This window comes from Rubrivivax albus (assembly GCF_004016515.1).
Taxonomy (GTDB): Bacteria; Pseudomonadota; Gammaproteobacteria; order Burkholderiales; family Burkholderiaceae_C; genus Rubrivivax; species Rubrivivax albus.
In genome coordinates, this window is the sequence record NZ_SACT01000003.1 from 443,107 (window position 1) to 537,652 (window position 94,546).

General features: G+C 71.9%; 76 protein-coding genes and 1 tRNA gene (1 of these 77 cut by a window edge). 40 read left to right on the top strand and 37 right to left on the bottom strand.

All coding sequences use genetic code 11. The features are described 5' to 3' along the window. A protein-coding gene (locus tag ENE75_RS12720; protein ID WP_128198671.1) for an aminotransferase-like domain-containing protein crosses the window boundary here: on the top strand, positions 1 to 1,207 show its 3' portion. It extends 254 nt beyond the left edge of the window; only the last 1,207 of its 1,461 coding nucleotides appear in the window; the start codon falls outside the window, past its left edge; it ends in the stop codon at positions 1,205 to 1,207. Positions 1,208 to 1,242: 35 nt separating this feature from the next. Next, a complete protein-coding gene (locus tag ENE75_RS12725) occupies positions 1,243 to 1,992 on the top strand; it encodes a hypothetical protein (RefSeq protein ID WP_128198672.1) in 750 nt (249 codons plus the stop codon). A 12-nt stretch (positions 1,993 to 2,004) separates the two neighbouring features. Here ENE75_RS12725 and ENE75_RS12730 read toward each other — a convergent pair whose 3' ends face one another. Next, on the bottom strand, positions 2,005 to 3,894 hold the full coding sequence (locus ENE75_RS12730; protein WP_128198673.1) for an ATP-binding cassette domain-containing protein: 1,890 nt from the start codon (positions 3,892 to 3,894) through the stop codon (positions 2,005 to 2,007). A gap of 76 nt (positions 3,895 to 3,970) precedes the next feature. Here ENE75_RS12730 and ENE75_RS12735 point away from each other — a divergent pair, with 76 nt between their 5' ends. After that, the gene (locus tag ENE75_RS12735) at positions 3,971 to 5,107 is read left to right on the top strand and encodes an FAD-dependent monooxygenase (protein WP_158288933.1); all 1,137 of its coding nucleotides are present in this window, start codon (positions 3,971 to 3,973) and stop codon (positions 5,105 to 5,107) included. Between the two features lie 10 nt (positions 5,108 to 5,117). Further along, positions 5,118 to 6,434, top strand: a complete 1,317-nt coding sequence (glyA, locus tag ENE75_RS12740) for a serine hydroxymethyltransferase (protein ID WP_128198675.1) — start codon at positions 5,118 to 5,120, stop codon at positions 6,432 to 6,434. A 12-nt stretch (positions 6,435 to 6,446) separates the two neighbouring features. On the opposite strand, the gene ENE75_RS12745 is transcribed toward glyA, so the two are convergent. From ENE75_RS12745 to ENE75_RS12785, 9 genes are all read right to left on the bottom strand, one after another. Next, positions 6,447 to 7,298: a DUF4198 domain-containing protein gene (locus ENE75_RS12745; RefSeq protein WP_128198676.1), complete on the bottom strand. Its 852-nt coding sequence runs from the start codon at positions 7,296 to 7,298 to the stop codon at positions 6,447 to 6,449. After that, positions 7,298 to 9,361 carry a TonB-dependent receptor gene (locus ENE75_RS12750; RefSeq protein ID WP_128198677.1) on the bottom strand — a complete coding sequence of 688 codons (2,064 nt, stop codon included), beginning with the start codon at positions 9,359 to 9,361 and terminating at the stop codon, positions 7,298 to 7,300. Before ENE75_RS12750 ends, ENE75_RS12745 begins: the two co-directional genes overlap by 1 nt. 9 nt (positions 9,362 to 9,370) lie before the next feature. Continuing rightward, positions 9,371 to 10,351 (bottom strand): glutathione synthase, encoded by a 981-nt coding sequence (gene gshB, locus ENE75_RS12755; protein ID WP_128198678.1) that lies wholly within the window; start codon positions 10,349 to 10,351, stop codon positions 9,371 to 9,373. After that, positions 10,348 to 11,541, bottom strand: coding sequence for a benzoate/H(+) symporter BenE family transporter (locus ENE75_RS12760; protein WP_233259046.1), 1,194 nt, complete (start codon positions 11,539 to 11,541; stop codon positions 10,348 to 10,350). The genes gshB and ENE75_RS12760 overlap by 4 nt, the downstream gene beginning before the upstream one ends. Positions 11,542 to 11,554: 13 nt before the next feature. Further along, complete coding sequence (locus ENE75_RS12765) at positions 11,555 to 11,926, bottom strand: glutaredoxin domain-containing protein (protein ID WP_128198679.1); 372 nt, start codon at positions 11,924 to 11,926, stop codon at positions 11,555 to 11,557. After that, entirely contained in the window at positions 11,926 to 13,815 is a 1,890-nt protein-coding gene (locus ENE75_RS12770; protein ID WP_128198680.1) for a potassium transporter Kup, read from the bottom strand. Before ENE75_RS12770 ends, ENE75_RS12765 begins: the two co-directional genes overlap by 1 nt. Before the next feature lie 94 nt (positions 13,816 to 13,909). Continuing rightward, positions 13,910 to 15,121: a choice-of-anchor F family protein gene (locus ENE75_RS12775; RefSeq protein WP_158288934.1), complete on the bottom strand. Its 1,212-nt coding sequence runs from the start codon at positions 15,119 to 15,121 to the stop codon at positions 13,910 to 13,912. Positions 15,122 to 15,311: 190 nt separating this feature from the next. Continuing rightward, on the bottom strand, positions 15,312 to 16,607 hold the full coding sequence (gene gshA, locus ENE75_RS12780; protein ID WP_128198682.1) for a glutamate--cysteine ligase: 1,296 nt from the start codon (positions 16,605 to 16,607) through the stop codon (positions 15,312 to 15,314). A 124-nt stretch (positions 16,608 to 16,731) separates the two neighbouring features. Continuing rightward, entirely contained in the window at positions 16,732 to 17,106 is a 375-nt protein-coding gene (locus ENE75_RS12785; protein ID WP_158288935.1) for a DUF4148 domain-containing protein, read from the bottom strand. A gap of 264 nt (positions 17,107 to 17,370) precedes the next feature. Here ENE75_RS12785 and ENE75_RS12790 point away from each other — a divergent pair, with 264 nt between their 5' ends. Beyond that, a complete protein-coding gene (locus ENE75_RS12790; RefSeq protein WP_128198684.1) occupies positions 17,371 to 18,873 on the top strand; it encodes a vanadium-dependent haloperoxidase in 1,503 nt (500 codons plus the stop codon). A 162-nt stretch (positions 18,874 to 19,035) separates the two neighbouring features. Here the strand turns inward: ENE75_RS12790 and ENE75_RS12795 are convergent, their stop codons facing one another. The 4 genes from ENE75_RS12795 to ENE75_RS12810 form a co-directional block, all read right to left on the bottom strand. Further along, positions 19,036 to 19,410, bottom strand: coding sequence for a DUF4148 domain-containing protein (locus ENE75_RS12795; RefSeq protein WP_128198685.1), 375 nt, complete (start codon positions 19,408 to 19,410; stop codon positions 19,036 to 19,038). Between the two features lie 188 nt (positions 19,411 to 19,598). Then, the gene (locus ENE75_RS12800) at positions 19,599 to 20,990 is read right to left on the bottom strand and encodes an ammonium transporter (RefSeq protein ID WP_199232286.1); all 1,392 of its coding nucleotides are present in this window, start codon (positions 20,988 to 20,990) and stop codon (positions 19,599 to 19,601) included. A 28-nt stretch (positions 20,991 to 21,018) separates the two neighbouring features. Beyond that, positions 21,019 to 21,357, bottom strand: a complete 339-nt coding sequence (locus ENE75_RS12805) for a P-II family nitrogen regulator (RefSeq protein ID WP_128198686.1) — start codon at positions 21,355 to 21,357, stop codon at positions 21,019 to 21,021. Positions 21,358 to 21,385: 28 nt separating this feature from the next. Then, a complete protein-coding gene (locus ENE75_RS12810; RefSeq protein ID WP_128198687.1) occupies positions 21,386 to 22,081 on the bottom strand; it encodes a TorF family putative porin in 696 nt (231 codons plus the stop codon). Positions 22,082 to 22,386: 305 nt separating this feature from the next. Between ENE75_RS12810 and ENE75_RS12815 the strand changes: the two genes are divergently transcribed. Next, positions 22,387 to 23,940, top strand: a complete 1,554-nt coding sequence (locus ENE75_RS12815; protein ID WP_128198688.1) for a YifB family Mg chelatase-like AAA ATPase — start codon at positions 22,387 to 22,389, stop codon at positions 23,938 to 23,940. Positions 23,941 to 23,953: 13 nt separating this feature from the next. Next, positions 23,954 to 24,028, top strand: a tRNA-Arg gene (locus ENE75_RS12820). 924 nt (positions 24,029 to 24,952) lie between these two features. Here the strand turns inward: ENE75_RS12820 and ENE75_RS12825 are convergent. Further along, a complete protein-coding gene (locus ENE75_RS12825; RefSeq protein WP_128198689.1) occupies positions 24,953 to 26,713 on the bottom strand; it encodes an ATP-binding cassette domain-containing protein in 1,761 nt (586 codons plus the stop codon). Continuing rightward, positions 26,710 to 27,786: a P-loop NTPase family protein gene (locus ENE75_RS12830; RefSeq protein WP_128198690.1), complete on the bottom strand. Its 1,077-nt coding sequence runs from the start codon at positions 27,784 to 27,786 to the stop codon at positions 26,710 to 26,712. The genes ENE75_RS12825 and ENE75_RS12830 overlap by 4 nt, the downstream gene beginning before the upstream one ends. Before the next feature lie 415 nt (positions 27,787 to 28,201). Here ENE75_RS12830 and ENE75_RS12835 point away from each other — a divergent pair, with 415 nt between their 5' ends. From ENE75_RS12835 to ENE75_RS12845, 3 genes are all read left to right on the top strand, one after another. Next, positions 28,202 to 30,178, top strand: coding sequence for a caspase family protein (locus ENE75_RS12835; RefSeq protein ID WP_128198691.1), 1,977 nt, complete (start codon positions 28,202 to 28,204; stop codon positions 30,176 to 30,178). Next, complete coding sequence (locus ENE75_RS12840) at positions 30,178 to 31,029, top strand: septal ring lytic transglycosylase RlpA family protein (protein WP_128198692.1); 852 nt, start codon at positions 30,178 to 30,180, stop codon at positions 31,027 to 31,029. The genes ENE75_RS12835 and ENE75_RS12840 overlap by 1 nt, the downstream gene beginning before the upstream one ends. A gap of 146 nt (positions 31,030 to 31,175) precedes the next feature. Continuing rightward, positions 31,176 to 36,764, top strand: coding sequence for a DUF7379 domain-containing protein (locus tag ENE75_RS12845; RefSeq protein ID WP_128198693.1), 5,589 nt, complete (start codon positions 31,176 to 31,178; stop codon positions 36,762 to 36,764). 95 nt (positions 36,765 to 36,859) lie between these two features. On the opposite strand, the gene ENE75_RS12850 is transcribed toward ENE75_RS12845, so the two are convergent. Then, positions 36,860 to 37,621, bottom strand: a complete 762-nt coding sequence (locus ENE75_RS12850) for an SDR family oxidoreductase (RefSeq protein WP_128198694.1) — start codon at positions 37,619 to 37,621, stop codon at positions 36,860 to 36,862. A 60-nt stretch (positions 37,622 to 37,681) separates the two neighbouring features. Between ENE75_RS12850 and ENE75_RS12855 the strand changes: the two genes are divergently transcribed. From ENE75_RS12855 to ENE75_RS12870, 4 genes are all read left to right on the top strand, one after another. After that, positions 37,682 to 38,716: an ABC transporter substrate-binding protein gene (locus tag ENE75_RS12855; RefSeq protein WP_128198695.1), complete on the top strand. Its 1,035-nt coding sequence runs from the start codon at positions 37,682 to 37,684 to the stop codon at positions 38,714 to 38,716. Next, positions 38,713 to 39,525 carry an ABC transporter ATP-binding protein gene (locus ENE75_RS12860; protein WP_128198696.1) on the top strand — a complete coding sequence of 271 codons (813 nt, stop codon included), beginning with the start codon at positions 38,713 to 38,715 and terminating at the stop codon, positions 39,523 to 39,525. The genes ENE75_RS12855 and ENE75_RS12860 overlap by 4 nt, the downstream gene beginning before the upstream one ends. 66 nt (positions 39,526 to 39,591) lie before the next feature. Beyond that, entirely contained in the window at positions 39,592 to 40,332 is a 741-nt protein-coding gene (locus ENE75_RS12865) for an ABC transporter permease (protein ID WP_375138491.1), read from the top strand. Between the two features lie 10 nt (positions 40,333 to 40,342). Beyond that, positions 40,343 to 42,235, top strand: coding sequence for a PhoX family protein (locus ENE75_RS12870; RefSeq protein WP_128198698.1), 1,893 nt, complete (start codon positions 40,343 to 40,345; stop codon positions 42,233 to 42,235). A gap of 12 nt (positions 42,236 to 42,247) precedes the next feature. Here ENE75_RS12870 and ENE75_RS12875 read toward each other — a convergent pair whose 3' ends face one another. Genes ENE75_RS12875 through ENE75_RS12890 form a run of 4 tightly spaced genes read right to left on the bottom strand, consistent with a single transcriptional unit; the run spans position 42,248 to position 47,278 of the window. Next, positions 42,248 to 43,846 (bottom strand): GGDEF domain-containing protein, encoded by a 1,599-nt coding sequence (locus tag ENE75_RS12875; protein WP_128198699.1) that lies wholly within the window; start codon positions 43,844 to 43,846, stop codon positions 42,248 to 42,250. A gap of 10 nt (positions 43,847 to 43,856) precedes the next feature. Next, positions 43,857 to 44,330 (bottom strand): DUF3237 domain-containing protein, encoded by a 474-nt coding sequence (locus tag ENE75_RS12880; protein ID WP_128198700.1) that lies wholly within the window; start codon positions 44,328 to 44,330, stop codon positions 43,857 to 43,859. Positions 44,331 to 44,342: 12 nt separating this feature from the next. After that, entirely contained in the window at positions 44,343 to 45,761 is a 1,419-nt protein-coding gene (locus ENE75_RS12885) for a M28 family peptidase (RefSeq protein WP_128198701.1), read from the bottom strand. After that, positions 45,758 to 47,278: a CoA-acylating methylmalonate-semialdehyde dehydrogenase gene (locus ENE75_RS12890; protein ID WP_128198702.1), complete on the bottom strand. Its 1,521-nt coding sequence runs from the start codon at positions 47,276 to 47,278 to the stop codon at positions 45,758 to 45,760. The genes ENE75_RS12885 and ENE75_RS12890 overlap by 4 nt, the downstream gene beginning before the upstream one ends. A 211-nt stretch (positions 47,279 to 47,489) precedes the next feature. Between ENE75_RS12890 and ENE75_RS12895 the strand changes: the two genes are divergently transcribed. After that, entirely contained in the window at positions 47,490 to 48,179 is a 690-nt protein-coding gene (locus ENE75_RS12895; RefSeq protein WP_128198703.1) for a YecA/YgfB family protein, read from the top strand. Here ENE75_RS12895 and ENE75_RS12900 read toward each other — a convergent pair. Next, positions 48,151 to 49,497, bottom strand: coding sequence for an Hsp70 family protein (locus tag ENE75_RS12900; RefSeq protein ID WP_128198704.1), 1,347 nt, complete (start codon positions 49,495 to 49,497; stop codon positions 48,151 to 48,153). The two genes, ENE75_RS12895 and ENE75_RS12900, sit on opposite strands and share 29 nt — an antisense overlap. Positions 49,498 to 49,623: 126 nt before the next feature. Here ENE75_RS12900 and ENE75_RS12905 point away from each other — a divergent pair, with 126 nt between their 5' ends. Together ENE75_RS12905 and ENE75_RS12910 are read left to right on the top strand one after the other, a co-directional pair. After that, positions 49,624 to 49,839, top strand: coding sequence for a hypothetical protein (locus ENE75_RS12905; RefSeq protein WP_128198705.1), 216 nt, complete (start codon positions 49,624 to 49,626; stop codon positions 49,837 to 49,839). Positions 49,840 to 49,871: 32 nt separating this feature from the next. Further along, positions 49,872 to 50,474 carry a TetR/AcrR family transcriptional regulator gene (locus tag ENE75_RS12910; protein WP_128198706.1) on the top strand — a complete coding sequence of 201 codons (603 nt, stop codon included), beginning with the start codon at positions 49,872 to 49,874 and terminating at the stop codon, positions 50,472 to 50,474. Between the two features lie 36 nt (positions 50,475 to 50,510). Here ENE75_RS12910 and ENE75_RS12915 read toward each other — a convergent pair whose 3' ends face one another. The 3 genes from ENE75_RS12915 to ENE75_RS12925 form a co-directional block, all read right to left on the bottom strand. After that, positions 50,511 to 50,933, bottom strand: a complete 423-nt coding sequence (locus ENE75_RS12915) for a universal stress protein (protein ID WP_128198707.1) — start codon at positions 50,931 to 50,933, stop codon at positions 50,511 to 50,513. A gap of 75 nt (positions 50,934 to 51,008) precedes the next feature. Continuing rightward, positions 51,009 to 51,773: a metallophosphoesterase gene (locus ENE75_RS12920; protein ID WP_128198708.1), complete on the bottom strand. Its 765-nt coding sequence runs from the start codon at positions 51,771 to 51,773 to the stop codon at positions 51,009 to 51,011. A gap of 10 nt (positions 51,774 to 51,783) precedes the next feature. After that, positions 51,784 to 53,664, bottom strand: coding sequence for a phosphoenolpyruvate carboxykinase (GTP) (locus ENE75_RS12925; RefSeq protein ID WP_128198709.1), 1,881 nt, complete (start codon positions 53,662 to 53,664; stop codon positions 51,784 to 51,786). A 186-nt stretch (positions 53,665 to 53,850) separates the two neighbouring features. On the opposite strand from ENE75_RS12925, the gene ENE75_RS12930 reads away from it, so the two are divergent. After that, on the top strand, positions 53,851 to 54,423 hold the full coding sequence (locus ENE75_RS12930; protein WP_128198710.1) for an MOSC domain-containing protein: 573 nt from the start codon (positions 53,851 to 53,853) through the stop codon (positions 54,421 to 54,423). Here the strand turns inward: ENE75_RS12930 and ENE75_RS12935 are convergent. Both ENE75_RS12935 and ENE75_RS12940 read right to left on the bottom strand, forming a co-directional pair. Then, a complete protein-coding gene (locus ENE75_RS12935; RefSeq protein WP_375138492.1) occupies positions 54,395 to 55,441 on the bottom strand; it encodes an AbrB family protein in 1,047 nt (348 codons plus the stop codon). The two genes, ENE75_RS12930 and ENE75_RS12935, sit on opposite strands and share 29 nt — an antisense overlap. After that, on the bottom strand, positions 55,438 to 57,396 hold the full coding sequence (locus ENE75_RS12940) for a serine/threonine-protein kinase (protein ID WP_128198711.1): 1,959 nt from the start codon (positions 57,394 to 57,396) through the stop codon (positions 55,438 to 55,440). The genes ENE75_RS12935 and ENE75_RS12940 overlap by 4 nt, the downstream gene beginning before the upstream one ends. A gap of 158 nt (positions 57,397 to 57,554) precedes the next feature. Between ENE75_RS12940 and ENE75_RS12945 the strand changes: the two genes are divergently transcribed. The 7 genes from ENE75_RS12945 to ENE75_RS12975 all read left to right on the top strand — a co-directional run bounded on the left by ENE75_RS12945 (position 57,555) and on the right by ENE75_RS12975 (position 64,249). Then, positions 57,555 to 58,097 carry an OmpA family protein gene (locus ENE75_RS12945; protein WP_128198712.1) on the top strand — a complete coding sequence of 181 codons (543 nt, stop codon included), beginning with the start codon at positions 57,555 to 57,557 and terminating at the stop codon, positions 58,095 to 58,097. 60 nt (positions 58,098 to 58,157) lie between these two features. Continuing rightward, positions 58,158 to 59,006, top strand: a complete 849-nt coding sequence (locus tag ENE75_RS12950; protein ID WP_128198713.1) for a 23S rRNA (adenine(2030)-N(6))-methyltransferase RlmJ — start codon at positions 58,158 to 58,160, stop codon at positions 59,004 to 59,006. A gap of 182 nt (positions 59,007 to 59,188) precedes the next feature. Then, entirely contained in the window at positions 59,189 to 59,536 is a 348-nt protein-coding gene (locus ENE75_RS12955; RefSeq protein WP_128198714.1) for a hypothetical protein, read from the top strand. A gap of 8 nt (positions 59,537 to 59,544) precedes the next feature. Continuing rightward, on the top strand, positions 59,545 to 60,609 hold the full coding sequence (locus tag ENE75_RS12960; RefSeq protein WP_128198715.1) for a PD40 domain-containing protein: 1,065 nt from the start codon (positions 59,545 to 59,547) through the stop codon (positions 60,607 to 60,609). After that, entirely contained in the window at positions 60,560 to 62,419 is a 1,860-nt protein-coding gene (locus tag ENE75_RS12965; RefSeq protein ID WP_128198716.1) for a dockerin type I domain-containing protein, read from the top strand. The genes ENE75_RS12960 and ENE75_RS12965 overlap by 50 nt, the downstream gene beginning before the upstream one ends. Before the next feature lie 28 nt (positions 62,420 to 62,447). Beyond that, complete coding sequence (locus ENE75_RS12970; protein WP_128198717.1) at positions 62,448 to 63,074, top strand: cohesin domain-containing protein; 627 nt, start codon at positions 62,448 to 62,450, stop codon at positions 63,072 to 63,074. A gap of 248 nt (positions 63,075 to 63,322) precedes the next feature. Beyond that, a complete protein-coding gene (locus ENE75_RS12975) occupies positions 63,323 to 64,249 on the top strand; it encodes a PEP-CTERM sorting domain-containing protein (RefSeq protein ID WP_128198718.1) in 927 nt (308 codons plus the stop codon). 24 nt (positions 64,250 to 64,273) lie between these two features. Here the strand turns inward: ENE75_RS12975 and tgt are convergent, their stop codons facing one another. Further along, positions 64,274 to 65,404, bottom strand: coding sequence for a tRNA guanosine(34) transglycosylase Tgt (tgt, locus tag ENE75_RS12980; protein ID WP_128198719.1), 1,131 nt, complete (start codon positions 65,402 to 65,404; stop codon positions 64,274 to 64,276). 197 nt (positions 65,405 to 65,601) lie between these two features. Between tgt and ENE75_RS12985 the strand changes: the two genes are divergently transcribed. The 5 genes from ENE75_RS12985 (at position 65,602) to ENE75_RS13005 (ending at position 70,865) form a co-directional block, all read left to right on the top strand. Further along, entirely contained in the window at positions 65,602 to 66,306 is a 705-nt protein-coding gene (locus tag ENE75_RS12985) for an energy transducer TonB (protein ID WP_128198720.1), read from the top strand. Between the two features lie 2 nt (positions 66,307 to 66,308). Then, positions 66,309 to 67,040, top strand: coding sequence for a MotA/TolQ/ExbB proton channel family protein (locus ENE75_RS12990; RefSeq protein ID WP_233259048.1), 732 nt, complete (start codon positions 66,309 to 66,311; stop codon positions 67,038 to 67,040). A gap of 15 nt (positions 67,041 to 67,055) precedes the next feature. Further along, on the top strand, positions 67,056 to 67,475 hold the full coding sequence (locus tag ENE75_RS12995; protein ID WP_128198721.1) for an ExbD/TolR family protein: 420 nt from the start codon (positions 67,056 to 67,058) through the stop codon (positions 67,473 to 67,475). Between the two features lie 79 nt (positions 67,476 to 67,554). After that, a complete protein-coding gene (locus ENE75_RS13000; protein ID WP_128198722.1) occupies positions 67,555 to 69,786 on the top strand; it encodes a TonB-dependent receptor in 2,232 nt (743 codons plus the stop codon). A 2-nt stretch (positions 69,787 to 69,788) separates the two neighbouring features. After that, positions 69,789 to 70,865, top strand: a complete 1,077-nt coding sequence (locus ENE75_RS13005) for a DUF1513 domain-containing protein (RefSeq protein ID WP_199232287.1) — start codon at positions 69,789 to 69,791, stop codon at positions 70,863 to 70,865. Positions 70,866 to 70,874: 9 nt separating this feature from the next. Here the strand turns inward: ENE75_RS13005 and queA are convergent, their stop codons facing one another. After that, complete coding sequence (gene queA, locus ENE75_RS13010) at positions 70,875 to 71,915, bottom strand: tRNA preQ1(34) S-adenosylmethionine ribosyltransferase-isomerase QueA (protein ID WP_128198723.1); 1,041 nt, start codon at positions 71,913 to 71,915, stop codon at positions 70,875 to 70,877. Positions 71,916 to 71,953: 38 nt separating this feature from the next. Here queA and recG point away from each other — a divergent pair, with 38 nt between their 5' ends. Then, positions 71,954 to 73,996 (top strand): ATP-dependent DNA helicase RecG, encoded by a 2,043-nt coding sequence (gene recG / locus ENE75_RS13015; RefSeq protein ID WP_128198724.1) that lies wholly within the window; start codon positions 71,954 to 71,956, stop codon positions 73,994 to 73,996. Between the two features lie 108 nt (positions 73,997 to 74,104). Here the strand turns inward: recG and ENE75_RS13020 are convergent, their stop codons facing one another. Both ENE75_RS13020 and ENE75_RS13025 read right to left on the bottom strand, forming a co-directional pair. After that, a complete protein-coding gene (locus ENE75_RS13020) occupies positions 74,105 to 75,430 on the bottom strand; it encodes a hybrid sensor histidine kinase/response regulator (protein ID WP_158288936.1) in 1,326 nt (441 codons plus the stop codon). Next, positions 75,327 to 76,817, bottom strand: a complete 1,491-nt coding sequence (locus ENE75_RS13025; RefSeq protein ID WP_158288937.1) for a transporter substrate-binding domain-containing protein — start codon at positions 76,815 to 76,817, stop codon at positions 75,327 to 75,329. Before ENE75_RS13025 ends, ENE75_RS13020 begins: the two co-directional genes overlap by 104 nt. 99 nt (positions 76,818 to 76,916) lie before the next feature. Between ENE75_RS13025 and ENE75_RS13030 the strand changes: the two genes are divergently transcribed. Beyond that, positions 76,917 to 77,840: a hydrogen peroxide-inducible genes activator gene (locus ENE75_RS13030; protein ID WP_128198727.1), complete on the top strand. Its 924-nt coding sequence runs from the start codon at positions 76,917 to 76,919 to the stop codon at positions 77,838 to 77,840. Positions 77,841 to 77,864: 24 nt separating this feature from the next. Here the strand turns inward: ENE75_RS13030 and ENE75_RS13035 are convergent, their stop codons facing one another. Beyond that, positions 77,865 to 79,829, bottom strand: a complete 1,965-nt coding sequence (locus tag ENE75_RS13035; RefSeq protein WP_128198728.1) for a PAS domain-containing hybrid sensor histidine kinase/response regulator — start codon at positions 79,827 to 79,829, stop codon at positions 77,865 to 77,867. A gap of 95 nt (positions 79,830 to 79,924) precedes the next feature. Here ENE75_RS13035 and ENE75_RS13040 point away from each other — a divergent pair, with 95 nt between their 5' ends. Beyond that, positions 79,925 to 81,538, top strand: coding sequence for a peptide chain release factor 3 (locus ENE75_RS13040; RefSeq protein WP_128198729.1), 1,614 nt, complete (start codon positions 79,925 to 79,927; stop codon positions 81,536 to 81,538). Positions 81,539 to 81,629: 91 nt separating this feature from the next. Continuing rightward, complete coding sequence (locus ENE75_RS13045; RefSeq protein ID WP_128198730.1) at positions 81,630 to 81,941, top strand: DUF2853 family protein; 312 nt, start codon at positions 81,630 to 81,632, stop codon at positions 81,939 to 81,941. A gap of 31 nt (positions 81,942 to 81,972) precedes the next feature. On the opposite strand, the gene ENE75_RS13050 is transcribed toward ENE75_RS13045, so the two are convergent. After that, positions 81,973 to 83,145: a pectin acetylesterase-family hydrolase gene (locus ENE75_RS13050; protein WP_158288938.1), complete on the bottom strand. Its 1,173-nt coding sequence runs from the start codon at positions 83,143 to 83,145 to the stop codon at positions 81,973 to 81,975. A 139-nt stretch (positions 83,146 to 83,284) separates the two neighbouring features. After that, complete coding sequence (locus tag ENE75_RS13055; RefSeq protein ID WP_158288939.1) at positions 83,285 to 85,240, bottom strand: alpha/beta hydrolase family protein; 1,956 nt, start codon at positions 85,238 to 85,240, stop codon at positions 83,285 to 83,287. A 127-nt stretch (positions 85,241 to 85,367) separates the two neighbouring features. Here ENE75_RS13055 and ubiA point away from each other — a divergent pair, with 127 nt between their 5' ends. Beyond that, a complete protein-coding gene (ubiA, locus tag ENE75_RS13060) occupies positions 85,368 to 86,285 on the top strand; it encodes a 4-hydroxybenzoate octaprenyltransferase (RefSeq protein WP_128198733.1) in 918 nt (305 codons plus the stop codon). 12 nt (positions 86,286 to 86,297) lie between these two features. Here the strand turns inward: ubiA and proC are convergent, their stop codons facing one another. Then, a complete protein-coding gene (gene proC / locus ENE75_RS13065) occupies positions 86,298 to 87,107 on the bottom strand; it encodes a pyrroline-5-carboxylate reductase (RefSeq protein WP_128198734.1) in 810 nt (269 codons plus the stop codon). A gap of 216 nt (positions 87,108 to 87,323) precedes the next feature. Between proC and ENE75_RS13070 the strand changes: the two genes are divergently transcribed. Next, on the top strand, positions 87,324 to 88,598 hold the full coding sequence (locus ENE75_RS13070) for a Glu/Leu/Phe/Val family dehydrogenase (RefSeq protein WP_128198735.1): 1,275 nt from the start codon (positions 87,324 to 87,326) through the stop codon (positions 88,596 to 88,598). 22 nt (positions 88,599 to 88,620) lie between these two features. On the opposite strand, the gene ENE75_RS13075 is transcribed toward ENE75_RS13070, so the two are convergent. After that, entirely contained in the window at positions 88,621 to 89,259 is a 639-nt protein-coding gene (locus tag ENE75_RS13075; protein ID WP_128198736.1) for a YiaD family glycine zipper/OmpA-like lipoprotein, read from the bottom strand. Positions 89,260 to 89,357: 98 nt separating this feature from the next. Here ENE75_RS13075 and ENE75_RS13080 point away from each other — a divergent pair, with 98 nt between their 5' ends. Next, on the top strand, positions 89,358 to 90,332 hold the full coding sequence (locus ENE75_RS13080; protein WP_128198737.1) for a Bug family tripartite tricarboxylate transporter substrate binding protein: 975 nt from the start codon (positions 89,358 to 89,360) through the stop codon (positions 90,330 to 90,332). 1 nt (position 90,333) lies between these two features. Here ENE75_RS13080 and ENE75_RS13085 read toward each other — a convergent pair whose 3' ends face one another. Beyond that, entirely contained in the window at positions 90,334 to 91,143 is an 810-nt protein-coding gene (locus ENE75_RS13085) for a phosphodiesterase (RefSeq protein ID WP_233259049.1), read from the bottom strand. A gap of 143 nt (positions 91,144 to 91,286) precedes the next feature. Between ENE75_RS13085 and ENE75_RS13090 the strand changes: the two genes are divergently transcribed. The 3 genes from ENE75_RS13090 to ENE75_RS13100 are packed head-to-tail and all read left to right on the top strand — an operon-like array spanning position 91,287 to position 94,355. Further along, positions 91,287 to 92,069: a DeoR/GlpR family DNA-binding transcription regulator gene (locus ENE75_RS13090; protein WP_128198739.1), complete on the top strand. Its 783-nt coding sequence runs from the start codon at positions 91,287 to 91,289 to the stop codon at positions 92,067 to 92,069. Beyond that, positions 92,066 to 93,064, top strand: coding sequence for an ABC transporter ATP-binding protein (locus tag ENE75_RS13095; protein ID WP_128198740.1), 999 nt, complete (start codon positions 92,066 to 92,068; stop codon positions 93,062 to 93,064). Before ENE75_RS13090 ends, ENE75_RS13095 begins: the two co-directional genes overlap by 4 nt. A 13-nt stretch (positions 93,065 to 93,077) precedes the next feature. Next, a complete protein-coding gene (locus ENE75_RS13100; RefSeq protein WP_128198741.1) occupies positions 93,078 to 94,355 on the top strand; it encodes an ABC transporter substrate-binding protein in 1,278 nt (425 codons plus the stop codon). Positions 94,356 to 94,546 lie beyond the last annotated feature (191 nt).

Below are 94,546 nucleotides of genomic sequence, written 5' to 3' on the forward strand. Positions count from 1 at the left end.
GGCGCGGGCGGCGCGCACAGGCGCAAGCGCGGGGTCGGCGGCTGGCGGCGGCCCCACGGCGCCGGTGGATGCCACGGCGCTGATCCGCGGCATGTTCCACGCCGGCGTGCACGGCTCGGCACCCGGCATGGGCACGCTGCCGGTGGACTGGCTGGACGCCGCCCTGCTGCAGCGTGCCGTGCGCCGCGTGACCAGCGGCACCGCCGGCGACGGCGAAGCCTGGCTGCGTTACGGCGAACCGGCGGGCGACCCGGCACTGCGCGCCGCGCTGTCGCGCCGCCTGGCCGACATGGGCGTGGACGCCGGGCCAGAACAGATCGTCACCACCGTGGGCGCCACGCATGCGCTGGACCTGGTGGCGCGGACGCTGCTGCAGCCGGGTGACGCGGTGCTGGTGGACGAACCCGGCTGGGCGGTGGAGTACGAACGGCTCACGCGCCTGGGCATGCGGCTGCTGCCCGTGCCGCGGACCGCCGACGGCCCCGACCTGGACGTGATGGCCGCGCTGCTGCAGGCCCACCGGCCGCGGCTGTACGTCACCGTCTCGGTGCTGCACAACCCCACCGGGCACACGCTGAGCCCGGCCGCGGCGCACCGCGTGCTCGGCCTGGCGGAGCAGCACGACCTGACGGTGGTGGAGGACGACACCTACGCCTTCTTCGCGCCGCCGCACGCCACCCGCATGGCGGCACTCGATGGCCTGCGGCGCACGCTGCTGGTCTCGGGCTTCTCGAAGATCCTGGCGCCGCAGTGGCGGGTGGGCTTCGTGGCCGCGCCGCCGGCGCTGGCCGAGCGCCTGATCGACACCAAGCTCGTGGGCACGCTGACCACCCCGGCGCTGCTGGAGCAGGCCGTGGCCTGGTGCCTGGACCAGGGCCTGCTGCGTCGGCACGCCGAGCGCATCGTGCAGCGGCTGGACACCGCCCGCGAGCGCGCCGTGCGCCACGCCCTGGCCGCCGGCTGCCGCTTCGTGGCGCCGCCGCAGGGCCTGTTCGGCTGGGTGGACGTGGGCACCGATACCGAGCGCCTGGCCCTGGCCATGCTGGACCAGGGCTGGCTGCTGGCGCCGGGCACGCTGTTCCAGGCCAGCCGCCGGCCCAGCACCTGCATGCGCATCAACTTCGCCGCCACCCAGGACGGCCGGTTCTGGCAGGCGCTGAAGGCGTCCAGCCCCCACGCGCATCGGGCGGCGTCGAACGATTCGTGACGGATTTCACGGATAACATGTGGTCTGGAGCCCCCATGTTTCCGTCCACCCTGCCCGTCGGCGCGCCCGAACTGATGCGCATCAGCGACTTCCGTCGCTACCTGCGCCAGCAGCAGCAGATGCTGGAGCACGGTCCGTCGACGCGGCTGACCTCGCTGTCGCCGTCGCTGCTGCAGGACCTGCTGCGCCCCGGTCGCGACGGCCAGGCCAGCGACCTGCTGGAGGTGGTGGCCGCCTCGCTGCGCCATGGCCGTGCCCTGCTGCTGCACCTGGGCGTGGAACAGCACGTGATCCCGCTGACGCTGTTCCCGGCCGAGCGCCTGGCGCACAGCCCGCTGACCCCGGAGCAGATGCTCAACAGCCGGCTGCAGGCCTTCGAGGTGCTGCAGGTGGAACCGGCGCTACTGCAGCCGCCCGGCAGCCGCGAGCGCACGCTGGTGGCCGACGCGGCGCACTACGGGCCGCTGGGCCCGCTGACCTGGGCCATCGCGATGCGCGGCGCCCGCGACACGCTGCTGCCGGAGCTCACCGGCTCGGCCGCCTACCGCGTGACGCCGGGCGCCGACCTGCGGACGCTGGACCTGCCCGGGCCCCTGGCCGCGGCCATCAAGCGCCTGCGCCGCGAAGGCACCAACCTGCGCGAGATGAGCGCCTGGCCCGGCTTCGACCGCGAGCGTGCGGCACGGCTGGTCAATGCGCTGTACCTGCAGTCGGCGCTGATCGTCAGCCGGGCGCACCCGGCGGCCACCAACGAAGGCTGGCGCAGCCACCCGAACGTCAACTGACGCCGTCGGGCGTCAGCGGTTACCCAGCAGCTCCCAGCGCTCCAGCGCCAGCATCAGCTCGTCCTCGATGGCGGCATGGCGGGCATTCAGCGCGGCCACGCGCTGCGGCTCGTTGACGTAGATCTCGCTGCCGGCCAGGGTCTCGGCAATCTGCGCCTGTTCGGCTTCCAGCGCCTCGATGCGCGCTGGCAGCTCGTCGAGCTCGCGCTGTTCCTTGTAGCTGAGCTTGGTGCGCGGCTTGGGCGGGGCGGCCGGCGCAGGCGCTGGCGGCGCGGCCGGCGCCGATGCGGTCGGCAGCGCCACGGCCACCCGGCCGCGCGCGCGCTGCAGCTTCCAGTCGCTGTAGCCGCCCTCGTACTCGCGCCACAGGCCGGGGCGGCCGCCGAACGCCGGGTCGCCTTCCCAGGCGATCGTGCTGGTCACCACGTCGTCCAGGAAACGGCGGTCGTGGCTGACCAGGAACACCGTGCCGGCGTAGTCCTGCAGCAGTTCCTCCAGCAGCTCCAGCGTGTCGATGTCGAGGTCGTTGGTCGGCTCGTCGAGCACCAGCACGTTGGCCGGCAGCGCGAACAGCCGCGCCAGCAGCAGCCGGTTGCGCTCGCCGCCGGAGAGCGTGCGCACCGGCGAATTCGCGCGCTCGGGCGAGAACAGGAAGTCCGTGAGGTAGCTCATCACGTGCTTGCGCCCGGCGCCTGTCTCGATCCATTCGCTGCCGGGGCTGATGGTGTCCACCAGCGTGGCCTCCAGGTCCAGCCCCGCGCGCAGCTGGTCGAAGTAGGCCACCTGCAGGTTGGTGCCGCGGCGCACGCGGCCGGCGGTGGGTTCCAGCTCGCCCAGGATCAGCTTGAGCAGCGTGGTCTTGCCCACGCCGTTGGGGCCGATGAGGCCGACCTTGTCGCCGCGCAGGATGGTGGCGGTGAAACGCTCGATCAGCGTGCGCTCGCCGAAGCGCATGGTCACGTCGGTGAGCTCGGCCACGATCTTGCCGGTGGGCAGGCCGGCGTCCACCGCCAACGACACCTGGCCCAGCTGCTCGCGGCGCGCGGCGCGCTGCGCACGCAGCTGCTGCAGCCGCGCCACACGGCCGACGCTGCGCGTGCGCCGTGCCTCCACGCCCTTGCGGACCCACACCTCCTCCTGCGCCAGCAGCTTGTCGGCACGTGCGTTGGCCAGGGCCTCGTCTTCCAGCTCGCGCGCCTTGGTGGCCTCGTAGGCGGCAAAGCGGCCCGGATAGCTGCGCAGCTGGCCGCGGTCGAGCTCGACGATGCGCGTGGCCACGGCGTCGATGAAGGCACGGTCGTGCGAGATCAGCACCAGCGCGCCCTTCCACGCATTCAGCAGGTCCTGCAGCCACTCGATGGCGTCGATGTCCAGGTGGTTCGTGGGCTCGTCGAGCAGCAACACGTCGGGCGCGGCGGCCAGCGCCTGGGCCAGCGCCACGCGTTTCTTCTGCCCGCCCGACAACGCCGCCACATCGGCCTGCGGGTCCAACGCCAGGCGCTGCAGCGCCTCGTCCACGCGTTGCTCCCAGGTCCAGCCGCCCAGGGCCTCCAGGCGCGTCTGCAGCGCGTCCAGGTCCTCGCCCTCGGCGTGGGCCTCGTAGCGTGCACGCATTTCGCGGGCCTCGGCCACGCCCTCGGCCACGGCACCGAACACCGTCGCGCCTTCCGGGAACACGGGTTCCTGCGCCACGTAGACGCGGCGCACGCCGCCCTGCACCTGCAGCGTGCCGTCGTCGGGCCGTTCCAGCCCGGCGAGGATCTTCAGCAGGCTGGACTTGCCGGCGCCGTTGCGGCCGATCAGCGCCACGCGCTCGCCGGCCTCGAGCGCGAAGCCGGTGCCGTCCAGCAGTGGCACGTGACCATAGGCGAGGTGGGCGTCGAGCAGGGTGAGCAGGGCCATGCCGGCATTGTCCCGCGGCCAGGCACACCCGCCGGGGCGGCTCTTAAACTCCCGCCAACCGACTGCACCCGCACCGATGACCGATCCGCACGCATCGCCACCGCCGGCCACCGAGGTCGACGTGCTCGTGGCCGGACTCGGGCCCGGCGGCTGTATGGCGGCGCTCACGGCCCACCGCCTGGGCCTGCGCGTGCTGGGCACGGAGGCGCGCGGGCGCCACGGCAACCGCGGCCGCCTGGTCGTCGTGCGGCCGAAGGCACAGGCGCTGCTCAGCGCCGTCGGCCTGACCGACATCACCCGCGGCCGCCGCACCACCACGCTGCGGCACGTGGAGGAGCGCCTGCGCCAGACGCTATGTGCAGCCGCTGATTCAGTCGAAGCGCAGCGGCCCAGCCTGCACTGGCACACGCGCGTCGTGGCGCTGACCCCTGGCGCCGACCACGTGCTGGCCACGCTGCAAGCCGACGATGGCACGCAGCACGCCGTGCGCGCCCGCCACGTGGTGGACGCCACCGGCGGCAAGCTGGAGGCGCTGGGCCGCACGCCGCGCCGGCGCACCGGGGCGCGCCACATCGTCGTCACCGCCGAGTACGCCACACCGCCCTGGTACGACGGCATCGTCGGCGCGCGCGACCCGGACACCGGCGACGCCTACTTCCTGATCCCGATGCGCGGGCGCACCGGCATCACGGCCTACCTCGACTCGCCGCCCGGCGAGGGCGACAGTGAAGCCGTGCTGACGCAGCGCTTCGAGGCCATCGCCGAGCGCCTGGGCCTGCGCGACCTGCGGCAGGAGGTGCAGGCGGTGGACGTGGTGCAGCGCCTGCTGCCCGTGCCCAGCACCGACCGCGTGGTGCCCATCGGCGACGCGGCCGGCACCGTGGACCTGTGGATCGGCGCCGGCATGTCCACCGCCATCGAGGACGGTGCCGATGCCGCCGAGGCCATCGCCCGCGCACAGCGGGCCGGCGATGTGGCCACCGAGATGCGCCTCACGCGCGAGGCCAGCGCCCGTGCGGTGGCACGCCACCAGCGCCGCATCTGGCTGGGCCGCGTGGTGGTGGCGGCGCGGCCGCTGATCATCCGCCTGTGGCCCACGCTGCCGCTGGACCAGGTGACGCGCCACGCGCTGCGCAGCCCGCGCTGGCTGTGGCAGGGCATCCGCGTCGTCTTCGGCCGCCGCCCACCCGCGCCGGCCGAAGGCCGCGACTGAGGAACACCCCATGCTGCAGCGCCGCCCCTGGGTACCCGCCCGTTCCGAGGACCTGGTGCAGACGGTGGCCGCGGCCACGGCGTCGGCCAGCGTGGCCCACAACGCCAGCGAACTGCTGCGCCTGGTCCAGGACAACCGCCGCCTCCACGACGAAGAAGGCCTGAACCTCAACCCGGCCAGCAACGTGATGAACCCGCGCGCGGAGGCGCTGCTGGCCGCCGGGCTGGGCCCGCGCGCGTCGCTGGGCTGGCCGGGCGACAAATACGAGACCGGGCTGCAGGCCATCGAGCGCATCGAGGTCATGGCCGCCGAACTGGCGGCGGAAGTCTTCGACGCGCCCTTCGCCGAGGTGCGCGTGGGCTCCGGCGCGCTGGCCAACCTCTACCTGTTCATGGCCACCTGCCGGCCGGGCGACACGATCATCGCGCCACCGGACGAGATCGCCGGCCACGTGACCCACCACGCCGACGGCGCCGCGGGCCTCTATGGCCTGAAAACGGTACCGGCGCCGGTACAGGCCGATGACTACACGGTGGACGTGGACGCACTTCGGGTGCTGGCGCGGCAGGTGCGGCCGAAGCTGATCACGCTGGGCGGCAGCCTGAACCTGTTCCCGCACCCGGTGGCCGCGGTGCGCGCCATCGCCGACGAGGTCGGCGCGGTGCTGATGTTCGACGCCGCCCACCTGTCGGGCATGGTCGCCGGGCGCGCCTGGACCAACCCGCTGGCCGAAGGCGCGCAGGTGATGACGATGAGCACCTACAAGAGCCTGGGCGGCCCGCCGGGCGGGCTCATCGTCGGCACCGACGAAAGGCTCTTCGAGCGCCTGGACGCCATCGCCTACCCCGGCCTGACCGCCAACCACGATGCCGGCCGCGTGGCGGCGCTGGCGATGTCGCTGCTGGACTGGGTCGCGTTCGGCCCCGCCTACGCGCAGGCCATGCAGGCCACGGCGCGTGCGCTGGCCGACGCGTTGGCCGGTCTGGGCCTGCCGGTTTTCGCGGCCGGGCGCGGCGGCACCACCTCGCACCAGTTCGCGCTGGAGGCGGCACGCTGGGGTGGCGGCCAGGCGGCATCGAAGCGGCTGGAGGCCTCGCGCCTGCTGGCCTGCGGCATCGGCCTGCCCACGGCCCTGGTAGCCCCGGTCGACGGCGACACCAACGGCCTGCGCCTGGGCGTGCCGGAGATCGTGCGCCTGGGGCTGGGGCCGGCCGAGATGCCGGAGCTGGCGGGTCTGATCGCGCGGGCGCTGGCGGGCGAAGCGGTGGGCGAGGCCGTGACCGCGCTGCGGCAGCGCTTCAGCGGTCTGCGCTACGTGCGCCGCTGAGCTGGTGGCGCCTCAGCGAGCCGGCTTCACCTCGAAGGCCAGCGTCACGAAGCGGCTGTCCCAGCGGTCGGACCCGTCGGGCGCCGGGCGCAGTTCGGTGCCGCGCAGCAGCCAGCGGCCGGCCGCCGGCAGGCGCAGTGCCAGGCGGCCTTCGGCGTCGGTGCGGCGCCAGACGCCGACGCCGCTGCCGTCGCCCACCAGCTGCAGCGGCTGGCCGGCCAGCGGCTGGCCGTCGCGCAGCAGCTGGAAACGCACGCTGTCGCCGGCGCGCAGCGGGCGGCGCGCCGCGTCCACGCGCAGGTCCAGGCCGAGCGCCGGCAAGGCCGGCGTGGCCACGGCCGCCGTGTCGCCCTCGCCATCGAGCTCGATGCGCGCGTGCTTGACGTAGGTCTCCTGCCACCGCACGCCGCGCGCCTTCAGGGCCGCCCAGCGTTCACGGACCGCCGGCAGCGCCTGCACCTCGTCGAGGTAGATGTCCACCGTCGGGTCGTCGATGTCGATGTCGATGGGCACCAGGCGCGCCCAGCAGCTGACCGACACCACCGGCGACACCGGCCGCCCGGTGCGCAGGGCCAGCACCGGGGGCGCATTCACCGCGCTGTCGAACCACTGCCGGATGCCGTCCAGCGACAGCTCCACGCCGTCACGCAGCGGCTTCTCGCGCACGCCATCGCCCACGCAGCCGCTGTCGGCCAGCTGCTGCGGCGCGACGGCCACCTCGTAGCGCGGGTAGGCCGTGCCGGTGCCCAGCGCCAGCACCAGCTGCCCGCGCGGCGTGGGCGGCAGCGGCGTGAACCAGGAGTCGTGGGCCGCGGCCGACGTCACCGTGGCCGCGCAGAGCCAGGCCAGCGCGATCCGCCGCATCAGAAGCGCGCCTGCAGCGTCAGCCGCAGCGTGCGCGGCTCCGCCGGGTGCACGTGGCGGTCTTCGACCGGTGCGGCCTCGCCGGGCAGCTGGGATTCGTAGAAGTACTGGATGTCGTTGACGTCGCGGTCGAGCAGGTTGAAGACGTCCAGCGTCAGCGCCACGCGCTCGCCGAAGGCGCGTGTGAGCCGCAGGTTCATGGTGGACGCCGGACGCGAGCGCACGCTGTCGTCCTCGATCAGCGCGCCACTGCCCAGGTAACGCCACTGCAGGCTGGCGGTCCAGCCCTGCACGTCCTTGACCGTGGCCGCGACGGAGGCCACGGTGTCCACCGCGTTGGGGATGCGGCTGCCGTCGTCGAAGCGTCCGCGGCTGAGCGCGAGGTCGGCGTCGAACAGGAACCACGGCACGGGCACCCAGCGGTTGTTCCACTCGATGCCGCGCCGGCGGCTGCCGGCGCTGGCTTCGGTGGCGCCGGCGTCACCCACGTAGACCAGCTCGGAATCGGAGCGCAGCGTCCACAGTGCCACCGAGGTCTGCAGGCCCGGCAGCGCCTGCGTGCGCCAGCCGATCTCGGCGCCGGTCACCGGCACCAGCGGCGGCACGCGGTCCACCGGGTCTCCGGTCTTCGGGTCCAGCGTGGCCGTCATGCCGCGCGCGTCGTTGCTGTGGAAGCCGCGGCCGGCGTTGACGAAGAACTCGTGCTTGGGGTGCGGCAGCCAGATGAGCGCCGCCTTCGGCGACAGCAGGCTGTCGCTGGCCTTGCCGCCGTTGGCCGGCAGCGTGAGCGCGTCGACGTTCGCGCGCAGGTGGTCGGCGCGCAGGCCCACCACCGCCCGCCACTGCGGCGTGAACTCCACGGCGGTGGTGCCGAAGACACCCAGCTGGTGCAGGCGGATGCGGTCCTCGCGCACGGTGGCGGTGACGCGGCGCGCCGCACTGTCGTAGAGGCCGTTGCGGATGCGGTCGTGCCGCCACTGCACGCCGAAGGCCGAACGCGCCGGCAGCTCGCCGAGGTCGTGGTTGAAGGTGTGGGTCAGCTCGGCGCCGGCCACGGTGCGGCGGTCGGCCTGCCTGAACTGGTCGCCATCGGCCGGGCGCTCCAGCGCATAGGTGAAGTTCGAATACAGGTCGAGTTCGTAGCCGACGAGGTAGGCCGCCGCCGTGGTGCGCCCGCGCGCGGTGTCCACGTGCCAGTCGCCGGACAGCGACTGCCGGCGCGAATGGCCGCCGGTGGTGGGGTCCAGGCTGTCGTAGCGGCCGAAGCCCGAACCGGGCACCAGCAGGCGTTCGGGGATCTGGTCTGTGGCCGTCCACTGCGCGTCATAGGCCATCGCCAGCACACTCCAGCCGTTGCTGCGCTTGCCGCCGCTGAGCTGCAGCACGCCGTTGCGCTTGCGCAGGTCCTGCGGCACGGTCCAGGGGCCATCGGTGTCCAGCGCCTCCACGGCGCCCAGCAGCACGGTGTCGGGCGCCACGTCCATCGACGCGCCGAGCACGCCGCGGCGGTAGCCGTGGTCCCCGAAGGTGACCTGCCCGAAGGGCGCGGCCACGCGCGGCAGCAGGTGGATGTCCACCGAGCCGGCGGCGGCGAAGTCGCCCACGCGCGCGTCGTAGGGCCCCTTGCGGTAGTCCATGCGCGAGACCAGCTCGGGGATCAGCGGGTTCAGGTCGGTGTAGCCCTGGCCGTGGCCGTGCGACGGCAGGTTCAGCGGCATGCCGGCCAGCGTGGTGGCGAAGTCGGTGCCGTGGTCGAGGTTGAAGCCGCGCAGGAAGTACTGGTTGGCCTTGCCGTCGCCCGAGTGCTGGGTGACGATGACGCCGGGCACGAACTCCAGCACCTCGCCCGGGCGCTGCGCCGGGCGGCTTTCGAGCAGCGCGCGGTTGATGGTGCCGGCCGACGCCGCGTCCTGCGTGCCGACGGCGTTGTCGTAGTGGCCCTGGATGACGATGGTCTGCGGCGCGGCGGTGACCGGGCCGCCGTGGTTGGCCAGCGCGGGGGTGACGCAGGCCGCGGCCCACGCCGCGGCCCACGCCGGAACGGCGAGCGGATGACGTTTCATGGGGTTCCTTTACGCCGCGCCGCGGCAGGTGGATGCAATGGCAGCTTCCAGCGCATCGACGAAGGTCTTCGCCACCGGGAAACCGGTCTGCTCGGTGATCTCCGCGAAGCAGGTGGGGCTGGTGACGTTGATTTCGGTGAGCCGGCTGCCGATGACGTCCAGCCCCACCAGCAGCAGCCCGCGCGCGGCCAGCACCGGGCCCAGGGCCTCGGCGATGCGGCGGTCGTCGTCGGACAGCGGCCGCGCCACGCCCTTGCCGCCGGCGGCCAGGTTGCCGCGGATCTCGCTGCCCTGCGGGATGCGCGCCAGGCAGTAGGGCACCGGCACGCCGCCGATGAGCAGGATGCGCTTGTCTCCGTCGGCGATCTCCGGCAGGTACTTCTGCACCATCACGCTGGTGGCGCCGCCCTGGTTGAGCGTCTCCATGATGCTGCCCAGGTTCAGGCCGTCGGGCCCGACGCGGAAGATGCCCATGCCGCCCATGCCGTCCAGCGGCTTGAGGATGATGTCGTGGTGCGCGGCGTGGAAGCGGCGGATGTCGGCCGGGTCCCGCGTGACCAGGGTCTCGCCGATGTGCTCGGGGAACTCCAGGATGGCCAGCTTCTCCGGGTGCTCGCGCAGCGCGCTGGGACGGTTGAAGACGCGCGCGCCTTCCCGTTCGGCCTGGCTGAGCAGGTGGGTGGCGTAGAAGTATTCGCTGTCAAAGGGCGGGTCCTTGCGCATCAGCACGGCGTCCACGTCCTTCAGCGGCTGCGGGCGCTCGTCGGGCGCCTGCTGCGCGGCGCTGAACCAGTCGGCGCCGGTCCTGCCGGTGAGCGTGATGTCGCGCACGAAGCCGGTGACCGGCTCGCCGCGCTGCCAGCGCAGGTCCTGCGGTGTGCAGGCCATCAGCGTGTGGCCGCGGGCGGCGGCCTCGCGCATCATGGCGAAGGTGCTGTCCTTGTAGGGCTTGAAGGACTCCAGCGGGTCGGCGACGAAGAGCAGTTTCATGCGGGTGCGGCGGGTTTGCGCCAGTGTTGCACAGCCAGCGCCAGCGCGCCGGCGACCACGCCCCAGAAGGCGCTGCCCACGCCCCACAGCACCAGGCCCGACGCGGTGACCAGGAACGTGATCAGCGCCGCCTCGCGCGCGCCGTCGTCCTTCATCGCCACGGCCAGGCCGCCGCCGATGGTGCCCAGCAGCGCGAAGCCGGCCACGGCCAGCACCAGCGCCTTCGGGAAGGCGGCGATCAGGCCCACGACCGCACCGCCGAGCAGGCCGAGCACGCCGTAGAACACGCCGGCCATCACCGCGGCGGTGTAGCGCCGCTGCGGGTCGTCATGCGCCTCGCGGCCCATGCAGATGGCCGCGGTGATGGCGGCCAGGTTGATGGCGTAGCCGCCAAACGGCGCCAGCAGCAGCGTGGTCACGCCGGTGGCGGTGATCACCGGCGAGATTGGCGTGTCGTAGCCGGCGGCGCGCTGCGCGGCCACGCCGGGCAGGTTCTGCGAGGCCATGGTGACGATGAACAGCGGCAGCGCCAGGCTGACGAAGGCGGGCCCGGTGAACGACGGCATCGTGAACACCGGCGCCGCCCAGGCCCAATCCACGCCACCGAGCTGCAGCCGGCCCTGCCCGGCGGCGACCAGCGCGCCCAACGCCAGCACGCCGGGCACGGCATAACGCGGCCACCACCGGCGGCCCAGCAGGTAGGCGGCAAACATCGGCGCCACCAGGCCGAATTCCGGGCCCAGCTGCAGGAAGGCGTCGATGGCGAAGCGCGCCAGCACGCCGGCCAGCAGCGCCGCCGCCAGCGCCTGCGGGATGCGGTTCATGACACGTTCGAACCCGCCGCTCGCCCCGGCCACGGTGATCAGCACCGCACAGGCGATGAAGGCACCCGTGGCTTCGGCCATGGTGAAGCCGCCACCGCTGGTGGCCAGAAGTGCCGCGCCGGGGGTGGACCAGGCTGTGAGCACCGGCTGCCGGTAGCGCAGGCTCAGCCCGATGCTGGTGACCGCCATGCCCAGGCCCAGGGCCCACATCCACGAGATGGCCTGCGCCGGCGTGGCGCCGAAGGCGGCGGCGGCCTGGAACACGATGACCACCGAGCTGGTGAACCCCACCAGCACGGCGACGAAGCCGGCGACGACGGCGGAGATCGACAGGTCTCTCGCCAGGTGGCGCAGGGCCGTGAGCACGCCGATCAACCGCTCAGCCGAGCAGCGTCGCGAGTTCGCCGCTGTCGATCAGCCGGCCCAGGTCGTCCGCGCCACCAACCAGCACGCCCTTGACGAAGACCATCGGGAAGGTAGGCCAGCCGGTCCACAGCTTCAGCGCGTTGCGGCGCCGCCAGTCGGTCAGGTAGCCGCCGTAGTCCAGGTCGTGGTGGGCTACACCGGCGGCGTCCAGGCGGCGGCGGGCGCGGCGCACGAAAGGGTTGCCTCGCATGCCGACCACGACCACGGCGTGCGCCGAGCAGGCGGCCTCGACCTCGGCGACGATCTCCCGGTGCAGGCTGGCCACATGGGCACGGATGGCCGGATGCAGGCGTGCTGCGGGCAGCAGGGGGCGGGTGTCGTCCATCAGATCTGTACCTTGGTGCCCAGCTCGACCACGCGGTTGGGCGGCAGCGAGAGGAAGTCGGCCGCGGCCGACGCGTTGCGGTGCAGCGCGGCGAAGAGTTTCTCGCGCCACAGCGACATGCCGCCGCCCAGGCGCGGGTCCACCACGTCGCGGCTGAGGAAGTAGCTGGTGTCCATCTCCGGCAGCGGTACGCCACGGCCCTCCAGCAGCTTCAGCGCCTGCGGCACGTCGGGGTCGTTCTTGAAGCCGAAGTGCAGCGTCACCTGCCAGCAGTCGCGGCCCAGCGGCTGCATCTCCACACGCTTGTCGAAACCGACCCACGGCACCTCGTGGTGCCGCACGCTGACGAACAGGTTGTACTCGTGCAGCACCTTGTTGTGCTTGAGGTTGTGCAGCAGCGCGTTGGGCACCAGGCCCTCCTCGGCGGCCAGGAACACCGCCGTGCCGGCCACGCGCTGGGGCGGGCTGACGAACACCGCGTCCAGGAACACGTCGAGCGCCAGCGCCTCCTGGCGCAGCTGCTCGCTCATCAGCCGCCGGCCCTTGGCCCATGTGAGCATCAGCGTGAACATGCCGATGCCGATGACCAGCGGGAACCAGCCGCCGGCCAGCAGCTTCAGCGCATTGGACGCGAAGAACAGCACGTCGACGACGAAGAACACCCCGGTGGCGCCGAGGCACAGCCACAGCGGGTACTTCCAGCCGTAGCGCAGCACGAAGAAGGTCATCACCGTGGTGATGGTCATGTCCAGCGTGACCGCGATGCCGTAGGCCGCGGCCAGCGCCGACGACGACTTGAACAGCGCCACCGCCAGCACCACGAAGACGAACAGGCCCCAGTTGACCATCGGCACGTAGATCTGGCCGGTGTCACGCACCGAGGTGTGCAGGACGCGCATGCGCGGCAGCAGGCCCAGCTGGATCGCCTGCTTGGTGACCGAGAAGGCGGCCGTGATCAGCGCCTGCGACGCGATGACGGTGGCTGCGGTGGCCAGGAACACCAGCGGCAGCCGGGCCCAGGCCGGCGCCATCAGGTAGAACGGATTCTCGACCGCGTCGGGCTGCGCCAGCAGCAGCGCGCCCTGGCCGAAGTAGTTGACCACCAGCGCTGGCATCACGATGGCGTACCAGGCCACGCGGATGGGCAGCTTGCCGAAGTGGCCGAGGTCGGCATAGAGGGCCTCGCCGCCGGTGACCACCAGCACCACCGCCCCCAGCGCGATGAAGGCCGTGCCCGGGTGTGCGGCGATGAAACCCAGCGCCTGCAGCGGGTTCAGCGCCGCCAGCACCGCAGGGTTGGCCAGCACCTGCGGCAGGCCCAGGCTCGCGAGCACCGCGAACCACACCAGCGTGATGGGCCCAAAGGCGCGGCCAATGCCGCCGGTGCCGAAGCGCTGCACCGCGAACAGCGCGGTCAGCACGAGCAGCGTGATCGGCAGCACGGCGTCGTGCAGGGCCGGGTTGGCCACCGCCACCTCCAGGCCCTCGACGGCCGAGAGCACGCTGATGGCCGGCGTGATGACGCCGTCGCCGTAGAACACCGCGGTGCCGAACATGCCCACCACCAGCAGCGTGCGCCGCAGCGCCGGCCGGTCGGCCACGGCCTTGGTGGCCAGCGCCAGCATGGCGATCAGGCCGCCCTCGCCGTGGTTGTCGGCGCGCAGGATCAGCAGCACGTACTTCAGCGAGACGATCACCGTGATCGTCCAGAAGATCAGCGACAGCACGCCCAGCACGTTGGCCGGCGTGACGTCCACGTGGCCGGCGTGGAAGACCTCCTTGAGCGCATACAGCGGGCTGGTGCCGATGTCGCCGTAGACGACACCCAGCGCGGCCAGCGTCAGCGCGGCCAGGGCCTTCGGGGTGCGGGGGGAGGATGCTGCAGTCAAGACGCCGGGACGGCGCCTTGCGCGCGGTCAAGCCGGGAGGAGGCGGATGTTACGCCGGCCCTTGTGCACCGCACAAGGGCCGGCGATCCGCGACTCAGCCGCGGCGGCGACGCAGCGTGCCGGCCACGCCCAGAGCCAGTGCGGCCAGCGCCAGGCTGCCCGGCTCCGGCACCGCGGAAGACTCGATGCGCAGCGTGAACTGGTCACCGTCGAAGCCGGTGGGGTCGACGAAGAAGGTCAGGTTGAACTTGGCCAGGTCGTCGATGCTGTCGGCGCCGGCCAGGCAGGCCGTACCCGCCCCGACGTCGGCGCAGCTCTGCAGCCCACCGGCGGACAGCGCGATCAGCAGCGCGTCCAGGCTGTCGTAGGCGATGCCGTCGTGGCCATAGGCCAGCGTGGCCACCGAACCATCGCCCAGGATCTCGCGGTTCTGCACCCAGCTGCCGTCGGCCAGCTGGTGGGCCACCAGCACGTCGTCGGTGTCGGCATTGCCGTCGCTGTCGTAGAAGAAGCCCAGCGGCAGCTCGCCGTACGACAGCATGGGGCCGAACAGCGACGCGTAGTCGCCGAACAGGCCGGTCGACACGAAACGGTCCTCGCCGGTGAAGGCCATGTCGAAGCCGGCGCGGGCCTGCGAGAAGTAGCCGGTGATCGTGTGCACGTCGTCGATGTCGCCGAACAGCCCGTTGGCGAACAGCGCGCTGAACTGGCTGTTGTTGGGCTCGCGGCCATCGAAGCTCTGCTTGAAGCTCAGGCCATCCCCGATGCCCGAACCGACGAACCCCGTGCCGACACCGGTGCCCAGGCTGACCTGGAAGCTGCCCAGGCGGCCGTCGGTCGCGTTGCCGAAGGCAGTGAAGAACTTGTAGAGGCCGTCGTTGCCGGCGGTCGAGAAGGTGCCGTCCGGGTTCAGGTTGAACACGAGGTCGGTGGCCTCATGGCCGGTGCGCTGGAACTTCAGGCGCTTGCCGCTCTGCTTCGCGCTGTTGCAACTGGCCGGCGAGTTGGCCATCACGCAGTTGTAGACGTCGCCATTGGACGGCGGTACGCCGGGCGCCGCATCGTTGACGATCTTCAGCCCCGGCGTGTCCGACTCGCTGCCGTCGAAGACCACCTTGCCACTGCTGCGGGCACCGGCTTCACCCGGCGCGCGGTCGTAGATGACGCTCTCGCCGGCCACGCCGTTGATGGCCGTGCTCACGGCCACGTTGTCGGTGTTCCAGCCCGTGATCACCGGGGCCGCCTGCAGCCCGGTGCCCGACAACACCAGGGCCGCCGCGACGGCCACACCCTTCTTGCTCCACATGGGTTCGCTCCGTTTCCGGTGCTGCATCGCGGCCTGGCCCTCCCAGCCCTGCGTGCACCACTCGAAGCGAAATATTCCCTACGGGGCAGGGTACCAGAACCCCGTGACTGAGTGTTTCAAGGGCAACGCCGGAGGCAAATTGATCCACCTCAAAGCGGGCCTCAGCCCGCGCCGCCGTGCGGCAACGGGCTCATTCGTAGATTTCGGCGTTCGGGTCCGTGGCTTCCAGTTCGTAGGCCGCGGCCAGCATGGCCAGGCGGCCGATGACGCCGTACATGTAGAAGCGGTTGGGCGCGCTGGCGCCGGGCTTCTCGCCCGGGCGCGGCAGCTGCGGGCTGGGCTCGAAGGCCAGCGGCACGAAGCCGGCCCCGGGCGAGTTGAGGTTCTCGTCCACCCCGCGCTCGGCGTGCACGCGGTAGAAGCCGCCGACCACGTAGCGGTCGATCATGTAGACCACCGGCTCGGCCACGGCCGCATTGACCTGCTCGTGCGTGACCACGCCTTCCTGGATGATGACCTCGGTGACCGCCTGGCCGTCCTTGACCACGCTCATCTTGTTGCGCGTGCGGCGGTTGATGTCCTCGAGCTCCTTCGGGTCGCGCACGGTCATGATGCCCATGCCGTAGGTGCCGTTGTCGGCCTTGACGACGACGAAGGGCTTCTCGTTGATGCCGTATTCCTTGTACTTGCGGCGGATCTTCGTCAGCAGCGCGTCGACGTTGCCCTGCACGCATTCCAGCCCGCCGGGCTCGGAGAAGCTGACCTGGCCGCACTGGGCGTACATCGGATTGATCAGCCACGGGTCCATGCCCAGCAGCTTGGCGAACTTCTTGGCCACCTCCTCGTAGCTCTTGAAGTGCAGGCTCTTGCGGCGCACCGTCCAGCCGGCGTGCAGCGGCGGCAGCAGGTATTGCTCGTGCAGGTTCTGCAGCACCTCGGGCGTGCCGGCCGACAGGTCGTTGTTGAGCAGGATGGTGCAGGGATCGAAGTCCTTGAGCCCCAGGCGGCCGCGGGTGCGCAGCAGCGGCTCCAGCGTCAGCTCGCTGCCGTCGGGCAGCGGCAGCTGCGTCGGCGCCGTCACCTCCGGGTCCAGCGCACCCAGGCGCACGTTCAGGCCGGCCAGCGTGAAGATCTGCATCAGGCGCTGCACGTTGGTCAGGTAGAACGTGTTGCGCGTGTGCTTCTCGGGGATCAGCAGCAGGTTCTTCGCCTCGGGGCAGATCTTCTCGATCGCCGCCATCGCCGCCTGCACCGCCAGCGGCAGCATCTCGGGCGTGAGGTTGTTGAAACCGCCGGGGAACAGGTTGGTGTCCACCGGTGCCAGCTTGAAGCCGGCGTTGCGCAGGTCCACCGAGCAGTAGAACGGCGGCGTGTGCTCCATCCATTCCAGCCGGAACCAGCGTTCGATGGCCGGCATCGACTCGAGGATGCGCTGCTCGAGTTCGTTGATGGGGCCGGTCAACGCGGTGATGAGGTGGGGGACCATGGCGGGCAGCGGCGGTGCAGGGGAAGGCGATTGTAGGAACGCGCCAGGGCGCCCGCACATCCCGTGCAGGGCGCCCCGGCGCGACATCGGCGGGCCGGCCTGTCGACCTGGCAGTCGTGGCCGATCAGCGCGCGGCCACCGTGTGCGACAGCGCCTCCAGGCCCGCCAGGCGGATCGACTCGGCCTGCGCCGGCATCACCAGCGGTGCCGGGCCTTCGCCGTGGCCGACCACGCCCAGGCGCAGCGCCTCGCGGGCTTCGGCCGCGACCTGGGCGCGGGTCTTGACGGAGACGAAGACGCCATGATCGACCGACGCTTCGCCACGCTCGATGGTGCCGGCCTTCAGCGCGGCCACGGCCTCGGCGCGCACGGCGTCGCGGGAGGCGGTGGAGGTCACGGCGGCAAAGCCGTCGGGCGTGGCTTCCTGCGCGAAGGCCGGCGACGCGAAGGCGGCGGCCACGGCAACGAGGGCGGTCAGGGTGGTGAGCTTGGCGTTCATGGTGCGGTTCCTTTCAGTGCTTGACAGTGGCTTTGTGGTGTCGGGGGCGGGCGTCGTCCCTGGCATGTCCGTCACTGTAGAAACCGCATCCGGCGCCAGCCGAACGGGGAGATGACAGTTTCGTCATCTGCGTCGGCCTGGGGCCAACGGCGAACCCATGCCGCCAAATCCAGGTGTTCGCACGGTGGACAACGCGGCGTTGGTCTGCCTAGATTCGTCCGGCAGCCCCGCATCCCGCGGGAGCCCTTGTTTCGGGAGTCACCCATGAAGTCGCCCATCTCGTTTCGCCTTGGCCGGCGGCTGGCGGGCGCGGCCGCGGCCGCGGTTGCCGCCTGGTCGTGCAGCCTGCCGGCGCAGGCCCGGACGTTCGACTTCCAGACCGGCAACGCGCCCATCGACGTGATCATCCCGGCCGTCGTGCCGAGCATCTTCGCCGCCGTGGCCCCCAGCGACGCGCCGCTGGTGCTGCGCACCACGACCCTGCTGACCAATGCCTGGTTCGACGCGCTGGCGCCCTACCACGCCACGGCCGTGGGCGTGTACTCGCGTCTGCCGCGCCGGCCAGCGGATGAAGGGGTCGACGATCGCAACCGAAACGTCGCCATCTTCTACGCCGCCTTGCCGGTGCTGGAGAGCCTGTACCCGGCCGAGAAGGCCCGCTGGGCTGCGCTGCTGCAGTCGGTGGGGCTGGACCCTGCGCTGCAGTCCGACGATCTGAGCACGCCCGAAGGCATCGGTCGTGCCGCCGGCCTGGCGGTGGTGCGCGTGCGCGAGGCCGACGGCATGAACCAGCTCGGCGATGCCGGCGGCCGCCAGTTCAATCGCGTGCCCTACGCCGACACCACCGGCTACGCGCCGGTGAACACCGCCGACGCGCTGAAGGACCCGTCGCGCTGGCAGCCGGCGGTCGTCTCGCGGGGCAACGGCATCTTCACCGACCAGCGCTTCGTCACGCCGCAGTGGGCGCAGACCCTGCCCTACAGCCTGCCGCCGCGGCGCCCCTTTGTCGTGCGGCCACCGGTGGACAGCAACCCCAAGGGCCCCGGCGGGCTGGCGCGCTACAAGGCCCAGGCCGATACGGTGCTGGCGGCGTCCGCCCAGTTGACCGACGCACAGAAGATGACGGCCGAGCTGTTCAACAACAAGATCGAGAGCCTGGGCTTCGTGGCCCTGTTCCTGTCGGTCTCGCAGGGCTGGTCGGTCGAGCGTTTCGTGCAGTACGACTTCCTGGTCAACCTGGCCGCGTTCGATGGCGGCATCACGATGTGGCGCAACAAGGCGCGCTACGACGCCGTGCGGCCGTTCTCGGCCATCCGCTACCTGTACGGCGACAACCCGGTGACGGCATGGGGCGGGCCCGGCCGTGGCACGGTGGAGATCCCGGCGTCGCAGTGGCAGGCCTACCTGGGCGTGGCCGACCACCCGGAATACCCGTCCGGATCCACCTGCTTCTGCGCCGCGCACGCGCAGGCCAGCCGGCGCTACCTGGGCACGGACACACTGGGCTGGGTGGTGCCCTACGCGCGCGGCTCCTCCCGCGTGGAGCCTGGCATCACACCAACGGCAGACCTGCAGCTGAGCTTTCCCACGTGGTCGCAGTTCGAGACCGACTGTGGGCAGAGCCGGCTCTGGGGCGGGGTGCACTTCCAGGCCGCCATCGACGCGGCCGTGCCGGTGTGCCGGCGGGTGGGCGATCTGGCGTACGACTTCCTGACCCGGCACATCGACGGCACGGCGCCGGCGCCGGCACGCGTCGACAGGCGCTGAGGCCGGGCCCGGCAGCGAGCTGCGAAGGGTCCGTCCGGCGGCCCCGGCGGCCGGCCAGCGGCACGTGGTTGCAGGAACGCGCCGGGGCGCCCGCACATCCCGTGCAGGGCGCCCCGGCGCGACTTCGGCGGGCCGGCCTGTCGACCGGGCAGCCGTGGCCGATCAGCGTGCGGCCACCGTGTGCGACAGCGCCTCCAGGCCAGCCAGGCGGATCGATTCGGCCTGTGCCGGCGTCACCAGCGGCGCCGGGCCTTCGCCGTGGCCGACGACGCCCAGGCGCAGCGCCTCGCGGGCTTCGGCCGCCACCTGCAGGCGGCTCTTGGTGGACACGAACACGCTGCGCTCGACCGAGGCTTCACCCCGCTCGATGGTGCCGGCCTTCAGGGCGGCCACGGCATCGGCGCGCACGGCGTCCCGCGAGGCGGTAGAGGTCACCGCGGCAAAGCCGTCGGGCGAGGCTTCCTGCGCGAAGGCCGGCGACGCGAAGGCGGCGGCCACGGCAACGAGGGCGGTCAGGGTGGTGAGCTTGGCGTTCATGGTGCGGTTCCTTTCAGTGCTTGACAGTGGCTTCGTGGTGTCGGGGGCGGGCGTCGTCCCTGGCATGTCCGTCACTGTAGAAACCGCATCCGGCGCTTGCCGAACGGGGAGATGACAGTTTCGTCATCTTCCGCCGGCCATGAAAAAGGCCGCCCTAAGGCGGCCTTGGATCACGCGGGAGGCCGCGATCAGTTGTGGTACGCGGTCTCGCCGTGCGAGGTGATGTCCAGGCCCTCGCGCTCGGCTTCTTCCGTCACGCGCAGGCCCACCACCATGTCGGTGATCTTGTAGGCGATGAAGGCCACGACCGCCGACCAGACGATGGTGATGATCACGCCCTCGGCCTGCAGCAGGACCTGGCTGCCGATGGAGAAGTCGTCGCCACCGGTGCCGCCCAGGCCGGGCGCGGTGAACACGCCGGTCAGGATGGCGCCGAGGATGCCGCCCACGCCGTGCACGCCGAACACGTCCAGCGAGTCGTCGGCACCGAGCATGCGCTTGAGGCCGTTGACGCCCCACAGGCAGACGAAGCCCGCCAGCGCGCCGATCACGATGCCGCCCATCGGGCCCACCGAACCGCAGGCCGGGGTGATGGCGACCAGGCCGGCGACGGCGCCGGACGCAGCGCCCAGCATCGAGGCCTTGCCCTTCATCAGCGCCTCGCCCACGCACCAGGCCAGCACGGCGGCGGCGGTGGCGAACAGCGTGTTGATGAAGGCCAGCGCGGCACCACCCGTGGCTTCCAGGTTGGAGCCGGCGTTGAAGCCGAACCAGCCCACCCACAGCATGCAGGCGCCCACCATCGTCAGCACCAGGCTGTGCGGCGACATGTTCTCCTTGCCGTAGCCCACGCGCTTGCCCAGCACGTAGGCGCCCACCAGGCCGGCCACACCGGCGTTGATGTGCACCACGGTGCCGCCGGCGAAGTCCAGCGCGCCCTTGTCGAGCAGGTAGCCGCCGGTGCCCCAGACCATGTGCGCGATCGGCAGGTAGCAGAAGGTGAACCAGATCACCGAGAACAGCAGCACGGCGCTGAACTTGATGCGCTCGGCGAAGCTGCCGACGATCAGCGCGCAGGTGATGCCCGCGAAGGTGGCCTGGAACGCGATGAACACGTACTCGGGCAGCTTCACGTCGTCGCTGAAGGTGTCGGCCAGGCTGTCCACCGTCACGCCGGACAGGAACAGCTTGTCCAGCCCCGCGATGATCAGGCCCTCGCCGCCGAAGGCGAGGCTGTAGCCGTAGACGGCCCACAGCACGCCGATCAGCGAGAACACCACGAGCACCTGCATCAGCACCGACAGCATGTTCTTGCTGCGCACCAGGCCGCCGTAGAACAGCGCCAGGCCGGGCACGGCCATGAAGATGACGAGCAGCGTGGCCGTCATCATCCAGGCCACGTCGCCCTTGTGCACCATCGGTGCCGGTGCCGCCGCCTCGGCGGCCGGCGCCGCGGCTTCGGCAGCCGGAGCCGCGGTGGTCATCGCTTCCGCGGCCGAGGCCGCTTCCTGGGCGAACGCGCCCGTGGACAGGCCAAGCGCCGAGACGGCGAGGGCCAGCATCAGGAGGATCTTTCGCATGGTTGTCTTCTCTTGTGGGGCGGCCGCGTCAGAGCGCGTCCTTGCCGGTTTCGCCAGTGCGGATGCGCAGCACCTGCTCCAGGGCGGCGACGAAGATCTTGCCGTCACCGATCTTGCCGGTGCGCGCGGCACCTTCGATGGCCTCGACGACGCGGTCGACGATGGCGTCGTCCACGGCCGCCTCGATCTTCACCTTGGGCAGGAAGTCGACGACGTACTCCGCACCGCGGTACAGCTCGGTGTGGCCCTTCTGACGACCGAAGCCCTTCACTTCGGTCACCGTGATGCCCTGCACGCCGATGGCGCTGAGGGCCTCGCGCACTTCGTCGAGCTTGAACGGCTTGACGATCGCGGTCACCATCTTCATGGCTCTCTCCTTGTTCCGGTGGACGGGATCAGAGCGACTTGCTCAGCGTGAGCAGCAGGCGGCTCTTGTTGATGTCGCCCCAGTCGGACTTCTTGGTCGCGCCGACGTAGGCGCCCTCGAGCGAGAAGCCCGAGCCGAGGTCGAAGCCGACGCCCAGCTTGTAGTCGCTGTAGTTCACCGCGCCGTTGTCCTTGGCGCCGCTGGCGAACTGCGTGGCACCCACGTGGCCGACCAGCGTGATGCCGCTGGCCACTTCCATCTCGGCGTTGACCTCGAAGTAGCCGGTGCCCTTGCCACCCGGCACGCCGAACCACTTGCTCGACACGACGCGCGAGTACTTGGCCGTCACTGGGCCCCAGCCCACGCTGCCGTAAAGCTCGGTGGTGTTGCCGCTGCTGTCCGGGCCCGGGTAGTAGTAGTAGAGGACGCCGACGTCGTAGCTCAGGCCGGCGGCTTCGCCGGAGTAGCCGCCGTAGAAGTCCATCTCGGTGCCGCCGAGGAAGCCGACGCTGGAGTTCCAGTTGCCGAGGTAGAAGCCGCCCTCGGACCAGTCGAAACCGCCCTGGATCGCGGGCAGCACAGCCTTGCTGGCATCGCTCTGGTCCTGGCCACGGAACTTGTACTTGCTCGTCACGGCCACGTTGGCCGACACCTCGGCCATCGCCAGGCTGGGGGCAAGGACGGCAGCAGCCGCGGCGGCGAGGGTGATCAGGGTCTTCTTCATGAACGCTCCAAACGGGTGAGGATGGTGAAAACTGCCGGAGCGCGTTCTGCAGCTTCCATGCCACCTTCGCACGCACGGGCTTGGTCCAGCCGCACGCCCCAGCGGTGCGCAGCGCGCCACATTGGTGCACTTTGCTGGTGCGCACCGACAATCTGCACCGTCGACGTGCGCATCGTGGCCTCCTGGCCGTGCATCCACGCCAGTGCCTGGCCGGGACGCCCTGCCAGCGGCCGACAAGGGCGCCCTTGGCGGGGCGGACACGGCCCGTGGCACGATCGCGCACACATGACAGGGAGGATCCGCCGATGACCTTGGCCGTGGTGCACAGCCGCGCGCTCGACGGGCTTCAGGCCCCGCCGGTGCAGGTGGAGGTTCAGCTCGCCCCCGGCCTGCCGGGATTCACGCTGGTGGGCCTGGCCGAGACCGAGGTCAAGGAATCGCGCGAGCGCGTGCGCGCCGCGCTGCAGCAGAGCGGATTCGGCTTCCCCCACAACAAGCGCATCACCGTGAGCCTGGCGCCGGCGGACCTGCCGAAGGAATCCGGCCGCTTCGACCTACCGATCGCGCTGGGCATCCTGGCCGCCGACGGCCGACTGGATGCCACACGCCTGGCCGCCGCCGAGTTCGCCGGCGAACTGGGCCTGGCCGGCGACCTGCGCCCCGTGCGTGGCGCGGTGGCCCTGGCCCTGGGCCTGCGGCGCAGTGGCGGCGGCACGCTGGTGCTGCCGGCCGACAGCGCCGCCGAGGCGGCCCGCGTGCCCGGCGTGGCGGTGCAGGCCGCCCGCCATCTGCTGGACGTGGTGGCCAGCCTGCAGCCGGGTGACGCGGCCGTCGCGCTGCCCACGGCACAGGCTACGGCAGGCGGCCCCCGGGCATCGTTGCCCGACCTGCGCGACGTGAAGGGCCAGGCCAGCGCCAAGCGCGCGCTGGAGGTGGCCGCCGCCGGTGGCCACGGCCTGCTGCTGGCCGGGCCGCCGGGCAGCGGCAAGTCGATGCTGGCCGTGCGCCTGCCCGGCCTGCTGCCTGCCATGGATGACGAGGAAGCCCTGGAGAGTGCGGCCCTGCTGGGCCTGGCCCGTGGCGGCAGTGACAGTGCAGGCCCAGTCTTCGGGGAGCGCCCGTTCCGCGCCCCGCACCATTCCGCCAGTGCCGTGGCCCTGGTGGGCGGCGGCACGCCGCCGCGGCCGGGCGAGATCTCGCTCGCCCACGGCGGCGTGCTCTTCCTCGACGAACTGCCGGAATACCCCCGCAGCGCGCTGGAGGCGCTGCGCGAGCCGCTGGAAAACGGCCGCATCACCATTTCACGCGCGGCGCGCCAGGCCAGCTTCCCCGCCCGCTTCCAGTTGGTGGCGGCGATGAACCCCTGCCCCTGCGGCTGGCTGGGCGCGTATGCCGCCACCGGTCGCGCCTGCCGTTGCACGCCCGAGGCGGTGTCGCGCTACCAGGCGCGCCTCTCCGGCCCGCTGCTGGACCGCATCGACCTGCAGGTGGAGGTGCCGGCCGTGAAGCCTGCCGACCTGCTGGGCCAGCCTGATGGCGAATCCAGCGCCGACGTGGCCGCCCGGGTGGCCGCGGCACGGGGGCTGGCGCTGCAGCGCCAGGGCTGCGCCAACGCGGCGCTCGAAGCCGGTGCGGTGGAAGCGCAGGCGATGGCCACGGCGGCCGCCACCAACTTCCTGCGCCAGGCCGCGGAGCGCCTGGGCTGGTCCGGCCGCGGCTTGCACCGCACGCTGCGCGTGGCGCGCACCGTGGCTGACCTCGCCGGCAGCAAGGCGGTGGAACTGCCCCACGTGGCCGAGGCCCTGCAGTTCCGCCGTGGCGTCGTCGGCGCCGGCGCGCCAGGCGCCGCAGGCGGCTAGAATCCGAGCTCTGGCGACCGTGGTGAAGTGGATATCATCCAGCCCTCCGAAGGCTGTGGCGCAGGTTCGATTCCTGCCGGTCGCGCCAGCTGACCACGCCGCGCTTCAGAGGCGGCCACGTGGCCCAGCACCATCTCCCCCATCCCCCCGCGCGACATGCTGCGCCTGAACGAGTGTCCGGCGCGCGGCAGTTCGCGGTAGACCACCGGTGAGGGCAGCCCCAGGATCTGTGCCGCACCCTGCATGGCACTGACCCAGCAACGCGCCCGTGCGCGTCGGTCTTCGCCCTGGGCCGTCACGGCGCGCCCTGTCGTGCGCAGCGCACTGCTGTCGGCACGCTCGCGTTCGCCGGCCATGACCAGGCCAGGCACGGCCAGCAGCGCCGCGAGGTCGAAGCCCCCGTTTCGCCAGCGCCGGCTGTAGGCCAGGCCGTGGGGATAGCGCAGCGCCGGGTCGGGCAGCGTGTACCAGCCGGCAGCGCCCAGCGCGTAACTGCGTACGCGCCCGGGGTGACGCATCACGAAGCGGTGCACGAACTGGGCACCGCCCGAGTAGCCGAACAGATGCAGCCGACGACGGTCGGCACCGGTGCGGGCCGCGACATCGCGCACCGCGTCGAGCAGCAGCCTGTCGGGACGACGCCCGTCGGCACCGGCCTGCATCCGCTGGTAGTGCGGGAATCCCGCCTGCGGAAACACCGGGACCAGGAGCACGACACCGGCGGCGTCGGCCAACGGGCGGAACATGGCCAGGTGTTCCTGCGCGTTGCGCGAGATCCCGTGCACGCTGACGAGGATGGGCGCGCCAGGTCCGGCCTGCGCCGGCACGTGCCAGTGCCAGGCGAACCCGGCATCGCCCGCCGTGGCCTGCCCGCCCGCGCCGTCTGGCCACGGCCGGGCATGGGCGCCCTGCGGGCCAGGGGCGCCCACGACGGCGGCACCGGCCAGCCCCGCCACCAGTCGCCGCCGGCCAGGATTCGCCACCGGGCTCACGGCTTCAGTCATGGGCAGGTTCATGACACGCGGCGCAGCTGGCGTGCGAACAGTGTCCGCGTGCGGGTGGCGCCGGCCAGCAGGTCGGCCGGCGTGCCGCGCTCGACCAGGCGGCCGGCCTCGAGATGCCACACCTCGTCGGCCATGCGCAGGCGCTGCAGATCGTGCGTGACCATCAGCACCGTGCCCGGAAAGCGCTGCAGGATGCGGTCGAGGTGGCCTGCCGAGGCGGCATCCAGGTGCGCGTCGGGTTCGTCCAGCAGCAGCAGACCGGGCCCGCTGAGCAGGGCCCGCGCCCAGGCAATGCGCTGGCGCTGGCCCCAGGACAGGTTGCGCGCGCCACCGGCCAGCCGCGTGGCCTCGCCCTGCGGCAGTTGCTGCAGCAGTTCGTCCACGCCGCACAGCGCCGCCACGCGTTCACGCCGGCCGACGCTGGCCCGAGGGCGCGCGTAGGACAGGTTGCGGCCGAGCGTGCCGCGCAGCAGTGGCACCTCGGGCGAGACCACGCCGACCCGGCGGCGCAGGTCTGCCGGAGACAGCGCAGCGATGGGCATGCCGTCGAGCGTCAGGTCGCCGCTGTCCGGTGCCACCAGGCCGCAGGCCAGCGCCAGCAGGCTGGACTTGCCGGCGCCGTTGGCCCCCACGATGGCCACGCGCCCGCCCGGCGGCACACTGGCGGTCACGTCGTCGACGACGCCGCGCAGCGTCACGGCGCGCAGGGCGACCGCGATGGCGCCGCCGGGCCGGGTCACCTGCCGCTCCTGCCCGGCGGCCGGGCCGGACCCGTGCGGCTCGGCGTGGGTGGCGGGTCCGGCCGCTATGGCGGGCGCCGACGACATGCCCGTGAGCAGGGCGCCGAGGCGCTCGCGCGCCACGCGCGCCGCCTCGTGGTCGGCCGCCACCCGGCCCAGGCCGGCCACCGAAGGCCCGGCCAGGGCCAGCAGGGCCACCGCGCCGGCCAGGTCGGCCACGGTGGCGCCTCCCTGCTGCACCCACCACGCACCGGCCCCCAGGGCCAGGGCCGCCGCCACCGCCGCGCCGGCCTGCGAGAGGGCAGCCAGCCCGGCCAGGGCACGCCGCTGCGCCACCATGGCCTGGACCACGGCCCGCTGGCGGCGGTCGAGCCGGCGGCGCTCACGACCGGCCTGACCGAACAGGTGGACGGTGGCCAGCGCGCCCAGCCGGTCGCCCAGTTCGGCGGCCAGCGCCGCCTGGCGCCGTCGCGCCGCGCGCACCGCGGGCGTGGTCCGGCGCGCCGCAGTGGCCAAGGCTACGGCGGTCAGCGCGTAGGCGGCCAGGGCCACGCCGCCCACCGGGGCCAGCCACCTCAGCAGCACGGCCAGCGCCAGGCCGCCAGCCAGCCCGCCGACGATCAGGCGCGGCACACCCCGGGCCAGCCACCGGCGCAGTGCCGCCGAATCGCCGGCCACCCGCATCAGCAGCGCGCCGTGCGCACGTGCCGCCACGCGCTGCGGCTGCCGCGCCAGGGCGTCGAACAGGAGCAGCCGCACGCGCGCGGCGTAGGTCTGCCCCAGCCGTTCGGCCTGCACCCGCTCCAGCCAGCGCAAGCCGGCCAGGGCGGCGCCGCTGCCGGCGAGCACCAGCAGGATCGCCCAGAGCGCAGGGCCCGCTGCGCCCACCGTGCCCAGCCCCTGGAACACGGTGCGCACGGCCAGCGCGCCGGCCACCACGCAGGCGGCCTGGGCCAGCCCGTTGGCCACCAGCGCGGCCAGCGCGCGCCGCCCTGGGCCGTCGAAGGCGTCGGGCAGGGCGCCGTTCATCCTGCGGCCCCGACCAGGCGCTGTTCAGACGGCCGACCCAGCACCTCGGCCACGCCGGCGCTGCTCAGCGCGTCCAGGTCCAGCACCGGCAACCGGGTCGCCGCGGCGGCCTCGCGCGCGGCCAACGGCGAAGCCGTCACCAGGCCGCTGGCCGCACGCACCGGCAAGCCGAGCTCGCGCAGCCGGGCGATGCCCATGGCGCTGCCCATCGCATCACCCGCGGCGAAGACCACCGCATCGACGGTCTGGGCGAATGCCGCCGAGGCCGCCAGCATCCCTGTCTCGCGCTGGAACAGGCCGTCGGCCACCTCGAACACGACAGCCTCGTGGCCTTGCGCCGCCAGCGTGTCGAGCAGGCGCTGCATGGCCGCCACCAGCTGCGCCTCGTCGGCCAGGTACGTGGACGCCATGCCCGCGTCGGTGAAGTCGAGCACGCTGCGTGCGCCGGCATCGGTCATGCTCCAGACGTCGCCGCCGGAGCCGGTGCCGGTGACCTTGGCGGCCCCCACGCGCAGGCCGGCCGCGGCCAGCCCGCGCACCAGGTGGCTCACCGTCTCCGTCTTGCCGGCGTTCATCGACGTGCCCAGCACGGCCACCGTGAACGGCCGCCGACGCACCGCGGGCGGCACTGGCAGCGCGTGGTCGGCCAGATTGATGACCCGACCATGGCGGTCGCCGATCAGGCCCAGCGGCTGCACCTGGGTGGCGGCGCGAACCCGGCCATGGCGCGACAGCATGCACGACGCAATGCCGCCGGCAGCCACCATGTGACAGGGCGCGAGGTCCGCCGGCACCTCGGCCTCGAACTGGTCCGGTGCGTAGCGGTGGCCGTAGGCAAGCACGACCTCGTCGCCCGGGAACAGGCGGGCCCGCCGCCCGCTCACCAGTTCCAGATGGCGATGCTGGCCCAGGCGCTCGACGCGCACGAGCACCAGGTCGCCGGGCCGGGGTGCCCGGTCGCCGCCGACCAGCGTGGCCATGGCGCTGCGCGGCACACGGCGCGTGACGAAGGGCATCTTCAAGGTCTGCGTGCGTGCGGGGGCGAGCAGGCTGATGTCGGGCAGTGAGGTCATGGGTCTCTCCAGGTCAGGATGGGCAGAGACATGCATCCGTCGTGCCATATATGGGACTATTTTCCCATTTTACCAGAATCCCTTCAATTTCAATGACTTGCGGACCTCTCCTGAGGCCTACGCCTTGCCCGGGCCCCGGCACGTGGGGGAAATGCCCCACCCAGACCCACCCAACCGCCCCACCACCGTGCGCGAGACCGGCCCTGCCGCGCGCCCATCTGGCAGGTCGCTGCGGGCCCACCCTGTGGGGATCAGCCGGTGGCGTCGCTAACATCCGGACACGTTCACCCCAGTCGCCATGCAGCCTGCCCCTCCTAAACGCCGGTCACGGCCCGCCCCGTCGCGCCGTCTGCTGGTCATCCTCTGGGCCACCGGGGCACTGCTGGCAACAACCCGCACGACCTGGGCACAGGCCGTGCTTCCCGTCGCACCGGAGGTCAAGGCCGCGACCCAGCTGCTCGGCCTCGGACGTCAGCGCCTGGCGCTGGTGGTGGGGCTGAGCAAGGTCGGAGACGTCGACCTGCCGGCCGTGCGCCGCGACGCCGCCGCGGTGGCCGAGTCGCTGCGTCGCAACGGCTACCTGGTGATGGCGCGGCCCGACCTGAGCGCCGACGACCTGCGCCGCAGCCTGGCCGAGTTCCGCCAGCGGCTGGACCCGGCGGGCGCCGGGCTGATCTACATCGCGGGTGCCGGGGCGCGGCTGGACGGCCGGTCCTGGCTGGTCACCCGCAGCCTGCCTGCGGGCGACGCGGCGCCGGACGCGGCTGCGCTGAAGGCGGCCTCGCTGCCGCTGGACGAACTGGTGCTGGCGCTGCAGATCACCCCGGCCAGCCTGCGCCTGCTGGTGGTGGACGCCGCCACGCCGCTGCCCCGCCTGCCAGCCGACTGGCAGGGCCTGGCCACGCCCACGCTGCCTGACGGCGTGATGGCCCTGCTGTCGGCCCAACCCGGCCAGACCCTGCCGCGCTGGCAGCCACCGGCGCTGCCTTCCCCGCCGCCGCAGGATCCGCGCGAGACCACCGGCAGCCCCTTCGGCACCGCGTTCGTGCATGCCCTGCTGTCCGCCGGCCGCACTGGGCCGCAGGTGCTGCTGGAGACGCGCCGGCTGACGCTGGACGCCACCGGCCAGGCGGTCAACCCGTGGCTCGGTGGTCGCACCGACGAGCGCGACGAGCTCGGGGCCCCCACGATCCCCATCGCGCAGTGGCCGGAATCGGTGGCCAGGCGGGCCATGGCGGTCGTCGGTGGGCAGGCACTGGAGGCCCTGCGGCGCAGCGCACGTCCGGCGCAGGCTCCTGCGCCGGAGGTCGCGACTCCGGCCCCTGGGACGGCACCGGTGGCCGCCGGGCCAGCCGTGGCCGCAGGCACCGCCCTGGCCACCGCGGCCGTGGGCGCGGCCCAGGCCGGCGCGGCCGCCGTGGCCCAGGCCGAGGCCGCCAAGGTCGCCGCCGCGCAGACCGTGGCCACCCAGGCGGCGGGCGCGGCGGTGAGTGCGGTGGTGGCCGCTGCCCGGGCGCTGGACTCCGCCGATTCGACCGGCCAGGCAGCGCCGCCGGCGGCTGGCCGCAAGACGCCCACGCTCGGCGACCAGCGCGAAGCCGTGGAGGGTCCGGCAAGCCCGGCGGGTTCGCGGCCGGCCCAAGCCACCGCGCCCGCCGCACCGGCCGGGCAGACTGCACCGCCCACACCGCCCGCACCGCCGGCGCAGCCCGCCCCGCCACCCGCCGCGGCCACCCCGGCACCCCCTTCGACGCCCGCTCCGGGACCCCGGACACCGGCAGCACCGGCGGCGCCCGTCCTGAATCCCTACGGCTACGCCGCCGGCGACAGCTTCACCTACCGCCGCATCGACGAGTGGAAGGGCGAGTCGGTGGGCCTGGTGATGCAGGTCATCGAAACCCTGCAGACCGCCGGCGACCTGGCCGCGCGGGAAGGTGACGATGCACAGACGCTCGACCCGCAGGGCCGCGTGCGCAGCCGCAGCGGCCCCGCGGGCAGCGCCACGTTCACGCCGGTGGAGGAGTTCTGGTGGGCCAAGCCCAAGGCGGGGGAAAGCCGCGACGTGGCGTTCAACGAGGTGTTCGAGAACCGCGACGGTCGGGGCGAACGGCGCTGGGAGGGCGAGGTCGAGGTCGGCAAGCCCACCCGCCTCACGACCAGCGCCGGCACCTTCGACGTGCTGCCGATGGAGGGCTCCGGCTGGGTCCGCGAGTGGCGCACGCCTCAGCGCACACGGCGCGACATCAAGTGGTGGCGCACGGTCTGGTACTCGCCCGAGCTCGGCCACCCGGTGGCCATCGACATCCTCGAGCGCGACGCCGGCAGCCGGATGCTGCGCAAGGAACGGCTGGAGCTGGTGCACATGAACACCAGCCGGAGCGTGCCGCGCTGATGGTCGGGGCAGGCCGCAGTCGGCGCGCCGTGGTGGCGCTGGGCCTGCTGGCGGCGCTGCTGCTCGGCGGCTGTGCCAGCCGCGGCCCGGCGGAGTGGTCCGGCCGCGACGGCCCGGCGGCCGAGATCCCGCCCGGTCTGGAGCGCACGCCCGACGCCGTGCCGCGGATCGAACCGCTGCGCGTGGGCGGGCCCAACAAGCCCTACGAGATCCGCGGCGTGCGCTACGTGCCGATGACCGAGGACCGCCCGTTGCGCGAACGCGGCCTGGCCTCCTGGTACGGCCGCAAGTTCCACGGCCGCCCGACGTCCAACGGCGAGACCTACGACATGTTCGCGATGACGGCGGCGCACAAGACCATGCCGCTGCCCAGCTACGCGCGGGTGCGAAACCCGGCCAACGGGCGCGAGATCATCGTGCGGGTGAACGACCGCGGCCCATTCCACCCGGGCCGGGTCATCGACCTGAGCTATACCGCCGCGCTGAAGCTCGGCGTGCTCGGCGGCGTGGCGCCGGTGGAGGTGGAGCGCATCACGCACGACGAGATCCGCGCGGGCGTGCGCCCGACACCCTCGGCCCCGTTCGATGGTGGCGTGCCGGACGCTGCAACGGCCTCCAGTGGCTATTGGCTGCAGCTGGGGGCGTTCCGCGACCGCGAGGGTGCCCAGCAGCTGCAGCGCCTGCTGCAGCAGGAGACCCCCTGGCTGGCCGACCAGCTGACGCTGCAGGACGACGGCCAGTGGGTGCGCGTGCGCGTGGGCCCCTGGGCACAGCGGCGCGACGCCGAGACCACCGCCGCGCGCCTGGCCGACGCGCTGCCGCTGGACGCGCTGGTCGTCTTCGTGCCCTGAGAGGGTGAGCGCGCATCCCTAGTTCGGGTCAGCCGCGCCGCTTCCCGATGGACGCAGGCGCACTTTGCGCCGATGCTCGGCGGGTGAGCCCTTGGGCGCGCGCCCGCAGGGCAGTGCCGCAGGGCCAAGCCTGAAGGAACACTCCCGTGAGCACCGCCCCGATCACCTTCCTCGTCCCCGGCCAGACGGCCGCCACGCGCAGCGGTGCACCGCTGCGCGCCAGCGACGGCCTGCCCGGCCAGGTCAAGGCCCGCGTCACCGTCGGCGCCCGCCGCGCCGGCGTCGAGCCGGTGCGGCTGGAGGCCGTGCCGGGCGAGGACCTCGTGGTGCTGCACGTGGCCGGCGGGCCGGCCCTGGTGCTGCACCCGGAAACCGCGCGCGACATGCTGCTCGGCCAGGGCACGCAGACCACGCGCAGCGCCGGGGTCGCCACCGGCGACGTGGTCGTGCCCACGCAGCTGCGCTGGCGCAGCCTGGAGCAGACGGCACCGGCGCGGTCGCGCGGCTTCCTCGGCGACGTGCTGCTGCAGGCGGTGGAGGTGCTCACCGGGCTGGCCAAGGACAAGGCGGTGGACTTCGCCGCCTCGGCCGTCGTCGCCAAGGTCGACGGGCAGGTGGTGCCCGGCGTCTACCGGCTGGACCCGACGGGGCTGAAGCCGCTGAAGGACCGAGCCCGCCCGCTGACGGCCGTGGAACCGGCCGACGGCCCACTGCTGGTGCTGCTGCACGGCACCTTCGTCGACACCGCCAGCACCTTCGGCAAGCTCTGGGACCTGCACCCGGCCCAGGTGCAGGCGCTGTTCGGCCACTACCGGCAGCAGGTCTACGCGCTGGACCACCCCACGCTGGGCGCCAGCCCGATCGAGAACGCGCTGACGCTGGCCCAGGCCCTGCCCAAGGGTGCGCGGCTGCACCTGGCCACGCACTCGCGCGGCGGCCTGGTGGCCGAGGTGCTGGCCCGCGTGTGCGGCCGCGGCGGCGAGCTCTCGGCCGACGACCTGAAGCCCTTTGCCGGCGCCGCGTATGCCCCGCAGCGCGCCGCGCTGCAGCAGCTGGCCGCGCGCGTGAAGCAGCAGGGCATCACGGTGGAGCGCATCGTGCGCGTGGCCTGCCCGACGCGCGGCACGCTGCTGGCGTCGCGGCGGCTGGACGCGTATCTCTCGGTGCTGCGCTGGGGCCTGCAGCTGGCGGGCATCCCGGTCGCACCGGCGCTGCTGGACTTCCTGTCCGAGGTGGCACGCCGCCGCGAGGACCCGGGCAAGCTGCCCGGCCTGGCGGCCATGATGCCCGACAGCCCGCTGGTGCGCTGGCTCAACGGCGGCGAGCCGGTGCCCGGCGACCTGCGCGTGGTGGCCGGAGACCTGGAGGGCGACACCCTGGGCAGTTGGGTCAAGACGCTGCTCGCCGACGCTTTCTACTGGACCGACAACGACATCGTCGTGCAGACGCGTTCGATGTACGGCGGCACGCCGCGGCTGAATGGCGGCGCGCAGTTCCTGCTCGACCAGGGCGGCAAGGTCACGCACTTCAACTACTTCATCAATGCACGCACGGTGGGTGCGGTGGTGGAGGGGCTGACGCAGGAGCGCCCCTCCGGTTACCGCCCCATCGGCCCGCTGTCCTGGGCCGGCGAGGACGCCGGCGGCGTGCGCGCCGCCCGCGCGCGGCCCACGGGCCTGCCGGCGCCGGCCGATCGGCCGGCCGTGTTCCTGCTGCCCGGCATCCTGGGCAGCCACCTCAAGCTCGGCGACAAGCGCATCTGGCTGAGCCTGCGCCTGCTGGGCGGGCTGGAGCGCCTGGCCTGGCCCGACGCCGGCGCCAGCGTGCACCCGGACGGCCCGATCGGCCTGTTCTACGACGACCTGGCCGAGTATCTGGAACGCACGCACGAGGTCATCCCGTTTGCCTTCGACTGGCGGCGCCCGATCGAGGAAGAGGCCCGGCGCCTGGCCGACGCCATCGACCGCGAACTCGCGCTGCGCGAGGCCTCGCGCCAGCCGGTGCGGCTGATCGCGCACTCGATGGGCGGGCTGGTGGCGCGCACCGTGCAGCTGGAGCGCCCCGAGACCTGGAACCGCATGCTGGAGCGCAGCGGTGCGCGCCTGCTGATGCTGGGCACACCCAACGGCGGTTCGTGGGCACCGATGCAGGTGCTCTCCGGCGACGACCGCTTCGGCAACCTGCTGGCCGCCGTGGGCGGCATGTTCGACGACGAGCGTGCCCGCGAGGTGATGGCCGGCATGCCCGGCTTCCTGCAGCTGCAGGCCGGCCTGCTGGACGACGACGGCCGCCTGGCGCGCCACGAGACCTGGGCCGACATGGCCCGGCGCGACCTGCAGAAGGTGCGCGACGCGAACTGGTGGCACCGCAACTGGATCGCACCCGACGATCCCACCCAGCTGTCGCCCTACACCTGGGGCGTGCCGGAACAGCCGGTGCTCAACCGCGCGCTGGCGCTGCGCCGGCGCCTGGACGAACAGCGCACGCAGGCGCTGCCGGCCTTCGCCGACCGCCTGCTGCTGGTGGTGGGCCACGCGCGCTACACGCCCGACGGCTGGCAGTGGGGCGACGAAGGCCTGGAGTACCTGAACGCCGTCGATGGCGGCGACGGCCGCGTGCCGCTGCACAGCGCGCTGCTGCCCGGCGTGCGCACCTGGACGCTGAAGGTGGAGCACGGCAGCCTGCCCGACCACGCCGAGGCCTTCGAGGCCTACCGCGAACTGCTGGAGCATGGCGACACCGAGCGCCTGCCGCGCCTGGCGGCCGCGGCCGTGCGCAGCGCCGCCGGCGGCACCCAGGACGGCGCGGCCACGGTGGAGCACGTGACCTCGCGCCCGTCCCGCGGCCGCCAGCTCGGCGCCGCACGGCCGATGGACAGCATGAAGGCACTGCTGTCGGCGCCCGGCCTGGAGGCCGACGGCACGCCAGCCCAGACCGCCGAGCGCGGCGCGGCACTGCAGGTGGAGGTGTGCAACGGCGACCTCACCTTCATCGGTCAGCCCCTGATGCTCGGCCACTACCACGCCACCAAGGTCACCGGCACCGAGGGCGTGATCGACCGCCGGCTCGGCGGCGCGCTCACCGCGTCGCTGGAGGCCGGGCTCTACCCGCAGGGCATCGGCGAACACCAGATCTTCGTCAACGGCGGAGCGCCCGACGACCCCTGGCGTGCGCCGCGGCCGCGTGCGGCCATCGTCATCGGGCTGGGCGACGAGGGGGCACTCACGCAGAAGGACCTGGCCTTCGCCGTGCGCCAGGCGGCGCTGGCCTGGCTGCAGCGGCTGGCCGAGCAGGGCGAGGCCGCCTCGGCGGTGGAGCTGGCCGCCACGCTGATGGGCAGCGGCGGCGCCGGCATGGGCCCGGGCGAATCGGCCGCCGCCATCGCCACCGGCGTGCGCGACGCGGCCGAGATCGTGCGCCGCGGCAATGCCACGCGCCAGGCCACGGCCGACGCCGCGGGCCGGCCCGACACCGCACAGCTGTGGCCGCTGCCCACGCGGCTGACCCTGGTGGAGCTGTACCTGGAACGGGCATCGGACGCCTGGCGCGCGTTGCAGGTGCAGGCCACCGCGGCGCCGGGCCACTTCGTCATCGGCCCGGTCATCGTCAGCGGCACCGGGCCGCTGCGCCGCCAGATCGACACCGCCTACCGCGGCGCCGACTACGACCTGATCACCGCGCTGTCGCCGGCCGGCGCGCCGGACCAGATCGCCTTCCGGCTCGACACCCGGCGCGCGCGCAGCGAGCTGCGCAGCGTGGCCACCCAGGCCACGCTGGTGGAACAGATCGTGCGCCGCGCCGCCGACGACACCAACGACGACACCCAGCTCGGCCGCACGCTGTTCCAGCTGCTGATCCCGCGGGACATGGAGGCCTACCTCGGCGGCACCGAGCGCATGGTGCTGGAACTCGACACGCGCACCGCCCGCGTGCCCTGGGAACTGCTCGATTCCCCGCCGGAGCGCCGCAGCGGCGGCGACCCACGGCCCTGGGCCGTGCGCACGCGGCTGCTGCGCAAGCTGCAGACGGCACGCTTCCGCAGCCAGGTGCGAGACGCCGGCGCCGACGAGCAGGTGCTGGTGGTCGGCGAACCCAAGTTGAACGACGCGCGGTACGCGCCGCTGCCCGGCGCGCTGCAGGAAGCGCGCGCCGTGGCCACGGCGCTCGGCGGCCTGCAGGGCGTGGGCGCCGAGCGCGTGAAGCTGGTGGCGGAGGCGGAGGCCGTGGCCATCCTCAACGCGCTGTTCGAACGGCCCTGGCGCATCGTGCACATCGCCGGCCACGGCGAGACCACCGATGGCGAGGGTGGCCCGGGCGGGCTCGTGATGTCCGACAAGAGCTTCCTCGGCCCGCGCGAGATCGAGCAGATGCGCGACGTGCCGGAGCTGGTGTTCGTCAACTGCTGCCACCTGGCGAAGATCGCGCCCGAGGAACCCGGGCGCCAATCGCTGGACCGGCCGAACTTTGCCGCCAGCGTGGCCGAGGCGCTGATCGAGGCCGGTGTGCGCTGCGTGGTGGCCGCCGGCTGGGCGGTGGACGACGATGCCGCGGCGGCCTTCGCCGGGCGCTTCTACCGCACACTGCTGTCGGGCCGGACCTTCATCGACGCCGTGGCCGAGGCGCGCGAGGCCGCCTGGCGCCAGGCCGACCCGACACAGGGCGGGAATGGCAACAACACCTGGGCCGCCTACCAGTGCTACGGCGACCCGGACTGGGTCTTCCGCCGCGGCGTGGGCGACGCGCAGGCCCGCGACCCGGTCGTCGACGAGTACGCCAGCCTGTCGTCGCCGCTGGGCCTGGCACTGGCGCTGGAGAAGCTGGCGGTGGAGTCGGAGTTCCAGGGCCGGCCGCTGAAGCGCCAGCTCGAGCACATCCGCCACTTGGAGGCGCGCTTCGGCACCCTGTGGGGTGGCATGGGCGCCATCGCCGAGGCCTTCGGTGTGGCCTACGCCAAGGCCGGCGCGATGGCGCCCGCGGTGGACTGGTACGGGCGCGCCACCGCCGCGGCGGATGCCAGCGCGTCGATGAAGGCGCACGAGCAGTGGCTGAACCTGCGCGCGCGCCTGGCCGAGACGCAGGCGCGCGAACACGCGCCGAAGAGCCACGCCTGGGCGAGTTGCCGGCGCGAGGTGCAGACGGCCGTGCAGCAGTTGGAGGCGCTGACCGCGCTGCAGCCCACGGTGGAGCGGCACAACCTGGTGGGCTCGGCCTGGAAACGCCTGAGCATGCTGCTGCTGGGCAGCGACGCCCGCGGTGCGGCCGATGCGCGGGCGCGGTCCGACGCCGCCTACGGCCGTGCCGAGGCCATGGCGCTGGCGCAGGACGCGCCCGAGCTCTTCTACCCGGTGATCAACCGCATGGCCTATGCGCTGGCGATGCACCCCGAGCCCAGCTTCCCCGGCTTCGAGCCGGGCCTGGTGGCGCGCGCCCGCGACAGCGCGCAGGCCAAGGTGCTGGCCGAACCGGACTTCTGGAGCGTGGTGACGCTGATCGAGCTCGACGCCTTCGAGGCCGCGGGCGCCGGCACGCTGCACGCGCTGATCGGCGGCCTGCTGGCGCGGGCGGAAGACCTGCACAGCCGTGCCGCCGCGCCGAAGAACTGGGCCTCGGTGCGCGACAACGCCGAGTACGCGCTGCGCGGCCGGGTGGCGAAGGCGGCGGGCGCGGAACGGCAGGCGCTGGCCGACTGGCTGGACCGGCTGGCGCTCTATGCCGGGCAGAAGGCCGGTGGCTGACGAGACGGCCGTCGCATGCTCCCCCGGCCCGGCTGGCAGGACGGGCCGCTTCGCCCGGCGAGTATCAGTCCGCAGGGACCGTGTTTCGTCTGGGTTCAGCGGCCGCCGGTCACGTCCAGCAGGGCCCCTGTGGTGTAGCTGGCCGCGTCGGACAGCAGCCAGACGATGGACGCGGCCACCTCGTCGGCCGTGCCCGCGCGCTGCATCGGGATCGTGGGCGCCAGGTCGCGCGCGCGATCCGGCTGGCCGCCGGAGGCGTGGATCTCGGTGTCGATGATGCCGGGCCGCACGGCGTTGACACGCACACCCTCGGCCGCCAGTTCACGCGACAGGCCGACGGTGAGGGTGTCGATGGCGCCCTTGCTGGCCGCGTAGTCGACGTACCAGCCGGGGGCGCCCAGGCGCGCCGCCACCGAGGACAGGTTGACGATGCTGCCCCCGTGGCCGCCGTGGCGGCTGGACATCCGCCGCACCGCCGCCCGTGTGCACAGCAGCGTGCCGATGACGTTGATGCCGAAGATGCGCTGCCAGCGCGCCAGGTCCATCTCGTCCAGGCGCTGCGCACGGTCCACGACGCCGGCGTTGTTCACCAGGCCGGCCAGTGGCGGCGCCTCGGCGTCCAGGCGGGCGAACATCGCGGCCACCTGGCCCTCGTCGGCCACGTCGGCCTGCACCGCCCAGGCCTGGCGGCCGGCGGCGCGCACGTCGGCACACACGGCCTCGGCGGCCGCGGCGTCGCGCGTGTAGTTCACGGCCAGGTGCCAGCCCGCCGCAGCGGCCTGGCGTGCCACGGCGGCGCCGATGCCCCGGCTGCCGCCGGTGACGAGCAGGAGTCGGTCGGAAGGTGCAGCGTCCATGTTGGCCATCGTAGCCGCGCTACGATCCCGGCTCCCCCAAAACCGGATGGAGACAAACACATGCAACGTCGGGAACTCATGCTGGGCGGCTTGGCCGCCGCGGGTGCGCTGGCCGCGCCGGCCCTGGTGCGCGCGCAGGCGCTGGAGAAGGCCAAGGTCACGATCGCGGTGGGCGGCAAGAACCTGCTGTACTACCTGCCGCTGACCATCGCCGAGCAGAAGGGCTTCTTCAAGGACGAAGGCCTGGACCTGAGCGTGGTCGACTTCGCCGGCGGCTCGCGCGCGCTGGCTGCGGTGGTGGGCGGCAGCGCCGACGTGGTCTCGGGGGCCTTCGAGCACACGGTGAACATGCAGTTCAAGGGCCAGGCCATGCGCGCCTTCGTGCTCCAGGGCCGCGCGCCGCAGATCGTGCTCGGCGTCAGCACCAAGACCATGGCGGGCTACAAGACGGTGGCCGACCTGAAGGGCAAGAAGATCGGTGTCACCGCGCCGGGCAGCTCCACCAACGTGATGGCCAACTTCGTGCTGGCCAAGGCCGGGCTGAAGCCCAGCGATGTATCCATCGTCGGCGTCGGCGCCAGCAACGGCGCCGTGGCCGCCATGCGCGCTGGCAACATCGACGCCATCAGCAACCTCGACCCGGTGATCACGCTGCTCTCGCGCGCCGGCGACATCAAGATCGTGGCCGACACGCGCAAGGTGGCCGAGGCCGACCGCATCTTCGGCGGCCCGATGCCTGCCGGCTGCCTGTACTGCCCGCAGACCTTCATCGACAAGCACCCGAACACGGTGCAGGCGATGGCCAACGCCATGGTGCGCGCCAACCACTGGATCCAGCAGGCCGGCCCCAGCGACATCATCAACGCCGTGCCCGAGGCCTTCCTGCTCGGCGACCGCGCGGTCTACATCGACGCCTTCCTCGCCGCCAAGGGCGCACTGTCGCCCGACGGGATGATCCCGGAGGCCGGCTCGACCACCGCGTTCCGCGCGCTGGCCAGCGTCGACGCCAAGATCGCCGAAGCCAAGCTGGACCTCCAGGCCGTCTACACGAACGACTTCGTGAAGAAGGCCAACGCCAAGCACAAGCGCTCGTGAGCACACCGGCCCTGCAGCTGACGGGGGTGTCCTGCACCTTCGTCAGCAAGGACGACCCCGGGCAGCGATACACCGCCGTGCGCGACGTGGACCTCACCGTCGGCGCCGGCGAGTTCGTCAGCGTCGTCGGGCCCACGGGCTGCGGCAAGAGCACGCTGCTCAACGTCGGTGCCGGACTGCTGCAGCCCAGCACCGGCCGTGTGCAGGTGTTCGGGCAGGACCTGCAGGGCATCAACACGCGTGCCGGCTACATGTTCCAGGCCGAGAGCCTGATGCCCTGGCGCACCGCGCTGGGCAACGTGATGGCCGGGCTGGAGTTTCGTGGCATGCCAATGGCCGAGGCCAGGGCGCAGGCCGAGCATTGGCTCAAGCGCGTGGGCCTGGGCGGCTTCGGCGACCGCTACCCGCACCAGCTCTCCGGCGGCATGCGCAAGCGCACCAGCCTGGCCCAGACGCTGGCGCTGGACCCGGACATCATCCTGATGGACGAGCCCTTCAGCGCCCTGGACATCCAGACCCGGCAGCTGATGGAGAACGAGGTGCTGGACCTCTGGGCGCAGAAGAAGAAGGCCGTCCTGTTCATCACCCACGATCTGGACGAGGCGATCGCGATGAGCGACCGCGTGGTGGTGCTCTCCGCCGGCCCGGCCAGCCACCCGATGGGCGAGTTCGCCGTGGACCTGGAACGCCCGCGCGACGTGGCCGAGGTGCGCACGACACCGCGCTTCATCGCGCTGCACAACGCGATCTGGGACGTGCTGCGCGAAGAGGTGCTCAAGGGCTACGCGCAACAGCTCAAGGCGGCGTAGGCCATGAAACACGTGAGACTCTGGCAGGGCGGCCTGCTGCTGGCGCTGATCGGGTTCTGGTACGTGATGACCGAACCCGGCCTGATCCCGCCGATGATGTTCGACAACGACCGCCAGGCCGCGTTCTTCTTCGGCCAGCCGCTGCACGTGGGCGAACGCATCTGGAACTGGTTCGTGGTGGATGCCGACATCTACCGCCACTTGGGCGTCACCCTGGTCGAGACGCTGCTGGCCTTCGGCATCGGCGCGGTGCTGGGCCTGGGCGGCGGGCTGTGGCTGGCGCTGGCCCCGCTGGCCTCGGCGGTGCTGGACCCGTACATCAAGGCCATGAACTCGATGCCGCGCATCATCCTGGCGCCGATCTTCAGCGTCTGGTTCGGGCTGGGCATCGCGTCGAAGGTGGCGCTGGGCGTGACGCTGGTGTTCTTCATCGTCTTCTTCAACGTCTACCAGGGCGTCAAGGAGGTGAGCCCGGTGGTGCTGGCCAATGCCCGCATGCTGGGCGCCAACCAGCGCCAGCTGCTGCGCCACGTCTACCTGCCCAGCGCCACCAGCTGGGTGTTCAGCAGCCTGCACACCAGCGTGGGCCTGGCCTTCGTCGGTGCGGTGGTGGGCGAGTACCTGGGCTCGAGCCAGGGCGTGGGCTACCTGATCCTGCAGGCCGAGGGCACCTTCGACATCAACACCGTGATGGCCGGCATCATCGTGCTGACCGCCTTCGCGCTGGTGCTGGACGCGCTGGTCGGCCGCATCGAGAAACGGCTGATGAAGTGGCAGCCCAAGGTGGGCGAAACCGAAAAGCTCTGACGGAGGTGGCATGGACCTGGGCGCTCCCGAGGACAGCAACCGCAGCAGCAACCGAAGCATCCACGAGGTGTCCGACCCGGCGCGGCGCACGCTGCTGCGGCTGGGCACGGGTGCAGCCGCGGCCGCGCTCTACGGGCCCTGGCTGGCCGGCTGCGCCGCCGGCGCCGCACCGCCCCGGCTGGGCTTCATCGGCGTGCCGACGTCCAGCGCCGACACGGTGGTGGTGCCGACAGGCTACGTGGCGCAGGTGATCGCGCCCTGGGGCGAGCCGGTAGGCGTGGCGGGTGCGATGCCGCCGTGGCGCCCCGACGCGTCCGACACCGCCGCCGAGCAGGCGCTGCAGTTGGGCATGCACCACGACGGCATCCACTACTTCCCGCTGGACGGCGCGCGCCGCGGCCTGCTGGTGATGAACCACGAGTACGTGGACGAAGGCCTGCTGTTCCCCGATGGCACCGCCGGCTGGAACGCGGTCAAGGTGGCCAAGGCGCAGGCGGCACACGGCATCTCCGTGGTCGAGGTGGAGCGCACCGCCGACGGCTGGCGCCTGGTGCGGCCGTCGCGCTTCGCGCGGCGATTCACGGCAGCCACGCCGTTCGCCGTCGGCGGGCCAGCCGCCGGCCATGCGCTGATGCGCACCGCGGTCGACCCCACGGGCACGCGCATCCTCGGCACACTGAACAACTGCGCCGCCGGCATGACGCCCTGGGGCACCTACCTGTCGGGCGAGGAGAACTGGGCCGGCTACTTCGACGGCGGCCCGGTCGTCACGGCCGATCAGCGCCGCTGGGGCCTGCGCGCCACCGGCTGGGCGCGCTGGGGCGACCACGACGCCCGCTTCGACGCGACGCAGCACCCGAACGAATTCCACCGCTTCGGCTGGGTCGTCGAAGTGGACCCGATGGACCCGACGAGCACGCCGGTCAAGCGCACCGCACTGGGCCGCGCGGCCCACGAAGGCGCCTGGGTGGCAGTGACCAAGGACAACCGCGCAGTGGTCTATTCCGGCGAGGACGCGGCCTTCGAGTACATCTACAAGTTCGTCAGCCGCGACCGCATCGCGCCCGGCGGGGCCCGGGCCAACGCCACGCTGCTGGACCACGGCACGCTGCATGTGGCGCGCTTCGATGCCGACGGCACCGGCCGCTGGCTGCCGTTGGTGCACGGGCAGGGCCCGCTGGTGCCCGCCAATGGTTTTGCCGATCAGGGCGAGGTGGTCATCAAGGCGCGCCAGGCCGCCGACCTCCTGGGCGCCACGAAGATGGACCGCCCGGAGTGGCTGGCCATCGAGCCCGGCGGCACCACCGTCTACTGCACGCTGACCAACAACACCGCCCGAGGCGCCCCGGGCCGGCCCGGCGTGGACGCCGCCAACCCGCGCGCCCAGAACACCATGGGCCACATCATCCGCTGGACGGAACAGGACGACTTCGACGCCACCACCTTCCGCTGGAACCACCTGCTGCTGGCCGGCGACCCGGCCAACGCGCGCGCCGAAGCGAAGGGCACGATCCGCGGCGACGCCTTCGGCTGCCCCGACGGCCTGGCGTTCGACCCGCGCGGGCTGCTGTGGATCCAGACCGACGCCAGCAGTTCGACCCTGGGCCGAGGCGAGTACGCGGGCCTGGGCAACAACCAGATGCTGGCCTGCGACGTGACCAGCGGCGAGGTGCGGCGCTTCCTCACCGGCCCGGTGGGCTGCGAGATCGCCGGTGCAGCCTTCACGCCCGACGCGACGACGATGTTCGTCAACGTGCAGCACCCTGGAGAGACCCCGCGCGACAAGAGCGACCCGGCCGACCCCATGCGCTTCTCGCGCTGGCCCGACGGCGCCAAGGCCACGCGCCCGCGGTCGGCCACGCTGGCCATCCGCCGGAGCGACGGCGGGCCCGTCGGCGGCTGATCCGGCAGCTGATCAGCCGGTCTCGACGCGGTCCCGCCCGGCCGCCTTGGCGCGGTAGAGCGCCTGGTCGGCGCGGGTGGCCAGCGCCGTCTCGTCGTAGGGCGGCGTGCTGGCCAGGCCGGCACTGAGCGTCACGGTCAGGTCCGGCGCCAGCGCCGCCCAGTCGTGGCCGGCGATGCGCTGGCGGATGCGTTCGCAGATCTCCCGCGCCCGTGCCGCGTCGGCGTCGGGCAGCACGGCCAGGAACTCCTCGCCGCCGATGCGGGCCACCAGGTCGCCATGGCGCACGCACTCGCGCAGCAGTTGCGCCGTGGCCACCAGCACGCGGTCGCCGACCAGGTGGCCGTGGCGGTCGTTGATCTGCTTGAAGCGGTCCAGGTCCAGCATGGCCATCGTCACCGGCTGGCCGGCGGCTGCGGCGTCGCGCAGCAGCGTGGACAGCTGGTGCTCCACCGCGCGGCGGTTGCCCAGACCAGTGAGCGGGTCGCGGCGGGCGTCGGCCTCCAGGCTCTGTGCACGGGCGCGCTGACGGTCGGCCTCCCGGCGCGACTGCTCGGCCTCCACCCGAGTGATGAACTGCTCCGACTGCGCGCGCAGTTGCTGAACGATGCGCTCGCGCAGCAGTTCCGACTGCGTCTCCAGGTGGCGCAGCGCAGCGGACGTGTCGCCCAGCGCCTTGTGCGCCTGGTACAGCGCATGGTGCGCACGCAACCCGGTCATCGGCGTGAGCGGGCGGCCACCGGCTTCGGCCAGCATGGCCTCCAGCAGCACCCGGGCCTGATCGGGCGTGCCGTGCCGCAACGCCCACTCGGCGCGCGAGCAGGTCAGCCGCTGCGCCTGCTGCACGAACCCCAGGCGCCTGGCCTCGGCATGGTTGCGCTCCAGCAGCGCGTGGGAGCGGTCGCGCTCGCCCAGGTGCACCAGGATCTCGCCCAGGTTGCCCTCGGCGATGGTGCACATGTAGGGGTCGCCGGGCACACCCGGCAGGCCCACCAGTTCCTCGGCCAGCGGCAGCGCCCGCTCCAGCGCCGCCAGCGAGGCTGCGCTCACTTCGCTGCCGCGCTGCAGGTAGTAGGCGCCGATCAGCACTGCGCTCAGGTTGTTCAGGGCGGTGAACAGGTCGCGCGGCGGTGCGCCCTCGCGGGCCACGGCCAGGGCCTCGCGCAGCAGCCGTTCGCCCTGCCAGGGGTCGCCCATGCGCTCGAAGCAGATGCCGAAGGCGTTCAGCGCCTGCGAGCGCGGGCCCGGCTGGCCCGTGGCCTCAGCCAGCGCGTGCAACTCGTAGGCCGCGGGCAGGGCGAGGTCGAAGCGGCCGATCTCCGCACCCGCGAAGACCACGCTGCGCAGGAACTCGCGCAGCATGTCGCCACCTTCTGCGCGCAGCAAAGGCGCCAGGGTGTCCGCCAGTGCCAGCACGCCCGCGTAGTCGCCGCGGCGGTAGGTGCACTGGGCCTGCAGCCAGCCGGCGCGTGCGCGGCTGGCGTCGTCGGTGGCCAGCCCGGCCACCCGCGTGGCGGCCGCCAGGCCGGCGTCGAGCGCGCCACGGTCCAGGCAGGCCTGGGCGTCGGCCAGGGCCTGCTCAGCGCTGTCGTGCGGGCCGTCCTCCGTCATGGTGCGTCGATCAGCACAGTCGGTAGACGTCCAGCAACACCGCGCGCGCCTCGCGCCGGCCGCGGGCGATAGCCATCACCTTGTTCAGGTGCAGCCAGTCGGGGTGACCGGTGGTGAAGCGCATCAGCGTGCGGAAGAAGTACTCGGACGGGTCCACCGCCTCGCCGCGCGCCAGGCGTGCCATCACCTCGGGCGGACCGTGGCGCAGGCCGTTGCTCTGCACCTCCACCAGGGCGCCGTCATGGGTGCGGATCACGTAGTGGGCGGCGATCTCCAGCGCACCGTCGGCACGCGCCACCTGCCAGTCCACGCCGCCGGGCACCAGGCTGCCCTGCAGCTCGGGCCCGTCGACCGTGCCGACGCCCAGCGGCACGAAGCGGCGCTCGCCCTGCGGTGCCGGGCCCAGGGTGACGAGGGCCTCGACCTCGCAGCGGATGTGGCACATCGGCACGAGGGCCGGGGGTTCGGGCAGGGGTGCGTTCATGGCCTCGTTCTTCTACAGCGAGGGTGGTCCGAAGGCCACCGGGGATTGCGCCGCCAGCCAGGTGCAGGCGGCCCAGCAGGCCACGTTCTGGCGCAGCGCAGCCGGGTCGACCTGGTCGACGGTGTCGCGCTCGGTGTGGTGCACGTCGAAGTAGCGGCTGCCGTCCTGGTGCAGCTGCAGCGCCGGCCAGCGGTGGCGGCGCATCAGCACGGCCGCATCGGGGCCGGGCGTGCCGGTGTTGGCGCCGAGTTCCACGCCCAGCGGCGCCAGCACCTGCGCCATGGCCTGCACCTGCGGCCAGGCCTCGGCCTGCACGCGGGCCGACAGGCGGTAGACAGCGCCAGCGCCGAAATCACTCTCAGCCACGAGCTGGTGCACGACGCCTACGTGGCGGTCGCCGTAGGCGCGTGCACCGTCGAAGCCGTTCTCCTCGTTGCCGAACAGCACCACGCGCACGGTGCGCCGTGGCCGGCGGCCCGCCGCGGCGATCAGACCCGCGGCGGCGCTGACGATGCCCACGCCGGCCGCGTCGTCGAGCGCGCCCTGGCCCAGGTCCCAGCTGTCCAGGTGGGCGCCGATCAGCACCACCTCGTGCGCCAGGTCGCTGCCCGGCAGCTCGGCGATCACGTTGTGAGTGACGGCCTCCACGTCCGACCGCGCCTGCAGCGTGAAGGCCAGGCGCATCGGCGTGCCGGCAGCCTGCAGCGCGGCGATGTGCTCGGCGTCGGGCACCGACACGGCAAACGCCGGGATGCGCGGCACGCGGATGTCGTACCGCGTGGCGCCGGTGTGGGCGATGGCGGCACGGTCGGTGCCGATGGAGCGGATGGCCAGCGCCACCGCCCCGCGCTTCGCGGCCTCCACCGGGCCGGCGAAGCGGGCGCCGACGGCGCGCCCGTAGCCGCTGCCGTCGCGTGTGCGCTCGGTGCGCTGGTCGATGAAGACGATGCGGCCGCGGGCACGGTCGCTGGTGTCGGCCATCAGGGCCGCCAGGTCGGGGTACCAGGCGATCTCGGCCTCCAGACCGTCCGGTGGCGCTGGCACGCTGTTGCCCAGCGCCGCCATCACCAGCGGGCGCTCCGCGGGTACGGTCAGGCGCGCCGCGGCCGGGCCGCGCTGCCAAACGCGCACCGGCACCGGTTCGGCCCGCACGGCCTCCAGACCCAGGCCACGCAGCGCGTCCTGCGCCCAGGCCACGGCACGCGCATCGCCGGCGCTGCCGGCCGGGCGCGGCCCGACGCCGGCGGCCAGTTCTCGCAACAGGCGCCAGGCGTGCCCGTCGCGCAAGCCGGCATCACGCAGCGCCGCGGCGTGGTGCAGGTCGGCATCGCTGAACGCGGTCGACGGCATGGTCACGGCAGGCACCCGGCTGGCGCAGCCCGGCAGCCACGGCAGCGCCGCCGGCAGGGCCAGGCAGGCCCGGCGTCTCACTTCGACACAGGCATCGTGAACTCGGCGCCCTTGCCGATGCTGTCGGGCCAGCGCTGCATCACGCTCTTCTGCTTGGTGTAGAAGCGCACGCCCTCCTCGCCGTAGGCGTGCATGTCGCCGAACAGGCTCTTCTTCCAGCCGCCGAAGCCATGCCAGGCCATCGGCACCGGGATGGGCACGTTGATGCCCACCATGCCCACCTGCACGCGGCGCGCAAACTCGCGCGCCACGCCGCCGTCGCTGGTGAAGCAGGCCACACCGTTGCCGTACTCGTGGTCGTTGATCAGCTGCAGCGCGGCGGCCATGTCGGGCACGCGAACGCACACTAGCACGGGGCCGAAGATCTCCTCGCGGTAGATGCGCATGGCCGGCGTGGCATGGTCGAACAGCGTGCCGCCGGTGAAGAAACCGGCCTCGTGGCCAGGGACCTTCAGGCCGCGGCCGTCCACCACCAGCGTGGCACCTTCCTCGACACCCAGCGCCACGTAGCCCTCGATGCGGTCGCGCGCTTCCTTCGTGACGATGGGGCCCATCTCCGCGGCCAGCTCCATGCCGTTCATGACCTTCAGCGCCTTCGCGCGCTCGGCCAGGCGCGGCACGATGCGGTCGCCCACGTCGCCCACCAGCACCGCCACGCTGATGGCCATGCAGCGCTCGCCGGCGCTGCCGTAGGCGCTGCCGATCAGCGCGTCCACCGCCTGGTCGAGGTCGGCATCGGGCATCACCACCATGTGGTTCTTGGCCCCGCCCAGGGCCTGCACGCGCTTGCCATGGCGGGCCCCGGTCTCGTAGATGTACTGCGCGATCGGCGTGCTGCCGACGAAGCTCAGCGCCTTCACGTCCGGGTGGGTCAGCAGAGCGTCCACGGCCACCTTGTCACCCTGCACGACGTTGAAGACGCCGTCGGGCAGGCCGGCCTGCTTGAGCAGGTCGGCCATGAACAGCGACGGCGACGGGTCGCGTTCGCTCGGCTTGAGGATGAACGCGTTGCCGCAGGCCAGTGCCACCGGGAACATCCACATCGGGACCATGCACGGGAAGTTGAACGGCGTGATGCCGGCCACCACGCCCAGCGGCTGGCGCAGCGTCCAGTTGTCGATGCCGGTGGAGACCTGGTCGGTGTAGTCGCCCTTGAGCAGCTGCGGGATGCCGCAGGCGAACTCGACGATGTCGATGCCGCGCGTGACCTCGCCCTGGGCATCGGTGAAGACCTTGCCGTGCTCGGCGGTGATCATGGCCGCCAGCGTGTCGCGGTGCTGGTTCAGCAACGCCAGGAAGGCGATCATGACCCGCGCGCGGCGCAGCGGCGGCGTGTCGCCCCAGGCCGGCTGGGCCGCCTTGGCAGCGGCCACCGCGGCCTCCACGTCGGCCACCTCGGCCAGCCGCACCTGGCGCGCCACCTGGCCGGTGGCCGGGTTCCACACCGCCTGCTGGCGGCCGCCGCTGCCGGGCACGGCGCGGCCGCCGATCCAGTGGCCGACGTCGGTGGTCTGGGTGAAGGGATCGGGCGCGCCCATGGCAAGTCTCCTGCGGTCGTCGAGCCTGCCACTATGCCGCAAAAAAGAGCCCGGCCGCCGTGAGGCGCCGGGCCTGGACAAGCCCTCTCGCGAGGGCGTCGTTGGGAGCGAAGCGCCGGCCGGAGACCGACGCTGGGCGCATGCTAGGGCCCTGGCCGGCGCCCACCATCCTGCAAGGTGGGGGGCGGCGGCAAAGGACGACAATCCGCGCATGGCCCATCCCCCTCGCACTTCCGGCGCCCCTGCGCACGCGTCCGTCGCCCCCCTGAACGACGCCGATCTCGACCGCCTGCAGGACCTGCTGGCCGCGCTGCCGGCGCCGCTGGAGCCGATGGACGTGATGGCGCTCGACGGCTACCTGTGCGGTGTGATCCTGCAACCTCAGGTGGTGCCGCCAGCACGCTGGCAGCCGGGTGTGCTGGACGTGGAAGGCCGGCCGCTGCCACCGGGGCACGATGCCGCCGAATTGATGGCGCTGGTGGGCCGGCGCCACGCCGAACTGCAGCGCGCCATCGACGCGCGCGACTGGTTCGACCCCTGGATCTACCCTGACGACGAAGCCGCGGTCTCCGACAGCGTGCTGCCCTGGGTGGCCGGCTTCGCCGCGGCGCTGGACAGCTTCCCGGCGCTGCAGGCCATGGAGGACCCGGAGCTGGTGGAGCCGCTGGCCCTGATCTACCTGCATTTCGACGCCGAGGACCTGGAGGACGCCGAGCCGCTGCAGGCGGTGATCGAGACCATCGAGCCGCCGGCCGACCTGGCCGAGGCGGTGCAGGACCTGGTGCGCGCGGTGATGCTGATCGCGGACGTGACGCGGCCGCGCACCAAGGCGCCACCGCGCCGTCCGGCGGCCCGGCCGGGCGGGCGGGCCGTCAGGACGCCGGCGAAGCCCCGCCGCTGAACACCCGCCGGGCGTGCAGCCCGAGCCCGGTGGCGACGCTGGCGAAGCGGTCGCCGCGCACCGGCGTGGCCGCCGGGAAGACCGCGGCAATGCCGTCCACGAGTGAAGCGAGACCGGTGGAGCCGCCGGTGAAGAAGACCGCCTGCACCGCCGTGGCCGCCACGCCGGCCTGGCGCAGCGTCTCCTGGGCTGCGTCGACGATGCGCGCCTGGTCGGCCTGCAGCACGCGCGCGGCGGTGGGCGCATCCAGTGTGGTGCCGAGGCCGGGCTCGACGGCGTCCAGTGCGATCGTGGCCGCGCCGTGCAGGGCGACGTCTATCTTGGCCTGCTCGGCCGCGGCCGCCAGCGCGTGGCCCAGGCGCTCCTGCAGCACCGTCATCAGGCGGGTGTGCTGCCGCACGTCGGCGAACCAGCCGCGCATGGCCTTCCACTCGGCCACGCGGGCCGGGGCGTAGACGGTGTTGATCAGGTGCCAGGTGGCCAGGTCGTGGTACAGGCCGACCGGGATCTCGCGCGGCGGCTGACCCGGGCGCGCCGGACCGTGGCCACCATGACCCATCAGCGGCAGGATGGCGGCCAGTTCCACCCGGCGGTCGAAGTCGGTGCCGGCCACGTGCACGCCGTGGTTGGCCAGGATGTCGTCCTGCCGATCGAGCCGCGCGCGCCGGGCCGGGCCCACGCGCACCAGGGAGAAGTCAGAGGTGCCACCGCCGATGTCGGCCACCAGCACCAGGTGTTCGGCCGTGGCCGCGGCCTCGTGGGCGAAGGCGGCGGCGATGGGCTCGTACTGGAACTGGACCTCGGCAAAACCGACGTCGCGCGCCGCCTGCGCCAGCGCCGTGGCGGCGGCGCGGTCGCGCGCCGGGTCGTCGTCGACGAAGAACACCGGGCGGCCAAGCACCACACGGGGCAGCAGCTGGCCCGCCGCCGCCTCGCCCAGGCGGCGCAGCTGGCGCAGGTAGCCCGTGATCACGTCACCGTAGCGCACGGCCCGGCCGGCGCCGACGTCGGTGCGCTGGTCGAGCAGGGCCGACCCCAGCAGGCTCTTCATCGAGCGCATCAGGCGGCCGTCGAGCCCGTCCACGTACGCAGCGATGGCGGCGCGGCCGTACAGGCGGTCTGGCTCGGCGGCATGGGCCGGGCCATCGGCCAGGTAGAAGACCGCGGTGGGCATCGTCGGCTGGCCGGCCTCCAGCGGCACGAGGGCCACACCACCGGCGCGCAACGGCAGCGCCACCGCGGAATTGGAGGTGCCGAAGTCGATGGCACACACGCCGGCCAGCGTGTCGGCGTCGTTGGTGTGTGCAGGCGGCGACATGGGGGCGCGGATTCTAGGGGGCCGAGGGAACTGCATCACGTTGTCCCCCCTCTTCAGGATTCCAGAGTCCTGTCACACCGCCGAAACTGCACCCATGCACAGTCACGTGCAACCAGGGAGACACCGATGAACCTGACCCGCCCCTCGATGCGCAGTTTCTGGCGTCGGCGCACCCAGCCGGCGCAGGCGGTGTCCGCCGTGGTCGACCCGGCCGACATGGGCACCTGCTTCGGCCTGGAGCTCAGCCTGGTGCCAGCACCTTCGGTGCGCACTGCGGAACCGGCCCGGAGCGAAGCCCCCTGGTGGGACCGCTCCGAGGTCCGCAAGTCCTGCGGCGCCTGAGGTTGTCCGCAGGCGCCTAGAATCTGGGCCCCATGGCCCGAGGATCATTCCGAGAGCAAGTCCTGAAGGTCCGCGAGGACGCGATCGTCTCGGCCGTCAACCGGCTGCTGGCGGAGAAGGGCTTCGACCTGATGACGGTGGACGAGGTGGCCGCCGACGTCGGCATCGCCAAGGCCAGCCTGTACAAGCACTTCCCGTCCAAGGAAGCGCTGGCCGCTGCGGCCATGGTGCGCGTGCTGCAGCACACCGCCGCCGTGATCGACCAGCAGCCCGCCAGCCTCGCCGCGATCGACAAGCTCGAGGCGGTGACGCGCTGGGCGCTGGAGGTGCAGCTGGCCGGCGAGATGCCCACGCTGCCATCGCAGAACTCCACCCTGCGTGCGGAACTGCTGGGCAGCAAGGCCTACATCGACCTGCTGATGCAGGTCAGCGACCAGCTCGGCGCCTGGATCCAGCAGGCCCAGGCCGACGGCGCCATCGACCCCGGCCTGCCACCCGAGGTGGTGCTCTACACCATCTTCGCCCGCGCCTGCGACCCGGTGCCCGGTTTCCTGAAGGCGGCCGGACAGATGGAAGACGCGCAGATCGTCGACCTGGTCCTGCGCACCTGCTTCGGCGGGCTCAGGACGCGCTGACCCGGCGGGCGCCGGGCCTGCCCTTGGCTGCCGGGGTCAGCGGACCAGCAGCACCGGCACGCTGCACTTGGCGAGCACCTTGGTCGCCACCGAACCCATGACCAGGTTGGTCAGCGAGCCGTGGCCGTGCGAGCCCATGACCATCAGGTCGTACTTCCCCTTCTCGGCGAAGGCTGCGATGGTCTCGGCCGCGTGGCCCACCTTGTACGTGAACTTGGCCTCCAGCCCCTGCTTGCCCAGGAAGCTGCGGATGGGCTTGAAGACCTTTTCCGCCTCGTCCTGGTAGTAGCCGTCGAGCGTGGCCTTGTCGAGCACCGCCGCGGCGCGCGGCGGCACCGGTGGTACGGTGTGCAGCACGGTGTAGTCGTGGCCACGCCCGGGGAACTCGTCGTGCGCCGTCAGGTAGGCCAGCATGCGCTTGGTGAAGGAACTGCCGTCGACGGCGATGAGGATCTTCATGGGGGTCTCCTGCGTCGGGTGGTGATCGTGATGCGGTCAGTGTCCCACAGGGGTCATGCCCCGGCTTGACCGGGCTCAAGCCTCGACCGCGCGCAACGGATCCCAGCCGGCATCCTCGCCCTTGGCCGTCAGCCCTCGGGCGTTGCACAGCACGCGGGTGCCGCTGGCGTCGCGGTAGTCGTGCCGGCAGTGCAGGTGGCCGTGCAGCCACAGTGCGGCACGCGGCAGCAGGTCGTCGTCGGCGTTGCAGAAGCTGGCCGTGCCGGGCTGACGGCCGTAGCGCGGGTCGGCGCTGCGCAGGCTGGGGGCGAAATGGGTCACCGCGACAGTGGCGTCCCAGCGGCCCGCCGCCGGTTCCGCCAGCGCTTCGGCCAGCCAGGCACGGTCGGCCAGCCCGAGGGCACGCACTGCCTCCGCATCGAACGGCAGGCCGTGACGCGTCGCTTGCATCACGCGCTGGAAGTAGCCGGCGGCGCGCATCGCACGTTCGCGGCCATTGGCGCCGAACAGGTCGAAGTCGCTCCAGCGCGTGACGCCGATGAAGCGCACGCGCCGACCATCGGCCGCGTCGATCACCACCGCCCGGCGCTGCAGCCAGACGTAACCCAGGGTCTCGACGTGATCGCGCAGTCGCGCGTCGGCCTCGTCGACTTCGCGCCGGTCGTACTCGTGGTTGCCCGGCGTGAACAGCACCGGCACCGGCCAGCCGCGGAACCGGTCCAGGCCGACCCAGGTGCTGTCGATGTCGCCGGCGAGCACCAGCACCTCGGCCCCGGGCGCAGGCTCGGGGTCGAAGGCTTCGGTCTCCAGGTGCAGGTCCGACAGGACCTGCAGGCGCATCATTGCGCGGTCAGCTTTCCAGCTTCTGCACGATGCGCTGGCGCGTGGCTTCCAGCGCCGGCGGCAGGTGGTAGGCCAGCTGCTGGAACAGGTCAGCGTGCAGCTTCATCTCCTCCACCCAGGCCGGGCGGTCCACCGAGATCACGCTGTCGTACTGCGCCCGCGTGAAATCCAGGCCGTCCCAGCGCAGGTCGTCGTAGCGCGGGCTGGTGCCGAAGATGTTCTCCGCACCTTCGGCCTTGCCGTCCACGCGGCCGAGGATCCAGTGCAGCACACGCATGTTCTCGCCGTAGCCGGGCCAGACGAACTTGCCGTCGGCGCCCTTGCGGAACCAGTTGACGCAGTAGATCTTCGGCAGCTTGGCGCCCGCGGCTTCCAGCTTGGCGCCCAGGTCCAGCCAGTGCTGGAAGTAGTCCGACATGTTGTAGCCGGCGAAGGGGAGCATCGCGAACGGGTCGCGGCGCACCACGCCCTGCTGGCCGGCGGCAGCGGCGGTGGTCTCGCTGCCCATGGTGGCGGCCATGTAGACGCCATCGGTCCAGTCGCGGGCTTCGGTGACCAGCGGCACCGTGGTGCTGCGGCGGCCGCCGAAGATGAAGGCGTCGATGGCCACGCCGGCGGGGTTGTCCCACTCGGTGTCGAGCACCGGGTTGTGGATCGCGCTGACGGTGAACCGGGCGTTCGGGTGCGCCGCCGGGCGCGGCTTGCCGTTCACCGGGTTGGCCTTGGCGATTTCCGGCGTCCAGTCGCGGCCCTGCCAGTCGATCAGGTGCGCCGGCGGCTCGTCGGTCATACCTTCCCACCACACGTCGCCGTCGTCGGTGAGCGCCACGTTGGTGAACACCACGTCGCGCTTGAGCGAATCCATGCAGTTCGGATTCGTGTGGTAGTTCGTGCCCGGGGCAACGCCGAAGTAGCCGGCCTCGGGGTTGATGGCGTAGAGCTTGCCGTCGCTGTGCGGCTTGATCCAGGCGATATCGTCGCCGATGGTGGTCACGCTCCAGCCCTCGAAGCCCTGGGGCGGCACCAGCATCGAGAAGTTGGTCTTGCCGCAGGCGCTGGGGAAGGCGGCCGCCACGTGGTACTTCCTGCCTTCCGGCGACGTCACGCCCAGGACCAGCATGTGCTCGGCCAGCCAGCCGCTGTCGCGGCCCATGGTGCTGGCGATGCGCAGTGCGAAGCACTTCTTGCCCAGCAGCGCATTGCCGCCGTAGCCGGAGCCGTAGGACCAGATCTCGCGCGTCTCGGGGTAGTGCACGATGTACTTGGTCTGGTTGCAGGGCCAGGGTACGTCGGCTTGACCTTCGGCGAGCGGCGCGCCCACGGTGTGCACGCAGGGCACGAAGTCGCCGTCTTCCTTGAGCACGTCGAACACCGCCGCGCCCATGCGCGTCATCGTGCGCATGCTCACGGCCACGTAGGGGCTGTCGGTGAGCTCGATGCCGATGTGCGCGATGTGCGAGCCCAGCGGGCCCATCGAGAACGGCACCACGTACATCGTGCGGCCGCGCATGCAGCCCTTGAACAGCGCGTTGTCACCGGTCTGCAGCAGCGCGCGCATCTCGGCCGGGGCCATCCAGTTGTTGGTTGGGCCGGCGGCTTCCTTGGTGGCACTGCAGATGTAGGTGCGGTCCTCGACGCGGGCGACGTCGCTCGGATCGCTGCGGGCCAGGAAGCTGTTCGGGCGCTTGGCCGCGTTCAGCTTCATCAGCGTGCCGGCGGCCACCAGCTGCTCGGTCAGGCGCTGGTATTCGGCCTCGGAACCGTCGCACCAGTAGACTTCGGACGCCTCGGCCAGGGCTGCGATCTCGGCCACCCAGGCCACCAGGCGGGCATGCTTGACGTAGGCGGGCACGTTCAGCCGCAGCCCTTCCATCACGGGACGGTTCATCGGTTCTCCAATCGGCAAAGTGACAAAGCGGGATTCGGTCAGCACCGCCACACGCCACCGCTTCAGCGTGGCCTCCGGCGCTCACCGAATACCGCCCAGGGAACCGGGGGACCGGCATTCTCGCCCCAATGTAATCACCCCGTAACTGCCCCCGCTGCGGGGGTCATGCAGAAACGGTATGAGCTGATGCGTGTGCTGAGTGTGAACGTCGGGCGCTGTGCGCCGCTGGATGTCGGTGGGCGGCAGGTGGCCAGCGCCATCGGCAAGCAACCTGTGGACAGCTCTGTCAGCGTGTACTCACTTGGCATGGAAGGCGATGAACAGGCCGACCCCACGGTGCACGGCGGCCTGGCCAAGGCCGTGTACGCCTACCCGTCGGAGCATTTCGGCTTCTGGCGCACCGTTCGCGCGCAGGCGCGGGTGGCGGCCTGGGACGCCCCCGTGCCGCCCGGCCTGCTGGGCGAGAACCTCACCATCGAAGGTCTGACCGAGGACCGCCTGTGGGTGGGCGACCGCCTCGTGCTGCCCGGTTGCGTGCTGGCGGTGAGCGAGCCGCGCTTCCCCTGTGCCAAGTTCGCGGCGGTGATGGGTTTTGCGCAGGCCGGCAAGCTGATGGCGCAGTCGGGCTTCTGCGGCAGCTACCTCGGCGTGGTCACGCCCGGCCGGGTGCAGGCCGGCGACCGGATCCGGCTCGAGCCCGGGCCGCGCGAGGTCAACCTGCGCGAGCTGTTCAGGGCGAAGCTCGGCCGGCGGCCCTGAACAGCGGCCCGGTCAGCAGCAGCACCGCCACGTAGCGCACGACGTGGAAGGCGGTGACGGTGGGCACGCCCAGCTGCAGCACCTTGGCCGTGATGGCCATCTCGGCGATGCCGCCCGGCGAGGTGGCCAGCACCGCCGTGGCCGGGTGCAGGCCGATGGCGGCAGCCAGCGCCCAGGCAAAGCCGGCGGACAGCAGCAGCATGCCCACCGTGCCGGCGGCCACCGCCGCCAGCCAGCGCGGGGCGGCGCGCGCGAAGTCCGGCGTGAAGCGGGCCCCCAGCGAGACGCCGATGAACAGCTGTGCGGCGTTCGTGGCCCAGCGGGGCAGGGCTGAGAGCTCCACGCCGGCGAGGGTCAAGGTTGCGGTCACGGCCAGCGCCCCGAGCACGAAGGGGTTGGGCAGGCCGAGCCGATGCATCAGCGCCACACCGGCCAGGGTCAGCACGACGATCAAGGCCAGACCCTGCACGGCCACGGCCTGCGCCGCGGGTTGGGTCGGGTCCGCCCCGTGGGCGCCGGTCCACAGCATCGCGAACGGCACGCTGACCACGACGATGAGCACACGCAGCGAATGCGCCGCCGCCACGCGATCCACGCGTGCACCCGCGCGCTCGGCCATCACCGCCATCTCGGAGGCGCCACCGATGGCCGCCGCGAACCAGGTGGTGGCTCGCCGCTCGTCGGGGTGTGTCCAGGCCAGCCAGCGGTGGAAGCCCCAGCCCAGCGCCAGCGCCCAGAGCACGCCGACACAGATGGCCGGGGCCAGCGCCAGCACCATCGCGCCCACCACGGGGGTGAAATACAGGCCCAGCGCTACGCCGATGGCCCATTGGCCGGCATTGCGCAGCCGTGAGGACGCGGCCACCGGCACCCCGAGGACGCCGCCCAGCGCGCTGAACAGCAGCGGCCCGATCATCCACGGCAGCGGCACCTGCGCCGCCGCGGCCGCCCATCCGGCCAGCGCGGCCCCCGCCAGCGTGCCCGCGATGCGCGCCGCCCGGCCGGCGGCGGGGCTCAGCGCACGACCTCGAGACGCATCACCGCCGCGCCGAAGGCATCGCTGCAGTCGGCGCCTGCGGTGCACACCGGTTGACCGGCCAGCAGCGGCAGACGGCCGGCGTTCGCGCCTTCCAGCGCCGCGGCCACGCTGCCGGTGGGGAAGCTGGTGAAGCCCCCCTCCACCTTCGGCGCGAAGGCCGTCATGTCACGCGGCCAGCGCGACACCATCACCAGCAGCCGGCCGATGCCCTCGGGCCCGGCCACGTCCAGCTGCAGCCCGCGCTGCGGCAGCGTCAGCGGCTGGCCGGCGCGGATGCGCAGGTCCGGCGTCTGCGCGTTCGGGTAGAGCTGCAGCAGGCTGCCGTCGGTGCCATGGTTGAAGACGTAGACATGGCCGTCGGCCGGCGACGTGACGGTGAAGACCAGCTTGTCGCGGTCGATGCGCCACTGGGTCTGTGCTGCGGCCAGCGTCGGCGTCAACGATGCCGAGCCTGCCGTCACCACGCGCTCGAAGGCCGCGGGGGCGTCGAAGCCGGCCGGCGCAGCGGCCGAGGGAGGCACCGGGGACGGCGCCGGCGCCGTGGCCTGGGCAGGTGATGGGGATGGGGCCGCCGCAGGGGAGGCCGGCGGCGCCGGCAAGACGCCCCCGTCCACGGCAGGCGCCGGGGCCCGCCCCCACCACAGGGCACCGCCGGCCACCACCGCAGCGGCCACGACACCACCGACGAGCAGGCCTCGACGTCCGCCGGCAGCGGCAGGAGGCGTACCCGCTGGCGATGGCGCAGGCACCGGCACGGCCGGACGCGGCACGGCGCGGGTGCGTTCGACCGCCGTCGCCGGCGGCGGCACCACCATCGTGGGCACATCGGGCGACGCCGGTGATACAGGTACGGGCGCAGACGGGGCCGGCCGCGGACTGGGCACGGTGACGTCCAGCGCCAGGTCCGCCGTTTCGGTGGCGGGCTGGCTGGCCGGGAACAGCGCCTGCGGGTCGGCCGGTGGCGGTGCCAGGCCGAGGTCGACCTTGAATGCCGTGATCGACGGCGTGCGCTGCTCCGGCCGAACGGCCAGCGCGCGGTCGATGGCCTTCAGCACCCGCTCGCTGTAGCGGCCGGTGGCCACTTTCGTCAGCGGTTCGTAGCTGTCGTTGACCACCCGGCCCACCGACGGCGGCGGTGTGCGCCCGCGGATGGCGTAGTAGGCCAGCGCGGCAAGCGCATAGACGTCGGTCCACGGCCCCTGCTTCATGCCCGGTATCTCGGCGTACTGCTCCAGCGGCGCGTAGCCGGGCTTGAGGATCACCGTCAGGTCCTGCGTCATGTCGCCGATCACGCGGCGGGCGGCGCCGAAGTCCAGCAGCACCGGGCGGCGCGAGCCGGCCAGCAGCAGCACGTTGTCGGGCGCGATGTCGCGGTGGTAGTAGTACTCGGCGTGAATGACTGCCAGTGCGTCGGCGATCGGGCCCAGCCAGCCCAGCAGCGTGGCCTCGTCGGGCGCGGCCTTGCGCTCGCGCAGCTCCTGGCGCAACGTGATGCCCTCGTAGAACGGCATCACCATGTAGGCTGAGCCGTTGGCCTCCCAGAAGCGGAACACCTTCACCAGCGCCGGGTGGTCGAACTGCGCCAGCATGCGCGCTTCCTTGACGAAGCTTGCCTTCCCGGCGTGGAAGGTCTCCTTGTACTTGTCGGAGCGCACCGACACCATCAGCCCGGCGGTTCGCTGCGCCAGCGACGAGGGCATGTACTCCTTCAGCGCCACCTGGCGCTTGAGGGAATGGTCCCAGGCCCGGTAGACGATGCCGAAACCGCCTTCGCCGACGACGCCCAGCACCTCGAATTCTGCCAGCCGGGTGCCAGCAGGCAGCGCGTTGCCCGCGTCCAGCGTCGGCTGTGGCGGCGGGGGTGGTGGCGGCGGCGTGAAGGCCCGCGTGGGTTCGAAGCCAGTGGCCTCGTCGTCGTCGAAGGGTGAGCTCATCGGGCGGCTGGCCTGCGGGCCTTCGTATTTCGGCGCGGCTGCGCGTGCACGCGATGGTACGCCGTGATCCCCGTCACGAACCCCCCTCCGCCGAGCGAGGGAGTGACGCAGGCATGCCCGGCGTCGACAATGTCTCGGCCATTCCAACGGAGTCCGCCATGCGTCGTCACCGCTTCACCCCGTTCGTCGCCCTGCTGGTCGTCGGCCTGGCCGCCATGACCGTCCATGCCGCCGAGCCGTTGCTCAAGCCGGGGCAGATCACCGAGTCGGCCCTGGTCGACGCGCTGACGCCGGCCGACGAAGCCAAGTCGCGCTCGATCCGGCCGACGCTCACCGGCGCCGCACCGTCGGCCCAGGCGGCGGGACGCGCCGGGCTGCTGATCACGTTCCAGACCGGCTCCGCCGATCTGACGCCAGAGACCCGGTCGGCACTGGACGAGGTGGGCAAGGCGCTCAAGTCCGACCGGCTGGCCGGGTTCTCCTTCCGCATCGAAGGCCACGCCGACCCGCGCGGCGGTGTCGACTACAACCTGCGTCTGTCCGAAGAACGCGCGCAGTCGGTGGTGGCCTACCTGATGGACCGCTATGGCCTGCCGGCCGATCGCCTGCAGCCGGTGGGCAAGGGTGCGAGCGAACTGCTCAACGCGCAGCAGCCCACCGCGCCGGAGAACCGGCGCGTTACCATCGTCACCACCCGCTGAACCCCCGGTGCGGCATCGGCCGCACCCGCGGGCAGCGCGGCGGGCATGGCACCATCGCGCATGCTCGCCTACCGCCACGCCTTCCACGCCGGCAACCACGCCGACGTGCTCAAGCACCTCGTGCTCGTCCAGGTGCTGCGGCACTTCAACCTGAAGGAGAAGGGCTGGCGCCTGGTGGACACCCACGCCGGCGCCGGCGGCTATTCCCTCGAAGGCGGCCCGGCGCACAAGCGGGACGAGTTCGTGCAGGGCATCGGTCGGCTGTGGGGCCGCGACGACCTGCCCCCCGCGGTGGCCGACTACGTGGGCCTGGTGCGGGCGTTCAACGCCGACGGGCGCCTGGCGCAGTACCCAGGCTCGCCGGCGTTCGCCCACATGCTGAAGCGGCCACAGGACGAGCTGAAGCTGTTCGAACTGCACCCCACCGACCACAAGATCCTGGCCAGCTACCTGGGTGGCGAGCCCGGCGTGCAGGTGCGCATGGTCGACGGGTTCACGGCGCTGAAAGGCCAGCTGCCGCCACCCACGCGGCGCGGTCTGGTGCTGATCGACCCGCCCTACGAAATCAAGACCGACTATGCGCGCGTGCTCGCCGCGGTTCGAGAAGCGCTCGAGCGCTTTGCCGACGGCACGGTGATCGTCTGGCTGCCGCAACTTCAGCTGCTGGAGGCGGCGCAGCTGCCGCAACGGCTGAAGTCCGCCGCGTCACCGGCGAAGAAGGGCTGGATGCACGCGCGCCTGACGGTGGGTGCGCCGGACGCCAAGGGCTTTGGCATGTTCGGCAGCAGCGTGTTCGTGATCAATCCGCCGCACACGCTGACCAGCGCGCTGCCAGACACGCTAGCCTGGCTGGCGCCGGCCCTGGGCACGGGGCCGAACGCGCGCCCGCTGGTCGAGATCGGGCATTGACGACCGTCAAACGCCGTCCCGAGTTCTAGGGACCAGCTCGCTACTCCCCCTGAAACACGGGGTCTGGATTCAGGAAAACTTGACACCCCCGCGTTGCCGGCAGGGTCTCTTCGCGCGAGCATGAACTCGTCCGATCAGCGTCGTGCTGACGGCCCGTTGTTCAACGTCGAGGAGAAACACACATGTCGCAGACACGCGCCTCTCGCCCAGCCGCCGCCCGGCTTGGCGCAGGTCTGGTCACAGTCCTGCTGGCCACGGCCGCCTGGGCTGCACCGCAGTTTGCCGGCCCGTCGATGGTGCGCACCAACGAGGCCGCCAGCTTCGATGGTCGCGGCTTCGGCGCCAACAGTGCGCTCACCGTCGTCGTCGTGTCGCCTTCCGGGGCCGAGGCGCACTTCAGCGCCGTCACCGATGCGAAGGGGCGACTGAGCTACACGGCCACCGGGACCGAGCGAGGCCTGCACAAGGTCAAGGTCGTCAACGCGAAGGGCAAGGCCGTGGCCACGGCTGCCTTCAACGTCATCGACTGAGCGCCGCGATGCGCACGCCCGCGTTGCACACGGCCTGCCTGCTCGGCGCTGCTGCGCTGCTGTCCGGCTCCCCTGCCGCCCTGGCTGCCGCGGCGGCCAAGGCCGACGTGGCCTTCGTTTCCCTGCGCGCCGGTGACGCGCACATCTTCGTGCGCGACGCCAACGGCAAGGAGCACCAGCTGACGCAGGGCCGCACGGTCAACCTGCAGCCCACGTTGTCGTCGGCAGGCAAGGTGGCCTTCGTTCGCCTGCACGATGGTCGTTCATCGGTGTATGTCGCCGACGATCCCGCATCACCGGCCCGCAAGCTCACACCTTCCGATAGCGGCACGGTCGAGACGGCCCCTTCCTGGGCTCCCGACGGTAGCGCGATTGCCTTTTTCTCGCTCGAACCGTCGACCGGGGCCAAGCGGGTGATGGTCCAGGATCTGCGAGCGAACACGCTGCTTTCGGTTCCTGCACCAGGCGATTCGCTCGGCCCTGCGCGCCCCGACTGGTCTGCCGATGGGCAAACCATCGCGTTCATCGGTACCGACGGGGATCGCCGCCATCAGGTCTGGATCTTGTCGCGCAACGGCCAAAACCTGCGCGAAGTGTCCAGCAAGACCAGTCGTCGCGGTGCAGCGTTTTTCAGCCTGTCGCCCGATGGTCGCTCGGTGGCTTGGATCGCTCGTGAACGCGGCCGCCTTCCGCTGATGGTGACCGACCTCGCCAGCGGCGAGACGCGCGACGTGCTGGCCCCGCACGGCGGCTTGTCAGCCGAGGCGCCGCGCTGGTCGCCCGACGGCCAGTGGATCGCGTTCGCTGGCAGCGGCCTCAACCCCAGTGACCCGCGCACCGAGGTCTTCGTCGTGAAGGCCGACGGCAGCGGGCTGACAAACGTGTCGGCGCATGCCGGCGACGACTTCGATCCACGCTGGACGCCCGAAGGCCGGCACATCGTGTTCGCGAGCTTGCGATCAGGCACATCGCTGCTATACGAGGTGCCCATCGCGGGCGGCGAGACCAGATCTCTGGCGCAGCATGCCTCGCACGACATGGATCACATCACCCGGCCGGCGTTGCCACGCTGAGCCGTTCTTCGTCCCCAGCATTCGCCAAGGACTTTCCATGAAGAGAACACCGAACTCCTACAGCGGCGCACGCAGCGCCCTTCGGCTCGTCGCCCTCGCCACCGGGCTGGGTATGGTCGGGCTCGCGGCTGCGGCGTCCAAGACCTACACGGTCGATGCCGACTTCGCGCTCGGCGTGCTGTCCGGCGTCAACTACGACGCCCCGAACAGCAACCAGTTGCAGCTCAATGCGGTGGGAACGACCTTTCCCGTCATGTGGGTCGCCAACGCCGGCGAGGACACGGTGTCGAAGTTCGACACCATCAACAACGTCGAGCTGGCGCGTTATCGCACGTGGTTCGGACCGGCCGGCCAGCCAGGGCATGTCAACCACCTGAACAACGCCTACTCCGGCCCGGCGCCGTCGCGCACGGCGGTAGACCTGGAAGGCAATGCCTACGTCCTGAACCGGTGCTTCAACAGTTGCGGGCCAGGCAACCGACCGCAACTGATGAAGATCCTGGCCGAGGGCTTCATCGACCGCAATGGCAACGGCGTGGTCGACACCTCGACCGGCCCTCTGCCGCTGGCCATGGGCGACACCAACGGCAACGGTCTGATCGACCAGGCGGAGATCACCGACGAACGCATCGCCTGGGTGGTGCCAGTGGGTGACAACAGCGGGCTCGGCCGGTCGATGTGCATCGGCACCGACGGCAACCTGTGGATGGGCAACTACAACACGCGCACGTACTACAAGTACAACGCGGCGGACGGATCGCAGCTGGCAGGGCCGGTGTCCACCACACCGACGGCCGGCCAGCCCAATGCCGGTGCGCTGACGCCTTATGGCTGCCTGATCGACCAGAACGGCACCCTCTGGAGTGCAGGGCTGAGCAGCCTGCTGGGCAAGATCGAGAACACGGCCAGCAACACCGGGCCGTACACCGTCTCGTCGTTCAACGCCGGCGGCGGCTGCTACGGGATCGGTCTGGGCAACGGCATCGTCGTCCAGGGGCAATGCAACCGCAAGTTCGACCCGTCCACCAACACCTTCAGCAACATCGGTTTCGGTGTAGGGACGTACGGCATCGTGGTCGATGGCGCGGGAGACATCATTGGTGGCCAGACCACCGTGCAGAAGGTCTCCCCGGCAGGCGTCGTCCAGTGGACGGCACCACTGCAAGGCGGTGGGACCTTTGCCGTCGGCATCCAGGTGGACTCGAACAACGACGTCTGGCAGATGGAATTCGCCACGTCGGGGCGCGTCAAGAAGTATCGCGGCACCGACGGCGCGCCGCTGGGTGTCTTCCCGGTCGGTAACCTGCCGTACACCTACAGCGACGCCGCCGGGTTCGCCGCCCGCAACGTGACCACACCGACCGGCACCTGGACGGTGGTCTACGACGGCGGTGCGGCCGGCACCCCGTGGAGCACGATCGACTGGAACGACCTGGTGCCCAACGGTGCCGGCGTCATCGTGCAGGCCCGCGCGGCCGACACCGAAGCCAACCTGCCGCTGCAGGCCTACCAGCCGGTGGCCAAGAACGCAGCGCTCGCGGTGGCCGGGCGGTACATCCAGATCCAGACGCGCCTGAATGCCAACACGGCCGGGGATTCGCCGATCCTGTACGACCTGACGGTGTCGTCGCAGTCCGGGCTGGAGTGTGATGTCAACGAGGATGACAAGGTCGACAACGCCGACCTGTTGCTGATCCGCGGCCGCAACGGTCAGACACCCACCGGCCCGGACGACCCGTACGACGCCAACAAGGACGGCAAGATCAATGTGGCTGATTACAGGTACTGCCAACTGCGCAAGACGCCCTGAGTTTTCCGAATCCAGATAGGAGCGAAACATGTACGACAGCAAGACCCTCTTTGCCAGCGTCAGGGCCGTGACGGCAGCCTGCCTGCTGGTGGCCGGTGCCGCACAGGCAGCGCCCGTGGTGAGCATCAGCCCGGTGAGCCAGGACTTGCCGGTGGGCAGCACCACGACCGTGGATATCGTCGTCAGTGGCCTGACCCAGCCGGACGAGGCGGTTGGTGGCTTCAGCCTGACGCTGGGGTACAACGACAGTCTGCTGGCCGGCGTCGACTTCAGCGTTGTGCCGGGTGGTGCCTTTGGAGCCGCCCCCGATGACGTGAGTTTCGGCTTCAGCGTTCCTGGCGAGCTTGATCTGTTCGTTGCGGCCGACGAGAACGCAGATCAGGCGACCCTGGCTGGTCTGCAAGGCGCTTCGTTTGTCCTTGCCACCGTGACGTTTGAAGGCATCTCTGCTGGACTGAGTCCCTTGCTGCTGTCAAACGTCGTGCTGTCGAACTGGGACGGAAGCGCGGACTTCGACGTTTCGTCTCGCAACGGCCAGATCTGCGTCGGCAGCAATTGCACCGTGCCCGAGCCTGCGAGCTATGCGCTGGCGCTTGCAGCCCTGGGGGCAGCCGGCCTGGCACGCCGCCGGCCGAAGGTCGTCAAGGCTGTCTGACCGCATCGGGTCACGGTGCCGATGGGGCCGCATCTGCGGCCCCTTCTCATTTGCGCCATGCAGCGACGCGGCATGGGCGGCCCGCACGACGCCAGCCGGCCGGCCGCGCCGAGGCACATGCATGAGCGAACCCCGTGAACGTGGGGGTGCGCGTCGAGCGACATATCGCACGGTGTCGATCCGGCACTGAGAGCGTCGATCCCAGCCCGGCACAGACCCGGGCGCCTTCGCTTTCTCAAGGAGCATCCATGCGACTTCTGTCCCGCGTGGCCGCCATTTCGGCGGCCCTTCTCGTCGTGCCTGCGTGGGCCGACAGCAGCACCACCGCCAGCGCCTCGTTGACGGGCCTGGGCTTCACCCTCGTCGATCTGGCGCCCGCCGACGGCGTCGCGCCGACGATCACGTTCTCGATGTACGCCGGCAGCAATGCCGGCAACGCCAGCACGAGCTACACCACGGCCACCCGGTCGGGCTCGGCGTCGGAGTCGTTCAGCAGCCCGGGCAGCCCATGGGCTGCCAACGAGGCGGCAGCCCAGGTGAGCTACGGCAATGCCGCATCATCGATCGGCGGCAGTCCCTTGGCGGGTACGTTTGCGCTGAGCGCCAGCGGTTCGGCCATGGCACCGCCGGACCAGGCGGGTGACTTCTGGTGGACGTTGCCCTCCACCACGTTCTCCGCCGGTGCCCGCGTGTACGACTACGGCGTGTCGTTCAGCCTGAGCGCCAACACGCTCGTGCTGTTTACGGCCCAGGCCAGCGTCGACGTGGCGGCGGTCGGTGGTGGCAGCTTCACCGACCCCTACGGCTGGCTGTACCTCAATGGCATCAACGGCTACGCGTCGGCGTCGCTGACCGCCGAAGGCCCGGCCGCAGGCGGCGGGTATGGCTATCAGACGTCGTTCGACCAACGCGACGTGAACGCCGGGTCGTACTACGACTACTGGTTGGAAGGGTGGGTGTCGCAGCAGGCCAGCGATGCCGGCCCGCTGGCGGTCTCGTTCGTCAACGCCACCGGCGATTGGATGGACGGCCAGTTCCGCGCCAATGTGTATGTCAGTGGCAGCGCCTATGGCGACCTGGTCAACATGCCGGCGGTCCCCGAGCCGGGCACGGCCGCGCTGTGGCTGGCCGGCCTGGCCTTCACGGCTTTCACGGCGCGCAGGCGTTCACGCTGACACCGTCGTGCGCGGGATCGGCCGTCAGTCGATCCCGCGCTGCCGGTCCGCGTGGAACTGGGCGCGGAACGCTTCGAAACGGCCCTCCTCGAGGGCCGCTCTTACTTCCTTCATCAGGTTCAGGTAGTAGTGCAGGTTGTGGATGCTGGCCAGCATCGGCGCCAGCATCTCGCCGCAGCGCTCCAGATGGTGCAGGTAGGCGCGGCTGAAGTGGCTGCAGGCGTGGCAGGCGCAGGTGGGATCCAGTGGCCGCTCGTCGGCCTTGTGGCGGGCGTTGCGGATCTTCAATTCGCCGAAGCGCGTGAACAGGTGCCCGTTGCGCGCGTTGCGCGTGGGCATCACGCAGTCGAACAGGTCCACGCCATGGTGCACACCCTCCACCAGGTCCTCCGGCGTGCCCACGCCCATCAGGTAGCGCGGCTTGTGCGCCGGCAGCCGGTGCGGCGTGTGCGCCATGATGCGGCGCATGTCCTCCTTGGGCTCGCCGACGCTGACGCCGCCGATGGCGTAACCCGGCAGGTCCAGGTCCACCAGCGCCGCGAGTGAGGCCTCGCGCAGCGGCTCGAACATGCCGCCCTGCACGATGCCGAACAGCGCGTTCGGATTCTCCAGCCGCGCGAACTCGTCCTTCGAGCGCCTGGCCCAGCGCAGGCTGAGCTCCATCGATGCCCGCGCCGCCTTTTCGGTGGTGATCTGGCCGTCGGTCTCGTAGGGCGTGCACTCGTCGAACTGCATGACGATGTCGCTGTTGAGCACCGTCTGCACCTGCATGCTGACCTCGGGCGTCAGGAACAGCTTGTCGCCGTTGACGGGCGAGGCGAAGCGCACGCCTTCCTCGCTGATCTTGCGCATCTTGCCCAGGCTCCAGACCTGGAAGCCGCCGCTGTCGGTCAGGATTGGCCGCTGCCACCCCTCGAAGCGGTGCAGGCCGCCGAAGGTGCCCAGCACGTCCAGCCCGGGCCGCATCCACAGGTGGAAGGTGTTGCCCAGGATGATCTGCGCGCCCATGGTTTCCAGGTCCCGGGGCAGCACGCCCTTGACCGTGCCGTAAGTGCCCACGGGCATGAAGATGGGTGTCTCGACCACCCCGTGGTTCAGGCGCAGGCGGCCGCGGCGGGCATGGCCTTCGGTGGACAGCAGGTCGAAGTGCAGCATCGGCGGATTGTCGCCGGGGCCCGGGGCGCATGCCGACAGGCCAGATTGGCGAGGGCCGGTGGCCAGCCTGCACGACGAGCGAAACACATGAACGTTATCAGAGTGCGAATCATTCGTGTTATGCTTGAGTCCAACAACCAAACACCTTTTGCAGTGAGCGCATGCATGCCGGATCGAGCCGGATTTTCGCGCCCATCATGCGTCTCGCCGTCGTGCCCCGCCTCGTCCACCGACCCGACCCCGACCTGCCCGCTGGGCAGCGGCGCGCCGCCATCGCGCTGATCGTCGCGCTGCATGGCGCGGCCGCCTGGGGGCTGCTGCAGGTGCAGGCGGTGCGCGAGTCGCTGGTGGCCGCCGCACCGATGTTCGTCGACCTGCTGGCTCCGCCAGCGCCCGAAGCGCCGCCGGCCCCGCCACCGCCGCCACCCCCGAAACCACTGCCCAAGCGCCCGCCGCCGCCCAAGCCCGTGGTGACCGTGGCACCGCAGCCCGAGCCGGCGCCCGCGCCCTTCGTCGCGCCCGCACCCGAGCCGGCGCCGCCCGAGCCAGTGCTGGTGGCGCCAGCGCCGCCTGCACCGCCCGCGCCACCGGCACCGCCCGCGCCTCCCCCGCCGCCGCGCATGATCCCGCCGTCGGCCATCCAGTACGCGGTGCTGCCCGACATCGTCTACCCCAGCGCCTCGCGCCGCCTCAACGAACAGGGTCTGGTGGTGGTGGCCGTCTACATGGACACCGCCGGCGTGCCGCAGCAGGTGCAGGTGGTGCAGTCCAGCGGCTTCGACCGACTGGACCGCGCCGCCGTAGCCGGCGTGCGCACGGCCCGCTTCAGGCCCTACACCGAGAACGGCCAGCCGGTGGCGGGCTGGGCGCGCATCCCGATTCCCTTCGAACTGGAGAACTGACCGTGGACACCTCGCTGGGCTTCGCTCACTTCCTTGCGCAGAGCGACGGCGTCGGCAAGACGCTGCTGGTGCTGCTGCTGGCGATGTCGGTGCTGTCGTGGATCATCATCGCGCTCAAGGGCCTGGCGCAGTGGTCGCGCCAGCACCGCAGCGCGCGCTTCCTGGACTTCTTCTGGAACGCCAGCTCGCTCGACGCCGTTCAGCACGAGATCAGCACCCACGGCGCGCACGACCCGTTTTCGCACCTGACCGCGCACGCCATGCACGCGCGCCAGCACCACGCCCGCTATGGCGCCGCCAAGCTGGAAGAAGCCGGCTCGGCCAGCGACTTCGTCACCCGCACGATCAAGAAGGTGCTCGACGAGGAGACCACGCGGCTGGAGAACGGCCTGACGGTGCTGGCCACCGTGGGTGCCACCGCACCCTTCGTCGGTCTGTTCGGCACCGTCTGGGGCGTCTACCACGCGCTGGTGGCCATCGGCATGAGCGGCGCCGGCACGCTGGACAAGGTGGCCGGCCCGGTGGGCGAGGCGCTGATCATGACCGGCCTGGGCCTGGCCGTGGCCATCCCCGCGGTGGTGGGCTACAACGTGCTGGTCCGCGCCAACCGCGTGACGCTGTCGCGCCTGGACGCCTTCGCCTACGAGCTGCACACCTTTGTGGCCATGGGCCAGCCGCTGGCTGCAGCCGACGAGCCTGCCAAGGTGCAACCGCTGCGGCCCGCGGCGGCCTGAGCGCCGGAGTCCACCATGGCCTTCGCCAGCTTCGACTCGAAGAACGCCTCGGCGCCGATGGCCGAGATCAACATGGTGCCGCTGATCGACGTGATGCTGGTGCTGCTGGTGATCTTCATCGTCACCGCGCCGCTGCTCACGCATGCCGTGAAACTGGAACTGCCGCAGGCCAGTTCGCAGGTCAACCCACCCGTGCCCGACAAGGTGGAGTTCGCGATCGACGCCACCGGCACGCTGTACTGGAACGGCGAAGCCGTCGCGCGCGAGGTGGTCGCAGCGCGGTTCACGGAAGCCGGCCAGCGCCAGCCGCAGCCGGAAATCCACCTGCGCGCCGACCAGGCCGTGCCCTACCGCTTCGTGGCGCAGACGCTGGCCGACGCCGCCCGCGCCGGCCTGACCAAGGTCGGCTTCGTCAGCGAGCCCGACAGCCCCTGATTCCTTTCCGAAACCAAGACCAGCGCACTCGCGAGCCGCCGCCAGCCCGTGCCGACGACGACCCCCGAGGAGCCTTCTCATGCATCGATTGATCCCCTTCGCCCTGCTGCCGGCCGCGCTGGCCGCGCACACGGCCTTCGCGCAGACCGCCCCGGCCCCCGACGCCGCCGCGTCTGCGCCCACGCTGGCCCCGGTGCCCGTACGTGCCAAAGCCGAGACCGACAAGGACACCGTGCGCGCCACCACCACGCGCATCGGCAAGGGCCAGCAGGAACTGCGCGACATCCCGCAGTCGGTCACCGTCGTCACAGAGCGCCTGCTCGACGACCGCAACCTCGACACCCTGAAGGACACGCTGCGCAGCACCGCCGGCATCACCTTCCAGGCCGCCGAAGGCCAGGAGGAGGACATCCGTCTGCGCGGCTTTGCGCTGCAGTCCACCGGCGACATCTTCCTCGACGGCATGCGCGACCCCGGCTTCTACGACCGCGACAGCTTCAACTGGGACCGCCTGGAGGTGCTCAAGGGCTCGGCCTCGATGCTGTTCGGCCGCGGCTCCACCGGCGGCGCGGTCAACCAGGTCAACAAGCAGCCCTTCGGTTTCGACCAGAACGAGATGGCGATCACGCTGGGCAGCGGCAACTACCTGCGCGGCACGCTCGATCTCAACAAGCGCACCGGCGACGACGCGGCCTTCCGCGTGAACGCCGTGCTCAACACCGGCGACAACCAGGGCAACAAGATCGACAAGTGGGGCATCGCGCCCACCTACCGATTCGGGATCGGCACCGCCGACGAGATCAGTGTCGGCCTGTACCACCTCGAGTACAAGAACGGCATCCACTACGGCTTCCCGTGGCTGGACAGCAAGATGTGGAGCGGCTGGAAGCCCGACAGCTACTACGGCGCCGAAAGCGACTACATGGCCGGCGGCACCACCTACGCCACGGCGACGCACACGCACCGCTTCACCAACCGCGACGAGCTGCGCACCGTGCTGCGCGTGGGCCGCTACAACCGCGACCAGCGCGCCAGCGCGATCCGCTTCTGCCAGCCCGGCAACAACGGCAGCCCGAACGCCAACTGCCCGCAGGTGACCGAGCGCATCACGTTCGACAACATTGGCGCAGACACCGTGCTCAACCGCGGCGCCAACGCCAAGATCCAGGACATGGAGGCGGTGTACCTGCAGAGCGACTACAGCGGCCGCTTCGGATGGTTCGGCCTGCAACATGAGGTGTTGGCCGGCATGGACCTGGCCATCGAGGACTTCACGCGCTACAGCGCCGTCGCCCCCGCCGGCTTCCCGGGCAAGGGCACCACCACGATCGGCAGTCCAGGCGCCACGGGCTCGGTCGACGAGAGCCTGCGCAACGTCTACCGCAGCCAGCAGTTCGACGCCAACGGCCTGGGCCTCTACGCGCAGGACCTGGTGCAGGTGGCGCCTGCCTGGAAGGTGCTGGCCGGCCTTCGCTGGGACCGCTTCAAGGGCGACTACACCACCTACGCCACCAACACCAACAACGGTGCGACGATCGGTGACGTGACCGCCGAGCGCGGGCGCAGCGACAGCCTGCTGAGCAAGCGCCTGGGCGTGCTCTACCAGCCGAGCGAGAAGATGTCCTTCCACTTCTCGTACGGCACTTCGTTCAACACCTCGGGGGACACCTACTCCTTCGACGTCCTGGGCGAGAACACGCCGCCGGAGAAGAGCCGCAACCTCGAACTGGGCGGCAGCCTGGATTGGGCGCAGGGCCGCTTCACCACGCGCTTCGCGCTTTTCCACGCCACCAAGTACAACGAGCGCAACCGCGACGAGGAGTCGGTGAATCCCACCAACTACATCCTCAGCGGCCAGCGCCATGCGGCCGGCCTGGACCTGGACTTCGCCGGCCGCATCACGCCGGAGTGGGAGCTGTTCGCCGCCTACACCTGGATCCCCGACGCCGAGGTCGACAAGGCCGCCAGCGTCAGCGGCACCACGCTGGTGGGTGGCGAGACGGTGGGCGCGCGCCCGGCGATGACCGCGGTGCACAGCGGCACGGTGTGGACCACCTACCGCCTGACGCCGAAGTGGCGCGTCGGCGGGGGCCTCAACGCGCGCGGCGGCGTCAAGCCGCTGCTGACCGACTTCTACGCCGAGAAGTACGTCACCGCCGACCTGATGGCGGAGTACGACGCCGGGCCGGCGATCTTCAAGCTCAACCTCACGAACGTGACCGACAAGCTCTACGCCGACCAGCTCTACCGCGGCCACTTCATCCCGGGCAAGGGCCGCACGCTGCAGCTGACGGTGACGAGCCGGTTCTGATCGTGCAGCGGCGTCATCTGCTTGCGCTGCTGGCTGGCAGCGCCGTGCTGCCGGCCCACGCCGACGCACCACCTCTGCGCCTGGGCGTGGCCTGGCGCGGCGCGGCGGAAGGCAGCGACCACCACGTCGGCATCCTGGCCGTGGACTGGGCGGCGCGCACGCTGCGCATCGCCGGCCAACTGCGCGTGCCGACGCGGCCTCACGGCCTGTTCGGCGAGCCCGACGGTGGCCTGCTGGCCGTGGCGCTGCGCCCCGGCCGCTGGCTGCTGCGCCTGGCACCCGACGGCAGCGTGCGCCAGCGCATCGACATCGCCGACGAGCCCCTGCCGCGCCGCTTTGGCGGCCACGTCGTCGCCAGCGCCGACGGCACCCGGCTCTACACCACCGAGACCGACACCCACAGCGGCGGCGGCCGCATCGGCGTGCGCGATGCCAGCACGCTGAAGAAGCTCGACGACTGGGACAGCCACGGCGTGGAGCCGCACCAGCTGCTGGTCGACCGCGAAGGTCACGTGGTGCTGGCCAACGGCGGCATCTGGCGCGACCGCGACGACCGCAAGATCCAGCTCGACCGCATGGACGCCTCACTGGTGCGGGTGCACGGTGGCAGCGGCGAACCGCTGGGCCAATGGCGGCCCGCCGACCCGCGCCTGTCGGTGCGCCATCTGGCCTGGGACGACAGCGGGCTGCTCGGCGTGGCCCTGCAGGCCGAACACGACCGCGCCGCCGACAAGGCCGCGGCGCCGGCGCTGGCCGTGTGGGATGGCCGCACGCTGCAGACCGTGCCCGGCGGCAACGGCTACGCCGGCGACATCACCGGTGTGCCCGCTGCTGGTGGGGGTGGCTTCGTGATCAGCAACGCCTTCCGCGACACCGCCTGGTGGTGGCAGCCCTCTGCGGCCGACCGCCTGACCGAGGTGGCGCAGCTGCAGCGCGCCTACGCGCTGGCCACTGGCAGCGGCGTGCTCGTCGCCGCGGGGCGCGGCCTGGCGCGCTGGCACCCGCGGGAAGCGCCGGCGATGCTGCCCTGGCCGGAGCCGATGGCGCTGGACAACCACATGGTGGTGCTGCGCAGTTGAGCGCTGGCCTCAGCTGTCCGTGCGCGCGAGCAGCATCGCGTCGCCATAGCTGAAGAACCGGTAGCGGCTCTCGATGGCGTGCCGGTACAGCGCCATCACGTGCGCGTGGCCGGCAAAGGCCGAGACCAGCATCATCAGCGTGCTCTTGGGCAGGTGGAAGTTGGTCACCAGGCGGTCGACCACGCGGAAGTCGAAGCCCGGGGTGATGAAGAGATCGGTCTCGCCCTGGCGCGCACGCAGGCCACCGTCGCGCGCGGCCGACTCCAGCGCGCGCAGCGCGGTCGTGCCCGCGGCCACCACACGCCCGCCAGCGGCGCGTGTGGCCTCGATGGCGTGCACCGTGGCTGCGGGCACCTCGTACCACTCGCTGTGCATGCGGTGCTCGGCGATGTTCTCGGCGCGCACCGGCTGGAAGGTGCCGGCGCCCACGTGCAGCGTCACCGTGGCGCGCTGTACGCCACGCGCAGCCAGCGCCGCGAGCACGGCGTCGTCGAAGTGCAGCGAGGCGGTCGGTGCCGCCACTGCACCCGGCTTGTCGGCGAACACGGTCTGGTAGCGCGCCTCGTCCTCGGCGCTGTCGTCGTGCGTGATGTACGGCGGCAGTGGCACATGGCCATGGCGCCACAGCAGCACGAAGGGGTCGTCGGGGAAGCGCAGGTGGAACAGCGCGTCCTCCGGGCCGGCGCGGCCCAGCACCAGCGCGTCGAAGGCGTCGGCGAAGCGCACCACCGTGCCTGGCCGCGGCGACTTGCTGGCGCGCAGATGGGCCCAGACCTCCTGGGTGCCCGGGAACACGCGTTCCACCAGTGCCTCCACGGCGCCGCCGGTGGGCTTTTCGCCCAGCAGCCGCGCCTTGATGACCCGCGTGTCGTTGACCACCAGCAGATCGCCCGGCGACAGCAGCGCCGGCAGGTCGCGGAAGACCCGGTCCACCGGCACCGGCCCGGTGCCGTCGAGCAGGCGCGAGCCGCTGCGCTCGGGCGCCGGGTGCTGCGCCACCAGCTCGGGCGGCAGGTCGAAGTCGAAGTCGGACAGGCTGAAGTGAGGCATGGCACGACCAGGGACTGCCCTGGGCCCAGAATTGTTCCATGCCCGACGCGCCGAAGTCCGGATCTGCGAAGTCCGGCCCCGCCAAGGCCCTGGAGAAGCTGGGGCTGGTGCGCGACGTCGACCTCGCCTTGCACCTGCCGCTGCGCTGGGAGGACGAGACGCGCCTGGTGCCGCTGGCGCAGGCCCGCGCCGGCGAGACGGTGCAGGTGCAGGGCATCGTGCGCGAGTGCCGCATCGAGACGCGCAGCCGCCGGCAGCTGGTGGTGCACTTGCAGGACGGGCGCGACACCCTGGTGCTGCGCTTCCTGCACTTCTACGCCACCCAGCAGAAGGCCTGGGCGGCCGGCGTGCTGCTGCGCGTGCGCGGCGAGCTGCGCGAGGGCTTCTTCGGCCGCGAGATGGTGCACCCCAGCGTGCGTGTGGTGGCCGAGGACACGCCGCTGCCGCAGGCGCTGACGCCGGTGTACCCCGCCAGTGCACAGCTGCCCCAGGCCTACCTGCGCAAGGCCGTGGCCTCTGGCCTGAAGCGTGCCGATCTGACCGAGCTGCTGCCGCCAGCCGACCTGCCGCCAGGCCTGCCGTCGCTGCGCGAGGCCCTGGCCTATCTGCACCAGCCGCCGGTCGGTGCCCCCGTGGCGGCGCTGGAGCAGCGCCGCCACCCGGCCTGGGAGCGCATCAAGTTCGACGAGCTGCTGGCGCAGCAGCTCTCGCAGGCGATGGCACGTGCCGAACGCGCCCACCTGCGCGCGCCGGTGATGCAGGCGCGCGACGACGGTCTGCCCCAGCGGCTGCGGACCGCACTGCCCTGGGCACTGACCCCGGCCCAGGACCGCGTGGTGGCCGAGATCGTGGCCGACCTGGGCCGCGAGCAGCCGATGCACCGCCTGCTGCAGGGCGACGTGGGCGCCGGCAAGACCGTGGTCGCCGCGCTGGCCGCCGCCACTGCCATCGACGCCGGCTGGCAGTGCGCATTGATGGCCCCCACCGAACTGCTGGCCGAGCAGCACTTCCGCAAGCTGGTGCAGTGGCTGGAGCCGCTGGGCATCGTCACCGCCTGGCTCACCGGCAGCCGGCGCGGCAAGGCCCGGCGCGAGCAGCTGGCCGCGGTGGCCGATGGTCGCGCCACCCTGGTCGTGGGTACCCAGGCGATGATCCAGGAGGGCGTGGACTTCGCGCGGCTGGGCCTGGCCATCGTCGACGAGCAGCACCGCTTCGGCGTCGCGCAGCGGCTGGCGCTGCGGCAGGCCCGCGATGGCCTGGAGCCGCACCTGCTGATGATGACGGCCACGCCGATCCCGCGCACGCTGGCGATGACCTACTACGCCGACCTCGACGTCAGCACCATCGACGCCCTGCCACCCGGGCGCACGCCCATCGTCACCAAGGTCTTCGCCGACAACCGCCGGCCCGAGGTGCTGGCGCGCATCCGCGACGAAGTCGCCGCGGGCAAGCAGGTCTACTGGGTCTGCCCGCTGGTGGCCGAAAGCGAGACGCTGGACCTGAAGAACGCCACCGAAGCCCACGCCGAGCTCTCGGCAGCAGTGCCGGGTGCCCAGGTCGGCCTGCTGCACGGCCGCATGGCTGCGGCCGACAAGGCCACCACCATGGCCGCGTTCTCCGCCGGCCACACGGCCGTGCTGGTGGCCACCACGGTCATCGAGGTGGGGGTGGACGTGCCCAACGCCAGCCTGATGGTGATCGAGCACGCCGAACGTTTCGGCCTGGCGCAGCTGCACCAGCTGCGCGGCCGTGTCGGTCGCGGCGCCGTGGCCAGCGCCTGCGTGCTGCTGTACACGCCCCCGCTGGCCGACGCCGGCAAGGCCCGGCTGCGCGCGATGGCCGAGACCACCGACGGCTTCGAGATCGCCCGCCGCGACCTGGACATCCGCGGCCCGGGCGAATTCCTCGGCGCCCGCCAGAGCGGCGACGCGCTGCTGCGCTTTGCCGACCTGGCCGAGGACGACGCCCTGCTGCAGGCCGCCCGCGCCCTGGCGCCGCGCCTGCTGCGCGAACAACCCGACGCTGCGCGCGCGCACGTGGCCCGCTGGCTGGGCACCCGCAGCGAGTTCTTGAAGGCGTGAGTGGGACGTAGAACCCTGCCTGCGCAGGGTTCCACGCCCACGAACGGGCGAGCGCATGCTTGCGCGAGCGCGGCCCGCAGGGCTGAGCTGGACGAAGAATCCTTCGACTCAGGCCGTCGCCGCCTCCCGCTCCAGCAACAGCACGCGTGCCACGAACAGCGCCACGTCGGCATCCTTGGCCACGACATGGTCGGCGCCGGGCAGCTGCGGCGCACCGGCGTCGAGCTCGGCGCTCATCAAGATGCGACACCCGCCCGGGCGGGTGTCTGCGGCGAGCACCGCCGCGGCATCGCCATCGGGCAGGTGTAGGTCGGTCAGCAGCAGCGCATACGGCTGCGCGGTCAGGCGATCACGCGCATCGGCCACGCTGGCGACCGTCTCCACCTGCCAACCCGCCTCCTCGAACGCGCGCCGCAGCAGGAGGGCATAGACCTCCGCGTCCTCGACGATCAGCACGTTGCGGCCCGCCTTCGCCGCGGCTGCCGGCGTCGCTTCGAGGCACTGCGCCTGCCAGACGAACTCCGCACACAGCCCGCCGACCTCGGCGGGGGCGAGCGTGAGGTCGCCACCCAGGGCCCGGGCCAGGTCCCGGCTCAGCGACAGGCCCAGGCCGGCGCTGTCTGGCCGGCCCGGCGAGGCGGAGGTGAAGGGCTCGAACACCCGGGCCAGCGCCTGCGCATCCAGGCCCGGCCCATGGTCGCGCACCGTCAGGCAGACCCGGCAGCCGTCGTCGACGGCTTCGACCGCATGCGTCACCGCCACGGCCCCGGGTCCGCCGTACTTGATGGCATTGCTCAACAGGTTGCGCAGCACCTGCTGCACCCGCAACGCGTCCACCCTCAGCAGGCGGTCGGGCAGCGGGTCGAGCTCCAGCGTGGCCCCGGCGGCGCGCGCGAGCGGCATCATTTCGTCGACCACCCCGGCCACCAGCGCCGGCAGGCGCACCGGCGCCGGGTTCAACGTCAGCCCGCCGGCGGCCAGCCGTTCGCGGTCGAGCAGGCCGTTGAGCAGCGCCAGCGTGCCGCGCGCCGACCGGCCCAACGGCTCGGCCAGCGCCGCGTCGACCCCGGGCTGGCCGCGCAGCAGCGTCACGGCGGCGATCACCGAGTGCAGCGAGTTGCGCACCTCGTGCGCCAGGAAGACGATGAAGCGCTGCGCACTGGCCGCGGCCTGCTCGGCCTTGCGCCGCGCCGCCTGCGTGCGCGCGACCTCGGCGCGCAGGCCCCGCTGGTGCCACCACCACAGCCCACCCAGGGCTAGCAGCGCCGCCACGGCCCACGGCGCTGCGCGGCGCAGGACGGTCCATGCAACGTGCTGCGGCGGTGGGCGCTCAAGCCATCGCCGCTTGATGGCAGGCAGGTCTTCGGCCATCACGCCGTCCAGCGCCCGCTGCAGCAGCGGCACCAGCGGGCGCTGCGCCGGTGACACCGCCATCCCGCGCATGGCGAAGGTCACCCGCCGTGCCCACGAACTGCAGGTCGTCGAAACCGCCGCCGCCGAGCACCACGGCCAGGCTGACGACGTCGGCCACCATGGCCTCGGCCTCGCCGCGCTGCACCTGGGCCAGGCAGTCGGTCACCATCGCGCACTCGCCGGGCCGGACCTGCGGGTAGCGCGCCAGCAGCAGCGTCTGCGGCGCCTGCAGTGCCGGCAGCGCCAGGCGGCGCCCGGCCATCTGCTCCATGCTCCACAAGCCGCTGCGGCGCGCGGCCACCAGCATCAGCGGGTGTTCGATGAACGGGCCGACATAGCCGATGCCCCAGCCGCGTGCGGCGAGCTCTGGCAGGCCGAGCGCGAGGTCCACCTGGCCCGCGCGCAGTGCGGCCAGCGCGTCGCGCGCGTCCATCACGCGCCAGCTCGGCGGCGGCAAGGCCAGCCGGGCCAGGGTGGCCTGGAGCACGTCCACCGACAGGCCAGCCGGCGCGCCGTCGTCCCCGACCAACGAGAACGGGGCCTGCCCGGCCAGCACCGCCACCCGCAACGGCGGCAGGGCCGCCAGACGCGCGCGCTCGTCGCCGCTGAGGGCGAACGGCCGCTGCAGGGGCACCGGTTCGGCCGCCGACCAGCGCACGATGCGCGCCTGGCGCTCGGATTCGCCCAGTGCATCGAGCGCCGCCGCCAGCGGCGCCAGGCGCCCCGCGGCGCCGGGGCTGCTGGCCAGGTGCAGGTCGCCACTGTCGAGCACCACCGTGCGCGCGATGCGCAGGTCGGGCAGCTTCAGCCGGTCCAGCGTCTCGGCCACCACACGCGCCGACTCGATGAACAGGTCGGCCCGGCCCTCGCCCAGCGCCCGCAGGCCATCGGCGACGTCGGTCACCGCCACGCGTGGGGCCAGCGGGAACAGGCGCGCCACGGCGCTGGCACTGGCGTAGCCGTCGATCACCGCCACGCGGCGGCCGGCGAGGTCGGGGCTGAGCGGCACGTCGCCGTCGCGGCTGCGCGCCACCAGCACCTGTTCCACACGGGCATAGGGCGGGCCGAAGGCCAGATGCTGAACACGCTCCGGCGTACGCGCCATCGCGCTGGCCACGTCGATGCGGCCGGCGGTCAAGTCGCCGAGCAGCTGCGTGAAGTCGGTGTAGCGCACCGGCTCGATGCGCCCGCCGGCGCGGGCTGCCGCAGCGTTGAGCAGTTCCAGATCGGCACCGCCGGGCCAGCCGCCGGCAGGCCAGACCTGGAATGGCGGGTAGTCGGCCAGCATGCCGTAGCGCCACACCGGACCATCGCCGCCGTTGGGCACCGGGACAGCGGTCGGCGCCGCCGACGCCGGCCTGGCAAGCCAGGGCGCCCAGACGGCGGCCAAGACCACGAAGGCGGCCACGACCCATGCCGACCTGCGTGGTCCCGCCCACCGAGCGTGCCCCAGCACCTTCATCGCCGCGCCTCCCTGATCGGGGTCGATTTTGGCCACAATCCCGCCATGACCCTGACCGAGCTGCGTTACATCGTGGCGGTTGCACGCGAGCGCCACTTCGGCCGTGCCGCCGAGGCCTGCTTCGTGTCCCAGCCGACGCTCTCAGTGGCGATCAAGAAGCTGGAGGAGGAGCTCGACTGCAAGATCTTCGAGCGCGGCGGCAGCGAGGTCTCGGTGACGCCGATCGGCGAGGAGATCGTGCGCCAGGCGCAGCAGGTCATCGAACAGGCCCAAGGCATCAAGGAGATCGCCAAGCGCGGCAAGGATCCACTGTCCGGTCCGTTGCGTCTGGGCGTCATCTACACCATCGGCCCCTACCTGCTGCCCGATCTCGTGAAGCAGGCGATCGAGAAGACGCCGCAGATGCCGCTGGTGCTGCAGGAGAACTTCACCGCCAAGCTGCTGGACATGCTGCGCACCGGCGAGCTCGACGCCGCCATCATGGCCGAGCCGTTCCCGGACACCGGGCTGGCCGTCGCGCCGCTGTACGACGAGCCCTTCATGATCGCCGTGCCCAGGTCGCACCCGCTGGCCACGCGCAGCGCGATCCCGGCCGAGGAGCTCAAGCGCGAGACCATGCTGCTGTTGGGCACCGGCCACTGCTTCCGCGACCACGTGCTCGAGGTCTGCCCGGAGTACGCGCGATTCTCCAGCGACGCCGAGGGCATCCGGAAGAGCTTCGAGGGCTCGTCGCTGGAGACCATCAAGTACATGGTCAGCTCCGGCATGGGCATCACGGTGATGCCGCAGCTCTCGGTGCCGGCGGAGGAGCAGCCCCACCTGGCCTTCGTGCCTTTTGCCGACCCCGTACCCACGCGCCGCGTGGTGCTGGCGTGGCGGCGCAGCTTCACGCGCTACGAGGCCATCGCGGCGCTGCGCAATGCCATCTACGCGTGCCCGCTGCCGGGGGTGACCCGGCTCACGGCTTGAGCCAGCCGCCGCAGTCCGGCAGGTTCAGCCGAGGAATCGGCGCAGCATGGTGTCGAACACCGACAGGTCGATCGGCTTGGACAGGTACTCGGCAAAACCGGCCTCGATGGCCCGCCGCGCGTCGCTGGGCATGGCCTGGGCCGTCAGCGCCACCACCGGCACCTCGCGGGTCAGCGGGTCGGCGCGCAGGCGGGCCAGCACCTCGTAGCCGTCCATGCCCGGCAGGTGGATGTCCAGCAGGATCAGCGCCGGCCGCTGGGCACGCGCGGCGACCAGGCCCGCCGGCCCGTCGGCGGCGCTGGTGAGCTGCAGGCCCGGGTGGCGCGCCACGATCTGCTCCACCAGCGCCAGGTTGGCCGGGTTGTCCTCGATGTAGAGCACGCGCGCCGGGGCCAGGCCGGGTTCGGCCGGCGCGGGTTCGGTCACCGGGGGCGGTGCGGGGGCGAGGGTGGCCGACGGCAGCTCGACCCAGAAGGCCGCACCCCCGCCGGGTGCGTCGTCGACACCGATGCGGCCGCCCATCAGCTCGACCAGGCGGCGGCTGAGCGCGAGGCCGATGCCGGTGCCCTCGACGCTGCCCAGCTCCGCCCCCAGGCGGCTGAACGGCTGGAACAGCTGGCTGCGCCGGCTGGCCGGGATGCCGGCACCGTCGTCCTCCACCACCAGACGCAGGCGGTCGGGCGTCATCGGCCGCGCCGAGATGCGCACGTCGCCGCCTTCGCGGTTGTACTTGACAGCGTTGCCCAGCAGGTTCACCAGCACCTGCTTCAGGCGCAGCCGGTCGGCACGCACGGCCAAGGCCAGCGGCACGGCGGTGTGCAGCCGCACCTGGCGCGGCGCGGCCAGCGGTTCGGTCAGCGCCGCCACCTCGTCGACCAGCTCGGCCAGGGCCAGCGCCTCGGGCGACAGCACCAGGCGGCCGGACTCCACCTGGGCCAGGTCCAGCACCTCGTTGATCAACCGCAGCAGGTGGCGCCCGGCGCGCATGACCTCGCGCAGGTGGCCGCGCGACCGCGCGCCGAGGTCGCGGTCCATCTCCAGCAGCTGGCCGAAGCCGAGGATGGCGTTGAGCGGCGTGCGCAGCTCGTGGCTCATGCTGGAGAGGAACTCGGACTTCGCGCGGCTGGCCTGCTCGGCGGCATCGCGTGCCTTCTCCAGGTCGCGGGTGCGCGCGGCCACCTGCTGCTCCAGCGCGTCGCGCTGCGCCTGCAGCTCGCGCTCGGCACGCCGCCAGTCGGAGATGTCCTCGACCATGGCGAAGACGCGGGCCAGCGTGCCGTCTTCGGCGCGTTCGCAGCGCACGGCCAGGCGGCATTCCAGCAGGCTGCCGTCCTTGCGCCGGTAGCGCTTGTCCATCACGTAGCCGTCGATCTCGCCGGCCGCCATGCGCGCGTAGTTGGCCTCGTCGCCCGGCAGGTCATCGGGGTGGGTGAAGTCGCCCCAGCTGAGGCGGCGCAGTTCCTCGGGCGTGTAGCCCAACATCTCGGCCATGCGCGCGTTGACGCCGAGCCAGCGCAGATCGGGCTCGGCGATGGTCATGCCCACGAGGCCGGCCTCGAAGAACTGGCGGAACGCGTGCTCGCTGCGCTGCAGGGCCGTTTCGACCTGCTTGCGTTCGTCGATCGGGGCGATGTGACCGTGCCAGACCGTGCTGCCGTCCGGCTGCCGTTCCGGCGTGGCGCGGCCGTGGTGCCACTCCACCCGGCCGTCGGCGCGTACCACCCGGTACTCGAACTCCCAGGGCGTGAGTGTCGAGGTCGACGCCTCATAGCTCTGCACGAAACGCTCCCGGTCGTCCGGGTGCACGCGCTCGAACAGCGCGCGGGCGTCGTCGACGACCTCGGCCGGCGCCACGTCGTACATCGCCCGCAGGCCGTCGGTGGCGAACGGCATCGCGGTGCGGCCGTCGGGCCAGCGCTGGAACTGGAACAGCACCCCGGGCATCAGGGCGGCCAGGCGCTGCAGTCGGCGGTCGGCGGGGTGGTCCATCGTCGGGCCAGCATAACCCGGCCAGGCATCGGCGCACTTCGGCGCGCGCCGGTCCTGTCGCCCGGGATAATCGCCGGCTTCACCCGGGTTCCCGCATGTCCGCCATCCAAGACCAGGTGCGCCGCCGCCGCACCTTCGCCATCATCTCCCACCCCGACGCGGGCAAGACCACGCTGACCGAGAAGCTGCTGCTGTTCTCCGGCGCGATCCAGATCGCCGGCAGCGTGAAGGCGCGCAAGGCGTCGCGGCACGCCACGTCCGACTGGATGGAGATCGAGAAGCAGCGCGGCATCTCGGTGGCCAGCTCGGTCATGCAGATGGAGTACCGCGACTGCGTGATCAACCTGCTGGACACCCCCGGCCACCAGGACTTCAGCGAGGACACCTACCGCGTGCTGACCGCGGTGGACGCGGCGCTGATGGTCATCGACGCGGCCAACGGCGTGGAGCCGCAGACGCGGCGGCTGCTGCAGGTCTGCCGGGCGCGCAACACACCCATCCTCACCTTCGTCAACAAGATGGACCGCGAGGTGCAGGAGCCGCTGGCGCTGATGGACGAGATCGAGCGCGAGCTGGGCATGGGCGTGGTGCCCTTCACCTGGCCGGTGGGCATGGCCAAGTTCTTCGGCGGCGTGCTCGACCTGCGCAAGGCGCAGATGCGCGTGTTCTCGCCCGGCGAGGACAAGCGCCACGACGACGACGAGATCATCGACGGCCTGGCCAACCCGCTGCTGGCGCAGCGCTTCGGCGCCGCCTACGAGCAGGCCGCCGGCGAGATCGAGCTGGTGCAGGAGGCGGCCCCCGCCTTCGACGAGGCCGCGTTCCTGGCCGGCCGCCAGACGCCGATGTTCTTCGGCTCGGCGATCAACAACTTCGGCGTCAAGGAGGTGCTGGACGCGCTGGTGGACCTGGCGCCGCCGCCGGGCGACAAGCCCGCGATCCAACGCACGGTGGGCGCCACCGAGCCCAAGTTCAGCGGCGTGGTCTTCAAGATCCAGGCCAACATGGACCCGGCGCACCGTGACCGCATCGCCTTCGTGCGCGTGGCCAGCGGCCACTTCACGCGCGGCATGCGGCTGAAGGTCACGCGCAGCGGCAAGGAGATGCGGCCCAACACCGTGGTCACCTTCCTCAGCCAGCGGCGCGAACTGCTGGAGGAAGCCTATGCCGGCGACATCATCGGTCTGCCCAACCACGGCGTGCTGCAGCTCGGCGACACGCTGACCGAGGGCGAGCCGCTGCAGTTCACCGGGCTGCCGTTCTTCGCGCCGGAGATGTTCCGCAGCGTGGAGGTGGCCGACCCGCTGAAGACCAAGCAGCTGCGCGCCGGCCTGACGCAGCTGGGCGAGGAGGGTGCGATCCAGGTCTTCCGCCCGGTGGCCGGCAGCGTGCTGCTGCTCGGCGCCGTGGGCCAGCTGCAGTTCGAGGTGGTGGCGCACCGGCTGGAGCACGAGTACGGCTGCAAGGCGCGCATCACGTCGGCACGCTACAACGTGGCGCGCTGGGTGACGTGTGACGATGCGAAAGAGCTGCAGCGCTTCATCGACGGCAACGCCCACCGCGTGGCCATGGACGCCGTGGACGCGCCCTGCGTGCTGCTGGAGTACGCCGGCGAGCTGCGTGCGATGCAGGACAACTGGCCGAAGATCCAGTTCCACGCGCTGCGCGAGCACGCGGGGCTGGTATTCCAGAAGCAGTTGGACGGGTGACTAATCAGGCTTCCCCTGATAGCGTTCCGGCGGGCCGGCGTGAACACTGCCCCGGTCTTTCCGCCAACCCCGGCGTCTACCAGGAGGATCCGTGAGCGACTACACCGCCGACATCGCCAAGTACAGCCCCAACCCCAACGAGGCCGTCGTCAAGGCCATCGTCAAGTACTGCGGCATCGCACTGAAGAGTGCCGACTCCGCCATCGTGGCCCTGTCCGACAAGGACGAGGTGGCCACCGTGTGCAAGGGGTTCGCCGCCAAGAAGCTGGGGCTAGATCAGGCCGCCGCAGAAGCCGGCCTGAAGACGGTGGCCGCCAAGATGAAGGGCAACAACCGCAAGAGCCGCGTGACCGTGTACTACCTGCTGGCCGAGGCCACGGGCACGCTGGGCAAGCTGGGCTGAACCCGGCGGCCGGGGCCCGGCCCCGGCCCCATCAGCGGCATACCGGCGGCAGCAGGCAGTCCGGGCAGGCGACGGCATCCCAGGTGCTGCCGCCGTCGTGGTCCAGCATGCCGCCGAGCCACGCCGCCACGCTGGACTGCGTGCCCATCGGCGCATAGAACGCGTTGTCGGCGATGATGGTGTGGCTGCTGCCCGGCGCCACGTAGCTGCGGAAGTTCGGCAGTGCGGCGGTGTCTTCCGCCAGGTGCGCCAGCATCTGGCGGTTCCAGTCCTTGCTGGCGGTGCGGCAGGCCGGGTCGTCGCTCGGCCCGTAGCGCAGCCGCATCACGCCGTAGAAGCCGATCTGCACGCTGTCGGCCGTTGTCGTGTACTGGGCGAAGCGGCCTTCAGGGTACGCCAGCGCACCGCGCTGCACCAGCTCGTACGAACGCACCGCCAGCGCGTCGTCGCCGAAGGCCCACGGCGCGAGCTGCGGGTTCCAGGACCCGCGCCCCGGCGTGGCCGCGTCGAAGGCGGCCGTGCTCACACCCTGGCTGGCGTCGGCCAGCACCGACAGGCGCGCCTGCGGGTAGGCCTGGGCCACCCAGGGGAACAGGCCGGCCGCGCCATAGCCGCCGGCGCTGGCGCCGGTGACCAGCAGGTCGGTCACGCCCTGCGGCACGTTCTTCGTGATCCAGTCCAGCACGACCATGAAGTTGTCGTAGCCGCGGTGGTGGATCGTGAACCGGCGCGGCAGGTCGCGATGGCCGACCATGCGGTAGGCGCGGTCCGTCGACCCCAGGTGCACGTCACCCGTGCAGTAGGGGATGGCCACCACCGTCCAGTCGCCCACCGGGTTGGCCGGGTTCGCGAAGTCCAGCAGACCACCGTAGCGGGACGGGTCGACACCCGCCGGCACGTCAGGCGAGTAGAAGGTGAGCACCCCGTCGCCGCCGAAGGGGTTGCTGCAGGTCAGGTTGTCCCAGCAGGCGCCGCCACCGTCGAAGACCACGGCCAGCTTCTTCGGGTCGCCCGGGCGCACCCAGAAGCGGTAGGACGGGTCGGTGCCAGGGTAGCCGCTGCAGGTGGCGGTGTGTTGCCGGCCATCGGCACCGACCACCGGCGGCGGGTTGGCGATGGTCTGCCAGGCGCCCGCACTGGCACCCCATGCCGGGGCCGCCAGCGCCGTGGCCGCGGCCAGGCAAAACCAGATCGGATGTCTCATCGTCGTCTCCTCGAAGGCCCGCCGCATGCTAAGCCGGACCGGGCCGGCGGCGCACCCCTCGTTGCGGGGCGCACCGCGCACACCGGCGGACCTTGGCGCTGCACCCTCCGGATTTCGCCCTTGGGGCGGCCCGGTGGGCTCAAGGCTTCAGGTGCCGACCCAGAAAGGCGGCCAGCCGGTTCCAGAAGTCGGTTTCGGACTCGGGCCGGGAAAATCCATGGCCTTCGTCGTAGTCGATGCGCTCGACCTCGACACCGGCCTGCCGTGCGGCGCTGACGAAGCGGTTGGCATGCTCTGGCGTGACCCGCTCGTCGAGCCGGCCCGAGGCCACGAGCACCGGCACCTTGATCTCCGAGACGCGCGTCACCGGAGATTGCCGCTTGAGCTTGTCGGCGTCCCGCTCGGGGTCCCCGATGAGCAGCTTCAGGTCGTGGCCACGCGCCGCAGCCGGGATGTCGGACCAGTTCCAGCTGAACAGCAGCGACAGGTCGGTGACGCCGACATGCGAGACCGCGCAGCGGTACCGCTCGGGGTGACGCACCGGGCCCATGAGCGCCGCGTAGCCGCCATAGCTGGCGCCGTAGATGCAGACGCGCCCGGGGTCGGTCAGGCCCTGCTTGACAGCCCAGAGCAGCGCGTCCTCCAGGTCGTCCTGCATGCTCAGCCCGTACTCGCCCCAGCTGGCGCGGAAGTGCTTCCAGCCCAGGCCGGTGGTGCCGCGGAAGCTCACCTGCAGCACCCGGTAGCCCAGGCCGGCCAGGAACTGCGGCTCCGGCTCCCAGTCCAGGCCCGCGCCGGGCGCCCACGGCCCCCCATGCACCAGCAGCACCGTCGGCGCCGCCTGGCCCGCCGGCACCGACGCCGGGTGGGTGACGACCACCGGCAGTGGCAACCCGTCGCGCGCCGGCACGCGGTGGTAGCTGCGCCGGCCCTGGGTGGTCTCGTCGATCCACGGCCGGCTGACCGCCAGCACCCGCAGACTGCGCGCGGCGACGTCGTAGACGTGGTACTCCCCGGGCTGGCGGTCACTGGTGGAATGCACCACGTAGCGCGTCGCGCCGACGCAGTCGCCGCACAGCAGCGTGTTGCTGCGGCCCGGGGGCAGCGCCTTGTCCACCGTGGCCTGGGCCTTGGCCAGGCCCTCGTCGAACCACACCGTCGTGCGCCGCTCGGCGTCGAACGCGACGCCGACGGCCTGCTGTGCCTTGTGGTCGAAGCGCACGTCGTCCACGTCGTAGCCGTTGACGCCGACCAGCGGCTCCTTGTCCAGCACGCCCTTGCGCAGGTCGAAGGTATAGATGGCGGTGGTGTCGCGCTCGGCACGTGCGGAGACGATCAGCGTCCCGTCACGCTCCAGGACCTCGGGCCACAGGCCGCCCTCGCCATAGCTCTCCCACTCTCGAACGACCTTCCAGGGCTCGCCGGCGGCCGGCTGCCACCACAGGCGGCGGCGCGGCCGCTCGTCGGTGGTCACCACGGCCAGCCGGCCGCTGGCGTCGAAGAGCCAGCTGTCGGCGTTGTCGGGCTGGCCGTCACTGACCGTGCGGGCGCGGCCGGTGCGCGTGTCCAGGCGCGACACCGCCACGGGCACGTAGCCGCGGTTGACGGTCTCCGAGTAGCGCACGGCATAGATGTCGTCGCTGCCGTCGCGCACCGGGCGCAGCAGGCGCCAGACCCGCGTGAGCAGGCGGTACTTGATGCTGCTGCCGGTCTCCGCGTCGGTGTCGGAGCGGCCGGTGATGATCATGCGGCCGTCTTCGCCGTCGTGGTCGATGGCGAACGTGCCCCACTTGTCGCTGAAGATGCGCGGCCCCGGCTCATGGGCGACGTAGACCAGGCGCTTGTTGTTGATCCAGTGCACGCGCACCACGTCGACGTCGCTGTAGGCGGCGATGATCTTCGGCGCCGCCTGCTTCGTGAGGTCCACGGTGGCCAGCGCGGCACGGCCCTCCTTGGACTGCACCAGCATCGCCGCATGCGTGTTGTCGGGCGAGACGACCAGCGAGCGGACCTCGGGCCAGCGCGCATAGTCGGCGGCCGTGGGAGGCGCGGCCGCCGCTGCCCAGGTCATCGCGCCGAAAAGGGCGGCGGCCATGCGGCGCAGCCTCCCTGCCATCGTGGTCCTCGTCATCCCTTGCCGTGCCTGAAGTCTTGATCTGGCCGCAATCCTAAAGGCTGGCCCGGCGGCGCCGACCTCGGGCTAGCCCCGGATAATCGGCGCCATGACCTCGGTGGCTTCGCCCCCGCCCATGCCGTCGCGCGCGGCGCTCTACCTGGACCTGATCCGCTGGAACCGGCCGGCCGGCTGGCTGCTGCTGCTGTGGCCCGGGCTGTCGGCCCTCTGGATCGCGGCCGACGGCTTTCCCGGCTGGCACCTGCTGGCGGTGTTCGTGCTCGGCACGGTGCTGATGCGCAGCGCCGGCTGCTGCGTCAACGACGTGGCCGACCGCGACTTCGACCGCCACGTCAAGCGCACCGCGCAGCGGCCGGTCACGCGCGGCGCCGTCACACCGCGCGAGGCGCTGGCCGTGGGGGCGGTGCTGGCGCTGCTGGCCTTCGGCCTGGTGCTGACGACCAACCCACCGACCATCCTGCTGAGCGTCGCTGCCCTGGCCGTGACCCTGGTCTACCCCTACGCCAAGCGGCTGGTGTCGATGCCGCAGGCGGTGCTGGGCATCGCCTTCAGCTTCGGCATCCCGATGGCCTTCTCGGCGGTGCTGGGTGCGTCGCAATGGTCACTGCGGGCCGTGGCCGACGCCGTGCCGACGCAGGCCTGGGCGCTGCTGATGGGCAACCTGTTCTGGGTGCTGGCCTACGACACCGAGTACGCGATGGTCGACCGCGACGACGACCTGAGGATCGGCATGAAGACCTCCGCCATCACGCTGGGCCGCTGGGACGTGGCGGCGGTGATGGGCTTCTACGCCGCCTACCTGCTGAGCTGGTGGTGGATCGGCCGCAGCCTGGGCCTGGGCGCCTGGTTCACCGCCGGCATAGCGCTGGCTGCGCTGCAGGCGCTGTGGCACTGGGCCCTGATCCGGGACCGCACCCGCGAGGGCTGCTTCACCGCCTTCCGGCACAACCACTGGGTGGGCGCGGCGGTGTTCGCCGGCGTCGCGCTGGACCTCGCGCTGCACTGAGCGGCACGCGGCTCAGAACGCGTCGCCCAGTTCCTTCGCCCGCTGCTGCGCCGCCAGGATGGCCGTCACGATGGCCGGGCCGACACCGGCCGCGTCCAGGGCCGAGACCGCCGCATGCGTGGTCCCGCCCTTGGACGTGACCTGTGCGCGCAGCGTGGCCGGCGGCTCGGCCGACTGCCCGGCCAGCGCTGCAGCGCCGGCCACCGTGGCCTGGGCCAGCGCGCGGCCCTGTGCCGGCGGCAGGCCCATCCGGGCAGCGGCCGCTTCCATCGCCTCCAGCAGGTAGAACACGTAGGCCGGCCCGGAGCCGGACAGTGCGGTCACCGCGTCGAGGTCAGCCTCCTGGGCGACCCACAAGGTGCGGCCGGTGGGCGCCAGCAGCGCCTCCACCTGCGCGCGTTCATCGGCCGTCACGCTGTCGCGCGCAAACAGCCCGGCAATGCCCTGGCCGATCAGCGCCGGCGTGTTGGGCATGGCGCGCACGACGCGATCGCTGCCGGTGGCCTGGGCGATGCGCTCGCTGCGGATGCCGGCCATCACCGACAGCTGCAGCGCCCCGCCCACATGGGCGCGGCAGGGGGCAGCGGCCTCGGCAAAGCTCTGCGGCTTGATCGCCCAGACCACGGTGCCGGCGCGCGCCAGCGCCGGGCCGGCCTCGGCCAGGGCCTGCAGGCCGAACTTCGCCGCGAGCCTGTCGCGCTGCGGCGCCCAGGGTTCGACGACGACCAGGTCCGCCGGCGTCAGGCCGCGTTGCAGCAGGCCGCCGATGAGGGCGCCGGCCATGTTGCCGCCGCCGATGAAGGCAATCGTCTGGTCATCCATGGGGCCAGGGCCGGTGCAGGCCCGCGCTGAGGGTGCCGCAGCATACGACGGATGACCGCGCCCGCCGGCACGGCGAGCATCGCCACCCCATAGCGGCGTCCATGCGCAAGTCGCATGGATCGGCTGCGCCGGGCCAGCCTGGCGCCACTACAGTGCCGCCACCCGCGGAACCGGCTCACGAGGCCACCTCCCGCTCTTGTCACGGAAACCCCGTCCATGAACGAACCCCTGTCCTTCGTCCACCCCACCCCCGACAGCCCTTGGGGCACCTTCCAGGCCCAGATCGACCGCGTGCTGCCCTACCTGGGCCCGCTGGGCCGCTGGGTGGAAACGGTGCGCCGCCCCAAGCGCTGCCTGATCGTCGACATCCCGATCGAGATGGACAACGGCACCATCGGCCACTTCGAGGGCTACCGCGTGCAGCACTCGCTCACGCGCGGCCCGGGCAAGGGCGGCGTGCGCTACCACCCGGACGTCACGCTGGAGGAGGTGATGGCGCTGTCGGGCTGGATGAGCATCAAGAACGCGGCCGTGAACCTGCCCTATGGCGGCGCCAAGGGTGGCATCCGCGTCGACCCGTCGAAGCTCTCGCGCAACGAGCTGGAGAAGCTCACGCGCCGCTACACCAGCGAGATCGGCATCATCATCGGCCCGCAGCAGGACATCCCCGCGCCCGACGTCAACACCAACGCGCAGGTGATGGCCTGGATGATGGACACCTACTCGGTGAACATCGGCGCCACCGCCACCGGTGTCGTCACCGGCAAGCCGATCCACCTCGGCGGCAGCCTGGGGCGTGTGAAGGCCACCGGCCGCGGCGTGTTCGTCACCGGTCGCGAGGCGGCGCGGCGCGGCGGGCTGGACCTGAACGGCGCGCGGGTGGCGGTGCAGGGCTTCGGCAACGTGGGCTCGGCCGCGACCGAACTGTTCTTCCAGGCCGGCGCGAAGATCGTCGCCATCCAGGATCACACCGGCACCATCGCCAACCCGAACGGCTTCGAACTCGCCGACCTGATGCCGCACGTGCAGCAACGCGGCGGCGTGGGTGGCTTCGCCGAGGCGGAGACGATCGACGACGAGGCCTTCTGGGACGTGGACTGCGACATCCTCGTGCTCGCCGCGCTGGAAGGCCAGGTCGGCGCCGACCGTGCCCGGCGGGTGAAGGCGCGCCTGGTGCTCGAAGGCGCCAACGGCCCCACCACCACCGCCGGCGACGACGTGCTGGCCGACCGCGGCATCCTCGTGGTGCCGGACGTGATCTGCAACGCCGGCGGCGTGACCGTGTCCTACTTCGAGTGGGTGCAGGACTTCAGCTCGTTCTTCTGGACCGAGGACGAGATCAACCTGCGGCTGGACAAGATCATGGTCGGCGCGCTCAAGCACATCTGGGACACGGCCGACCACCACCGCATCAGCCTGCGCACAGCCACCTTCGCGGTGGCCTGCGAACGCATCCTGATGGCGCGCGAGGAACGCGGGCTGTACCCCTGAGCCGGCCGGCGGCAGCGCGCACCTACGCGGCAGGCTCGCGCAGGAAGATCTCCACCCGGCGGTTCTTCGCGCGGCCGGCGTCGGTGGCGTTGTCGGCCACCGGTTGGCGCGAGCCGCGGCCCTCGATCATCAGGCGCGAGGCGGGCACGCCGCGGTCCTCGAGGTAGTCGCGCACGGTGCGCGCCCGTGCCAGCGACAGCGGGTCGTTGATCGCATCGCTGCCGGTGCTGTCGGTGTGGCCGACGACGCGCACCAGCACCGTGGCGTCCAGCCCCTGGGCGAACTGGTCGAGCACCGGGCGCAGCGAGGGGTTCAGGTCGGCGCGGCCGGTGGCGAAGCTCAGGTCGCTGGGCACGTTGACCCGGAGCTGGTTGTCCGCCGTCTTCGCCACCTCGATGCCCGTGCCGGCGGTGGCACGTTCCATCGCGCGCTGCTTCTCCTCCATGCGCTTGGACCAGAGGTTGCCGGCGATGGCGCCCACGGCTGCGCCGGCAGCTGCACCGGTGCCGGCCTTGCCGCCGGTGGCGCTGGAGAGCACCGCACCGGCCACCGCACCGATGGCGGCGCCGCGCGCCGTGTCCTGCTCGCGCTTGTCCATGTTCTGGCAGCCGGCCAGGGCCAGCGCGCCAGAGATGAGCACGGGAAGGGTGGCGTGTCGCATCGGGTTCTCCTGCAGGGTCGCAACGGAGGCCCAGCGTAGCACCGCCCGGCTACGATCCCGGCCGTGCGCGTTGTGCGCACGTTGCCGTTTGTCAATCCATGCAACGACGTGCCCTGCTCCTGTCCACCTCGCTCGCGCTGATCGGCGCGGCGGCGGTCCCCGCCCAGGCCCAGACCTGGCCCACGCAGACGGTGAAGATCGTCGTGCCCACCGGCGCCGGCAGCTCGCTGGACCTGATCGTGCGCCTGATGAGCGACAAGCTCGCCGCGCGCTGGGGGCAGACCGTGCTGGTGGACAACAAGCCGGGCGCCGGTGGCATGCTGGGCGTGGACCTGGCGGCCAAGGCGACCGACAACCACACCATCGCCATCGGCTTCAACGGGCCGCTGGCCTATGCGCCCTTCCTGTACAGCAAGACGCCCTACGACCCGGCCAAGGATCTGCGGCCGATCGTGATGACCAGCTCGCAGGCCAACGTGCTGGCGGTCAACGCCGAGAAGGTGCCCGCGAAGACCGTGCCCGAGTTCGTGGCCTGGGCCCAGGCGCAGGCCGGCGGCATGAACTTCAGCTCGCTGGGGCAGGGCAGCTCGGCCCACATGACGATGGAGCTGTTCCTGGCCGAGGCCGGCATCAAGGCGACGCACGTGCCCTATAACGGCAGCCCGCCGGCGGCGCTGGCGGTGGCCCAGGGCGACGTGCACGCCACCTGGATGGTGGCGCCGGCCCTGCTGCCGCACGTGCAGAGCGGCAAGGTGCGCCTGCTGGCCGTGAGCGCCGACACCAAGCCCGCCGGCCTGCAGGACCTGCCGGCCATGGGCGCGGTGGGCTACCCCAAGGTGGTGGCGCTGGCCTGGAACGGGTTGGTGGGCCCGGCGTCGATGAGCGACGCCGCCGTGGCGCGAATCAACGCCGACGTCAACGCCCTGCTGCAGGACGCGGCGGTGCGCGATGCCATGGCCAGCAAGGGCCTCACCATCGTCGGCGGCAGCGCCGAGGACTTCCGTCGCTTCATCGCCGACGACGTGGCCCGCTGGGGCCCGGTGATCACGAAGCTTGGCGTGAAGCTGAACTGAGTCAGTAGAGCCCGACCGGCCCATGGTCGCCCAGCGCGACCACGTGGCTGACCAGCGCGCCGTCCAGCCAGGCGTGCACGGCATAGCCTGGCGGCTCCAGTCGCCAGGCAGGGGGCGCGTCGGGCGCCAGGTCGAGCACGATCTGGTGGGCGGTGGACGGCACCGTCATCGCCAGCGTGCCGCCGAAGCGCCGCGTGATGGGCCGGTGCAGGTGGCCGCAGATCACCCGTTCGACCTGCGGGTGGCGCTGCAGCAGCGCCGCCAGTTCGGGCACCCCTGCGCGCAGGCCGATGGCGTCCATGTGACCGATGCCGGTGGTGAACGGCGGGTGGTGCATCGCGAGCACGGTCGGCGTGTCGGGTTCGTCGGCCAGCGTGCGCGCCAGCCAGCCCAGGCGCGCGGGGCACAACTGGCCGTGCGAGGCACGGGGCACCACGGTGTCCAGCGCCACCACCCGCAGCCCGGCGGTCTGGCGCACCCACAGCACGTGGCCGGCCAGGGCCGGGTCGCCGCCCACCGGCTGCAGTTCGTCGTGGTCGGCGAAGACCTCGCGCATCACGGCCGCATCGTCGTGGTTGCCGGGCATCAGCCACACCGGGCCGGGCAGCGGCGCCAGCAGCGATCGCAGGTGGTCGTACTCCTCGGCCGTGCCACGGTCGACCAGGTCGCCGGTGAGCACCACGGCCGCCGGCTGCGGCTGTAGCGCGGCCACCGATGTCACCGCCTGGGCGAGCAGGGAGGGCGTGTCCACGCGGTCGAGCAGGCGCCGGCCGGGGGCGACGATGTGCGGATCGGACAGCTGGACGAGCATGGGTGGCGGGCCTCCGTGACGTTGCATCGTACGTCCGGCGCACGGCCACCGTCGGCCGGCACCCCCGGGTTCACCTGACATCACAGCGTCATCGAACCCGCCTATGCTTTTCGTATGAACAGGCTAATGCCTTTCATTCGAACATGACCCCGCCCGACACCGACACCCGCGAACGCCGCATCCTCGACCTCGTGCGCGACCACGGGCTGGTGGACATCGGTGCGCTGGCGCAGCAGTTCGGCGTCACGCCGCAGACCGTGCGGCGCAGTGTCAACCGGCTCAGCGAACGTGGGCTGCTGCGCCGCGTGCACGGCGGCGTCACCCTGCCAGCGGCTGGCACCAACCTGCCCTGGGAGACCCGGCAGGTGCAGCATCTGGACGGCAAACGGCGCATCGCAGCCGCAGTGGCCGCTCACATTGGTGATGGTGCCTCGGTCGCCATCGGCCTGGGCACCACGCCGCACCAGGTGGCGCTGGCGCTGCGCGGGCGGCGCGGCCTGCGGGTGGTGACCAACAGCCTGCGCGTGGTGTTCGCGCTCGCCGGCGCCGAGGGGCTGGAGATCGCCGTGGCGGGCGGCTTCCTGCGCCCCGCCGACCTGGACGTGGTGGGCGACGCGGCGGTGCGCTGCTTCGCCGGCTTCAAGACCGACTACGCCGTCTTCGGCGTCGGCGGCATCGACGAGGACGGTGCCCTGCTCGACTTCGACCCGGCCGAGGTGGCCGCCCGCGAGGCCATGCGGCAGAACTGCCGGCAATCGCTGCTGGTGGCCGACGCCAGCAAGTTCGGCCGCGCGGCGCTGGCGCGCGGGGCCCATCTGGCCGACATCGACCACCTGTTCATCGACGCCCTGCCCGGCCCCGCCTTCCGCCCGCTGCTGGACGGGGGGCGTCCGCGCCTGCACCTGGCCGAGGAGACCGCCGGATGAGCCGCGTCGCGCTGGAAGGCATCGTCAAGCGCTTCGGCGAGCACGCCGCGGTGGATGGCGTCAGCCTGGTCGCCGAGCCGGGCCAGTTCGTGGCCCTGCTCGGGCCGTCGGGCTGCGGCAAGAGCACCACGCTGCGCCTGATCGCCGCGCTGGAGCGGCCCGACGAAGGCCGCATCCAGATCGCCGGCCAGGACGTCACTCACGCCCCGCCGGCCGAGCGCGGTGTGGCCATGGTGTTCCAGAACTACGCCCTGTTCCCGCACCTGACGGTGGGCGAGAACATCGTCTTCGGCCTCACCGTGCGCCGGGTCGACAAGGCTGAACGTGCGCGCCGGCTGGCCCGCGCCGCCGAGCTGCTGGGACTGCAGGCGCTGCTGGGCCGCAAGCCGGCGCAGCTCTCGGGCGGCCAGCGCCAGCGCGTGGCGCTGGGCCGGGCCATCGTGGCCGAGGCGCCGGTGTGCCTGATGGACGAGCCGCTGTCCAACCTGGACGCCCAGCTGCGCCAGCAGATGCGCGGCGAGATCCGCGAGCTGCAGCAGCGCCTGGGCATCACGATGATCTACGTCACCCACGACCAGACCGAGGCGATGACGATGGCCGACCGCGTGGTGCTGATGCGCGCCGGCCGCATCGAGCAGCAAGGCGCGCCGCAGGACCTGTACGAGCGGCCGGCCTCGACCTTCGTGGCCGGCTTCATCGGCGCGCCGGCGATGAACCTCTTCCCGTCGGACGACGCCCGCACGCTGCGCGGCGTGCGGCCGGAACAGCTGCGCCTGCTGCCCGCCGGTCAGGGCCTGCCGGCGCGCGTGGCCGCCATCGAGTACCTGGGCGCCGAGAGCCTGCTGGTCTGCGAGGCGGCCGGCACGCGCCTGGTCGTTCGGGCCGGGGCCGACGCCGCCCACCCCCTGCCGCCGCGCGGCGCCGAGGTCGGCCTGGATTGGCCGGCGCATGCGCTGCACCACTTCGACCGCGACACCGGTCTTCGCCTGAGCTGAGAGGAGCCTACCCATGAGCCGCTGGATCCCTACCCTGGCCGCCGCCGCACTGGCCGCCGCCTGCGCCCTGCCTGCCGCCGCGCAGGAACTGAGCCTGTACTACCCGGTCGCCGTCGGCGGCCCGGTGACCAAGATCATCGACGGCCTGGCCGCCGACTTCGAAAAGGAAAACCCCGGCATCAAGATCAAGCCGGTCTACGCCGGCAGCTATCAGGACACCATCACCAAGGTGCTGACCGCGGCCAAGGGCGGCGACGCGCCGCACATGGCGGTGATCCTGTCCACCGACATGTACACGCTGATCGACGAGGGCGTGGTCGTGCCCTTCGACGATCTGGTGAAGACGGCGGAGCAGAAGGCCTGGATGGGCGGCTTCTACCCCGGCTTCATGAAGAACAGCCAGACCGGCGGCAAGACCTGGGGCATCCCGTTCCAGCGCTCCACGGTGGTGATGTACTGGAACAAGCAGCTGTTCAAGGACGCCGGGCTGGACCCCGAGCGCCCGCCACAGAACTGGGCCGAGCTGGTGGACCACGGGAAGAAGCTGACGAAGAAGGACGCCGCAGGCAACGTCACCACCTGGGGGGTGCAGGTGCCCTCGTCGGGCTTCCCGTACTGGCTGTTCCAGGGCTTCACGACGCAGAACGGCGCCGTGCTGATGAACGACGCAGGCACCCAGACCTACTACGACAAGCCCGAGGTGGTGCAGGCGCTGCAGTACTGGGTGGACCTGTCGCGCAAGCACGGCGTGCACCCGCCGGGCGTGGTGGAGTGGGGCACGACGCCGAAGGACTTCTTCGAGCGCAAGGCCGCGATCATCTGGACGACCACCGGCAACCTGACCAACATCCGCAAGAACGCCGGCTTCGACTTCGGCGTGGCCATGCTGCCCGCGGGCAAGCAGCGCGGGACGCCCACCGGCGGCGGCAACTTCTACGTCTTCAAGAAGGCCACCGCGGCCGAACGCGAGGCGGCGCTGAAGTTCATCCAGTGGGTCACCTCGCCCAAGCGTGCGGCGGAGTGGGCGATCGCCACCGGCTACGTCGCCGTCAGCCCGGCGGCCTGGGAAACGCCGGAGATGAAGGCCTACCTGGCCGACTTCGCCGCCCCCACCGTGGCCCGCGACCAGCTGCAGTACGCCACCGCGGAGCTTTCGACGCACGAGAACCAGCGCGTGACCAAGGCGCTGAACGACGGCCTGCAGGCGGCACTGACCGGCACCAAGACGCCGGAGCAGGCGATGAAGGACGCCCAGCGCGAGGCGGACCGGATCCTGCGCAGCTACCGCTGACGTCGGGAACGAAGGGGTGTTCGAGTGACAGTTTGCGACCCGGAGCGGACGTTGGATACCGCGTTCGACGGCCGAGGCGGCAAGGCGGCGGCGGGTTGGCCTGTGGCGCTTAGGTCGAGCGGTCTCCGCTGCGCTCCGACTCCCCTGCGCTTCTCGGTCCCGAGGCCCGCGGCCGAACTCACTTCGCTCAC

What these genes read in the sequence shown, in the direction of transcription:
- gshB (WP_128198678.1), bottom strand. Translation starts at nt 10,351, where the DNA reads ATGAAACTGCTCTTCGTCGCCGACCCGCTGGAGTCCTTCAAGCCCTAC.
- ENE75_RS13050 (WP_158288938.1), bottom strand. Translation starts at nt 83,145, where the DNA reads ATGAGACATCCGATCTGGTTTTGCCTGGCCGCGGCCACGGCGCTGGCG.
- ENE75_RS12930 (WP_128198710.1), top strand. Translation starts at nt 53,851, where the DNA reads ATGCGTGTGCTGAGTGTGAACGTCGGGCGCTGTGCGCCGCTGGATGTC.
- ENE75_RS12880 (WP_128198700.1), bottom strand. Translation starts at nt 44,330, where the DNA reads ATGAACGCACCCCTGCCCGAACCCCCGGCCCTCGTGCCGATGTGCCAC.
- ENE75_RS13055 (WP_158288939.1), bottom strand. Translation starts at nt 85,240, where the DNA reads ATGGCCGCCGCCCTTTTCGGCGCGATGACCTGGGCAGCGGCGGCCGCG.
- ENE75_RS12765 (WP_128198679.1), bottom strand. Translation starts at nt 11,926, where the DNA reads ATGGACGACACCCGCCCCCTGCTGCCCGCAGCACGCCTGCATCCGGCC.
- ENE75_RS12745 (WP_128198676.1), bottom strand. Translation starts at nt 7,298, where the DNA reads ATGCGGCGGATCGCGCTGGCCTGGCTCTGCGCGGCCACGGTGACGTCG.
- ENE75_RS12790 (WP_128198684.1), top strand. Translation starts at nt 17,371, where the DNA reads ATGAAGTCGCCCATCTCGTTTCGCCTTGGCCGGCGGCTGGCGGGCGCG.
- ENE75_RS12995 (WP_128198721.1), top strand. Translation starts at nt 67,056, where the DNA reads ATGGCCTTCGCCAGCTTCGACTCGAAGAACGCCTCGGCGCCGATGGCC.
- ENE75_RS12830 (WP_128198690.1), bottom strand. Translation starts at nt 27,786, where the DNA reads ATGACCTCACTGCCCGACATCAGCCTGCTCGCCCCCGCACGCACGCAG.
- ENE75_RS12920 (WP_128198708.1), bottom strand. Translation starts at nt 51,773, where the DNA reads ATGCGCCTGCAGGTCCTGTCGGACCTGCACCTGGAGACCGAAGCCTTC.
- ENE75_RS12730 (WP_128198673.1), bottom strand. Translation starts at nt 3,894, where the DNA reads ATGGCCCTGCTCACCCTGCTCGACGCCCACCTCGCCTATGGTCACGTG.
- ENE75_RS12805 (WP_128198686.1), bottom strand. Translation starts at nt 21,357, where the DNA reads ATGAAGATGGTGACCGCGATCGTCAAGCCGTTCAAGCTCGACGAAGTG.
- ENE75_RS13085 (WP_233259049.1), bottom strand. Translation starts at nt 91,143, where the DNA reads ATGCTCGTCCAGCTGTCCGATCCGCACATCGTCGCCCCCGGCCGGCGC.
- ENE75_RS13090 (WP_128198739.1), top strand. Translation starts at nt 91,287, where the DNA reads ATGACCCCGCCCGACACCGACACCCGCGAACGCCGCATCCTCGACCTC.
- ENE75_RS12800 (WP_199232286.1), bottom strand. Translation starts at nt 20,990, where the DNA reads ATGCGAAAGATCCTCCTGATGCTGGCCCTCGCCGTCTCGGCGCTTGGC.
- ENE75_RS12825 (WP_128198689.1), bottom strand. Translation starts at nt 26,713, where the DNA reads ATGAACGGCGCCCTGCCCGACGCCTTCGACGGCCCAGGGCGGCGCGCG.
- ENE75_RS12895 (WP_128198703.1), top strand. Translation starts at nt 47,490, where the DNA reads ATGGCCCATCCCCCTCGCACTTCCGGCGCCCCTGCGCACGCGTCCGTC.
- gshA (WP_128198682.1), bottom strand. Translation starts at nt 16,607, where the DNA reads ATGGTCCCCCACCTCATCACCGCGTTGACCGGCCCCATCAACGAACTC.
- ENE75_RS12915 (WP_128198707.1), bottom strand. Translation starts at nt 50,933, where the DNA reads ATGAAGATCCTCATCGCCGTCGACGGCAGTTCCTTCACCAAGCGCATG.
- ENE75_RS13080 (WP_128198737.1), top strand. Translation starts at nt 89,358, where the DNA reads ATGCAACGACGTGCCCTGCTCCTGTCCACCTCGCTCGCGCTGATCGGC.
- proC (WP_128198734.1), bottom strand. Translation starts at nt 87,107, where the DNA reads ATGGATGACCAGACGATTGCCTTCATCGGCGGCGGCAACATGGCCGGC.
- ENE75_RS13035 (WP_128198728.1), bottom strand. Translation starts at nt 79,829, where the DNA reads ATGGACCACCCCGCCGACCGCCGACTGCAGCGCCTGGCCGCCCTGATG.
- ENE75_RS12955 (WP_128198714.1), top strand. Translation starts at nt 59,189, where the DNA reads ATGTCGCAGACACGCGCCTCTCGCCCAGCCGCCGCCCGGCTTGGCGCA.
- tgt (WP_128198719.1), bottom strand. Translation starts at nt 65,404, where the DNA reads ATGCTGCACTTCGACCTGCTGTCCACCGAAGGCCATGCCCGCCGCGGC.
- ENE75_RS12870 (WP_128198698.1), top strand. Translation starts at nt 40,343, where the DNA reads ATGGACCTGGGCGCTCCCGAGGACAGCAACCGCAGCAGCAACCGAAGC.
- recG (WP_128198724.1), top strand. Translation starts at nt 71,954, where the DNA reads ATGCCCGACGCGCCGAAGTCCGGATCTGCGAAGTCCGGCCCCGCCAAG.
- ENE75_RS12785 (WP_158288935.1), bottom strand. Translation starts at nt 17,106, where the DNA reads ATGAACGCCAAGCTCACCACCCTGACCGCCCTCGTTGCCGTGGCCGCC.
- ENE75_RS13000 (WP_128198722.1), top strand. Translation starts at nt 67,555, where the DNA reads ATGCATCGATTGATCCCCTTCGCCCTGCTGCCGGCCGCGCTGGCCGCG.
- ENE75_RS12810 (WP_128198687.1), bottom strand. Translation starts at nt 22,081, where the DNA reads ATGAAGAAGACCCTGATCACCCTCGCCGCCGCGGCTGCTGCCGTCCTT.
- ENE75_RS12890 (WP_128198702.1), bottom strand. Translation starts at nt 47,278, where the DNA reads ATGGGCGCGCCCGATCCCTTCACCCAGACCACCGACGTCGGCCACTGG.
- ENE75_RS13020 (WP_158288936.1), bottom strand. Translation starts at nt 75,430, where the DNA reads ATGGCGGTGTCACCGGCGCAGCGCCCGCTGGTGCCGCTGCTGCAGCGG.
- ENE75_RS12855 (WP_128198695.1), top strand. Translation starts at nt 37,682, where the DNA reads ATGCAACGTCGGGAACTCATGCTGGGCGGCTTGGCCGCCGCGGGTGCG.
- queA (WP_128198723.1), bottom strand. Translation starts at nt 71,915, where the DNA reads ATGCCTCACTTCAGCCTGTCCGACTTCGACTTCGACCTGCCGCCCGAG.
- ENE75_RS12975 (WP_128198718.1), top strand. Translation starts at nt 63,323, where the DNA reads ATGCGACTTCTGTCCCGCGTGGCCGCCATTTCGGCGGCCCTTCTCGTC.
- ENE75_RS12985 (WP_128198720.1), top strand. Translation starts at nt 65,602, where the DNA reads ATGCGTCTCGCCGTCGTGCCCCGCCTCGTCCACCGACCCGACCCCGAC.
- ENE75_RS12925 (WP_128198709.1), bottom strand. Translation starts at nt 53,664, where the DNA reads ATGAACCGTCCCGTGATGGAAGGGCTGCGGCTGAACGTGCCCGCCTAC.
- ENE75_RS13030 (WP_128198727.1), top strand. Translation starts at nt 76,917, where the DNA reads ATGACCCTGACCGAGCTGCGTTACATCGTGGCGGTTGCACGCGAGCGC.
- ENE75_RS12750 (WP_128198677.1), bottom strand. Translation starts at nt 9,361, where the DNA reads ATGAAACGTCATCCGCTCGCCGTTCCGGCGTGGGCCGCGGCGTGGGCC.
- ENE75_RS12795 (WP_128198685.1), bottom strand. Translation starts at nt 19,410, where the DNA reads ATGAACGCCAAGCTCACCACCCTGACCGCCCTCGTTGCCGTGGCCGCC.
- ENE75_RS13095 (WP_128198740.1), top strand. Translation starts at nt 92,066, where the DNA reads ATGAGCCGCGTCGCGCTGGAAGGCATCGTCAAGCGCTTCGGCGAGCAC.
- ENE75_RS12815 (WP_128198688.1), top strand. Translation starts at nt 22,387, where the DNA reads ATGACCTTGGCCGTGGTGCACAGCCGCGCGCTCGACGGGCTTCAGGCC.
- ENE75_RS12725 (WP_128198672.1), top strand. Translation starts at nt 1,243, where the DNA reads ATGTTTCCGTCCACCCTGCCCGTCGGCGCGCCCGAACTGATGCGCATC.
- ENE75_RS12910 (WP_128198706.1), top strand. Translation starts at nt 49,872, where the DNA reads ATGGCCCGAGGATCATTCCGAGAGCAAGTCCTGAAGGTCCGCGAGGAC.
- ENE75_RS12775 (WP_158288934.1), bottom strand. Translation starts at nt 15,121, where the DNA reads ATGTGGAGCAAGAAGGGTGTGGCCGTCGCGGCGGCCCTGGTGTTGTCG.
- ENE75_RS13100 (WP_128198741.1), top strand. Translation starts at nt 93,078, where the DNA reads ATGAGCCGCTGGATCCCTACCCTGGCCGCCGCCGCACTGGCCGCCGCC.
- ENE75_RS12945 (WP_128198712.1), top strand. Translation starts at nt 57,555, where the DNA reads ATGCGTCGTCACCGCTTCACCCCGTTCGTCGCCCTGCTGGTCGTCGGC.
- ENE75_RS13040 (WP_128198729.1), top strand. Translation starts at nt 79,925, where the DNA reads ATGTCCGCCATCCAAGACCAGGTGCGCCGCCGCCGCACCTTCGCCATC.
- ENE75_RS12875 (WP_128198699.1), bottom strand. Translation starts at nt 43,846, where the DNA reads ATGACGGAGGACGGCCCGCACGACAGCGCTGAGCAGGCCCTGGCCGAC.
- ENE75_RS13075 (WP_128198736.1), bottom strand. Translation starts at nt 89,259, where the DNA reads ATGCGACACGCCACCCTTCCCGTGCTCATCTCTGGCGCGCTGGCCCTG.
- ENE75_RS13070 (WP_128198735.1), top strand. Translation starts at nt 87,324, where the DNA reads ATGAACGAACCCCTGTCCTTCGTCCACCCCACCCCCGACAGCCCTTGG.
- ENE75_RS12900 (WP_128198704.1), bottom strand. Translation starts at nt 49,497, where the DNA reads ATGTCGCCGCCTGCACACACCAACGACGCCGACACGCTGGCCGGCGTG.
- ENE75_RS12735 (WP_158288933.1), top strand. Translation starts at nt 3,971, where the DNA reads ATGACCGATCCGCACGCATCGCCACCGCCGGCCACCGAGGTCGACGTG.
- ENE75_RS12865 (WP_375138491.1), top strand. Translation starts at nt 39,592, where the DNA reads ATGACCGAACCCGGCCTGATCCCGCCGATGATGTTCGACAACGACCGC.
- ENE75_RS12850 (WP_128198694.1), bottom strand. Translation starts at nt 37,621, where the DNA reads ATGGACGCTGCACCTTCCGACCGACTCCTGCTCGTCACCGGCGGCAGC.
- ENE75_RS12905 (WP_128198705.1), top strand. Translation starts at nt 49,624, where the DNA reads ATGAACCTGACCCGCCCCTCGATGCGCAGTTTCTGGCGTCGGCGCACC.
- ENE75_RS12940 (WP_128198711.1), bottom strand. Translation starts at nt 57,396, where the DNA reads ATGAGCTCACCCTTCGACGACGACGAGGCCACTGGCTTCGAACCCACG.
- glyA (WP_128198675.1), top strand. Translation starts at nt 5,118, where the DNA reads ATGCTGCAGCGCCGCCCCTGGGTACCCGCCCGTTCCGAGGACCTGGTG.
- ENE75_RS12950 (WP_128198713.1), top strand. Translation starts at nt 58,158, where the DNA reads ATGCTCGCCTACCGCCACGCCTTCCACGCCGGCAACCACGCCGACGTG.
- ENE75_RS12960 (WP_128198715.1), top strand. Translation starts at nt 59,545, where the DNA reads ATGCGCACGCCCGCGTTGCACACGGCCTGCCTGCTCGGCGCTGCTGCG.
- ENE75_RS12840 (WP_128198692.1), top strand. Translation starts at nt 30,178, where the DNA reads ATGGTCGGGGCAGGCCGCAGTCGGCGCGCCGTGGTGGCGCTGGGCCTG.
- ubiA (WP_128198733.1), top strand. Translation starts at nt 85,368, where the DNA reads ATGACCTCGGTGGCTTCGCCCCCGCCCATGCCGTCGCGCGCGGCGCTC.
- ENE75_RS12965 (WP_128198716.1), top strand. Translation starts at nt 60,560, where the DNA reads ATGCCTCGCACGACATGGATCACATCACCCGGCCGGCGTTGCCACGCT.
- ENE75_RS12970 (WP_128198717.1), top strand. Translation starts at nt 62,448, where the DNA reads ATGTACGACAGCAAGACCCTCTTTGCCAGCGTCAGGGCCGTGACGGCA.